This window comes from Aeropyrum camini SY1 = JCM 12091, assembly GCF_000591035.1.
GTDB classification, from domain to species: domain Archaea; phylum Thermoproteota; class Thermoprotei_A; order Sulfolobales; family Acidilobaceae; genus Aeropyrum; species Aeropyrum camini.
The window spans coordinates 173015-285724 of record NC_022521.1 but is presented as its reverse complement, the minus strand read 5'-3'; the positions used below and the strand labels follow the sequence as shown (position 1 = coordinate 285724).

Here is a 112710-nt window from a genome sequence, read left to right as displayed (position 1 = left end):
TTGACAGGAGGTTTGTTGACGAGTATACGTGGAGGGTGCAGAACGAGGTTTTCGACGCGTTCGTTCGCCTAGCCGAGGAGATGGGTGTTATGCTTAACATACACGCCCCCGACGCGTGGAAGCAAGTTGCCCACAGGATAGGCTGGACCAGCACGGCTAGGTTCATGTACCACTGGTACACCGGGCCAGCAACCCTGCCCCGAGCCCTCCCGGAGGGTAGGGTTTGGTTCTCTATAAACTCGGCCATAAGGGTGCAGGAGAAGAGTCTGAGGCTGGCTAGGGAGGTACCCCTCGAGTCTCTGGTTGTGGAGAGCGACGGCCCCTACAACTATAGGGGGCTCAGGCTCAACCCTCTCATGGTAAGGGAGACTGTCAAGATCGTTGCTGAGGCTAGGGGCGAGAACCCCCAGCTGGTGATGGAGACTGTGGCCCTCAACTCGGAGAGGCTCCTAGGGAGGCTCTAGCTCGACCCTAGCCTCCCCGCATAGGCGCATGTCATACACTACCAGCTCGTAAACCTCTCCAGGCAGGCTCGCCACCTTCCCCCTCACACATATACCCCTCCTGTAGTGGGGTGCGGAGAGCACTAGAGTCTCTGCCTCGCCCCCCTCAAAAGCCGGGTTGAAGCCGTACTTCCTAGAGAGGGCTATAACCTCCCTGGCTAGGTCCTCGTCGAAAACCCTCCCCACATGCCTCGGCCCCAGCCCCATGGTAGCAGCCCTTGATATTATGAACTTGAACCCCTCCCTGACAAGGTTTAGGAGGTGATTCTCCGGGTCTACGCCCCAGAGGGGGGCGTAGACCCTGGCCCCCACGTGGCCGGCCAGGGCCTTGGCCCTCTCCAGCTGGTACCTGCTGGCTATCCCCCCGAGGACGATGGTGTCGAACTCCGCCTCACCTTTCAGCCTGGCCAGAACAGGCTTCAGCTCCTCCACCTCCCTCTCCCTAACACCACTAACTTCCGCCTCCCTGTAGACGTGGGAGAGGCCCATAGCCTCTGCCTGGAGCCTCGGTGCCTCCAGGGCTGCAGTGTGGAACATCCAGCTATCCCTTCTCCTGGGCTTCACGGCGAGGATGCAGACTACCTCGTCACCTCTCATCATCGAGAGGTAGAGGGCGTAGTTGCTGTCCTTACCACCGCTCAGGAGCGCGCAGACCCTAGCCATCTCTTGAAACCCTCTTCACACAGCTCAGCAGCTGCCCTCGCGTCACCAGAGGCGGGGTCTCGGTCCACGCTCGTGGAGAGCCTGAGGCTTATAACCTCCAGGCTGGCCGGGGTTATGAGGAAGAGGGCCTCACACCCCTCATCCAGTGGCAGCCTCCAAACCTCCTTACCGCCAACGCCCGCCACCCTCTCCAAACCCCGCGGCGCCTCATCCCGCCACTCCATGTAGAAGTCTATGCTGTAGAACCTCCTACCACCCTCCTCGACAATAACAACCCTCCTATAAGGCTCTATCCACTCCTCCCTAATAATCAACCTATAAAACACCCTGGATCGGAGGGTGGGGCCTTGGCGGGTGAGTTTAGACCTGTGTCGTGGTTACAGGGGATATAACAACCAGCTCGGAGCCGCAGAAGGGGCAGCGATACTTCAGGCTTCTGGCATCAGCCCTGCAGAAATAGGCTCCATAGTCTTTGGCGCACCTTGGGCAGGCGTACACTAGCGTTATGCTCCTCCCCCCCGGCGGCTGCCCGGTTATGTCTAGGTATGTGCCGCACACCCTACACCTAACTCGGGTCCACCCCTCATGCCCCATAGCGTTGGTGCCTCTGTCAAGGCCTAGGGTCACTTTCTAACACCCACACTACCGAACGGGGCCAGCAGGCTTTAAATCCACCGGGCGTCCCAGGGGTTGGATGGGTGTCCGAGTGTTATGAAGCTGGTGGCTTTCAAGCCGTTGTTCACGGTTTTCGCAGTCCTCGCCCTCCTCTCCGCGGTGGGCGGAGCTGCCGTCTACTATATGCACTACGGCGTGTTGAAGAGCCTTGCAGCCTCCACGCCGAGCCTCGGCGATATACTTGACCGGGTTGACAAGCTCGAGTATGAGGTCAGGGTTGGGAGTGAAGTCTACAGGGTGGTTGTAGATAACAGCCCGGGCTCCAGGAGCGGGGTGGCGGAGCTTTATAAGGAGGGGGAGCTCCAGTACAAGATTAGCTATGAGTACGGCGAGAACGCCCTCACCTCGATGACGATGGTAGACCCCGACTCAGGCCAGGAGACGCCCCTGGATGTCCTCAGGTGGGAGGAGGCCTTCCTGACAGGCTTCTCCTTCACCCAGGGGAGCCAGGGCGAGATCATAGGCGTCGACGTCTTCCCCGGGATAGCCCCCCTCTATCTACACTACTATATAAGCGGGGCCCTAGGGGTAGACTGGGGCCAGTTCATAGCTCAGGGCCAGGCCTCGTCTCTCGTTAGAGTAAACGTTAGCTTCCAGAAGGTGGACACCCCTGAGGGTGCGAAAAGGGGGCTTCAGGTGGTATTACTACCCCAGGCCGCAGGACTGAGCCAAAACCCCTGGGCCCAGGCACCCCTCAGCATGGAGCTGGCCAGAATAGACGGCCTCATAGCCGCATCGAAAATAAGGTATGACCTAGCAATACCTGGTCAGGAGGAAGGGGGTATAGAGGTAACCCTGACACTCCTACAGACAACAGGCTAAACCCCCCGGGAAGCCTGTAAAAATACTTGCGGTCATCCACGAGATATGAACGCAGACCCCCCTCCCTATAGACCCATGTTTCACAACAGCATATCACAAAACAGACTACAGAGAAACGCAAACACGGGGAGACTCGATGGCAGCCATGGAGATAATAGTCACCTACGCCCCCAGGAGGAGAGAGAGGAGAATCAAGGTAGTAACATTCAAGATAGAAGCAGACCTCCTCGAGGAGATAGACCGCCACGCAGAGAGGAAGGGGCTAACGAGGAGCGAGTTCATACGGGAAGCCATATTAAAACAGCTAGACCAGACTTAACACACATAACCACTCACCACAGAAACACCCATATACAGGGCGCCGCCGTAGCTCAGCCTGGCAGAGCGCCGGACTCATACGGCCCGGCTACAATCACTCTCCAGGCCGAAGTCGCCTGGGGGCCTGGGAGATCCGGAGGTCCCGGGTTCGAATCCCGGCGGCGGCACCAACCCCAAGCACTCCCAGGCCCCCAACAAGCCCCAAACCCTTTAAACCCCAAGAATAAAGCAAACAAAACCAGGGGAGAGCCGCCGTAGCTCAGCAGGCAGACCCCTGCGCGGGGCCTAAAGCGCCGGCCTTGTAAGCCGGTGGTCGCGGGTTCGAATCCCGCCGGCGGCTCCATAAACAAACTTTTGTTTGATTGTATTCGGTCTAGGCTGGAAGTTGAAGAAATATTAATGCTGTGTGCCGCAAGCCCCTTTTCATCCAGATAATTTTTCCGTTAATTGTTAATTTTTAGTCTATTTAATTTAATATGAAGTATGTCAGCCGCTATTTTCTTAGATATTTTCATATTTTTTCGGCTTGAGGGCAATATCTTAGGTAAAGTGTACCGTCTCTTTCTACGAGTTGTGTTACGTTCTTCTCTAGCCCGGCGTGCGCGTAGAAGTTTCTCTTGTTTATACCTGTCTCGCGGCATTCCTTATCGGGCCATTTTCTATAGACTTGTAGTTGACATACTACATTAGGCTTTTTCTTGAGACACCCGTCCCTTATGTTTGATAGCTCTTCGTCGGCCAGCATTTTGTTAGGGCTGGATAGCCTGGTGTTTATCTCCTCTAGTTTTTGTAACGCAAGTCCTTCCTGATTATCGATTTCTTGTTTTACCGCGTTTACAACGTGTTGGGCTATGGCTGCTGAGGCGATCAGCGCCTTGGCCGGCTGTAGCTTCAATGTACTTCTCCACTCTACAAGGAGTTCTCTCCCTCTACCCTCCACGTTTACCATGTTGTCTATAGCATCCTCTATGATATTAAGATATTAAGTAATCCTAGTGATGATAAGTAGGGCTCTTCTCCAGCTTTAGCGAAGCTACGGCTGTAGTAGTATGCCGCCAGAGGGGCTGATGAGAGGTATATACCCACACTCTCAAGAGTTCTAGAGTAGAGCTTCCTGGCGGATGCGAGGGTTTCTTCCAAACTGCTAGGAAGTCTATTGCCAGCTGAGGGTTTTATAAGCTCCAGTTTTCGGCTACCAAGGTCCACTATAGCACTAAGTAGAGTTGTCCACGCCGTTCTTAGGCTCATAGACTGCTCGCCAACCTTGTATATGGCGAGCCTGGGGATGTTGTTAGGTCTGGGCGAAGGATAGGGCTCGCTATTGTAAACATGAAGCGTCATATCAACTCCTTTTGCCATGGCGTGGCATGTGGCAGTGAATGGGCCTATGTCTCTCAAGAGTGTTGTCAAATAGTTGAGACCGTGGGTAAGGTCTAAATGAACATCTATACTTTCGTCTTCTATGCTGTCTAAGTGTTTGAGAATATAATAAAGTATGAAGAAGCCTGCCTGGTCGAAAGGCGTGCCAGTGGCGGGAATGTTAAGACGTAGCCAATAGTCAACGCCGTACCAGCCTATGTTGGGTACCACCTCAACGTCAGCATGTTCCAAGTTCTCGCACTCCCTAAGCCACGACTCTACTACTTTACTTGACAGTTGTTTAAACTCGCTGTATTTTTTTGGAAACTTTAGCCCGCTGTACATAGTTGCTAATAACACCTTGCGGAGTGCAACCCTTTCCTGAGGCGGCTATTATTGAGTCAGGAGCAATTATAACGACCTTATCCGGGTTGATGCAGTCCCATATAGCTCTAGTGGAGGATCTGCTCTTTATCTCATGTACTTTATTGTCAATAGCCTGAGAACTGCATGAAACTCTGTATACGGCCTGGCCCCATTGAAACATGTTACCCCAAACTGCTATCAATATGGAGGCCATAAATTAAGCTCCCACACTTAATAGTAGCCTTTCCCATTTATTATAATAAAATCAGGGTTAGGATGGGAAACACGACTTGTTAGTCGGGCTAGCTTTTATCCAAGGCTAGATACTTTACGTAGGTTTTCGGTCTTGTGCTCGGCATCATTACTATTCTCACCCCGTTGTACCGGGGGCACCTGTAGACTCGTACTCCCAAGGCTTCAAGTCTTTCGAGGACCTCCCCCATCCTGGGGTGTGTTGCGCAGGCAACTGGCAGGTCGGGAGTTACTGGTGTCTTGTAGCCGAGTCTTTCGAGGGCTTCCAGTGTCTTCCTGAGCCTCCTCATTAGGATGCTGGCGAGCCTGGGGAAGCCGGGGTTTCTCTCGAGGTTTTCAACCCTCCTCCACGCCGCCACTATGGGGCCTCCCGGCCTGGTGCCTAGGACTCCGAACTGCCTGCCGCTGGGTATGTAGGGTGACTCAAACCAGAGGTTGTCTAGTATCCGCTGGTTGGAGGCTAATATAACACCAGCAGGAGGGGGTGCCTCGGGTATCTTGTGGGCGTCGACCACTAGGGTATGAATAGGTGGGTCGAGGGAGAACCTGGCCTTGCCTGTTAGGAACCTAGCTATGTAGCCGCCGTAGGCGGCGTCCACGTGTACAGCGGCGCCCGCGCTTCTAGCGATGCGAGCTATCTCCCCCACAGGGTCCACCAGCCCTTCCTGGGTGGTGCCGACGGTGGCCACGATTACCGTCTCTGGAGTCGCCTTCTTCTCGAGGAGTTCGAGACTGGGCCTACCGCTCTCTGTCGGGAGAAGTTCTAGATCCATCGAAAGCATCCTGGCAGACTTGTGTATGCTGTAGTGTGATGTGTCGAACGTTAAAACCCTCCTATACCCCTCCTCCCGCAGGCTGTAGAGGGCTAGCAGGTTGCCCTCACTAGCCCCAGAGGTTATCCAGCCGGGCTTCTCAACCCCAAGGACAGCCCTTGAAGTCGCCTTCACAAGACCGTCTATAGCCCTCTCCACAACAGGGTCCGCCCCAGGGTCGCCCGCGTTCCTGTGTGCATGTATAGCCGCCAGCAGCCTGTATCTCCAGGGAGGCCTAGGCACCATACCCCCCAGAACAGTGGCCACCCCCGCTCACCCTCCGGCCAGGGAGGGGGTGTGGAGCAGTTATACACTGGGGAATGGCGGGTACACGCCCCCGGGTTATTCCCGGGTGTGGATAAAAGTGTTGGGGGTAAAGAAGTCCCATGGGTTTCAGCGCTGGTGCTGGAGAGGGTTTGGGTGTTGGACGGTGGCTGAGGCGGGTGGTAAGCTTCTCGCTATAGTCGATAGGGAGACTGCCCCGCTGTTTATGGGTGTGGGCGCTAGTGTGGTGGAGGTTGCCGGGGGGGATGAGGTCCTCAGGGCTCTTCGTAAGGGCGTGGCTGAGGGTGGGGCTAGGATCGTCCTGGTCCTTAAGCACCTCGTGGAGGATGAGGAGCTGTTGCGGAGGGAGGCTGACAGGCTCGGCGCAACCCTACTTGTAATACCGTCTATGGGGGAGAAGGCGGAGCCCATAGACGTTAAGAAGCTAATAGCCCGTGCCCTCGGCTTCGGATAGGGGGTGCACGCTGGTTGGCCAGGATTCAGGGTGATCCTAGGAGGTTTGCTGAGACTGTTCTCGAGAAGCCGTTTGAGGATGCCTTGGCTAGGGTAGAGGAGGCTCGTGAGGCGGGTTTGAAGCTTGTTGAGGAGGCTTACAAGTCTGCCCTTTCGGCCGCGAGGAAGAGGCTAGAGGCGAGGGTTGAGGAGGCTCGTGAGAGGCTACACGGGCTCAAGTCTAAGGCCGACCTTGAGGTTAGAACCGAGGCTGAGAGGGTTAAGGACGAGCTGGTGTCGAGGCTCATGCAAGAGGCTTTGGCCGAGTTCAGGAGGAGGAAGGCTGGTATGGAGAGTTACAGGCGGTATGTTGAGAGGGTGTTGGAGAGCGCTGGAAAGGAGTCTGGAGGCTCTATAGCTAAGGTGCTATGTGCTCCGGAGGATAAGGAGCTTGTGGAAGAAATCCTGGGGAGGCTGGGGCTGGGGGGAGCTGTGGTTGAGACGCTCGAGGGTATATACGGAGGCGTCATAGTCGAGCTTGAGGACGGCGCGAGGCTGGACTATACTGTTAATAATATTATCGCTGCAGAGGAGCCTAGGCTAAGGAGGTCAGTGAAGAGGGCTCTATTCGAAACTTAAAGCCGGCCTGACGCTTCTAGCTTGGGGGTGTGTGGGTATTGGCTGTTAAGGGGAGTATAGTCAGGATATCCGGCCCCCTAGTCGTGGCGGAGGGTATGAGCGGCGCTCAGATGTATGAGATGGTCTATGTTGGCGAGGACAGGCTTATAGGTGAGATAACGAGGATTAGGGGGGATAGGGCTTTCATACAGGTCTACGAGTCCACCAGCGGCCTAAGGCCTGGGGAGCCTGTCGTCGGCACCGGCGCCCCCCTGAGCGTGGAACTCGGCCCGGGACTCCTTGGCACTATATACGACGGTGTCCAGAGGCCCCTACCCATAATCGCCGAGAGGGTGGCCGAGGTAGATCCTAGGAGGAGGATGTTCGTCGAGAGGGGAGTACAGGCGCCTCCCCTCCCGAGGGATAAGAAGTTCCACTTCAAGCCGGAGCCGCTGAAGGAGGGTGATAAGGTCGAGGGGGGCGACGCCCTTGGTAGGGTGCCGGAGACTAGCCTGATAGAGCACGTAGTCATGGTGCCCCCAGGCATCAGAGGGAGGCTCAAGTGGCTCGCGGGCGAGGGCGACTATAGTGTTGAGGACACGATAGCGGTGGTCGAGAGGGACGGTAGAGATGTTGAGATTAGGATGCACCAAAGGTGGCCCGTCCGTATACCCAGGCCCTTCAAGGAGAAGCTAGAGCCCCAGCTCCCTCTGATAACGGGTGTTAGGATTATAGACACCTTCTTCCCCATGGCGAAGGGCGGTACTGGCGCTGTTCCCGGAGGGTTCGGCACGGGGAAGACGGTGACCCTCCACTCGCTTGCCCAGTGGAGCGAGGCGAGGGTTGTCATATATATAGGCTGTGGGGAGCGGGGCAACGAGATGACCGAGGTCCTAGAGAGGTTCCCCAAGTATAAGGACCCGTGGACCGGGAAGCCCCTCATGGATAGGACGGTGCTCATAGCAAACACGAGCAACATGCCCGTGGCCGCTAGGGAGGCCAGCATCTACGTGGGCATAACGATAGCAGAGTACTATAGGGACATGGGCTATGACGTCCTGCTTGTAGCAGACTCTACAAGCAGGTGGGCGGAGGCGCTGAGGGAGATAGCAGGCCGTCTCGAGGAGATGCCAGCGGAGGAGGGCTACCCGAGCTATCTCGCCTCGAGGCTGGCGGAGTTCTACGAGAGGGCGGGCAGGGTCAAGGCTCTAGGCTCCCCCGAGAGGAACGGTAGCGTGACGGTGGTTGGCGCTGTTAGTCCGCCGGGCGGGGACTTCAGCGAGCCAGTGACGAGCCACACAACGAGGTTCATAAGGGTGTTCTGGGCTCTTGACACGAAGCTGGCATACAGCAGGCACTACCCGGCAATCAACTGGCTCATGAGCTACAGCGCCTACGTCGACCTCGTCACCCAGTGGTGGCACGAGAATGTTGATAAGAGGTGGAGGGAGTATAGGGACGAGGCTATGGATATACTCCTGAGGGAGAGCGAGCTCCAGGAGATAGTCAGGCTGGTGGGTACAGAGGGGCTGGACGAGAAGGATAAGATGGTTCTTGAGACGGCTAGGCTTATTAAAGACGGTTTCCTAAAGCAGAACGCCTTCGACCCCATAGACGCTTTCTCCACGCCGCAGAAGCAGTTCAGGCTGCTTAAGATGATAATGGATATACACAGGAAGAGCCTGGAGCTGATTGAGAGGGGCGTCACGACGCAGCAGATACTCCAGGCCCTTGGCAGGCTCTACATAGACATTGTTAAGGCGAAGTTCACGATACCGAACGACCAGCTGGAGAAGATAGACGAGATAAGGGATAGGGCGCTGAAGACGCTGGAGCAGCTCGGCTCCACCTAGCCCTTTTCCAGGTGTCTCCCTAGGCCTTCGTGTGGGGTGGGTTCCGGTGGCTCTCGGTGTGAGGGAGTATAGGAATATATCCGAGATTAAGGGTCCCCTCCTGGTTGTTGAGGGCGTGTCTAGGGTAGCCTACGACGAGATAGTAGAGGTTGAGACGGCGTCTGGAGAGAGGAGGAGGGGGAGGGTTCTAGAGGTTGGTATGGGCTACGCCGTGGTCCAGGTTTTCGAGGGGACTACGGGTATAAGCCCGACGGGCACTGTGGTCAGGTTCATGGGTAGGCCCCTCGAGATACCTGTCACGGAGGATATGCTGGGCAGGATTATGAACGGGCTGGGCGAGCCTATAGACGGTGGCCCGAAGATAGATGCCGAGGAGAGGAGAGACGTCAACGGCGCTCCCCTAAACCCTGCTGAGAGGGCTTACCCGGAGGACTTCATCCAGACGGGTGTAAGCGCTATAGACGGTATGAACACGCTGGTTAGGGGGCAGAAGCTGCCGATATTCAGTGGCGCCGGCCTCCCCCACAACAGGCTGGCGGCCCAGATTGCCAGGCAGGCTACTGTGAGGGGTGAGGAGGAGGAGTTCGCCGTAGTTTTCTCGGCCATTGGCATCAAGTACGATGACTTCCTGTTCTTCAAAAAGTTCTTCGAAGAGACGGGTGCGCTGGGCAGGGTGGCGATGTTCGTCAACCTGGCTGACGAGCCCGCTATGATCAGGCTGATAACCCCAAGGGCCGCCCTGACGCTGGCCGAGTACCTCGCCTACGAGAGGGATATGCATGTGCTAGTCATAATAACCGATATGACCAACTACGCGGAGGCTCTGAGAGAGATAAGCGCGGCGAGGGAAGAGGTCCCCGGGAGGCAGGGTTATCCGGGCTACCTCTACAGCGACCTGGCGAGCATATACGAGAGGGCGGGCAGGGTCAAGGGCAAAAAGGGGAGCATAACCCAGATGCCCATACTGACTATGCCCAACGACGACATAACCCACCCCATACCAGACCTCACAGGCTATATAACCGAGGGCCAGATAGTGCTGAGCAGGGAGCTCCACAACAGGGGCATCTACCCGCCTATAAACGTGCTCATGAGTCTCTCCAGGCTCATGAAGGAGGGTATAGGTCCCGGAAAGACCAGGGAAGACCACGCCCAGGTAAGCAACCAGCTCTACGCCTCCTACAGCAGAGGCGTGGAGCTCAGGAGCCTGGCGGCGGTTGTCGGTGAGGAGAGCCTCAGCGAGCGTGACAGGCGCTACCTCAAGTTCGCAGACCTCTTTGAACAGAGGTTCCTGAAACAGGGTGAGAGGGAGAACAGGAGTATAGAAGAGACTCTTGACATAGCCTGGGAGATACTCTCGGTGCTTCCTGAGGAGGAGCTAGTCAACATAAAGGAGGAGACCATAAAGAAGTACCACCCCAAATACAAGGCCGGGTAGGGGAGGCCTGACCCCGCCCTAGGCTAATCTCCAGCCCAGCATGGGGGTGTGTTGTGCGTTGGCCGTGGACCCGAGGAAGGTGCTGCCGACGAAGATAAACCTCATCAGGCTCCGGCGGGAGCTTGCTATGCTGAGGCGTATCAGGAGGGTTATGGAGGAGAAGAGGGAGGTAATCCTCCACTATATAACCAGCATGGCGGCAGAGTATGTGCGGTATCAGAGGGAGGTTTACAGCGAGCTTGAGAAGATATACCAGAATTATTATCTAGGCGTCGCCGCGGAGGGGATAGAGAGGGCTAGGGCATTCACAGCCCCCGCGGAGGGCAGCCTCGAGGTGGCTGTCTCGACTAGGACGCTGTTCGCGGTGAAGACCCCAGTCTTCAGCCTGAAGGAGGAGACGGTGCCCCCCTTACCCCTGCCCGCGGGCTCCGACCCCAAGCTGGTACAGTCTATCCTAGACATGGGCAACATACTCGACAAGCTTCTAAAGCTTGCGGAGTACGAGGAGACGCTCCAGCGTCTAATACGGGAGTTGAAGGATACGCAGCGGCTGATAAACGCTCTAGACTACGTCATACTACCTAGCTACCAGAACGCTATCAAGTTTATAAAGCTAGTTCTAGAGGACCGGATGAGGGAGGATTTCGTCAGGCTCAAGATGATCAAGAGGAAGATGGAGGTAAAAACACAGTAGATAAGCCCGGCCTAAGGCCCGCAGGCTTCCTCAAGGCAGAAGCACTCCCACCACTAGGAGAACTGCCGCCAGTAGGAACGTTATCTTTAGAAGGCCTGCTGTGTCGGTGTTAACCGCGGCGTTCAGAAGCCTGTAGCCCACCAGGCCTAGGGTGAACGCGCCCACGACCGAGAGCAGCGCTATCCCGAAAACGACCAGGTAGTAGCTGACATCGAAACCCCCCTGCCACAGCAGCTCCTTAGCCTGGCTGTACACCGCGACAAGGTCCTCCAGCGCCAACTGGGCCTCACCGATATAACTATTAACACCCAACCGTAATTCCCGGGTGCCAGTCTGTAATACCTGGGTGAGACCTCCCGCCTCGCCGGGTGTGATGAGGGTTAAAAGCACCGACGGCGTGCACGGTGGGGAAGGCCAGGACAGCTGACCTCCCGCGGACCCGGGGGCGTTTACCGTTATTCACCCCGGCACGCCACAGTCTCGCCTTGGGTGCTCTGGGGTGGAGGCTGTCGTCGTCAAGGTTAGCGGGGGCTTGGTGCACCCGCCCAGGCTCGAGTATCTCACCCGCCTCAGAAACGTCCTCTGGGGTCTAGGGGAGGCTGGGTATAGTGTAGCTGTTGTCGTGGGGGGAGGAGGCTTGGCTAGGAGCTATATAGACGTGTTGAGGCGTGCTGGCGTTGGCGAGGCGCTTCTCGACGAGATGGGAATAGAGTCTTCAAGGCTAAACGCCTCCCTTATATCCAAGCTCCTCTACCCCCGCTCCTTCCCATACCCCCTCGCATCCCTAAGGGAGGTGATAGAGGCCCACATGTCGGGTCTCATACCTGTTTCAGGGGGATTCCAGCCGGGCCAGAGCACCAACGCCGTGGCCGCTGTAGTAGCGGAGGCGCTGGGCGCCAGTATGCTGCTGAACTGTCTAAACGGGGTGGAGGGTGTATACAGTGACGAGCCCTCCCGCCCGGGGGCTAGGCTGCTTAGGAGGCTGACTTACAGCCAGCTCGAGTCTATTATAGAGCGCGTCTCATCCCAGGAGGCTGGCTCCTACACTCTATGGGACAAGGTGGCCCTCGGAGTGGCTAGGAGGAGTGGTTTGAGGATAGCGTTTTTCGACTGCAGAGACCCGGCTAACATATGGAGGGCCCTCAAGGGCGAGATAGGGAGTATAGTTGAAGGGGGGTGAAGTGGGTTTTGCATGAGGGGTTCGGCGAGGAGGGTATACCGGGCCATGCGGGAAGGGGGGTGCCGGGGGCTTTCCAGAGGCGGCTGAGCGAGATGGGCTGCCAGTTCGAGGCGGAGGGTGATGTGACTAGGATACACCTCGCCGGGGGCGTTGTCGAGGTGAAGGACGAGCCGGGCGTGGGGCCGATAGTGGAGGCCTCGATACCCCTCCCCGTCGACCCCTCTACAGTGGGGGAGTCTCTCGAGGGTATGAGGGCCCTCCTAGGGCTCATGACTATGCTGGGCCGCCCCCTATCATATCAGCTGGACGACAGTCTCCCCCAGTTCCCCATACTTAGGGTTAAAGCTGTATTTGAGACTCTGGAGGACGCTTACGAGGCTTTAGCTGGCGCGCTGGAGAGGATGGGATGTTGAATACTCGGCCATAGAGTTAATACCACACTATTTTCCCACATTAAAAACCATTAGAGCCCAGGATAGTTTATAGTCTGGTGTAAGAGTCCTTGGCCCTGCCTGAGAAGACCCCCTGGAGGCCTGGATACAGTCTGACCCTCCACAAGATATACCAGTACGCCCTGTACATGTGGAGCGACATGGAGATAGTATACCGTACGGCGAGAGGGGTGGAGAGATATACCTTCGGGAACGCGGCAAAGAGGATTGAGAGCCTCGCCAACGCTCTCAGAGCCCTCGGCGTGTCGGGGCTAGACAGGGTAGCCACTATGGACTGGAACACCCACTGGCACTACGAGACCTATTTCGCAGCCCCTATGATGGGGGCCGTCTTGCACCCGCTAAACGTGAGGCTAGCGCCCAACGAGATAGCCTATATTATAAACCACGCTGAGGACAGGGTTCTCATTGTCCACAGCGACTTCCTCAAGCTAGCTGAGGCCATACTCCCCCACGCGCCGAGCGTCGAGCACGTTATTATAGTCGACGCCGAGTCCCACCCCGACAGTATAGCGGGCAGGAGGCTGCACAACTACGAAGACCTCATAAAGGAGTACAGCGGCAGCTACGACTGGCCTGAGCTCGACGAGAACAGGCCAGCTGCCATGGGCTACACCAGCGGCACGACAGGGCTGCCGAAGGGTGTTTACCACAGCCACAGGATGATAGTGGTCCACGCCCTTAGCGGGGCTCTCGCCCTAGCAACACGGGGTAGGAGGAGAGTTACAGGCGATGATACACTGCTCCACATAGTGCCCATGTTCCACGTGCTCGCCTGGGGCCTACCCTACATGGCGACGCTGAACGGTATGAAGCAGGTGTTCCCAGGCAGGCTCGACCCCAAGGTCCTCCTCGACCTGATAGTGAGCGAGAAGGTGACTATCACGGCTGGCGTGCCCACTATACTCTACATGCTCCTCTCACACCCAGAGAGCGAGAAGTACGATCTCTCAGGCCTCCTCTTCGTCAACGGAGGCCAAGCCCTACCTAGGGGGCTGGCCGACGCTGCCAGGAAGAGGGGTATAGAGGTTATGGTGGGCTACGGGATGACGGAGACGGCGCCCATACTAACGCTGGCGGGCGTGCCTAAGAAGTACATTGATAGGGCCGATGAGCTATCCCTCACCACAGGCTGGCCTGTCCCCCTCGTTGAGCTGATGGTGGCCGACCCTGAAACCCTCGAGCCTGTGCCGAAGGACGGAAAGACCATGGGGGAGATAGTCGTGAGGACCCCCTGGGTCACGCCCGAGTACTACAAGGACCCGGAGAAGACGGAGAAGGCTTGGAGGGGCGGCTGGTTCCACACGGGAGACATAGCCGTCTGGACGCCCGAGGGCTACATCCAGATAGTGGACAGGGATAAGGATATTATAAAGAGCGGGGGCGAGTGGATAAGCAGCGTCAGGCTCGAGAGCCTCATAAGCCAGCACCCCGGGGTGGCGCAGGTGGCGGTGATAGGCGCCAGGCATCCGAAGTGGGGCGAGAGGCCGGTAGCAATAATAGTGCCGAAGCCGGGGTGGCAGGAGAAGCTGACGACAGAGGAGGTTAGAGAGTGGCTCGCCAGGAATTTCGTGGAGAAAGGCGAGATACCCAAGTGGTGGCTTCCAGACAAGGTTGTTCTAGTTGACGACCTGCCGAAGACTAGCGTGGGCAAGATAAACAAGAGGAGTCTGAGGGAGAGGTTCGCAAACATCCTAGAGCAGGAGGCCCAACAGTAATCACCCCTCTTTTATACTCTACAATCTACATTCTCCCATAGGGTATCCCTGGTTATGGCGGGCGACGACGGCTCCGGCAGCATAGATAGCGATAGGATTATAGAGGTATATAGGAGGTACGCTGGCAAGATTGAGGTTATGCCTAAAGTCCCGGTGTCGAGCGTGGGGGACTTCGCCATATGGTATACTCCGGGGGTGGCGGAGGCCAGCATCAGGATAAATAAGGATCCGGACGAGAGCTTCGAGCTGACGAGCAGGTGGAACATGGTTGCTATAGTGACTGACGCCACGAGGGTCCTGGGGCTGGGCAGTCTGAAGCCTGAGGCAGCATACCCAGTGATGGAGGGTAAGGCGCTGATATTCAAGCTGTTCGGCGGTGTTGACGCGGTGCCGATAGTCCATAGGCGCCGGGAGCCTGGTGCTTTCGCGAGTCTTGTAAAGGATCTGGAGCCCAGCTTCGGCGGCGTCAACCTTGAGGACATAGAGAGTCCCAAGTGCTTCTACCTCCTAGACTTCCTTAGGATGGAGCTGGAGATCCCTGTATGGCACGACGACCAGCAGGGTACTGCTGCTGCGAGCCTGGCGGGGCTCATAAACGCGTTTAAGATTGTGGGCAAGAACCTCAGGGAGTCTAGGATAGTGCTGCTGGGGGCGGGGGCCGCCAACATAGCCCTCTACCGTTTCCTCAAAGCCTATGGAGTCAATCCTAGGAACATCGTGGTTGTGGACAGCAGGGGGGTTCTACACCCGGAGAGGGAGGATATGGACAGGCTGCTCTTCTCAAACAGATACAAGTACGAGATAGCCCTCGAGACCGAGGGAGGGGGGCTGAGGCCGGGGAGCGGTGTTGAGGAGGCGCTCAAGGGGGCCGACGCCCTCGTCGCTGCATCCAGACCGGGGCCAGGGGTTGTTAAGAAGGAGTGGATAAGGGGGATGTCGAGAGATCCCATAGTGTTTGCCCTTGCAAACCCAACCCCGGAGATATGGCCGTGGGAAGCCCGGGAGGCTGGCGCGAGGGTTGTAGCGACGGGGAGGAGCGACCTGCCAAACCAGGTCAACAACGCCCTGGTATTCCCAGGAGTTTTCAGGGGCGCTCTTGACGCGCGGTCCCGGGCTATAACGGATGGCATGGCGATAGCCGCTGCGGAGGAGATAGCCAGGTATACGGAGGAGGAGCTGGGCCTAGACGAGGAGAGGATACTACCCCCCATTACAGACTGGCAGGTGCACTATAGGGTGGCGGCCGCCGTCGCATGGGCCGCTAGCAGGGAGAAGGTCGCCAGAAAACCCCGAACCTACCGGCAGGAGCTTGAGAACGCGAGGGCTATAGTGGAGTCTTCCAGGAGGAAGTATGAAGCCCTGCTCTCGGCCGGCCTAATAGAGAGGCTCGTATAACTTGTTGTGGCGGGGGTGTGGAGGTGTGTATGAGAGGGGCGTCCACGTCAGACCGCCTAGACCGGGCGACAAGGGGGTGCTGGCCGAGCTTATATACCGTTTTTACATGTTAAACGAGGAGTTCGACCCTCTCTGGACCCTTAGGGACGACGCCAGGGAGGCTGCGGCGGAGGAGGCGGAGAAGATTGTGTCGGGAGGTAACGGTGATATAGTATTGGTTGCAGAGGCGGGGGAGGAAGTGGTGGGATTCATAAGGGGCTATATAAGGGAGATGCCGCTTCTAGCAAACGGTAGGGTAGCAGTTGTTAAGGAGATCTACGTGAAGCCCCAGGCCAGGAGGATCGGGCTAGGCACGCTCCTTATAGAGAGGTTCTCCGAGGAGGCCAGAAAGCTGGGCGCCCGTGCTGTAGCCGGGGAGTTTCCCGCCCAGAACGCCATAGCCCACAGGTTTTACGAGAGGCTGGGGTTCAGAAGCTTTATGCACACCATGATAAGGGAGGTGTGAAGGGGTTTGGAGGTCGGTAGGGATGTTGTTCTGAGGCACGCGGTGGAGAGTGACGAAGCTGATGTGGTGGACATGATTGTCAGGCAGAAGATATTCAACGAGGAGCTGAGCCCCCTCTTCAAGACTATAGACGATCTGAGGACGGAGGCCGAGAAATACTTCAGGGAGACGCTTGCAGACGATAACAGCTTCATAATAGTAGCTCAACATGGAGAGAATATTGTGGGCTTCATCAGGGTGGAGCTTGTTGACAGGAGATTCTACAAGCCGCGGTTTAAAGCGGTGATCACAGACATCTACGTGAAGCCCCGGTACAGGAGGAGAGCCGTAGGACGGCTCCTCGCGGAGCGGGCGGCGGAGGAGGCTAGAAGGAGGGGGGCGGGGATAATGTCGGCTCTATACCCAATGACAAACTACGTGGCAAAAAGGTTCTACAGCCAGCTGGGCTTCAAAGAGTTCCAGATAGAGGTGTACAGGGAGATACGGTAAGCAGGAGGCCTCCACCAGGGCCTAGGGGACTCGCCTGCTCCTCACCGTTATCTATCTCCCCAGAATACCTTTTTATCTGGTGACGGGTAGTTTGCCTCTCGACTCTGCGTTTGGAGAGGTTTCTATGGCGTACGGTTTGAACCACTACCTTGTTGATAAGCCTTTGAGGGACACACTAAAATACTTCATGTCTAGAGAGCCGGAGCTTGCTGGTCTTGGCGAGTTTGTGGGCAGGGAGCTTTATGAGCTTGCTTACAGGGTAGACAGGATGAGCTGGCCTGTCCATGTCATGTGGTCTGTGAGGGGGGAGAGGAGCGACACCGTGCTCCTCGACCCTTCCCTGCGGCAGGCCGTCGATAGGCTACTATATGAGTTCGGGGTCAACAAGCCCCCCTACATTGGTGGTAGCTGGCACGAGCATTTCGCCAGTATAAACCTTGTGGGGGACCCTGGTGTCGCTTGCATACTCACAATCACAATGCAGACGGCCTATGCCCTCTGGAAGTACGGGGGGGACAGCGTGAGGGGCTACTACAGGAGGCTTGCGGGGCTTGAGAGGCCTCCCATGCTGGGTGCCACATGGTTCACCGAGATACAGGGGGGTAGCGATCTCGGTGCTAACGCCACCATTGCTAGGCGCGGGGGCGACGGCGTCTGGCTGCTCACGGGCTACAAGTACTTCGCCAGCGGCGCTGGGCTCGCCGATATCGCACTCGTGACCGCGAGGACCGAGGGGGCTCCAGCCGGTGCTAAAGGGCTCTCCCTCTTCGCAGTACCACGGCTTAGGAGGGGCGGGGGGCTCAACTTTAGCGTGAGAAGGCTTAAGGATAAGAGCGGCACCATCGCTGTGCCCACAGGGGAAGTTGAGCTTCAGGACTCGGAGGCTTATCTGCTGGGGGAGGCTGAGAAGGGGATATACTACACCCTGGAGGACCTCATGATATCTCGCATAGCAAATTCGGCCGGGGCCGTGGGCGTAGCCAGGAAGGCCTACCTGGAGGCCTACAACTATGCTAACCACAGGAGGGCTTTCGGGAAGAGGATAATAGAGCACCCCCTTGTTAGGAGGGATCTCCTGGAGATGGAGGTCCTAATAGAGGAGTCTCTAGCCCTCACACACAAGACTGTAGACCTGTTTGAGAGGTCTACGGGAGACAGGCCTCCATACAGTGCCACCTACCACTACGCGAGGCTGATGACCCACATCGCGAAGAACATGACAGCGCAGGCCGCAGCCAGGGTTACGATGCTGGCGATGGAGCTGTTCGGCGGCATAGGCTTCCTCAGGGAGTACGCTGTAGAGAGGTGGCACAGAGAGGCCCTAATAACCCCGATATGGGAGGGGACAAGCAACATCCAGGCCCTAGACATGCTGGAGGCCATCTGGAAGAAGGGTGCGTACAAGCCTCTGCTCGAGGACCTCAGAGCGCTGGCCAGCGAGGCCTACGATAAGGAGCTGGCCTCCAGGGCTGTGGCTACGGCTGAAGAGACTATAAAGAGGCTGGCCTCCATGAGCCCCAGCCAGGCAGAGTTCAACGCGAAATACATACTCGAGGACCTGGGGCACGCCTCCTCCACGGTTATACTGGAAAACATGGCCGCGGTCCTAGGTGAAGAGAGGTACCACACGGTGGCTGAGATAGTGTACAAGAGTCTGCTCCAGAGGAAACCCGTTTACAACCCTGGGGAGGAGAGGCTCGGAGAGATAATAGCGTTACAGTAGCCCTCCCCCTACCGCTTCATCTTGTATTATATTAAACGGTAGGGGCTTCCCACTGCTTCCTCTAACCGTGCCACTCCGTATCTTTCTGTCTCATCGTGGTGCGTTTTTCCATCGGTTCCCTCCTCGCCCACACCACCTCTTTTCACTGGGGTGCGGGGTCATGGGGGCTGTGAAGGCTAATGGCGCTGGGCCCCCATCTTGACCAGGCCCCCGGGAGGGCTTGGAGCCTGCTTCAATAGTCCCGAATAGCGCTACAGCCTACCCCATTTAAACGTCTCAACCCTGGGCTACTCCCATCTAACCCTGGCTTGTTTAACCCTAGCCGCGGCTGAGAGGAGTAGGCCGAGGATAAGTATGGCGAGGGCTGGTATGTAGGGGCTGGTTCCTGCGGCGGAGGTCAATGCGAATACAGCCAGGGAGGCTGCGACGCTCCACGCTAACACTGACACCGTGGCTATCCTCACCTTCTTCGGCTCCCTGTCTAGAACGTACATAACAAGGGTGAACACAGCCCAGCCGTAGCCTAGCCCTACTAGGAAGAGGGCTAGCCAAGGAAGGCTGTCGCCCACGTATAACGCTAGGGCCGTCGACACCAAAGCCGCTGCGGACGCAGGGAGCGTTGACGCAGTCGTCGAGGCCATTGTAACACCCAGCGCGTAGCCTATGCTATATACCAGGGGAGTTGCCTCGCCTAGATAGTATGCTGCCTCCTGTATCACAGGTATCTTCAGTGCAGCCAACACTCCGGCGGCGGACGAAAGCCTGAGGACCTCGTCAAGCCTGAGCCTCTCAACCCTCCCGTGGAGAGCCGAGAACACTGCGTTGGAGAAGTTGTCCACGACTTTAAGCGATGCGAAGGAGAGGGGCATGTCTATCACGTTTTGGGCGGAGAGGAATGCGAATACCGCTATAGACACCGCCACTATCAGGGGGATGTCTGACGCGAGAGATAAGAATATTAGCAGCGAGGAGCCGACGCTACTTACTATGTAATACTCGGCGAGAGTTCTCCTCCACTCCACATAGTCCACTTGGCTGTATATTGATGAGGAGAGGGCGAAGCTCGTCATACCCAGGGCTATGGACACGGCCATTACGCTGGCCAGGCTGGAGAGCCACCCGCCCAGAAGCCCCTCCAACCCCAAGAGGGAGGCGGGTGTAGCTATCCCAACAGCGGCGAGAACCAGCCTCCTCCCCCCCGGGCTCCTAAACCTGGTGCTGGCGACTACAAGACCCCAGAAGGAGCCGACCATGGCGACAGCCGAGAGCACAGCCTTAGCTACCACACGGTGCTCTTCGATGGGGAGCAGGTAGCCTAGCGCTCCGACCGCACTGGACTCGGCTACCGCCAGCGCTGCAGTTAGGGACGCCATGAGAAGCCCGAAAGCCAGCCTCATACCCCATACTCCGGCCTCCTAGGAATGGGGCCAGGATTTATAGAGCGTTAACCAGGCTAGAGGCGGCCTAGGAGACCTGAACCCCCTGCACAGGGCTCGGGTGCGGCAGCTACCCCTATGCTAGGGGGTGGGGCGGCCTGAGCTATTTCATCCTCTTGAGCCTCTCCCTCCTGTCTATCTCCTGTTTTAGACTGTATATTACGTTTATGTAGTTGGGCGCCAGTTTTACTATGTCGGTCTTCGTTATTATTCCAACAGGCTTCTCGGTCTCAGGGTCTAGCACTGGGAGGTGGCCTATGTTGTGCTCGCCCATAAGCGATGCAGCCCGCTCTACAGAGTCGTCGGTGTACACGTAGTATGGGTTCCGCGTCATGATGTCGCCGACCCTGACAGCCTCAGGGTCCAGGCCCTTCGCCACGACCTCACGTATTACGTCGGTCTTAGTCAATATACCTAGGAGCGTGTTCCTCTCGTTCACCACTATCAGGCTGCCCACCCCGTTCTCCAGCATGATCCTGGCCGCCTCCTTCACGCTAGCCATAGGCAGCACGGTTATCGGCGGGGAACTCATTATGTCCCTAACAAGCACGTCGTCATAGCCCTCTTCCAAGCCCAAACCCTCCGCACCTCGCATCCAGGTTAAACGCGGTGTCTAAGGGGCTAATATAGCCTGGTATTGGCTATAGGCAGCGTCGTAAGGCTTATCCGTAGGTGGCCCTTCCCTCCACATCCCAAAACGGGCCTTTCTCACGGGTCTCCTCCAGGAAAGCCCTAGCAGCCTTTCTATCCATACATGTGACGCTAGTGCACAAATAGTCTGGGTCCCTGCTGCTTATCTTCTCAAGACTCTCAATCCAATCCCTCTCGCTGCTGGCCCACTCTCTCCTAAGTCGGCCCAGGGCGTCTGACACCGCCAGGACCGTGGCCTCCCGGGTTTCTATCTGTATGCTGACGCTCCCTGGTGTATGTCCGGGGGTAAAGAGGACCTCAACGGCCTCACACCCCCCCGGCAGCCTTCCTTCCCTGGACAGCTCAAGGCCGACGGGCACAGGCTTCGGGGGCACCCCGTATTCGACGGCCGCCGTCTTCACAGGGTCGCCCTCCTCAACCCACCTGGAGTCGGGGCGCCTAGCAGCTATGGTGACCTTGTGGTTGTCGTGGAGCCACCTAGCCCCCCCGCTGCTCGGGACGTGGGCGTGGGAGACTATGGCGGTGACTATGTCCCACGGCTTGACCCCGGCCGAGGCTAGGTTCGAGGCTAGAGCCACAATGCTCCCGGGCTCTCCGGAGCCTGTGTCGTATAGGATGTGGCACCTGCCAATGCTAGCGAGGAGTACCAGGGAGTCGGGCAAGCCCGTCAAGCCTGGCCAGAGGAGTATCCACACCCCCCTTGCAAGCCTCACAGCCGTCGACTTCAGTCACCCTCCTAGCAAGGAGCCTCCCAACCTCATGCCCGGACCAGCCGTGGCTGTGGTTGATATGCGTTAACCGCTGGAGCGTGCTCCCACCTCCACTCTATATCCACTCGAGCCCCGCCTCAAGCCTGCGCATTATAACGTGGAACACGACGTCAAGCCTCTCCAGCTCCTTCTTCAAATCCTCTGGATCTACATCGGCCCTGCTGAAGTCCGCTATAATAGTGCAGCCGCCCTCCTCCCCCCTAACTATGCTGGCGCACTTGCTGGCCACTATGTCTATCCTATGGCGTGCTAGGATCTCTGTCACAGCCGCCAGCGCGCCCGGCCTGTCCTTAAGCGTGGCGTCTATGACGTAGATGGACTCGCTACTGCTTGTTATGGGCGTGGCTATAAGCTCCCTCTTATCCACGTCCCCGATCAGGAGGACTACCATACCCGGCTCGATGCCCAGAGCGCTTCTTATTGATTGAGGTATAGTAACCCTGCCCTTAGAGTCAACCTTCACCAGCGCGGAGAGCCTCTTCACCTACAAGCACACCCCCGTAGGCCTGATCTAAGAGGGTGCCGGTGATTCTATTAAGTTTAAACGGTGGGCCTATAATTTAACGTAGCATACCTACAACCCGCCGGTTTACCTTCTAAGGTTTTAAACGCTCCGCTAGTGAAGGTCTCTGCAGGGGACCACCTGTTGACGGCGGGCATAAGGCTCTACAGAGTCTACTACAGCACCTATAACGACGATGTACACAGTAGAATTGTGGAGGAGCTTAGGAGCAGGTTTGGGGTTGAGGTTAGAGACCACCGCTCCACCGTGGTCAGGGAGTTCAGGTTCGTCGAGGTCCTCCTGGGAGAGCCAGGCCGGGAGGCCGAGATTGAGGAGGCCGTTAAGTCGCATGGAGACAGCGTCTTCGGCGTTAAGGTGGAGTGGATCGACACCACCAGGTAGGAGGGGGCCAAGGAGGTCCTCAGCGCCTCTGCGCCCAGTTTTTATTAAACGGTTAGGGAGAATTGTCTTTGGGGGTGCCCGGCTGTGGGTAGTGTGCCGAGGGTTCTTGAGGGTGAGAGGTACGACCAATTCGCCCTAGAGTCGTTTGTCAAGTCCTACTGGGAGGGGAATAACATATACCGTAAGGTTAAGGAGAAGTCTTCCAGGGCCTCCAAGAAGTTCTACTTCCTCGACGGCCCCCCATACGCGTCGGCGAAATCCATACACATAGGGACGGCGTGGAACAAGGTTGTAAAGGACGTCGTTCTAAGGTTCTACAGGATGACTGGCCATAATGTGTGGGACAAGCCCGGCTACGACACCCACGGCCTGCCGATAGAGGTTAAGATAGAGCAGAGTCTCGGTGTGAGGGTTAAGAGGGAGATAGAGGAAAGGGTTGGCGTCGAGAATTTCATAGCCGCGTGTAAGAGGTTCGTCGACGAGAACATGGAGGCCATGACAAGGCAGTTCAAAGAGATAGGAGTCTTCATGGACTGGGATAACCCGTACGTGACTTACAGGGACGACTACATAGAATCGGGCTGGTGGCTTGTGAAGAAGGCCTGGGAGAAGGGGCTGCTCTACAAGGGCTACAGGGTCCTCCACTGGTGCCCCCGCTGCGAGACCACGCTGGCGGACTACGAGGTCTCCGAGTATAGGGAGCTGGAGGACCCCTCAATATATGTCAAGTTCCCTGTAGAGGGGCGGGAGGGCGAGTACCTCCTGGTGTGGACCACCACACCCTGGACGCTTCCGGCAAACGCCTTCGTAATGGCTCACCCGGAGATGGAGTATGTGAGGGTGAGGGTGGGGGGTGAAACGCTGATACTAGCGAAGCCCAGGCTGGAGCATGTAATGCGGGAGGCGGGGGTCAGCGGGTACGAGGTCCTCCAGGTCCTCAAGGGCAGCCAGCTAGAGGGCCTAAGGTATAGGCACCCCCTGGAGGATGTGGTGGACGCCCAGAGGGAACTATCCAAGTGGCACAAGGTCGTCATGGCCCCGGAGGCTGTTACCCCCCACGAGGGCTCAGGCCTAGTCCACTCGGCACCGGGCCATGGGACTGTAGACTATGAGGTGGCCAAGAGGATAGGGGCCCCTGTGGTGTCCCTCGTGGACGAGAGGGGGTTCATGACAGAGGCTGCGGGCAAGTATAGGGGGCTCTACTTCAGGGGGGAGGCGAATAGGGCTATAGTGGAGGACCTCAGGGAGAGGGGTGCTCTATTCCACGAGGCCACGATAGTGCACAGGTACCCTGTATGCTGGAGGTGCAAAACCCCGCTACTCCTGAGGGCGACCACCCAGTGGTTCGTCGCCGTAACAAGGCTCAAGGACCAGCTTATGAGGGAGGCGGAGAAGGTCGAGTGGCAGCCCGGGTGGGCTAAGACAAGGTTCATGAACATGCTGAAGGAGCTGAGGGACTGGGTTATAAGCAGGCAGAGGTACTGGGGTATACCACTCCCCGTATGGCGCTGCGGCTCCTGCGGCTACGAGCACGTTGTCGGGAGCGTGGAGGAGCTTATGTCGATGGGGGGCGAGAAACCCGAGAACCTCCACAGGCCCTGGGTCGACAGGGTGGAGCTGAAGTGCCCCCGGTGCGGCGGCACCATGAGGAGGGTGCCTGACGTTCTAGACGTTTGGTTCGACAGCGGGATAGCTTTCTACGCCAGCCTAGGCTACCCGAAGTACAGGGAGACGTGGGAGAGGCTGAAGCCCGTCGACTTTATAGTAGAGGGGCACGACCAGATAAGGGGGTGGTTCTTCAGCCTCCTGAGGAGCGGGGTAATAGGGTTCGGGGAGGCGCCCTACAGGAGGGTCCTCGTCCACGGGTTCGCCCTAGACGAGCAGGGCAAGGAGATGCACAAGAGCCTGGGCAACTACGTCGACTTCGAAGAGCTGATATCCAAGGTGCCCCGGGACGTCGTGAGGTTCTGGGTGCTGCAGAACACGGTGTGGGAGGACCTGAGGTTCAGCTGGAAAGGGCTTGACCTGATGAGGAGGGACTTCACAGTCATATGGAACGTCTACGCGTTTGCAAGCACCTACATGGGGCTGGACAGGTTCGACCCGAAGAGCGTTGGCCTGGGCGACATCGAGGACAGCCTGGAGGTGGAGGACAGGTGGATACTCTCGAGGCTAGCCAGCCTCAAGAGGCGGTACATGGAGGCTATGGAGGACCTCAGGATACACGATGCAGCGAGGGCGCTCAGGAGCTTCATAATAGAGGACGTGAGCCACTGGTACCTCCGGATAATAAGGCGGAGGGTCTGGGAGGAGGTTGACACCCCCTCGAAGAGGGCTGCCTACGCGACCCTCTACAAGGTCCTCTGGGAGTGGCTCCTCATGGCCGCCCCCTTCATACCCTACACCGCCGAATACCTTTACATCAAGGTGTTCAGGGAGGCCGAGGAGAGGCCTGAGGAGTCTATACACATGCTGGACATGCCTGAGCCCGAGGATCACCTAGTCGACTCCGCCCTCGAGGAGGATATGGAGAAGGCGAGGATGGTTATAGAGGCCATACTCTCCGCGAGGAACGAGGCAGGGCTGAAGCTGAGGAGGCCCGTCAGGAGGGTTATAATAGCAGCCTCCTCCCAGGAGGCGGAGAGGTCTCTGCGGAGGCTCGAGGGGCTGATAAGGCTCATGGCTAACGCTAAGGAGATAGAGTTCGCCCCGGCCTCCGCCCTGGAGGCCACCAGGATCTACAGGGTAGAGCCAGACTACGGCAGGCTGGGGCCGAGGTTTAAGAGGGAGATGCCTAAGGTCCTCAGGCTCATAGAGGAGAGGGGCGGCGAGATAGGAAGGCTGCTCGCGGAGAAGGGCGTTTACGAGGCTGAGTACGAGGGGCTGAGGATCAGGCTCACGCTGGAGGATGTAAGCCTAAAGGCTGAGTACCCAGAGTGGCTGAAGGTGAGAGACACCCCCCTAGGCCTTGTTGCTGTGGACACACGGCTGACGAGGGAGGAGGTGCTCGAGGGTGTGGCCAGGGATATTGTGAGGAGGATACAGGCAATGAGGAAGGAGGCGGGCTATAACGTGGAGGACTATGTGGAGGTGTGGATAGAGGGGAGTGGGGATGTGGAGGAGGCTGTAAACGCTTTAAAGGATTACATTAAGAGGGAGACGAGGGCTGTGAGGCTGGAGCTGGGGACGCCGCCCAGCGGGGTAGAGGTGCTTAGAGAGTGGGAGCTAGACGGGGACAGGGTGGTGATAGGGCTGAGGAGGGCGGCCGCTTCAGGATAGCCCCCAGCAGGCTAAGAACCTTCATCTACTGCCCCCGCCTCTACTTCTTCGAAACCCACATGCCGGCTGAAAGGGGGCTTTTAGCCAGGCTCAGGATGTTGGCGGGAACCGTTTACCACGCTGTCGCAGCCCTGCTGGACAGTATTAGGGGGGGTAAGGCTGAGGAGCCTGTTGAGGAGGCTGTAGGTGGCTACCTCATAGCCGGGAGGCCCGACTCGTGGAGGATGGAGGATGGAGAGGTTGTTGTTGTGGAGAGGAAGAGCGGCAGGGGTCCCAGGAAGGGGGTTTGGCTCTCGGACCTTCTCCAGGCGGTTGCCTACGCCATAGCGTTGGCGAGGAGGAACGGCGCGAGGGCCGCCCGAGTTAGGATAGTCTATCTCCGGGGCGGCTCGGGGGAGTATAGCGTGGGGGAGGACCTGGTGTACACCGCTATGAGGGCCATGGAGGATATGAGGCTCGCGACGGAGGGCGTGCTACCCTACCCCAACAGGAGCCCCAGGAAGTGTGGTATATGCCCCTACAGGGAGGAGTGTTACCGGCTGGACGAGATGCTGCCGGAGTATGCTAGAGACTCTCTGTTCGAACCGGGCTCCTGGGTAGCAGGGCTTGAGAGCGTCTATAAAGGGGGGAGGGCATAATAGTTCTAAGCCGCCGCCCCACTCTATATACCCTGTGGAGCCCTGGGGGTATCCTCCTGGGAGGGCTGGCCACCCTAGGAAGGTTTGAGAGTCATGTCGGGGTCTATGGCGGCTCAAGACGCTATAGAGGCTAGGGTTTGGGATGCCTACGGCTCCCTTGTTGAGAGCAGTGTAGGCAGGGTTAGGAGTCCTGAGGCTGCTGTAAAGCTGTTGGAGGGCAGGTATAGGCTGGTGGTTGACAAGAGGGTTGTCACCCTGGTTTACGCCGCCTTCCTAAACGGGAGGCCAGTACTCTTCGAGGGGCCCCCCGGCACCGGTAAGACGGAGATAGGTGAGGCGCTGCTGGAGCTGTGGGCTGGGAGGAAGCCTTTCATACTCCCCTGCAGCGAAGGCTATGACGAGTACAAGGTTATAGGGGACTTCCACCCGCAGATGGCTATGAAGCATGGGTTCAACGAGGAGAGCTTCGTCCCCCGCCCCCTTTTAGCGGCCCTCATACTAGACACCGGCGTCCTAGTTGACGAGGTGAGGAGGAGCAGCGAGGAGTTCCAGAACATGCTCCTCGACATTATTGATAAGAGGAGGATAGTCGTCCCCGAGATTAGGAGGGTGTTCAGGGCTAGGGGCACCGGCTTCCAGCTCATAATGACGAGCAACCCGGAGGACATAGCGCAGAACGAGCTCAGCGACGCTTTCCTACGCAGGGTTGTAAGGGTTAAGTTCGACTACCCGCCCAGGCATGTTGAAGAGAGGATAGTTAGGCTGAGGACGGAGGAGAGGCCCCTCCTGGGGGCGGAGGTCATGGAGGTTATAATGAGGGTTGTGGAGAGGCTCAGGACATCCAACATAAGCCATAAGCCAGGCACCTCCGAGTCGGTAGCCTGGGCCAGGATGGCCCAGAGCATAGCGTCTCTAAAGGGTAGGGAGAGGGTGAGCCTCGAGGACCTTGCAGAGGCGGCCGAGGCTGTTCTCGTCAAGCGCGTCGACGACGAGGAAGTGGTGAGGGAGGTCCTGGGTGAGGCCCTGAATGTCTAGGGGCCTCAGGCTAGAGGATATAGCTTCTGGACTCCCGGCTGCCGCCGAGGTCCTCAGGCGCCAGGGCCACAGCATCGGCACCTCGGAGCTAGTCGACATTATAACACTTGCGAGGAGCTACGCCGACCTCGAGGGCAGGGATTTCCTGGGCGAGGACGAGCTGGCCATGGTAGTGGAGGCTGTGGTAAAGTCCAAAAGGCTATCGGAAGCCGTTGTGGAGGAGCTGAGGAGGGCTTCATCCAGCAGCAGGTTCAGGGAGAGGGTGGAGAGGCTGGAGAGCGAGATAATGGCTAGCCTCCAGGCTATGGGGGCTAAGCCCGGGTGGAGGGTATCCAAGAAGGGGGTTTCGAGGAGGGGGAGGGAGGCTGTAGCTGCCTATATGATGCTGAAAAACGTGGGGGCCATACACGGGAGGCCAGGGAGGGAGAGGGTTGCGGACGCCCAGAGCCTGAGGAGCCTGGCCTACACTCTAGCAAGGCAGGGGATGGAGAGCCTCAGGGAGGCCTATCTCACGAAGCCCTCGAGGGGCGGGAAGGAGAGGCGGCTGATGGAGGCCGAGGCGGGGCTCTCGCCAAGGCTCACCGAGCTAGACGAGAAGGGGCTCGTCGAGCTGGGTTGGGCATCTATGAGGAAGGGTAACGCTAGGCTCTTGAAGGATGTGGGGCTAGAGCTTGCTAGGAGGGCTAGGACCGGCTCTCTGACTAGGGTGCGGGACGCCTACAGGATCATGAGGAGGGCGGGGACGCTCGACAGGGAGACCCTCTCCCTCATGATAGCCACAGACCCCTCCCTCTCCTCCGCTCCAGAGGCTGACGCCAACACGGTAGCCAGGGCTGTGGGCATAGCTGGTAGCGAGCGTGGAGGGGAGATACTGGCGAAGAGGCTTAGGGACGCGCGCCCAGGGGAGGCTGAGGACCTCGTCTCGAAGGTACCGCCCGAGGCTTTGTGGGCTGTGAAAAGCCATAGCCTAGACGGGTGGAAGGGCGAGCTGCTGGACGCTGCCTCCAGAGCCGCAGCCAGCCTTAGGAGCGCGCTTAGATATATGGAGGGAGGGGGTGAGGGGTGGAGGGAGCTAGGCTACAGTATGGCTCTGGAGGCGATAAGCAGGGCCTCTAGACTAGGGGAGTCCGCCTCTATAGGGGGGCTGAGCAGGGCCACGGTTTTCGGCATGGCCGAGACGGCTATAGCAATCCTGGAGCTGGAGTCGTCCAGGCCGGGCGACCCGGAGAGGGTGTACTCGATACTCTCCAGGCTCGCCCTTCCCGCCGCGGTTAAGGTCCTCAGGAGCCTGTACTCGAGGGCCAGCGCGGATGAGAGGGAGGTGCTTGTGCGGAGCATGGAGAAGCTTCTCTACAAGTATTCGGTTAGACACGGTCTAAGGCTTCTCCCGAAGACTGTCCTGTCCCCGAGGAGGAGCCCGAGGGTTGATGTGAGGAGGAGCATATACCAGAGTATCAGGGGCGGAAGGCCCACGATAGTTTATAGGGAGAGGCTGAGGGCGGGTAGGCTGAGCCTCGCCCTCGACGTGAGCTCCTCCATGATAGACTACTCCTCCTGGGCTATAGCAGTCGCCAGCCTCTTTCTCTCAAACATTTCAAGGCTAGTCTTCTTCAGCCACACCTCCACAGTCCTCGAGGGCCCCCTAAGCAGGAGGGAGGTTGCCAGGTCCCTCCTCTCCGTAGAGTTCAGGGGCTACACAGACATATCCACGGCCCTGGAAAAGGCTGCACAGCCGGGTGTAAAGAAGGTTGTGGCAGTCAGCGACCTGCAGCAGACAGTCGATAGCCAGCCAATACCGCATGTCGTCAAGAACCTACACAGGTCTGGCTACAGGGTCGCCTTCATAACCCCGCCCAGCGCGAGGCCTGAGGATGTGGAGGCGGTGAGGGAGGCGGGGGCGAGGGTGGTGACCGCATGGACGCCGCGCCAGGCCGCACTCGGGGTCCTCAGACACATCCTAAGACGCCCCTGAAGGCCGCCCGCGCCCCCTAGCCTAGGTATTTTAGGATTATAGGGCGCGGTGGTAGAGTGGGGTTTAATAGGGTGGAGTCTAGTTAGCCCTTCGGGGGGTAGTGTATTGGCGTTTGAGATGCGGCCAGAGTGGAGGAAGTTCAGGTACAGGGGGAGGACGCTTGAGGAGCTGTTGAAGATGGATATTGAGGAGCTGGCTCGCCTCTTCCCGGCTAGGCAGAGGCGCAGCCTGCTGAGGGGCTTAACACCAGCACAGCAGAAGCTGCTGCTGAAGGTTAGGAAGATTAGGAGGAGGATTGAGGAGGGCCGTCTTAAGAGGCCCCCGGTTATAAGGACCCATGTAAGAGACATGATCATACTGCCGGAGATGGTGGGCCTAACCATAGCGGTGTACAACGGCAAGGAGTTCATACCAGTTAAGATAGTGCCGGAGATGATAGGCCACTACCTGGGAGAGTTCAGCCCGACAACGAGGATAGTCCAGCACGGAGAGCCGGGTCTGAAGGCCACGAGGAGCAGCCTACACGTGGCCAGCAAGTAGCGGTGAAGCGGGGGTGCTATGAGCCGTGCCTAGGTGGGGCTACAGCGTTAAGCTGAGGGACGAGTCTGAAGTTGCGAAGGCTGTTTTGAGGAACGTGCCGGTTCACCCTAAGGTTATGGCAGAGGTCGCGGGGGCGATAAGAGGCATGACGCTGGGTGAGGCGAGGCGCTACCTAAAGGCTGTTGTCGAGAAGAGGGAGGCTGTGCCCTTCAGGAGGGCCCACGGCAAGCAGGCTCACAGGAGGGGGATGGCGGACAAGTGGGGCTGGCCCGTGGGCCGGTACCCCGTGAAGGCCGCCAGGTACATGCTGAAGCTGCTGGACAACGTCGAGGCTAACGCCGCCAACAAGAACCTCGATATCGAGAGGCTCAAGATCATACATGTAGCGGCTCACAAGGGGATAACCCTCAAGAGATGGATGCCCCGCGCCTGGGGGAGGGCGACTCCCCGGAACAGGGTTCACAGCCATATAGAGATCGTGGTTAGGGAGGTGTAAAGCGGTGCCGACAAAGGTTGTTAGGCACTTCCTAAACCAGGGCCTCCTCAGGACTAAGATAGACGAGTGGCTGGCGCAGAACTTCTACGAGGCGGGCTACAGCAGAGTAAAGGTTGTCCAGACGAGCCTGGGGACGAACATCACGATATGGGCGGAGAGGCCAGCCCTGATAATAGGGAGGCGGGGGGCGACCATCAGGAGGCTCCAGGAGGTGTTCCAGACGGTCTTCGGCCTGCCCAACCCGAGGATCAGGGTCGAGCAGCCCGAAAACCCCATGCTGGACGCCAGGGTCCAGGCTTTCAGGATAGCTAGATCCATAGAGAGGGGTATACACTTCAGGAGGGTCGCCTTCGCAGCCCTCAACAGGATAATGTCGAACGGCGCCCTCGGCGTCGAGATAACCATAAGCGGTAAGCTAACCAGCGAGAGGGCGAGGTTCGAGAAGTTTAAGGCGGGCAAGGTCTACAAGAGCGGTCACAAGGTTGACGAACTCGTCGACAGAGCCTCCGCCTACGCACGCCTGCCGAAGGGCGTTATAGGCGTTGACGTGATAATAGTGAAGCCTGGCAAGCCAGGGGACTACGTGAGGATAAAGAGTGAGGAGGAGGTTAAGGAGGTTATAGAGAGTATACGCTCCGAGATTGAGGCCCTCGGCCTGCAGGAGGAGACGGCTAGAGGGCTTTCAGAGCATATGGAGCCAGCCAGGCCCGGCGAGGAGCAGGAGGAGGCATAGAGCCTGGAAGGGGGTGATTCGGAGTGGGCAAGTTTAGGATAAAGACTAAGGAGCTTAGGGGCATGAGCATTGAGGAGCTCGAGAAGACTCTCAGGGAGCTGAGGATAAAGCTCATGGGGCTGAGGTATAAGGCCAAGGTGGGTCTACTGGAGAACCCTGGCGAGCTGAGGGAGACAAGGAGGAATGTGGCCCGTATACTAACTGTTTTGAGGGAGAAGCGTGCAGGGGAAGAGAAGGCCTAGGCGCCCCAAAACACCACCCCTCCTCACCGGCCTGCGCGTCAGGATACTCTCCCACAGCGACCCCTCCCTCGAGGGTCTCGAGGGGAGGGTCGTAGTTGAGGGGAGCAGGTCCCTCAGGATACTAACCCCTCGGGGGATAGTCACTGTTCTCAAGGATCTGGCGGTGCTCGAGGTGGAGTCCCCGGGCGGTGAGTATATTAGGATATCTGGCACAGTGTTAATCGGGAATCCCCTGGAGAGGGTTAAGGAGTACAGGTGGAGGGTGTCCCGGCGGTGCCGAAGTTCAAGCAGGTTAAAAACCTGAAGATACCTGGCGTTAGCCCCCCTGAGAGGGTGTGTAGCGACCCAAATTGCCCTTGGCATGGCGCTCTTAGGGTCAGGGGAGTGCTCCTGGAGGGGGTTGTGGCTAAGGCTAGGGCTAGGAGGATGGTAGTAGTGCAGCACGAATACCTCTACTACGACAAGAAGTATAAGAGGTACGAGCGGAGGAGCAAGAAGATACACGCCCATCTGCCTGACTGTATAAGCGTTAGGGAGGGAGACTTAGTTGTTATTGGGGAGACTAGGCCGATATCCAAGACGGTCAAGTTCACCGTCCTCGGAGTCAAGAGGAGGTAGGGGGTGCGTAGGGAGTGGCTAAGAAGAAGAAGTATGGGGTAGTAGTCTCACGCTACGGGGTAAACCCCGGGCTCCAGGTAGGGAGCTACGTGCCGGTTGCCGACAACAGCGGGGCCAAGGAGGTTATGATAATAAGCGTGCCCCAGGTGAAAACGAGGCTTAGGAGGCTGCCTTCCGCCGGAGTAGGCGACCTGGTTGTTGTGAGCGTGAAGAAGGGGACTCCCCAGATGAGACGGCAGGTTGTATACGCAGTGGTCGTAAGGCAGAGGAGGCCCTTCAGGAGGCCCGACGGCACCTGGGTTTCATTCGAAGACAACGCGGTTGTGATAGTCAACCCGGACGGGACTCCGAGGGGTAGCGAGGTTAGAGGTCCCATAGCAAGGGAGGCCGCTGAGAGGTGGCCTAGGGTGGCTAAGATAGCTACAATGATAATATAGCCGGGGGTGCTGGCCGTGCCCGTGCTCACCAAGAGCAGGCAACCTAGGAAGCAGAGGAGGGCGCTCTACAGGGCGCCCCTCCACGCCAGGCAGAAGCTAGTCTCCGCAACGCTGAGCCCGGAGCTGAGGGAGAAGTACGGTGTTAGGAGTCTCCCGGTCAGAAAGGGGGATAAGGTTAGGATATTGAGGGGCGATTTCAAGGGCCACGAGGGTAAGGTTGTTAAGGTCGATCTGAGGAGGCTGAGGATCTACATAGACGGCGTGACGGTGACTAAGGCTGACGGCACTCCAGTCTTCAGGCCCATCCACCCGTCGAACGTTATGATAATTGAGCTTGACCTTAGCGACGAGTATAGGAAGAGGATAATCGAGAGGAGAGCGAAGGGTAGAGGGGGAGGAGAGGCCTCAGAATAATAGCCTGGATTCTGAGCAGTAGAGTGCTGGGGTGTTGTGGAGAATGGCTAGGATGGGTGGGCAGAGGAGGCTCAAAGCCCTAGCGGCGCCCAGGTTCTGGCCTATACTTCGTAAGGAGTATAAGTGGGTTGTAAAACCGAGGCCGGGCCCACACCCCGCCGAGAAGAGCCTGCCCCTGCTCCTGATTGTTAGGAACGTCCTGGGCTACGCCCAGACTGCGAGGGAGGCGAGAAAGCTTATCTCAGAGGGCCACTTCAGGGTTGACGGTGTAGTTAGGAAGGACTACAAGTTTCCCGTCGGGTTCATGGACGTTGTAGAGGTTGTTGACACTGGAGAGGCTTTCAGGATGCTCCCATACCCCGTCAAGTTCTTCAAGCTACACCCCATCCCTAGGGAGGAGGCTGGCCTGAAGCCCGTTAGGATCGAGAATAAGACGACAGTCAGGGGAGGCCATATACAGCTCAACCTTCACGATGGCCGGAATATACTGTTGAGGGTTAAGGATCCGAGGAACCCGGAGGAGGATGTCTACAGTACTATGGACACCCTCCTTATAACCGTGCCCGGCCAGGATATAAAGAGCCACGTCAAATTCAGTGAGGGAGCTATAGCAATAATAGTCGGAGGCCGCAACGTCGGCCGCGTAGGCGTGGTTAAGAGTGTGCAGAAGGGGTGGGGAAGAAAGAGGACTCTGGTCACTCTAGAGGATGCTAGCGGCAACCTCTTCCAGACCTCCCTGGACTACGTCTTCGTTATAGGCCTCGACAAGCCCGTAATATCGCTACCGGAGGGTGCGTGGAAGTGAGTGCCAGGGCACAGGCTCTGCCAATCCCTCCCGAGAGGGTTAGCGAGATTCTCGAGGAGTGGAAGAGCAGACCTATGAGGAGACCCAGGATTGTGAAGGTTACTGTTAACATAAGCATTGGCCAAAGCGGGGAGAGGCTTCAGAGGGCGGCCGAGGTCCTTGAGGAGCTGACGGGCCAGAAGCCGGTCTTCCGCAAGGCGAAAAGGACTATTAGGGCGTTCGGCGTCAGGAAGGGCGAGAACATTGCGGTCATGGTCACTCTACGAGGGGAGAAGGCGTTAAACTTCCTCAAGAGAGCGTTGGAGGCTGTAGGCCATAGGATAAAGGCTAGTAGTATAGACGAGCACGGGAACGTCTCCTTCGGGATTGAGGAGCACATTCTAATACCGGGTGTCAAGTACGACCCTAGAGTGGGTATACTAGGCATGGACGTAGCGATAACAGTGCAGAGGCCAGGCCATAGGATAGTGGAGAGGAGGCGTCAGAGGAGAGGCCATATACCGAGGAGGCACAGGGTGACGAGGGAGGAGACTATGGTGCTGCTCAACCAGCTATTCGGCGTCACCTTCATCTAAGCTTTGGGGGTGGAGTGCTGTGGCTAAGATAAGGCCTCCAAAGCCCAAGAGGATGGGGCGCGGGGCCCAGAGGTGCCAGAGGTGTGGGACCAGGGATGCGGTTATACAGAAATACGGCCTCTACCTATGCCGCCAGTGCTTCAGAGAGATAGCTCCAACGCTGGGGTTCAGAAAGAACAGGTAGTGGAGGTGGAATGCCATGGTTATGCTTGACACCCTTGCCAACGCTATGGCCGCTATAAAGAACGCTGAGATGAGGGGTAAAGGCGAGGCTATAATTATGCCTTCGAGTAAGCTAATAGCCAACGTGCTCAGGATACTGGAGAAGGAGGGCTATATAGCAGGGTTCGAATACATAGACGACGGCAGATGGGGCAAGTTCAGGGTCAAGCTGCTGGGGAGGATTAACGATATAGGGGTTGTGAAGCCTAGGACGCCAGTTAGCTACAGGGAGCTAGCAAAGATGCCTGAGCACCTTAGGAAATACCTCGCCAGCAGGGACGTGGGCCTCCTCATACTATCGACGCCCCAGGGCATCATGACGCATAGAGAGGCTCTGAAGAGGAAGATAGGAGGAATAGTGATAGCCTACGTCTACTGAACCCTCTCTCCTCTTCTTGTGTTACTCACGCGCCGCCTCCTTCCGCACACTATATTAGCTCGTGGCTACTCAACCCACAGAGGGGTTGGGGGTATAGGAGTATGGCTAAGGACGTGCATGTTATGGAGAGAGTTGACGTGCCTGAGGGCGTAACAGTATCTGTAGAGGGTATGAGGGTCAGGGTATCAGGCCCGAAGGGTGAGGTCGAGCGTGACTTCAGCCATGCCAGGGGAGTGCTCATAAGGCTGGAGGGTAATGCTGTCGTTGTCGAGAGCTTCTTCGCCAGGGCTAGGCAGAGGGCTCTCGTAGGCGCTATAGCGGGGCACATAAGGAATATGATAAAGGGTGTGCAGGGCGGCTTCCGCTACAAGCTTAAGATAATGTACAGCCACTTCCCGATAAATGTTAAGGTGGATGGCGACAAGTTCATAATTTCAAACTTCCTGGGAGAGAAGGGGCTGAGGATAGCCAAGATAATGCCTGGAGTGAAGGTGGAGGTTAAGGGTAGCGACGTTATAGTTGAGGGGATTGACGTGGAGAAGGTGGCCCAGACGGCGGCTAATATAGAGCTGGCGACGAAGGTTAAGGATAAGGATAGGAGGAAGTTTATGGACGGCATCTACATTTACGAGAAGGAGGTGCTTGCCTGATGAGCGGTGGAGAGCCGCAGAGCCTTGATGGTGCGTTGGCCGCGAGGAGGAGTGTGTTGTCCGCGAAGAGGGCGAGGGAGAGACTTAAGAGGATTATAGCATCGAAGAGCAGACGCAGGTTCCTGCGTTACCTTAGCTGGAGGTTCTGGAAGTTTGAGAGGAGGGATTACTGGAGGAAGCCTAAGGGTAACGATAACAAGATGAGGCTCCAGCTCAAGGGCTACCCGCCTATAGTGAAGGTGGGCTATAGGACCCCGAGGAGCATAAGGGGGCTACACCCGAGCGGGCTCGAGCCTGTTGTTGTCTCTTCCGTCAAAGAGCTGGAGGGCCTCAGCCCGGAGAGGCATATAGTGTATATTGCCTCCGGCGTGGGCCTACGTAAAAAGCAGGAGATCAAGAGGGCAGCCCTCGAGAAGGGGCTCCGTGTCGCCAACTAGGTTTGGGAGGGTGAACTGTCATGGATTATAGGTTCCAAAGGAGGCTCGCAGCCGAGATTCTGGGAGTAGGGGAGTCGAGAATCTGGATAAACCCCGATCCGGAGCTCAGGGAGGAGATTGAGGGGGCGGTGACCAAGGCGGATGTTCGGGCTCTGATAAAGAGGGGCGTCATAAGGGTCATCCCTGAGAAGGGCAATGCAGGCCACGCTAGCAGGGTCAGGCATATGCAGAGGAGGAAGGGAAGGAGAAGGGGCATGGGAAGGAGAAAGGGCGTAGCCACCGCCAGGCTGGATCCGAAGGAGAGGTGGATGCACAGGATCAGGAAGATAAGGAGGTACCTCAGGTACCTTAGGGACAAGCAGGTAATAGACAGGAAGACTTACAGGAGGCTCTACATGCTGGCCAAGGGAGGCACTTTCAGAGACCTCGCCAGCCTGAAGAGGTACATGGCCGACAGGGGCATAGTTCCGGAGGAGAAGATAAGGTAGCACAGGGAGGTGGCTGTGGATGGGCAGAGGGCCTAGGTATAGGGTGCCGCTTAGGAGAAGAAGGGAGGGTAAGACTAACTACTACAGGAGGTTCAGGCTTGTCAAGTCCGGAAAACCCAGGATGGCTGTGAGAATATCCAACGAGTATGTTTGGGTCCAATTCCTAGAGGCGAGGATAGAGGGTGACCGGGTGATAGCTGCTGCCCACAGCAGGGAGCTTGCCAAGAAGTTTGGCTGGAAGGGAGACGGGAACAACACATGCGCGGCATACCTCACAGGATACCTGGCTGGTCTAAGGGCGCTTGAAAAAGGTGTCAGGGAGGCGGTGCTGGATGTCGGTCTTCACAAGCCTGTGAAGGGGTCGCGAGTGTTCGCAGCCCTCAAGGGGGCGCTGGACGCTGGCGTCGAGATACCCCATTCCGAGGAGATACTCCCCGGGGAGGATAGGGTTAGGTGTGAGCATATAGCCCAGTGGGCTGCCGCTCTGAAGGATGAGAACGCCGAGCTCTACCAGCGACAGTTCTCGAGATACCTCAGCCGCGGCTTCAACCCAGAGGATCTGCCAAGCCATGTCGAGGAGGTGAGGAAAGCCATAGGAGAGACCTATAAGCATGTTCTAGAGAAGACGGCCGCCGAGGCTGGGGAGGTAGAGGTTAAAGCCTGAGCTTATAACCTAGAGTGGGGGGTTCGAGGTGTCGCAGAGGCAGGCCGACCAGGCGGAACTGGAGGCTTGGCAGCCTAGGACCAGGGTCGGCAGGCTAGTTAAGGAGGGTAGGATAAAGAGTATAGATGAGATCTTCCGCAGGAACCTGCCGATATTGGAGACGGAGGTAGTGGACTACCTCCTACAAGGCCTCGACCACGAGGTTATAGACGTGAGTATAGTTCAGAAGATGACGGACGCTGGCAGGATAACCAGGTTCAGGGCTGTCGTTGTAGTTGGCAACAAGGACGGCTATGTCGGTCTAGGCAAGGGTAAGGCGAGGCAGTTTAGGTTCGCCATTGAAAAGGCCATCAGGAACGCTAAGCTCAACATAATACCTGTTCGAAGGGGCTGCGGGAGCTGGGAGTGCACATGCGGAGAGGCCCATAGCGTCCCCTTCACGGTTAGGGGGAAGAGCGGCAGCGTCGAAGTAATCCTAAAGCCCGCCCCCAAAGGCACCGGCCTTGTGGCAGGCGACGTCGCGAAGGTAGTCCTCAGGCTGGCGGGCATAAGCGACGTCTGGACGTTCACCAAGGGGGAGACAAGGACTAGCTACAACTTCGCGAGGGCCACCTACCTGGCTCTCAGGAACACTTACCGCTTCGTAACCCCTGCTGACTGGGCCGAGGCTAGGCTGAGGCTGTGAAGAGCGGGTTCATGTTCGTTCTGGCGCGGGGTGGTGGAGATGCCTCTTTATGCGGTTATAAGGATAAGAGGGATGGTCGACGTCCCGCCTGACATAAACAAGGCACTGTATCTCCTAAGGCTGAGGAGGAGGTATACCGCATCGATATACCACGACAGCCTCCCAGGCTTTAGGGAGATGCTCAGGACTGTGGAGAGCTGGACCACCTACGGTGAGATAGAGAAGAGTGTGCTCGAGGAGCTTCTCAGGAGGAGGGGCAGGATAACTGGCGATAGGCCCCTCACAGACGAATGGGTTAAGGAGAACCTCGGGCTGAGCGGGCTGGGCGAGCTGGCTGAGAAGCTCGTGGCGGGCGAGCTGCACTACCACAGGCTCGAGGAGAAGGGGGTTAAACCGTTCTTCAGGCTACACCCTCCCCGCGGCGGCTTCAAGAAGTCTATAAAACGGATGTTCAGGGATGGAGGCGAGCTGGGATACAGGGGGTCAGCGATAAACCAGCTTATACTCAAGATGCTCTAGGGGTGAGCGTGAATGGTTGTTAGGAGAAGGAAGAAGTCGAGGAAGCTCAGGGGCAGGACAAGGACGATGAGTTGGGGCAGGATAGGGCAGCATAGGAAGAGCGGGTCGAAGGGCGGCTATGGTGCGGCGGGTCTGGGCAAGCACGAGTGGACATGGACTATAAAGTATGCTCCAAGGTGGTACGGCAAGAAGGGATTCAACCCCCCCAGGATAAGGGCCGGGATGGTGGTGAGGACTATCAACGTCGGGCAGCTTGACGAGATAGCCTCCCTGCTCGAGGCACAGGGCAAGGCCGAGAAGGAGGATGGCAAGATAGTGGTCAACCTCGAGAAGCTTGGGATACACAAGCTCCTTGGAGAGGGGAGGGTAGCTAGGCCTCTAAAGGTGATAACCCCCCTAGCCTCCGAGCCCGCGATAAGGAAGATAGAGGAGGCTGGCGGCGAGGTGGTGGTAACAAGGGCTCCCCCCGAGGAGGCCGAGGAGGGTTAGCCCCCCGCCAAGCCTAGAAAACTACAATTCCCCACCTTATAAATCGCCCTTTAGGCCTATACCCCCGGTTTTACCCCATCCCTGCTCCCTAAGTTCCATAGGGTGCTGTTCTTTTGGCCAGCGGCTGCTCGAGGATATTTTCAGTCAGCGACACTGTAGTGAGTACCCTCCACATAATAATGCAGAGCCATGCTAACCCCCTTGGTATACTTCACGGGGGAAACATGATTAGATGGCTGGTGGATGCCGGGACTCTGGCGGCCTCTAAGGTGGTTATTGGATATCCCCTCCTCGCCGGAATAGACTTCATCTACCTCGGCAAGCCCGTGGGTGTGGGGGAGACGCTAGCCATATTCGCCTGGGCACCATATGCTGGGAGGAGCAGTGTGGAGGTTGGCCTTGCAGCATACTCCCTGGGGAGGCCGGGGGGGCGTGGGCTAGAGCGTGTTAGCACAGCCCACATGACATTCGTCAACGTGAAGCCTCTAGACGGGTCCCTCAAGCCATACCCTCACGGCTCGTGTATAGAGGCCGTTGACAGGGAAGAGGAGGGCCTTGTGGAGGCTGGCCTTAGGATGCGTAGATCCCGTTCTGAAAGGCTCTCAGCCAGGGAGCGCCTGAGGAAGACCCTCTACAGGCTCCGGGAGCCAGGGCCGGAGCCTTTCGAGGTCGAGTCCTATAGGATAGTTAACCCTGTAGACTCTGTAGCCTACGATGTCATGCACGCCGGGGCCATGCTGTATATTGTGGACGAGCTGGGGGCTGTTGCAGCCATGCGTAACGCCGAGGGCATAGTAGTCACCGGGTTCGTCGGCCCCGCCGACTTCATAGCCCCGATGAGGGTCGGGGAGGTCCTCCGTATGTGGGCTCGAACCGCCTACGTAGGGAGGAGTAGCGTTGAGGTCCTCATACGATCCGCCTCAGGGTTCATGGGCGGCGTCGAGGCCAGGCTAACCAGCGAAGCATACCTAACCTACATAAGCTTAGACACCTCCGGACGCCCCGTCGAGGTCAAACCGCCCAGGGGGTGGGCCCCGGGAGAGGATGCTTTGAGAAGGGCTGAGTGGAGGAGGCAGCTTATAAGGTCGATCGACACGGGCGAGGTCGCACTAGAGCCGCCCAAACGCTTCCTGGATATGCTCATGAGGGGGAGGAGGAGGTAGGCGTTTCCGGGGCGCCACGCTGGAGCAACAGCCGGGCAGGGTGATATGTCTGTAATACCCCGGTATAACCCGGTTAATAAGGGGTTAAAGGTGGAGTGGTGGGTGGAACACGCAATATCTCAAAAGAATAAAAGTTGCGTGATAGAAAATATGGGTGCAGCCGCCTGAAGGGTGTGCAAAATCTATGTCTACTCCATGGTGGAACCGCGGCCTCCTGAGGGTTATCCAGTTTAACATTGAAGACCCATACGGCTTCTACGCCGACGCCATCTCCCCGGAGGACCTCGTGAACCTTGCCAAGAAGGCCCACGCCAACACGCTTGTTGTTTTCGCGAGAGACGCCTGGGGGCGTGTATTCTACCGTGGAAGCCGGCTATACCCTCGCCACCGAAGGGCAAGGCTAGACGTGGCCGGTCTCGTTAAAGCCGCGAGAAGGGAGGGTCTCCGCGTTGTCATAATGACGGACCACACCGCTAACAGGTATATCTACAGGCGCCACCCGGGGTGGGCCCAGAGGACTCGAAACGGCGAGGTCATAGTCCTAGAGCACTACCCCGTGAAGGAGAGGGTGAGGGATCCGCAGTGGCCCCAGATATGTATCAACAGCCCCGCCTTCGAAACCTACTTCATACCCGAGGCTGAAGAGGCTCTGAAGGCGACGGACGCTGACGGCGTCCTCTTGGATAGCTTCCGATACCTCCCAGACCCTCCTAGGGCGTGCTACTGCAGGTACTGCCGGCTGAGGTTCAGGCTGGAGAGGGGCCTAGACCTTCCCACCGTTGACGACATGGAGGACGAGGCTTTCAGAGAAGCCTGGGAGTGGAGGTACCACGTCATAGTCGACAGTATAAGGAGGCTTAGAGATACTGTGAAGGGTGCCAAGGAGGGCGCTATGTTCTTCTACAACAGCCACCCCGTCGGCTGGGCGGGGAGGGGGACTATAGTCACGGAGAGGGCGAGGGAGTATCTAGACGCGGTCTTCGCAGAGGCGAGCGAGACAGACGTCCTCACTGTGATGATGCTTCCTATGGTGACTAAGCTCAGCCAGGCGGCGGTGGGCGAGGGCAAGCCTGTGCTTGTCAGCAGAAACCTCTTCTACAACCTAAGGACCGTCCAGAGCGCGACACCACTGGCTGTAAAGCAGGGTGTGAGGAGCATAGTGGCCTCGGGAGGCCACCCCATGGCCACCATATTCAGCAGCCAGTTCTTCGAGGATAGACGTGCCATAGACGCTCTGGCTGAGGTCTACGAGGAGATGGAGAGGATCGAAGACAAGATAGTGGGGTCGGAGCCGATAAGGTACATGGGAATACTCTACAGCAGCGACACTCACGAGAAGGTCTACTGGAACGCACCCCACTACTATACCTCGGAAATAGAGGGTATAGCCATGATGGCGTTCCACAGGCACATACCCTACGAGTTCCTAAGCATGAGGGACATACACAAGGCGGGGAGGTATAAGGTGCTTGTCGCGGCGGAGACCGATGTTCTAAGCGACGAGGAAGAGTCTGCACTGGAGGATTATGTTGAGGAGGGCGGCTTCCTAGTGGTGACCCACAGTATCGGGAGGATGTACCCGGACTTCACTTACCGCCACTCGCTGGCTATGGAGGAGACGCTCAAGGTCAGGTACGAGGGCGTATTCTATTTTGGCTATGTCTTTGTCGACCTTGGGGATGCCTACCGGGAATACTGGGAGGGGCTCCCGGAGGCGGTTGTCTTCGGGGACTTCTCCACTGCCTTCACCCGAGAGAGGACCGAGCCTAGGCTGGGCGAGCTGGTTAGGGCGAGGCCGCTGGATGGCGCCAAGGTCCTTGGGTGGGGTCGTCTGGGGAGGAGTGCCTACGGATACGAGTACACGCTGGGCCGGAGCACGCCCGCCCCCGACTCTAAGCTTAACATGGCGGCGATAACCCTCGGGGGAAGGGGTTTGGGGAAGACCCTCTACTACTCAGTCAGGCTGGGGGCCCACTACTCGAGGCTAGGCCATCCCGACTACGCGGAACTCCTTCTCAGGCCCCTCAAGAAGGAGGCCCCGCCTCCGGAGGCGTGGAGCGACGCTCCTGACACCGTTCAGACGGAGTTCTTCAGGAAGGGCGACACCGTGGGCGCCCATCTAGTTAACCTGACGTTCAACGAGAGGATACTATCGACTATAACCGGTCCGAGCAAGCAGTCCCTCCCCGCGTATCATCCCAGCTATAACGTGCACCCACCCAGGGTGCTGGTGCCCGTTGGCCCCTTCAAGGTTCGCCTGCCCAACACCAGCGGCGAGCGGCTGAACGTTTACGACGCAGTGACGGGGAAGAGCCTGGACTATGTTTCGGATGGGGATGGGGTTCTGGTGAATATTAGGACTCTGGGGGAGTATATGGTCATCCTAGCGGAGCCCAGGAGCTAGGGTGCTGGATAATGGTTAACATGCGTAGGAGCCTGGCAGAGCGGTTTAAAGAAGCGGTCGGCAGCGCGGAGGCCGAGAGGCTTAGGCGTCGCTCTACAGTGGACATCGCCAGGAGGCTCGGCTACATTAGGCCCGAGAACGTGGAGCTCGAGAGAGGCTCTACCAGGAGGGTCGTGTCCTTCTTCAACTCCACTTTCAGGCTTAGCGGGGATGTGATCGAGCTGTTTGGGAGGGTTGTAGTGGGTTACTACAAGTATGTAAGCCTTATAGCAAGCCTTAGCCTCGATTTGGCAAGCATGGTTTCGGGCGGCTGTAGCGTGTGCGAGGAGAGACATACTGCGAGACCGGAGCTACTGCCGGGAGACTGGATAGACTTCTGGGGGGCTGAGGACCCTCGGTACACCAGCGTTCAGAAGCTTGATCTACTGACCTATACTGGGAGAACCCTTGCATACTACTCCTCCAGCGTCGGCCAAACTTTCCCTGTGGTTGCTGTCAGGAGCAAACCCGGCGGAGAGTGGGTTAAGGAGGCCTACATAACCCTCGAGCCCGAGGAGGCTCCTCTAGCGATAAGCATTAAGAACGCCTTCGTCGTGAGCTACCGCGGCAGCCTGCTAGTTTTCTACAGGGTGCACGACGTCTCCGGCAGGTTCCACCTTCTCGCTGGCCTATCGGAAGGCTTGCCTGAGGGTCCTATATCGCCCCTGGCTCCAAGGTCTGTGTGGAGAATCATGGATCCCTCCCCCTTCGAGGAGAAGATAGGCTGGGCGACGCCTGTGAACGGCTACAAGGGTAAGAGCCTCATCGTGCTGCTCCACGGGGTGGATACCGAGCAGCAGGTCTACAGGGCGCTCGCTATGGAGCTGGCCCTGGAGGGGGGTGAGATGGTTTTGAAGGCGGTGACGCCAGAGTATATTATGGAGCCGTCTACAGTGGAGGAGAGGTTCGGCGACAGGCCCTACACTATCTTCCCCTGCGGGGCCTGGCTCGTCGACGGCGAGGTCCTGGTCAGCTATGGAGCAGCAGACACTGCAACAGGCCTCGCCTCAATACCGCTAGACGTGTTGGAGGAGCGCCTAGACAGGGGTAGGACAGGCTACTAGCCTCCATAACTCCTGACCGGCCCTCTCTTGACTATCCTGTATCTCTCGAGAAGCGCCTCAACCCTATCCCCCCTCCATGTGAACTCTACATCGAGAGCACCCCCCATGTATGGCGAGGTGAATACAACGCTACCCTCACCCGACTCCAGCTCACCAGGCCCAGGTATATCGCGGGGCGCCAGGGCCATTGTAGGTCCCACACCACCCACCGGCTCTACTAGAAGCCCCGTTCCAACCCTCCTTATATTGAATGCGACGCTCGAGTCGAACCCCTCGTAGTAACCCTCAAGCCTCTCCACAATCTCGAGCGCCCTCACAGGCCGGGGGTCTAAGTGTGAGCCTCTGGCTAGGGAGGAGAGGACCGCCATTCCCATAGCTGCAAGGGGGTAGCCGGTGGTGTTGGAGAGTAGAATCACCCCCGAGTCAAGCCTGGTTGAGTAGCCCATCCACGCCGTGTAGGCCAGGAGGCTCCCCCCATGGCCGGCCAGGCTACCGCCCGAGAAGTCTGGGTAGATTATCAGGCCGTAGCCGTAGGCCTCGCCGCCTAGCGCCTGCCACGGCACCCTCACCCTAGGCTTCTCCATCCTCTCTGCGAAACCTCTAAACTCACCCCTGGCCAGGCTCTCCACGTAGCGCAGCATATCCCTTGCAGTCGACATTATACCCCCGTCAGCGGTTATCCCGGAGGGGAGCGGCACGGGCTCGAGCTTGTCGCCGGGCTTGTATGGTGTTGCAGCGTGGTCAAGCTTGTCGCCTATGAAGCCCGAGCCCCCCATGCCCAGCCTCTCGAATACAAGCTGCCTAATGTAATCCTCGTAGCTCATGCCCGAGGACCTCTCAACAACGATGCCCAGGGCAACGTACCCCTCGTTCAGGTAGAAGAACCTCCTCCCAGGCCTAGAAACGGCCCACCCCTCCTCTATAGCCCTCTTGAGATAGAGCACCGCATCCCACGGCCTGGAGTAGGGCTTCCAATAGCCTCTTACCCCGAGGAAGCCTCTCAGGAGTGCTTCAGCATAGGCTGTGGCCGGGACGCCCGACGTGTGTGTTAGCAGGTGCTCCAGCGTTATCGGCTCCCCCTCAACCTCGAGCCTGACCCCCAGGTGATCGCCCACGGGGTCGTCTAGGGAGAGCTCCCCTTCTTCCTCGAGGCTGAGTATGGCCAGCGCCGTGAACGACTTCGTTATACTGCCTATACCGTACGCTGTGTCAACGCTAGCGGGAGAGCCCTTCTCTATGCTGGAGTAGCCGTAGGAGGCGTAGAATTTGTCTCCCCCTCTGAACGCGGCCAACACGAGGCTAGGCATCCTGTAGCGGGAAATCTTATCCAGGAGAAAAGACTCGAGCTCCGCGGGGAGAGGAGGCACTCGGAGACACCCTAGGCCAGAGAGTTGCTCTAGGGTAGGACATATTTGTATAACAGAGGTCGATATATGCTTATACAGTCTGGATGGGAGGTGCTTTGATTGACAAGCCCCCCCATTGTCGACCTCCACGAGGATATAGCATTCTACTACACCTCCATGGGAGCAGGACAGCCTCTCGGAGGATATGGCGAGGACCTGGAGGGGAGGCAGGCAGACATCCCCAAATACTCTAGGGCTAACGTGAGGATAGTGTTCGCCGCAGTATTCCCCGAGGCCAACGTATACCAGGGAGGAGAGGGTTACCCCACCCCCTCCTCCTCGAGGCTGCTTATGCTGGACCAGGTGAAGACATACTATTCGATAGCCCGCATCCATAGTGTAGAGATAGTCGAGGGTTGGAGCCAAGCCCGCAAGATCCTCGAGGCCCCCCAGTGGAGGCTGGGGCTCCTCCTACACCTGGAGGGGGCGGACCCCCTAGTGGACGCTCTAGACCTTGAAGTCCTCTACAGGCTCGGTTTCAGGAGCCTTGGACTCACATGGAACCACGACAACAGGTGGGCCGCCAGCTGTAAGACCAGGAGGGACTACGGCCTGACAGTCGAGGGGGAGGAGCTTGTTAAGAAGGCTGGGGAGCTGGGCGTGATAGTGGATCTGGCTCACGCCAGCGACAAGACTGTCGCAGACGCTGCTTCAGCTTCCCCCAAGCCTGTAATTGTGTCGCACGCCAACTTCAGGTGGAAGGTGGATTCCCCTAGGAATGTTGGTGAAGAGGCTGTTGAGTCCGTCGTGTCTAAAGATGGGGTGATAGGCTACTCCCTCATCTCAACCCTCATAACGAGGGACAGGCACCCTACACTCCATGATGTCGCCCGCCAGATAGTCGAGTTCGTGGAGGTCTACGGCCATAGACACCTAGCCATAGGCACTGACTACCATGGACTGCTCGACATAAAGCCGCCGGCAGGGCTAGAGTCGATAGACAAGCTCCCACTCCTCCTGAAAGCCTTGGGGGAGGCTGGCCTCTCTGATAGGCAGGTGGAGGCTGTAGCCTACGGCAACATAGCCAGGGTCTTGATGGAGGTCCTCCCGGAGGCCTGACAATACAGGAGGACTATAAACATTTAACATTCCCTCAGCCTTCACGAATGATAGTGAGGACGAGTCTAGACGGGTCTCTTGCGCTGAGGTGCTCTAAAGCCTTGGCTTCCCGGCTTGGAAGTGTTACCCTCTTATTCTCAGCCCTCCTCACCATCGCCCTCCTGATCCTCCCCCTTGCCAACCCTCTTCTCGCATCACTCCTCGACCCCAAAAACGGGTTTGTAGGGGGCTTGGGGCTCGAGCCGCCTGTAGGCGAGTTCACGCTCCCCCCGGGGGTTGAGGGGGAGGCGAGGGTTTACTTCGACGAGGCTGGTATACCATATGTACACGCGTCTAGCGACGAGGCCGCCTTCTACGCGGTTGGCTGGGTGCACGCTAGCCTAAGACTATTTCAGATGGACGTCTTTCGGAGGGTAGGCCTAGGAGAGCTCTCTGGCCTGGTGGGAGACGCGGGCCTGGAGGCGGACAGGACTGCCGCCACCCTGGGTCTCAGGGGCTTTGTTGACGCGGAGTGGAGGCACATACAGGAGAACCCAGAGTTCGAGGAGGTCGAGAAGATTGTTCTCGCATACTCCGCCGGGGTGAACGACTACATAGAATACGCCCTCAGCACGGGCAGGCTGCCTGTGGAATACAGGATTCTTGGTGTGAAGCCCAGCCCATGGCTACCCCAGGACACCCTGGCCATGGCCAAGGTCCTAGCCCTCATGCTATCCTACGGCGAGGAGGACCTCGTTCTCGACAGGCTAGTCAAAAGGTGGGGTCCCGACGTTATAGTGGACTTCGACGTTGTGGAGAGGAGTCTCAACATGCCCCACGCAGCATGCAGCACTGCAACAACCTGGGGTGCTGTCACCGGGCTGGAGGGGCCTTACAGCCCCACTCTCGAAGTGGAGGAGCGCCGGGAGCCGCTGCACAAGCCTCAGCCTCTCAATCTGGGATATACTCCAGACGCCGAGAGCCTGGCCAGGCTGGCTGAGCACGTCATGTACATGCTCTCCTGGGCTACAGCTTCCAACAACTGGGTAGTCTCGGGTAGTCTAACATCCTCCGGGAAACCACTACTAGCCAACGACCCCCACCTAAGCCTCACAGCACCCGGCATATGGCTGCCCATAGTGATATCCAGCCCAGGCTACAGGCTGGCCGGGGTGACGGTACCCGGTGTACCCCTGGTAGTCATAGGTAGGAACTCCAGCGTTGCATGGGGCTTCACAAACGTGGGAAGCGACTTCACCGACTTCTACAGGTACCAGTGGGTCGACGAGGACAGCTACATCTACAGGGGGGAGGTTCTAGATCAGGAGGAATCCTCCGTCGAGACCTACGTCTGGGACCCCCTCTCTCGGAGCTACAGGGTGGAGGAGATACGCGTGGCGAGGACTATCCACGGCCCAGTCACAGAGCGGTGGGGAGAAAAGTTCGCGGTGGCCTACACATCCGCCAGGCCGACTTTCGAAATGGTCTTCCTCTGGCTCCTGAACAAGGCGGGAAGCGTTGTGGAGGCTCTATCGGCTCAGAGGTACTTCTACGGTCCGCCGCAGAACATGGTAGTGGCCGACGCCGAGGGGAATATAGCGTACAGCCCCATAGGGGCCTACCCTGAGAGGGCTGGGCTACCCACACTGGAGACGAGCCAGGGACCTATAGTGAACACTGGCTTCCTCCCGTTCAACGGGAGCATGGGGGAGGGCGAGTGGAAGGGATTTAAACCCTACTCAGGCCTCCCCATCCTACTAAATCCTCCCGAGGGCTTCGTGGCTACAGCAAACAGCAAGCCCTTCAGCGGCAGCTGCTGGGAGGGCCTGGGCTGGGACTATGCGGACAGGTTTAGAACAGAGAGGATCTACAAGCTTCTCCGGGAGAAAGCTCGGGAGGGTCCTCTGGAGCCGGGCGACATGAGGAGTATCCAGCTAGACGTCCAGGACCTAGGGCTGCAGACCCTGGTAAGCCTGGTTACCTCTGTAGCCGAGAGTGACGCTAGGCCCGGTTACGAGAATTATCTAGAAACTCTGGCCAGCTGGGCCGGGAGTCCTGCTATGGATGCGGACGACTACAGGCCAACCCTGGCCCTCCTGGTGTCGTGGTACTTTGCCAGGGGCTTCTGGGAGGGGCTCTACGGCTCCGAGGACCACTGGAGGTTCCTGAAGGTGGAGTACATCGAGAAGGCTCTCACAGCATATTTACGGGGCGAGGACTGGGTGCTGAAGTATTTCCCTGATGGTGTGTTGGAGGAGATCGCTTACAGGTCTATAGACGAGGCTGTGGAGACTGCTGAAGCATATTTTGCGTCTCCCAAGCCGGAGGAGTGGGTATACGGCGAGATCCACTACTATAACCCCGAGCACATCCTCTCCGAGGTGCTAGGCTTTGGTGAATGCCCAGCGCCTGGGGGACCGTTTACGGTGAACGTGGCGCCCCCCGGCAGTGTCTCACCCAGCCGGGGGGTGCCTGTTGAGGCCGGCCCCAGCGTCAGGCTCGTGGCCGACCTCTCCACATCACTCCTCTACATGAGCCTCCCCGGAGGCTCCAGCGGCGTGCCCTTCTCAAGCTTCTACGACAACCTTTACTGGGAGTACTGCGAGGGCGGCTACCACGTGCTAACCCTCGGCGGGAAGCCTACTACCAGCGCCCGTATAGTGTTCGGGGGGTGATGGTCATGGACTCTAGGAGCCCTCTTGCGGCGCTCGTTATAGGGGCAGCGGTATTCGCTATACTAGCTCTCCTCCTGCCCCCGCCCCTCTCAATAGCGGCGCCTCCTATAGCGTCGGCAGCGGCATCACTATTATCCCGGGGGCTCCGCCCCGCGGTGGCGGCAGTCTCGGCACTCACCGGCTACGTTTTGGCGGTGGCGGCTGAGGCACCTCTCCTATCAGCTCTACAGCTCCAGGCCGACGTAGCCGGGCCAGCGGGCTTTCTCCCCCTACTATACTACCCGCTGCTGGCTTCTGCGTCCGCAGCGGCCGCCTCAGGAGCTACCCGGTATTTTCGGCGAAGAGCTTAGGCAGCCTCACCCCCCTCTGCCCCTGGTAGCGCCCTTTATAGGGGTTCTCCGCTGGGCTCTGGAGCTTGACGAGGACGAGGTGTAGGAACCTGTCCCCGGGGTAGAGCTTCACAGGGAACCCTGAGCCTATAACCTCTATAGTTAGCTGGCCCTCGAAACCCGCGTCAACAACGGTCGCCGGTATATATATCCCCGTTCTAGCCCATGTGCTCCTAAGGTTTACAAGGCCGGCAACATAGCTGGGTAGCCTGATATACTCTAGTGTGTGGAGGAGCATATGCTCCCCCGGCCCAACAATTATCTCGTCTGCCTCGCTGCACTCATAGAAGTCGCTGGCCTCTCCCGGGGCCCTAGGGTCGAGAACACGCCCAGTTGACCTGAACCTACAGTACCCTCGGCCCAGCCTAAGGTCCAGCCCGTTCTCCCTAACAGTATCTCCCGAAAGAGGATTCACTACGAGGTCTCCGATGGCAAGCAGACCCCTGATATCCCTGTCGCTCAGTATCAATTTTCAAACCCCGCTACTGGTTTAGGCCTGATGTAGTCTAGCGTGGGTAGCGCCAGTATTACACGGGTAGTCATGCAAACTCGCTATGAGAGACTCTATTGTGCAGGCGTGACCGTTATTTTCCGCGGTGAACCCTCCCTCTTACTGGGGGTTTGGAGTATTGTCTAGTGTGAAAAAACCTTTTTCTATGGTAAACGTCTGGATACCGATACAGAGCCTCGGCTCTGTTAACGTCGCCGTGTTCAGGAAGGACTCTGGAGAGGTTGATATTGTCGATGCGGGGATGTATTCTGCCAGGAGCATACACGACCTGATAGCCAAGGTCAAGAACAAGATTAGGGGTAGGATAGAGGGCGTGGGCAAAATAGTTATCACTCATTTTCACGTAGACCATATGAGCGGCGCGGCGATCCTTAAGGAGGTTTTCGAGCCCACGGTATTCATCGGCGTGGGAGAGCTCGACACCCCCCTGCGCAGCGGATCGCCCGACATGTTCGTGGAGAACATTCTAAGCCTCTATAGGGAGCATGGCGTGCCAGAAGCTGTTATAGAGTCTATCAGGAGGACCCATCCGGTTTTCAGGACTATTCTAGCTTACAGGGCATTCTCGTCGCTAGACCTCAGGCCTATCTACCCTGGGGACATCTTGAAGCTCGGTGAGGCGGAGTATAGGGCTCTCCCAGCCCCAGGACACACGCCTGGCCACATAGTGCTCGAGTCACTCGACGGGACGCACGCGATAGTCGGTGACACGCTGCTTGAGAGGATAACGCCCTCCGTGATCCTATATGACGAGAGCCACGACCCGCTGGGCCATTACCTGAAGACGCTGGAGATGCTGGCCCAGAAGAACTACCTCGTAGCCTATCCTGGACATGGAAACCCCATTATAAGCCCTGCCGAGCGGGCGAGGGAGCTGGTTGAGCACCATCGCAAGAGGCTGGAGGAGGTGTTGAGTCTCCTCAGGAGGAAAGGCAGTATGACAGGATACGAGGTTGCTTCGAGTATGAAGTGGAGGACTAGTTACAGCAACTGGGCTGAGTATCCTCCGGTCGAGAAGTTCTTCGCCATAGGGGAGGCACTAGCACACCTCAAGAGGCTGCAAGTAGAGATGAAGGTTGAGGTTATAGAGAGGGATGGGGTGAAGAAGTTCCGAATACTGTAGACTAGGCGGGCTTCATGGGTAATACAAACCCTAAGGTATATTCATTACATAAAGCCTAAGCTCCGCTATGGGAAGCGGTTTTGTCGAGCGAGAGGCAGCTAATGAGGAGGGAGGAGGTTTTAGAGTGGATCAGGGCTAGGATTAGGGACCTGGAGGAGGAGATATCGTACTACAAGACCATACTAGCGATAGTCGAGAAGGGATCGGTATCGGCAAGCCTCCCCGGGGAGAAGGTTGAGGAGGTCAAGGTGGGGAGGAGGAGGGTCGCGAGGCTTTACAAGGGAGAGACCCACGTCAGGATCGTTATGGAGTGGCCCATGGCCCTGCCAGAGGAGATAGAAGCCTATTTACGCAGCGTAGAGGAGGAGCTCAGGGCTGTGCAGGCGAGAACGGGTGATATCGCAGGGGAGGACCTAGCCACCCTTACCATAAGAAGGCTACCCGACGGAACGGTAGAAGAGATAGTGTTCAAGGGCCTTTACACCACGGTCGAGCACCTCAAAGCCAGGTCAGCGCTAAAATACGCCGCTGAGTCCATGTACCATATTAACAGGGCTATGGAGAGGGAGGAGGCCTAGCTCCCTCCATCCTGTGCACCCGCATCAGCATCTCACCGAAAAGGGGGGAGCCAAGTTCCTCCTACACCTCGCCTGGGTCCTCGGCCAGTGGCCAAGAAAAGGGTATAGACGTCCCGGCCGGCCCCCCAGGTCCTCAGCACAGGCTGGGAGGGCCATATGCAGCCTGGGCCACCTACTTCCCCGTCAATGCTAATAGCTTCCAAATGTAACGATATTTCCTGCGGCCCCCAGAAACCCCTGGTGTAGGGGGTGGTGCCGATGAGTGGCGAGATCAAGGCGGAGGTGGTGAGGGGTTTTGGGCCTAGCAGGCACAGCCATATAACAGGCCTTGGCCTGGATTCCGATGGTAAGGCTAGGAAGATAGGAGGAGGCCTTGTAGGGCAGGAGGAGGCTCGTGAGGCTGCTGGCGTTATAGTGGAGATGGTTAGAGAGGGCAGGCTGGGGGGCCGGGGGATTCTTATAGTTGGCCCTCCGGGCACGGGCAAGACTGCTCTGGCTATAGCAATAGCGAGGGAGCTGGGCGAGGACACACCGTTTGTAGCCCTAAACGCTGGCGAGCTTTTCAGGGGTGACTCTGGCAAGCTGGAAATGCTTCTTCAGGCGTTCAGGAAGGCTATTGGAGTGAGGGTTAGGGAGCGGAGGGAGGTTGTTGAAGGCGTTGTCACCAGCATTTCGGTCCAGAAGCGGAGGACGCCCTTCAGCCCCTACCCTGTGATAGCGGGGGCTAGGATAACTCTCGAGACGAGGGACGAGTCTAGAACGTTTACTGTGGGCCCGGAGGTTGCGGAGCAGCTCGTAGGCCTCGGCGTCAGGAGGGGGGATGTGATTGTTATAGATCTTGAGACAGGTGTGGTGAGGGTTGTAGGCAGAGGTAAGGGCAGGGGACAGGGCTTCGATATAGATGTGGTTAGGGAGGTCGAGCTCCCGGAGGGTCCTGTCAGGAAGGTTAAGGAGTTTGTCAGGACCCTGACGCTCCATGATATAGACGCGAGTATAGCCGCCCAGAGGGTGGCGTTTACCGGCCTCCTCAGCCTTTTCGAGGCGGAGAGGGGGGTGACCTCCGAGGACCGGAAGAAGACGGACGAGCTTGTTAAGAAGTGGGTGGGCGAGGGTAAGGCTGAGATAGTCGCGGGGGTGATATTCATCGACGACGCCCACCTGCTCGACATGGAGTCATTCTCGTTCCTCTCAAAAGCCATGGAGAGCGAGCTCGCCCCCATAATAGTTCTGGCGACGAACAGGGGGGTAGCTAAGATAAGGGGGACCGACATTGAGAGCCCCCACGGCATACCCCGCGACCTCCTCGACAGGCTGCTAATAATAACTACGAGGCCCTACACGAGGGAGGAGATAAAAGAAATAATCAGGATAAGGGCTGACGAGGAGGAGGTGCTGCTTAGCGAGGCTGCTCTCGAGAGGCTGGCTGATATAGGGGCCGAGAAGAGTCTAAGATACGCGATTCAACTGCTGGAGCCCGCCATGGTAGTGGCTAAGAGGAGGGGCTCCAGGAGGGTTGAAACAGAGCATGTTGAGGAAGCCGAACGCCTATTCGCCGACATAAAACGTAGCATACAGCTTGTTGAGAAATACAAGGATTTGATGATGTAAGCCGGGGCCGACGTGGGAAATCAGCCCCCAGCTTTAGGGGAAAACTCTTTAAGCCTCACAAGAAGATATTCTAACCCCGGCGCGAGCGGGCCCGTAGCTCAGCCTGGTAGAGCGGCGGGCTCTTAACCCGTAGAGGGGTTTTGAGGGGCTGCGTCCTGGCCCCGCGGAAGTCCCGGGTTCGAATCCCGGCGGGCCCGCCACAAAACAGCCCCCCGCTGGCGGGGGGCTGCGCCGGGGCTCCTATCTCATCGAATGGGAGTAGACTGCAGGCTCGCCATACTTTTCTAGCCTGGTCTTGAATCTTCCACGCTAGTCAAGGGCTTGCCTCAGGGCTCCCCCGATAAGCCCTCCTATAAGGCCTGTTATGCCTAGGAGCAGCAGGAGTACTACTAGGACAAGGACGCCGGCGAGGCTCGCCATGAAGGCTAGCGGCGGTATCCAGAATAGGGCGAACGCTCCTATGAATACGAGGGCTGACGCCACCAGAGATGCCAGCACGCCAGAGGCTAGCCCGGCAACGGCCCCCTGGCCTAGCCCGCCTGCTATGAAGCCGGCTACAGCACCCGCGAGTACGTTCCCTATCACTGGCAGGAGGAAGAGGAGTATGAGGTGTAGGACGGCGCCCACAACGACTGCTAGCAGCAACATATAACCACCCCTGCTGTGGGGGGTACCCGCTACTATAAGTTTGTTGCCACAAGTGTTTTATTGTGGACGGCTGGAGCCGCCCTTCCCTGGGTGGCGGTATGATGAACACCTCGATCTCCGACGAGAGGAATGGGGACGCGGTGGCTGTCTGACGCTTCTGGGGGTGCCTGGCTCTATTGTCCGACAGTGGAGAGACGGCCTTTCCATATGGAAGCTGGAGGAAGGGGCAGAGGGAGCTTGCGGAGGAAGTTAGGAGGTCGGTTTCAGAGGGGGAGATTCTTGTAGCAAGCGCGCCCACCGGTTTTGGGAAGACGGCTGCTGTGATCTACGGACTCCTCTCAGCTGGTGTCGAGAGGGTTCTCTACCTTGTGCGTACTGTGAACGAGATTGACCCTGTTGTGAGGGAGCTTAAGAGGTTTGGGGCTAGGTTCACATTCCTGTTCAGCGCTAGGCGCATGTGCCCCCTCATGTCGGTGGAGGGTATCCTACCCTCTGAAGAGGATTTCTGGGGCAACTGCAGGATAGCCAGGGCAAAGGGGGCTTGCAGGTATTACGAGAAGCTCGCCGAAACGGATGAGGCCGAAGTTGCCGAGTACGTCAGGGGGCACCCCGCGATAAGCGCATACAGGCTTGCGTGGGATATAGCAAAGTTCAAGGGTGTATGTCCCTTCTTCGCGCTGAAGGGGCTGGTTGAGGAGAGCCAGTTTGTAGTGGCCACCTACCCCTACCTCTTCAAGGAGGACATATTCAGGTCTTTCCTGGAGCCCCACGACTATGACGACTTCGTTGCCGTGGTGGACGAGGCCCATAGCCTCCTCAACATTCACAGCCTCCTCGAATACAGGGTGTCCCTAAAAGACCTGGAGCTGGCCCTCAGGGAGGTTAGGGAGTATGCCCCCTCAGCCAAGGATTTCATATCGTGGCTCGAGAGGACGTCTAAAACGGCCTCCGGGCTTAGAGTTTCGAGAATAACTCTGCTCGATAAGCAGCCGTTCCTTGAAGGGCTTGACGATCTAGCTGTTGTCGAGGACATTGTCGAGACCATAAGGGCTAGAAAGGCTGAGGAGGCTCTCTCGCTCTCCGGGCCATCAGGCATAGGGAGGGTGAAGACCTCCACATCAAAAATACATTCATGGCTCTCAGTCCTGTCGAGGGAGGATTCTTACCTCTTCGCCGAGAAGGATGAAAACAGGCTCGTCTGGCTTATAGCCACACCCCTAGACCCCTCCAGGGTTGTTAAGGAGCCGCTGGAGAGGGTGAAGGCGGCGGTGCTCCTGAGCGGCACCATGCCCTCTCCCAAGCTCTACCTAAAGGTCCTAGGGGTCTCCAGGAGCTTCAGAATTGTGGACGCAGGCCTGATGTACGGTGTAAGGGGGTTCGGCAGGTTTTTCACCATAGTTGCGGCCGACGTCACAACGGCCTACAGGTCTCGGGGAGACTCCATGTACAGGCTTATAGCGTCTAGGATAGCTTTAGCTGACAGGCTGCTACCCGGGCTAAAGCTAGCGGTGTACCCGAGTTATGAGGTGATGTACAGAGTTGTGGAGAGGCTGCCTGCTGACGTAGAGACTATAGTGGAGACGAGGGGGATAAGCCTGGACGAGGTTGAGGCGAGAATACTCACCAGAGATCCGGGAGAGAGGATTGTTATAAATGCGGTGGCTGGCGGCAAGCTGGTGGAGGGGGTGGAGTTCGTTGACTACGAGGGAAAGAACCTGCTGTCAACTGTCATCATTGTTGGAGTCCCTTTCCCCCAGCCAGACGACTATACGAGGAAGCATCTGGAGGTCATGGCGTCTAGGATCGGCCTATCCGACGCTAAGAAGCTTGTCTACCTTGTCAACCCCATTATAAAGGTTAGGCAGGCCCTTGGGAGAAGTATTAGGGGTCCTGACGATAGGGCTCTCTACATACTCATGGACTACAGGTATTTGAGGAGGGATTTGAAGGAGGTCCTCGGCATACCCTATCACCGTGTTGTCAAGGGTGCTGAGGATTTTGAGGAGGCGTTGAGGACGGCCAAGTCTAGGGTGCTAGGAGTCTAAGACATGGCTTCTATATAGTCCTCCAGAGCATCCCTGAAGTCCAGCAGGGACCTTCTATACCTGGCTTCAACTTGGAAACCATACTTCCTTGCAAGGCCGGAGACTAGGTCTCCCAGAGACTCCACCTCGTCCAACAGCTCCTCCACCCTGTTTCTAAGCTCCTCCTGGTCGCCCTCATAATCCTCGAAAATCTCCTCCACATCGCCGAGAGAAACTGCATCAACAACAATAGATCCTCCAGCCGTAGCCACCTCCAGGGCGAGGGGCGTATCCTCATACCTCAACACAACACCCCGCTGGCTCCTCTTCTCAACCGAGAAACCCCTCCTGGAAGCCTCCTTAACTATCTCCTCCAGAAACTCTCCGAGGCCTGACACCCTGTTCACACCAAACCTATTTACACCCTACGGGGCTATAATACCGGGCGACCCCCCGGCCCGTCTTTAATGCACGGCCCATAAAGGATGCAGGCCTAGTGTTAACGCCGCTATACTATACTAACTCTTATTAATCCCTACAAGTCGCTAGTCTACATGTGGTGGAGTGCTATGAGCAGCTTAGCAAACTTTGTTAGGGTGGCTATCGACCAGGACACCTGTATAAGCTGTGGAGCATGTATAGAGGTGTGCCCCTACGACGCCCTTGAGTTCGACGAGAACATGAAGGCCAGGCTCATATGGGAGAAGTGCCAGGACGACTTCAGCTGTATAGAGAGCTGCCCGGTGAACTGTATCTACAAGGTGGAGGAGGCGCCTGAAGAGCTGAAGACAGAGAAGGCTGGCTGGTACAGGCTGGGCAGGGAGCTAAGCGAGGAGGAGAAGAAGGCTTTCGAGGAGTGGAGGCAGAAGTACGGGGTGAAGGTGGATCCGGTAGAGGCGTAAGCCCTCTCCCCAACCCTCACGCCCGAGTCACACTGTAGGGCAACTTCCTTTCTTCGACAGGCTATACACGCTGGAAGCCGGGGATCTATGTTCTTCAGCCTACATTACCTTATACACGGCTAGTTTTAACCTCTTCTGGGGACACTAGTATTATAGTGGTGGGAGAGATGCCAAGGGCGCTCATAATATCTGCTGACGGGTTTGAGGACGTCGAGCTCCTATACCCGTATTATAGGCTAGTGGAGGCGGGCTTCGAGACCCTGGTTGCAGCCCCGGAGAGAGGAGAGATTAGGGGTAAGATGGGTTACAAGGTTGAGGCGAGGCTGGCGTTCGACGAGGTGAAGCCTGAGGAGTTTGATGTCCTGGTCATACCAGGCGGGAGGGCCCCCGAGAGGGTTAGGCTTCATGAGGCGGCTCTGAATATAGTGCGCCACTTCTTCGAGAACAACAAGCCCGTGGCTACCATCTGCCACGGCCCGCAGGTCCTGATAAGCGCGGGCGTTGTAAAGGGTAGAAGGCTTACGAGCTTCTGGGGGGTTAAGGACGATGTTATAGCCGCAGGAGGAAACTGGGTTGACGAGCCTGTTGTAGTGGACGGTAATCTTGTCAGCTCGAGGTACCCGCCGGACATACCCTTCTGGATGAGAGAATTCATACGCCTATTGGAGTCTAGGGGGCTCCTGGCCCCTACGCCGGTGCCTAAGGCGTAAACCGTCGTAAACAACATAATAATTCTTATTTAGTGTCGTACCAAATAGTGATGAACCTAGCGGGCCCTACCGCCCTCCAACCAAGGGCGGGATGAGGAGGGTCTTGAGTGCTGAAAGCCGCTTCTAAACGTATGTGACCCGCGGGAGGCCTACTCCATATTATTAATCCGTCTGCCGGACCCTGTTTCCCAGTGGTGTAGAGGGGTTTGTCTAAGAGGCTTTTCGGGACGGATGGTGTTAGGGGTGTTATAGGGTCCGAGTTGACCCCGGAGTTTGTTCTGAGGCTAGCCAGGGCTATTGGTGCTTATTTCGGCAGAGGGAGTAGGATTCTGGTCGGCAGGGATACCAGGTCTGGGGGGGAGCTTTTCGAGGGTATTGTGGCCGCTGGCCTTGCTTTCGAGGGTGTTGACGTGTATTTGGCCGGTGTTCTTCCCACGCCTGCTCTACAGCTTTACGTTAGGGATCATGGTTTCGACGGCGGGGTTATGATAACTGCGAGCCATAACCCCCCCGAATATAATGGGGTGAAGGTTGTTGGCGGTGATGGAGTAGAGGTTCCTAGGGATGTGGAGGAGGGTATAGAAGCCCTGTTCTGGGAGGGGAAGTTCCACACCGTGGAGTGGCGGGGCCTGGCTCGCCAGCCTAGGAGGGTTTACGACGCTATAGACTACTACATCAGCAAGGTTGTCGACGCCGTCTCAGCCTACTCAGGCCGAGGCGGGGGGGAGAGGATTGTCGTTGACTGTGGGGGAGGGGCTACCAGCTTCACTACTATCGAGATATTGAAGAGGCTTGGAGCCAGTCCCATACCACTCAGCTGCAATCCCGACCCCCTATTCACCGCCAGAGAGCCTGAGCCCACGCCTGATACACTCGCACCCGCGGCCAGTCTGGCGAGGTCCTCCGGCGCCGCCTTCGGCGTAGGCCATGATGCCGACGGTGACAGGGCTATTGTTATAGACGATAAGGGCAGGGTGGTTTGGGGCGACAGGAGCGGCGCCCTCCTCGCGGGGTTTGTGGCCGAGGCGGGGCTAGTGAAGGGCCCGCTCAAGGTCTACACTGGCGTGTCTAGCAGCATAGTTGTGGAGGACTATCTCAGGCCTAGGGGTATAGAGGTGGTGTGGACCCCCGTGGGGGCCCCGATAATAGCCAGGGCTATACTTGGCATGGGAGGCATAGCCGCGTTCGAGGAGAACGGAGGGTACATGCACCCCCCGCACCAATACGTCAGGGATGGGGGGATGAAGGCCGCTCTACTCCTAGCTATGCTGAGGGCGACGGGTGAGAAGCTCTCATCCATGCTCGACAAGCTTCCCAGCTACCACCCGATTAAAACTAAGATACCTGCCTCCAGGGAGGAGGCTCTCTGCGCTGTGGAGGCTGTGAAACGGGAGTTCCGCGGTGAGAGGATGGTTACGATAGACGGGGTGAAGGTTATAGCTGATGGATACTGGGTGCTCGTAAGGCCCAGCGGCACCGAGCCTGTGGTCAGGGTAATGCTTGAGGCCAGGTCTGAAGAGGAGGCTAAAGCCCTCCTCGAGAGGGTGCTAAGAGTGATCAAAGATAAATGTGGGATACAGCCGGGCGGGAAAGCCTAGGCCAGCGGGGGTGGACAGCCTGCTCTTCGGCATACCAAGCTCAGGAAAGCCGAATCTAGCCTTGCTGGGCGTAGCCTGGGATGGGTCCTCTAGCTACAGGAGGGGAGCTGCTGAGGCGCCACCCGCGATACGGGAGGCCACCTCCTCCAGACTCTATAACAGCTACTCTGAGGACCTCGTCAACCTGGCTAGCAGGTGGCGGTATATAGACCTGGGCGACGTATCTGCACCCAGCTTCGAGGGGGTTGCCAGAGCTGTAGAGGAGGCTGTTGCATCCCATTGGGGAGGAAAGCTCTTCCTCTTCCTAGGAGGCGACCACTCGATAACCATCGCGGCGCTAAGGGGAGTCAGGAGGGTTTACAGAGGCAGGCTGGGGCTGGTCTATCTCGACGCCCATCCAGACCTCTACAGCGAGTACGAGGGCGACAGGTATAGCCACGCCTGCACCCTTAGGAGGATTGTGGAGGAGGGCCTTGTCAAACCCTCCGACATAGTCCTCGCCGGCGTTAGGGCTCCTACACCCGGCCAGCACGAGTTCGCAGAGGAAAGCGGCATCACGGTTATAGGTGTTGATGATTTCCAGGACCTCGCCAGCCACCTCAATAGAGGTATACCCTACTACGTGTCCTACGATCTAGACGTGCTCGACCCCGCCTATGCGCCCGGCGTCGGCAACCCCGAGCCCGGCGGCCTTTCCGTCAGGGAGGTAGTGAGGATTATAAAGAGCCTCCCAGAGGATATAATAGCGTTCGACGTGGTCGAAGCTTCACCGCCCCACGACCCCGCGGGGGTGACTCTATTCACAGCCGCGAAAATAATAAGGGAGACCCTCGCGAGGGCGAGGCCCCCAGGCTAGGGCAGGGGCTCTAGCGCTCCAGCGAGTATGACGCCATTACAACACCCTCTAGTAGCTTGTAGTTCTCTAGGAAGCTACCGCAGGAGAGCCTCACAGTGACGCCGTCAATCCTCTCAACACAGGGGAATAGCTCGGCGACATCCGCGTGCCACGGCCTCTTAAGCTCGACCTCTATCCACGGCTCCCTGGGCCTCACAGGCCTGGCACTCTCCAGAGATTCTCCGGCTACCGCCTCCCTAACAGCCCTCCTGAGGCTCTCCTCAAACATACGCCAGGGGGGAGTCACGTCCGCTAGGGAGGAGGCTGGCCTCTTGAGCGCGACGAACCTAGCCCAAGGCGTGTGCCGCCTCACTTCCTCCTCCAGCACCGAGTCCCCAGCCACAGCAACAACTGGCACTCCCATCTCGCCGAGTGCGTAGGTGTTTAGCAGGTATTCAGTTGCAGCCTCGCTCCCCTGGACCTTGACCCTCTGCAATATTCTCCCCGCGTACGTGTGGCCCAGGACGCCTCCTGACTGGGGGCTTCCGTGATAGCCTATGAAGAGGGCCGCCCTACAGCCCCTCGCCCCGTTGATCATTGCGAGGGGCCGTGGAAACCCCCTTACGAGCTCCGCCCTACCGTCTATCTCGAAGGGGTCAAGGTTGACCATGGCGCCGTGGCTGTCTGCAACAACAACGCCCTCGGCCCCCGAGGCGAAGAGCTCCTCCACGACGATGTTGGTAACCCTGGTCATAATCCTCCTAAGCTCCCCGTAGAGAGGGTCGCCGGGCATCATCATAACCCTACTGGGGCTGTAGGGCATGCCTTCCGCATCAACGGACACGAAGAACCTGGCCAAGCCTAGTCACCACCACAAAGTGTAGGGGCTAGGGAGGGAAAAGACGTTCTACGGCCTTGGGGCTACAGCTCCCTAACCCGCGGGTCTCTCCTGGCCGCCTCCTCCATCAGCCGCTTATACCAGAGGGGGAGGCTTAGGTCCTCAACCCGCCTGGAGGGTGTGTAGGGCTTTATGTCGAGGACCGGGGTTCCGTCGTAGAGGTCAAGGCCTGAAACCCTAAGCCTGCCCCCCTCTATGCCGTGGAGCCTGGCGATTGTGAGTGCAAGGGGGTTGGGCCTTGATGGCGAGTCGGTGGCGAAAACGCCGACCTCCGGGAGGTCCTCGAGCCTGAAGCCAAGCCGGAGGAGCCCCCGAGGCTTCACCTTGAGAGATCGGCCTCTAGCCTTGTGGAGGTACGCTATAACGACTATGTGGGAGAAGCCCTCTAGACCATCCAGCCCGGGAGTGTACTCGGGGAGGACCTCGATAAAACCCTGGACCCCCTCTAGGCTGCTCTTGACGCTATCGTCGGGCAGCCCGTGCCTCACGAATCCTATAGGCCTCAAGACCACCTCCATTCTCTCCACCCCTGCCAGAATTAAAAGTGGAGGGTTGAACACTGCTTCAGAGCCGCCACGGCTAGACGCCATCCCCTTCTCAAGCCTGTCCCTCCCCCCGGTTCTCCCGCCGCATCGACTCCTCGACCTTGCCTATCCTAGAAGCCCTTCGCAGCACGTTCAGAGCTAGCCTATAGTGAACCGCGTCCACAAGCTCCCCCTCGAGGGCAACAGCCCCCAAGCCCCTCCTCACCGCGTCCTCGTAGGCCTCAACCACCAACCTAGCCCTCTCAACCTCCTCCTTCGTGGGTGTGAAAGCCTCGTTGGCGATGGGGACGTGGCTAGGGTGTATAACGGTCTTCCCGCTGTACCCCAGGGCCTTTGCCTCGAGACACTCCCTCCCCAGACCCTCGAGATCCCCCACCTTAAAGTAGACCTTGTCAAGGGGCTCCAGACCGTATGCCCTCGCGGCCGCTGCTATGGTGAGCCGTAGTATGGGCGTGTAGATCCCCGAGTCCAGGGGGTCCACACTAGCTCCCAGGCTCGCTGCCAGGTCTGCGGGGCCCCAGTTTAGGGCCACGAGGCCCTCGCTAGAGGCCACCTCCTCAACCCTAAGCAGGCCGCGGGCCGTCTCCACTATAGCAACTAAACTCTTGCCAGTAGCCCCGTACACCTGGTCTAGCCTGGCCTCGGCTTTAGGCACGAGGAGGCACGAGACAGTCTCCCAGCGTGTGACAGCCGCTAAATCCCTGAGCCCCTCTCTGCTGGCCGGATTATTGATCCTCACGCAGACGTCGCTCCCCCACTCGAGCTCTCCTAGGAGCGTCTCCACGAGCCTCCTAGCCTCCTCCTTCCTGCCCTGTGGCACGGAGTCTTCGAGATCTATGATAACCGCGTCGGCCTCAATCGTAGTCGACTTACGGAGCTTCCTCTCGTCTACTCCCGGGACGTATAGCATGCTCCTCCACATAACCCCCTCAACCCCCCTTCCCGTATTCTCTCATGAACTCTAGGACTGCCTCTAGGCTGTAGGGCTGGTGGCCCCCTTCCCTGCCAGCCTTCTCCAGGTACCTCCGAAGCCCATCGGCGTAGCTAGGGTGGGCGCAGCAGTCTATTATCGACTCTGCCCTCTCCCTGGGCGACAGGCCCCGTAGGTCCGCCCACCCCTGCTCTGTAACTATGACGTCAACGTCGTGCTCCGTCGAGTCGACGTGGGCTGTGAGGGGGACTATTCTGGGTATGCCCTTGCTGGTTATGGAGGGTAGGGCTAGTATGGTTAGATAACTGCTCCATGCGTGGTCCACGGAGCCCCCGACCCCGGCGTAGAGTCTTGAGTCTATGTGTGAGACGTTGGCGTGGCCGTAGATGTCAACCTCTATAGCCTGCTGTACGACCATGTGGTAGAACCTGGTGAGGACCTCGGGGCTGTTAGTCACCTCATAGGGCCTCAGAACGAGCCTTCCAGACAGCTCCCCGTAATCGCTGAAAAACCAGCTCCAGAGCCCCTCGTCCCCCGAGACGGAGTAGACTACCGAGGCGGAGACGGCTTCAACATTCTCCCCAAGCCTGGCGACCCACTGGATAGGCGCTACCTCGCCCCATATCCTCACCCGGAAGCCTAGGTCGCCTGAGTAGTCCGCCAGCACCGTGGCTACCAGCCCCGCTCCAGGCTGTAGAGTTGAGAGCCTGCCCCGGATCCGAGGGTCTCTCTGGGCCTCCCCCCTTAGGAACTCCGCTATGTTCTCCGCGACCCTCGCGTCCATAGAGTCTGGGGGCCGGTAATGCCTGCTGCCCACCTCGCCCTCCCTCGAGAGTACTATGGCCGCTAGCTTTGACCAAGGTATTTTGAGTAGCCTGCTGCCGAGCCTGCCTGCCACGCTCTCCAGAGGCGGCACACCTCTCCCCGGTTCCGGGTAGAAAATGTCGTGCAGCCCGTGTAGTACAGGCTTGGCAGTGTGAACCTCGACCACCACCTTCTCCGCCGCCTCCACCATGGCTGGGGCGGCATCTACACTGTTCGACAACACTAAGCCATCATCAAAAACAGCCGTGGCCTCCACAACCGCTACGTCAACCACGCCTATGACACCTAGCCTCAGCAGCCTCGAGTATTTATAGAGGCTCATGTCACAAGCTTCAAACCCGCCCTCGTTTACAAGCCTCTTAGTCGCCGGGCTGGAAGCCCCGTACGGTATCCTCCTCCTGATACCCGCTGCAGCGAGACTCTCCTCATGCTCCGGGCCTGTCGTGCCCGCAGAGTACACTGCTAGGTCTAGAGGCCCCTCCCTCTCGGCCCTATCCTTCAGGGCCTTCACAAATGCCTTGGAGTATGCTGTTCCCCCCATGCCGGCGAAAGCCACCGCCCCGCCCCTGGGTACGAGGCGGGCGGCGTCCTCGGGGTCCACTATCTTGTTTCTAAGGCTTGCCGCCACCCTCTCCAACGGGCCACCACCTCGGGGCTCTCCCCCTCCTGTAGACCAGGTTAGCCCTCTTCACCTCGGCTACAAGCTCGCCACTCTGGCTATACGCCCTATGCACCCAGACTACAATGCCTGTGTCAGGCCGGGACCTAGACTCCCTCTTGTACGCTACCTCCGTCTCCACGCAGAGCGTGTCGCCCGGGTAGACAGGCTTGTGTATCCTCATGTACTCCGCCCCGAGGAACGCCATGCTGTTAATGCTGGTGTACCTAACCGCTAGGGAGGCTGTTAGGGCGAGGACGAGAACCGGGTGTATAGGGGTATCCCTGTGTCCAGCCCTCCCTGCGTACTCCTTGTCTACGTATAGAGGTGTCGAATCGCCTGTAACCGCCGTCCAGAGCGTGTTGTCGGACTCTCTAAGTGTTTTGCATGGCCAGCTCCAGAACCTGTCTCCGACTCTGAAGTCCTCGAAGTACGGCCCCTCCTCGCCCCAGGCCGCCCAGCTAGGTCCAGCCACGGCTGCCACCCGGAGCCTACTCGCCGTAGGACCTGGGCATCCCCAGCACTTTGGTTGCAACAAAGTTAAGGATCATGTGTGGAGACACCTGGCCAACCCCGGCGAACAGTTCCGCCCCCCTCCAGTGCCTCTCAACATCCATCTCCACGCTATACCCATAGCCCCCCATGGTCCACATAGCCATCCTAGCGGCCTGGTAGCAGGCCTCGCACGCTATATACTTGGCCGCGTTGGCGTAGTAGCCTGCCACACGCCTCTCTGCACCCGACTCCAGCGCGTGGAGCGCCTTCTCCTTAAGCGCGTCTCCAGCCTCAAGCCTCAGCCACGCGTCCGCAAGGGGGTACTGGATACCCTGGTATTTTGCTATGGGATCCGGGGGGAACACTATCCTCTCCCGGGCATACTCCACCGCCTTCTCGATGACCCACCTGCCTGAGCCGACGCACTGGGCCGCTATGAAGGCTCTCTCAGCGTTTGCCTCCTCCATCAGTATGTAGAACCCCTTCATAGGGTCTCCGAGAACGTTCTCCGCCGGTACTGGGAGGTCCTCGATGTATACTATGCTGGTGTCTACAAACCTCCTGAGGTTGTTGGGCACATCCTCGAATCTGAGGTGCCTCCCCTTGGCCTCCCTAAGGTCGACGAGGAAGAGGGCTATACCCAGCGTCTTCCTCGGCGCCTCCTCGTATGGCACCACCCGGGCGGCCACTATGCCGAGGTCCGAGTGTCTAAGCCTCGAAATGAATATCTTCTGCCCCCGGAGTATATAGTAGTCCCCCTCCCTCCTGGCGAAGGTTGATATCCTGGGCGTGTTGAAGCCTGAGTGCGGCTCGGTCACTGCGAAAACCTGGAACCTGAGTCTACCCCGGGCTATCTCCGAGAGATACCTAGCCTTAACACTCTCGCCCCCATACTTAGCCAGTATATGGGCGTTGAAGTAGGCAGCGTGTACCGAGCTGGAGGCAGCGGTCCCCCCAGCTGTGGCGGCCAGCTCCTCCAGTATAGCAGCAACCTCGAAAAGCCCGTAGCCAGCTCCTCCATACTCCTCAGGAACGTTGGCAGCCATGAAGCCACCCTTCTCGAGGGCCTCGACAAACTCCAGGGGGTACTCCCTCCTCTCATCCCTCTCCATCCAGTATTTAGAGCCGAACTTTTCGGCAAGCCTCCTGACGGAAACCTGGATAAGCCTTATAGACTCCGCCCTATCGGGCGGGAGGAGGTTGAAGCCGTTCTCCAAAACCCGCACCGAGGTATATGTGGGGTTAAACCAGTATTTGAGCGGTCTCTAGAAGCCGAACCTGGGCGGGGGCGGTTGGAAGCATCCTTTTGAGGGTTCACCGCCTCCCCCCCAGCAGCTCGTCAACCACGCGGGCTACCCTCACGGCCAGGGCGGGGGCTGCGGTCAGCCCGGGGGATTCGATGCCCACCAGGTGCACAGCCCTCCCCCTCCCCCTCACCACCAAAAAGTCTCTACCGGGGGCTACAGGCCTCAGACCCACAACCACTCTATCCGGCTCCTCCACAGCCTCGGCGAGGAGGGGTTGGAACCTTAGCCGGAGCCACTCCAGGTCCTCGCGGGTGTAGGACTCGTCGCCGATTACAGTGGGGCCAGCGTTGTTTGGGCCTAATAGGAGGCTGCCGTCAGCCTGAGGTATCGCGCCCCCACCCTTAGTCTCGCCCCTCCTCAGCTCCAGCGGGGCCACTATACTCCTCAGCCTGGGCCTCCGGTGGAGGCTCATCACGCCCCTCACCGGCGTCTGCTCTGGAACCCTATCGCCGAGAAGCCTGGCGACAAGGTGGCTCTTAAGGCCGGCCGCGTTTACGACGGCCCTAGAAGCTAATGTAGACTCGCCCGCCTCTAGCACCATCCACCCGCTCCTCTCCTCCGCCGAGGTGAGTGGCGAGGAGACAAGTATCTCCCCCAGCCTCCGCACCCTCTTCTCAAGGCTCGAGGAGAGGCCACTGTAATCTACGACTCCATATCCATGGACTACTACACCCCCCAGGACATCGTCGGAGAGCCCGGGCTCGAGGTCCCTAAGCATGGGGCCTTTCACATGTGCAACCCTAATCTCGGGGCCCGACGGCTCGTGCAACGGCTTGGGTATAAGCCTGGGGAGCAGCCTGGCAACAGCGGCTGCAGCAGGCGCCTTATACCTCTCCCTATAGGCGAGTATCAGGGGAGCCTCGACCACCCTGTAGCCTAGCTCGGGTGAGAGACGGTAGTGAAGCCTGTTCCCCTCGACGCATAGCCTAGATTTTAGGCTGGAGAAGGGGGTTTGGAGGACGTGTATGACGTTGGCGCTCCTGGCGCTGACACCCCCCATGACCCTCTCCATCTCCTCAACAACCACAACGCTATAGCCACTCCAGGCTAGGTTTAGGGCGGTGAACAGGCCCACAACCCCGCCTCCCACCACCGCCACGTCAAACCTGTCCAAGCCTCCCGCACCTCGACGGCAGGCCGTGGGGGTTGAGGACCTCGCTGCTGTCAAGAGTCTCCTTGACCCGGCAGAACAGCCTGTAGTTGTCGCCGAGAAGGCCTAGATAGGGCTTCCTAACCAGTCCCCAGCCGTGCTGGTGGCTGAGGGAGCCGCCCAGGCGCTCCACAGTCCTTGCCGCCGCGGCCCAGACCCTCCAGTAGGTGTCTAGCCTCCTCTCCATAACCACTGTGTGGTAGAGGGCGGCGCCTCCAGTGTAGAAGTGGCCTGCGTGGCTTGTCACGGCCACGACGCCGGGAACGCGGGAGAGCCCCTCTATGAGGCTCCTATTAAGCTCCTCGGCCCTGCTCCAGGGTGCCGCGGTGTCTATAGTGTCGACCCACAGCCCGGCGCTCCAGAGCTGTCTGAAGTGCTCGTCGTACATGTACCTCGCCCTAGCCCACCTCTCGTAGACACCCTCGACCCTCGAACCGCCGCTTTCCGACGCGACCTTCTCAACATAGCCCTCCATAGCCTCCAGCAGCCCCTTGTCGGGAGCCTCAAACTCTACCATGAGAACCGCGCCGTCGACGCCGTAGAGCAGGCCAGCCTCACTGGGGTCTAGGAGCCTCAGGAGCCTGACGCCACCCCATAGTGTGAGCCTTCTAGCAGCCTTGAGACCCTCGCGGAAGCCTGGGAGCCTGTAGGCTACGGCGGCTGTGAACTCTGGCAGCGGCCTGACCTTGAGCCCCGCGGATACTATGACTCCCAGGGAGCCCTCAGACCCTATGAGAAGGTGTTTAACACCCGGCCCCTCCCAGCCCCGGGGGCTATTGCGGGAGCCTAGCGTGACGGTCCCCAGACCCGGTATTACCGCGTCCAGCCATAGAACAATGTCTTCTATGTTACCCAGCCCCGGGGCCAGGGCGCCGGAGCCGAGCATGGCTATTGAGCCTCCTATTGTAGCCAGCCTCTCCGACTGGGGGTGGTAGCCTAGGGTGTACCCCCTGGTGTTGAGCCACTCCTCCACCTGGGAGACACGGGCCCCAGCCTCCACATGGATCGCCAGGTCCTCGCCGCTGAACCAGATTACCCTGTCCAGCCCCGTCAGGTCTAGTACTAGGCAGCAGCCGATGGGGGGTGAGGCGCCCACGACGTTTGAACCGCCACCCCGGGGAACCAGGCAGCCGCCGGATGCTGCGGCTGCCTCCACAATCCTTTCGACAGCCATCCTACTCCTCGGCCTGGCTACGACGGCCCGGGGCCTGTAGCCCCTCTCGAGGAGGAGCAGCCACAGGGGCCACATGTCCAGCGGCCTGGGCCACCTGCTGAACTCGGGTACAACCTCCTCGGGAGTGGCTATCTCTCCCAGCTCGACCTCCGGATCTCTTCCAACCTCTTCCAGAAGTCTTTCGAGGCCAGGGCATCCACCAAGCCGAGCCAAGCGTCAACACCACTCAGCCTAAGCCCCTCCAGGGGCTCCACCTCAACTAGGCTGACGGGAGGGTTTAGAAGGTCCTGCCTAGATACCACGCCGGATGCATAGCCAGCCACTAGGGCGGCGCCGCGGGCCGAGTCGTTATAGTCGACGCTCCTATACACCCTGACTCCTACGGCGGAGGCTATGGAGGAAGCTAGGAGTCCGAGCCTGGAGAGGCCTCCCCCAATCCTGAGCTCCCGAAACCCCCCCACTCTCCCGGCTAGCTCCCTGTATATTGTGAGGAGGGTAAGCAGCGTGCCGAGTATAAGACCCTTCGCAAGGGAGGCGGCGGTAAAGCCGGGCGAAACCCCGAGGACAGCGCCACGTAGGAGGGGCCTATATGGGGTCCTCAACCCGGCGAGCACGGGCACTACCGGCGCGGGGTCCCCCGGCTCTAGAGCCTTCTCCTCCAGCACCCCGAACCCGCCTAGTACTCTGGCGAAGGCGTCGAAAACCATTCCAACCCCGGCGGCGAAACCCTCGAGACCGTAGCACACCCTCCCGGGGAGGGCGAGGTTAACCACGGGTATGAGATCCCCGGTGAAGAGCGGCAGACCACCCTCAAGGGGGGCGTCTATGAAGAGCCCGGTGCCGAGAGTGGCCTTGGCGCACCCCGCCCTCAGGCACCCCAGCCCTATTGAAGCCGCCTGCTGGTCGGCAACCATAGGCCCCACAGCCACACCGTCAACACGGGATAGAGGGGTATCGTGGAAGTGGAGCCTCGGCAGCTCCAGCCCCCCCAAGCCTAGGAGCCGGATGACGGAGGCTAGGGGTTTGAGGCTGTAGGGGCTTATCAGGCCTGTTAGGGCGGCCTGGCCTGGGTCGCTTGTAAACTCCCCGGTTAACAAGTCTGAAAGGAAACCGTCAACACTCCAAACCCTGGCGCCGGGGTGGCTAAGCCATAGCCGCCTAATCACGAGCGCCGGGGACCCAGGCTGTAAGGCCTTCCCCAACACAGGTGTCTTCGAGGCCAGCCTGGCAAGGGGAGGGAGTCTCGAGTACTCCTCCAGCCCCCGGGAATCCATCCAGGTAACCACACCGCCCAGCGGCTCACCACGCCTCCAGGCAACCACAGAACCCCTGTATACAGACAAGCCTACCACGCTGCACCCCGACCTACCCGCCTTCTCCAGCATCTCCCTAACTCTACCAATGAGAACCGTAGCATCCTGCTCAACCCTCCCCCCTCCAAGGATGAGGGGGAGCTCTCTGGAATACCTGGCCACCAGCCCCAGGTCCTCGCCGTACACACTCAGCCTAACCCCAGACGTGCCTACATCGACGCTACACAGTAAACGACTGACCAATGCAAACGCACCTGGCGACCAATTAACACTCTGTATTAGAAACCACCATAATTGCGCCATCCATGTGGTGAAACATTTATCGGAAGCACCCGGCCCCAGGGAAACAGCCTATCCGGTCTTACCCTGGCCTCGACGTCTCTCGCCCAGAAGAGGGGGTTAGCATGTTTGAGGGCTGAAATGGTTCACTTGATATGTCTAAAGTAGATATAGAGAGAACCAACTATAGACTACGTTTGGAACGCTGGGGTGGATCGGATGGATGAGGAGAAGAGGATGGAGGCGAGGGAGGCTGTTAAAGATACTTTCCCAGACCCCGGGGAGGGGGAGGTTGAGGTCGAGGTTTCCCACGGGCAGGAGGACTCTCGCAGCGATGTTGAGGAGCTTAGGGAGGTGTTAGCTGCAGTCTCGGAGTTTATAAAGAATCTGGAGGAGCCGCTGGGGAACATTTTGAAGACTGCCCTCTCGGTCATGGATGGGGCTAAGCTCGGTGAGGAGGTGGCATCGTTCTATAAGAAGCTGAGGGATAGTGGCATGCCCGAGGAGATGGTGGAGGAGTTTACTCGGGAGTACTTTAGGATGAGGATGGAGTCTCTAAACATAGCTAAGATACTCAGGGAGCTGGCTAAAGGGGAGCTGCAGGAAGCCGGAGAGGGCTAGGTTATCCAGCCTTCAGGGAAACTAGGGGCTTACAAGGCTGGAGGGCAGCGGCGGTGTGAGCTTTGAAGAAAGGTTGGAGCGGATTGAGAGGCTCCTCGCCGAGGTCCTGGAGCGCCTGCGGAGGATTGAGGAGATGGCTGGTGCTGGAGGGCGTGAGGCGAGGATAGCGGCCGAGATTGCAACGGCCTTCACACTACCCATACACGAGGCGATCTCCACGGCGAGGAGGGTGGCTCAGGCTGTGTCCCGTGTAGACCAGCGTATGGCTGACGATGGTATAGCTAGGGCTATAGTTGAGGTCCTAGCAGTCAACGGGCCTACAACGCTGAGGGGTTTGGAGAGGGAGGTTAGGAGGCTTAGGGGGACAGCCTCGAGGAGAGTTATAAGAGAGCGTTTGCGGGTTCTCGAAAGACTGGGCATTGTAAGGGTTGAGAGGCGGGGCAGGAGGATGGTGATAAGTCTTGCAACGGACTAGGAGGCTGGTGTCGGCTGTGCTACTCACCATAAGAGCTTTAGGGCTGATTGTCAGGCTAGGCGTTGTCTACATCAGGCTCAGGATAAGGCTTGGCTTGTGGAGGACCGTGTCTAAAATACAGTTCAAGAGGAAAACCAGAATGCTTCCAAAGAGTCTTGCTAGAGAGCTCTCAGAGGAGTATGAGAGATTTGTAAACAGCATGAGACTACCCGGCTTAGCTGGCTTAACCAGGGTTCGCCCCCCAGTGTTGGCCAGGCCTGAGAGAAGGAGGAGTAAGCATGGGAGGTGAGGGTGGTCTGGATATGGTGGGCGGCGGAGAGCGTGTTGATAAGATGGGTAGGGCCTCTACAACGCCTCTTAGGGGCTTAAGAAGTGTCGTAAGGAGCATGCTAAGGGGTATTATCGGGAGAGGGGTAGCCCCATGGAGCGGCCGCAGAATCGGTTTTGGCTTGGAGAAGACCCTCGACAGGGATATACTCCTAATTGTTGAGGCGGACTCATCGGAGGTCCGGATAACCGGGATCCAGGGGAGGAGCCTATCAATCAGGGGCTTTAGAAGCCCCGGGGGAAACGTGGAGCTAGGGTTCGGTGAGAAGAGGGGCAGGCTTATCGCAAGGCTGCGGGTAGACTCCGCCTCGGTAACTGTTGAGGCACCCCTGGAGGCCCTCGCCGTTATAGCCGACTCCAGTGGTGTCGTCATTGAAGCCGTGGATACCCCGTTAGACTATGTTAGCGTGAAGGCTGACTCCAGCGGTGTGAAGGGTAGATCGAAGATAAAACCGGGTGGCGGAGTATATGTTGAGGCTGACTCCAGCGGTGTGAAGCTGGCTATCACACCGACCATCAGGGGGGAGTACTGGATAGATGTGGATTCGAGGTCAAGCGGGGTGACAATTGAGTTCGAGGGGGACAAGACCTACTACATTGAGGAGCAGGTAGCGAGGCTTTCCAGGCTTGAAGTTAAAAAAGATGCTGGAGCACCTGGCGGCAGCAGGGTGAGAGTGAACGTTAAAGCGGTGTCGAGCTCCGTCAAGATTGTGTGATCCCAAAAATCCACGGTTAAACTCTTGGGCGTCTGAGACTATTAGAAAGTTGCGCTTTCGCATAGAGCCGATTGATTGGGCGGTCAGCCACTGACAGTTATTAACGCCTCCATACCGAGATCTCTATGCCCGTCGATCGGGCAGTATACTTCATACTCGCCAGGCTGGGGGAACACGACCTCAAGCTTGGCAGACTCGCCGGGCGCTAGATTCTCCGTCTCAACCTCGAATCCTATATCATCGTTTTCAATCTCGAATGCATGTGTGTAGCTCCCCTTGTTAACAACCTCGAATACTACTTTCTCCCCGGCTTCAAACGTAGTTTTTTCAATCTTGATACCCCACTCGTACAACTCCACCTTAACGACAGTACCCCCGCCAGCCCCCGTGGCCTCCTCTCCAGGGCTCGTAGTTTCCTGCCCCCCATAGCCGCCTCCACCAAGGTATAAGTAAGCTATAGCCACTATGGCAATGACCGCTACTAACAGGCCCACCAAAGCGTACCTCGTACTAACAGATGCCACGCCCACGGCACCCACGTTTAACACCTATTAAACCAAGCCTTGGTATAGCAATTTCCCAACTTTGTATACAAATTGTATACAAATTCCTACGCCAAAAACATCTGGTAAACTAAACTAGCCACTGGCGGAAAAGCTGGCAAAATCACTACTGGATTAGCGATTCTAGACGGGGCTCAAGGGCCTATTAATTAATGTCTAGGCCTTATTCTTTAACATGGGTTGTCAGGCCTCTAGCAGAGACGCCCAGGGGGCGGGTGCCTCTGTGTCTAGTAGTGTGGACGGCGTTGGCCTCCTTGTGAGATGGCTTATAGAGGGTAGTAGAGGCGGGGTTACTAGAGCCAAGATTCTGCGGTTGCTAAGGGAGCGCCCGAGGAATGCTCACCAGTTATCACAGGAGTTGGGCCTGAATTATAGGACGGTTTTACACCACCTGGAGGTCCTTGCTAGGCACGGGCTTATAGCTAGGCTCTACGAGGGATATGGAGCTCCGTATGCACTCACAAGCCTGGCTGAGAGACATTGGAGCGTTATTGAAGATTCCATAAGGAAGGTGGGTGTCAGGCTATGAACCCTCTGTGGGCTATAGCACTGGTAGCGGCTATTGCACAGCTCGTCCTAGCCATCCTTCTGGCAGCCAATTATGGGAGGATAAGCCACACGCCAGTGGGAAAGGCGATGATAGTCCTCGCCGCCCTCTTCCTAGTACAGGGGGTTATAGCCACAGCAACCTACTACAGGCTAGCTAGCGAGGGCTATGGGGTAGAGCTTGCCGCGCCTTTAGCCGCAATCACGGTGGCCAGCCTTGCTGGCGTCTCTATACTCTACGTCATATCAAGAACATGACACTGTATAAATGCTGGCTGGACTGTAACCCCATCATGCATATATCGCCGCAGCATCTAAAGGGTCTAGGCAAAACTGGCGTAGGACTCAAGCGGTATACACTATATACCGATGCATAATAAATTAAACCCTGCCTCTCAACTACTAGTAGAGCATCTAATGCTCAACGTTGGCGACCCCGCACCCGATATTGAGATACAGCTCATCGACGGATCTGCCCTTAGACTTTCCCAGCTGAGAGGAAAAATTGTTGTCCTCTACTTCTACCCGAAGGCTTTTACACCGGGCTGCACGCGGGAGGCTATAGGGTTTAACGGGATTTATCAGGAGTTCAAGAAGCTGGGAGCTGAAGTCATAGGAGTGTCTACAGACCCTCCAGATAGGAACAGGAGGTTCGCGGAGAAGTACGGTGTCAGGTTCAGGCTGGCAAGCGATGTTGAAGGCGAAGCGTGTAAATCTTTTGGAGTGCTCAAAGTCCTAGGACCAATTAGGTTCGCGGATAGGGTAACTTTTGTGATAGACAAAGAGGGGAGGATAGCCAAAATAATTAGAGGGTTAATGAACGCTGAGAAGCACGCAGTAGAGGCTCTCGAAGAAGTGAAGAAACTAGCCCAGGATAGCAGTGGCTCCGAAACAGCATCCTACCGATAGCATGGCTAATTATGCCTACTCACCTTAAGGTATCCATGCTTAAGACATTGAGAATTATTGTGTAACAAGTCTTGCGATTAGAGCTTTAGGAAGATAAAGTAGGGATAATATAGATGATAATGAATTTTAATGCTTTTATCTACATTAGAGAAATCTGAATTTTGGGGATGGTTTTGTATAATTCCGCTAGACATGTGTTTTCCACTTCAAACACACTAATACTCACGCTCCTAATAATCCTGTTATTAAACACCGGTATCTTTTATGTCGCAACCAGCTATACCTCTGAACCGGACGTAACACTGCTAATTAGCTATGACGGTAAAAAACCTTACATAACGGTCTATGAGGGCCAAACGGTTAAATGTAAAGCGGAGTTCAACAGCTGGGCATATAGCACATTGACGGAAGAATTTGCCTTCGTAAACCTGTATTCATTTATAAATCCTGATACAGGTGAACCCTGTGTGCTGAACGCGATAAGAGGAGTAGTTTGGGAAAAGGGAACAGTGCTCTTCAAGCTTGACGATACGACTTCTCAAACATACAGGCTCGCACTAGGCCTTGAAAGGTTCAGCATAAACCGCGATGATAATAGCGTTCTAGTCAGTTTTAGAGACGTCAAACCTGTATATATGCTTAGTAGCTTTGACGCTTTAAGTTGGAAAGAGCCTATAATACTCTACTCCCCCGACGTGTTTAAAAGGGAAAGTTTTGAAGGTATAGATATAATCTACGATACTCGTGTAGATCCCGATGTATTAGAGGTAGTTTCAGAGGGGTTGAGCCTGGTTAATACATTGAGGGATGCATATGGAGAAACAATATTTGATCCAACGATATTCGTGTTAACATCCAACGATGTTCCAGACCCCTATGGACATTATAACGGTGCCCACAACTTCGGAAGCGTATCCTATATGAAAGAGGGAAATAGATATCTATATGAGGATGCTGTAATCACTATACACGAGCTAGCTCACTCCTGGTTTTCAGCTCCATACACTTCTCCTAATCCCTATACTCTGTTGGAGGGTGGGGCTGAGTTCACCTCGTGGGACTTTGGTATGAAGTATTTCCCGGAGGAAACGAGATCTTATGTAGAAAGGGATTGGATATGTAACATGGCAAAAGGTGAAGACCCATATATGTTTGGTGCCACTGCATTATTAGTAATAAACTACTACATAATGCAGCTATCTTCTTTAAAAAACGAGAACTTGACTGTAGTAGACGCGGTTAGATATGTAATAGAAAATATAAACGGGTTGCCCGAAGGCTATACTAGATCTCCATGGAGCGAGGTAGAGAAGCAATTTTACACTACATTTTTGGAGTTCGTATTTGATAAGCTTCCCGTTTTTCTAAATGACGAACTTAACATTCCCGAGGAGACACTGGAAGAAGCCTCACGCGAACTGTATAGAATACTCAAGATAGAAATGCCGGCCCACATAGTATGTCAGTGGCCGCTGTACGACGATTATATTCGAGGAGAGGTTGATAAACTGGTGGATGCGATAGCAGATCCGTCTCCTAACGTCTACGTCTATGTAAACTACTTGGATGACGGATCCTTGAATATTGATGTATACAATTTGAATCCTCTGAGCCTCAATCTATTGATAGGCTTATTCTATAGTTCCTCCGGCTTACAGACTTTTGATATCAAAGTGCCCCCAAAGACACGCCTTGTTATAAATGTGCAAGAACCTGTTGACTCTATAGTGGTCTGGTATAAGTCGTTTCTTGACGGAACATACTACGAACTGGAAAACGTGTATCTACCTTCTGATGCAGTAACCGTGACAGCCACGACCACTATTACAGAAACCGAAACAACCACTAATACTGTTACCAGTACTGTTACGGAGACTATCACAAATACTAATACTGTTACGGATACCGAGACGGTCACAGAGACAGTGACAGCCACTGTCACCAACAATGTTACAGAGACAAAGACTGAGACTAAGTCTATAACTATAACGCAGACTGTAACAGAAACTGATGTTCTGAAGACTACTGAGACTATAACTACTACTAACTACGAAACCCAGACTTTCACAGAAACCATTACCCATGTAGAGACCGAGGTCAGGACGCATAGAGATACACTTACACTAATAGAAACAGAATATCTGCCTACAACCCATACAGAACTGGAGGTGGAGACAGTTACTACAACAAGCATAAAAATCGTTACAGAAACAAGCCCAATCAGCAGAGTCAGCTGGTTTGGCTTAGCACTATTAATAGTGCTGCTGGCAATATTCGTCTACAGGTATTTGTCTTAAAGTTTTCAAACTAATTACCCGGACTAGTGGACTGTGGGATATGCGATCCGGTTCTTTTTATAAATCTTTGTAATCAATAGTAAATACGGGGGGGTTTGACGCGCTGTCATCTAGTTTATTGTTGTGCCTGAGTATGATGGTGTGAAAGCGTCCTAGGAAGCATTATTATCTGGGGGGTGGTGTGTTTGGATGAGAAGGGTTTAAGGCTAGGCGGCGGGGTGAGGAGGCTAATCCCGGTTAGGCTTGAGGAGGCTAAAGCGCTTAGTGATGAGCTTAGGATTATGATATTGGAGATGCTTCACGAGCGGCCTATGAGTGTTGAGGAGATTGCTAGAAGCCTTAGGGAGAGGGGTATTGTTAAGACCGCCAACACTATAAGATACCACCTCTCTATACTTAAGGATAGCGGCCTCGTAGAGCTAACGAAGGTTGGACGAACGTACAAGTACGTTGCTAACACCAGGTACTACGCCTACACTGGAGACCCGGAGGCCGATAGGCTAATCGAAGAGATGGCTGAGGAGGTGAAGGAAGATGTCAGGAGGCTGGTTGAAAAACTCATGGCTACAAGGGGGGAGGATCTGGTTAAAATAGCCGAGAGGCTCAAGCCCTGCGAGTTCTGCATAACAAAGCATTTCGTAGAGCAAGTTATATTCGAAATCATCAAAAAATCCCTTGGGAGCGTGCTAGCGGAAACCAGTATTGTTAAACACGCTGATCCAGATCTAGAAAATAACCAAAACCACTAGTTTAATAAAACAAGCTGGTTAGGGCTCGGAAGGGACAGTGGAATAGTACATTGTGACACCCCGCTCTATTGGCGGTAAGATCCTGGTGCCTTAGCGTGTTACTTTCTTACTACTACAGCTAAAAGAAACACTATCAGCACAGCTATTACAACTAGTAGAAGGCTGCTCCTGGCCTCTAAAAGCTCCATGGCCAAGCCTCCATTGCTTGATGTTATACTAGCTTCTGGTGCCGTTTCACCAGTTGTTACCTCTGGCGGCTGGCTGTTAGTTTCCCCTCCTGTTTTCGTCGTTCCCTGGGGTAGGCCTATTGTAATACCCGTTTCCGTGCTAGTGGGTAGTGCTACATCTGTGGGGTTCTCTACAAGTTCTTCGATTTTTAAGCTTAACATGACTAGCGAGTGGCTCTCCAAGCTTACTGGGTTCGTCTCTACATCACCTGTTTTGTCATCCAAGTCCAAACCTCCCGTTAGTTCTTCACCCGTTTTTATCGGCTGTGTTAGGCTAGAATGGGTTATGCTGGTAACCGCTATACCACCCTCCTCAATAGCCTCGGCGCTAGCTGAAGATTCTTGGAGCCAGGGTTGTCCAGAGCCTGGTAGCCACTTACCGGCTACCACCATGCTATCCTCCCCGCCAGCTATGTCCTGGAGCATCACTCCCACTCCGGATCCTACTGTGTATGCTGCAGCAAGGGTTCCACTGTGTAGCTCATGGACAGTTATGAAGCCTGTGGAAGAGACGGGGTCATAATACATCCCCTGGAATAAAGAGCCTACTGTTAGCAACGCCTCCCCAGATGGCTTGACTCCCGTGACCACTGCCTGACTGGTTTCAAGACCGGTTGGTATGGTTAGTGAGGACCAGAGGGGCTGCATAGTGGACGAGTCTAGAGCCAACGTTATCAGCCCTTTATTGCCGCTGTCGCCAGTTCTGTTGTAGAGTGTCGAGACAGCGTCTATCCCCGTGGTATAGGGTTCTCTGGCTTCGGAGAGCCTGAGGGTTATCGAGTCTACTATATCCAGTGTGTCAGCCGATAGCTTCATTACCAGCAGTTCCCGGGTGTTGTAGCCGACGATGATCTCGGAAATAACTAGTAATGCTGGCGTCCTGGGTGTGGCTGCCTTCACTAGTGGTGGCGAATTGAAGTGTGATAACAGCTTGACTATGGAGAAGTTGAAGACGGGCTATAGCCCAGGTTTCTCCTTCTCTGGGGCTGCTCTCACCCATGATGGCGATAAGGCTTTTGTGGTGTCCGTTGTTGAGAACGTAGATCCTAATGACGGCAATTATTTTTCTCAACCCTGTCATTATAGCCGAGTTCGATGGGAAATGCAGCCTCATAGGATACAGAAGCTTTAGTATAGCGTCGTCCTCCTATGGCAGGGTCGCTGTAGTTGATGACGCTGTTTATAGCGAAGGTTACATTTATGTCTCGGGAATCTACACGGATAAAAACTTTGAACAAAAGAAGTGATTAGGTTGTAGGTTGAAGATCACCCACGTCTTTAACTTAAAATTTACATTAGGTTCTTCGAGAAATTGTCGTGCTAAATACTACAGAGAAAATCTGATTACTATGAACAAATATTGATGTGAGTCAGAAAGCAACAGAGAACCTATATAGAGATACTTATCTAGAAGGCCCGCCGCGAGTTTGAACCCGGGAGAAATACCCATGTTGCACGGGTGCATGAAGACATACAACATGCACTCACAATAGATATTCTTATGTGATTTTTAACTGCGATAGTAATGCAATTATCTAGAGGTAAAGGCTTAGGGGTCTAAACCCTTTTATTAGTTGGGGGCTGTGCCATGTCAAAGGTTATCCGTGTAAAGTATGAGAAGGGAGTGCTAAAGCCTCTCGAGCCTTTGGATCTTGAGGAGGGCGAGGAAGTAGTAGTAACAGTTAAACGCGACATTAAGAAAGTCCTTAAGAAGTATCGAGGAGCCCTCGGGAAATCCTCAATCAAGGAACTATTAGAGCTTGAGGAAGAGGCCCACACACAATGAAAACCGCCTACATCGACACGAGCATAATCCTCAGCATACTCCTCGAAACCGAGAAAAGCGACCTGGCAGAACAAACCATAGAGAGATATAGCGACTGGAAATTCGTTATTTCAGGCGTAGCAGTAAACGAAGCAATATACGTTGCAACCTACGAATACTACAAACAGAAAGGGGAAATCAAGGGGAAATACAGTTTAAGAAAACTAATCAAACAACAGGGATATCCGAACAAAGTGATAACCCTCATAGATTCAATACTAAAGGATCTAGATGTCGAGATAATAGGCGATTATTTCAACAATCAAGATTATATCAAAACTCTTCTAGATTATAAGCTTTTGCCCAATGACGCTCAAATAACTCTAACCTGCAAGCATTACGGTATAGACACTATTCTAACTTTTGACGAGGACTTCAGGAGAGTGCCGTGGCTAAAGGTTATACCCTAAGCTTCTAGACCTATGTATAGAATCGTTCCTGATAATCTGCTGGCTAAAGGATCGGCGCCTTTCTGAGGTCTCTGTTATCGATATATTCTCTATCGTGATTTGTGATTGTTTTGTGGGTGCTGCGGCTGGCCCGCGGGGATTCGCGGACCCGGGACCTCCGGCTCCGAGGCCGGTACTTATAAAGAAATGTCCCAGGACTTGATGGTAGTTCGAGACATTCCATAACTCATTTATACCTTGTAGGGTGATGCGTGGGACACTTCTAAAATGTTCTAAAGTTATGCAAGTATTAGCAGAATTGTTAATCTAAATTTACTAAGGGCATGAGGGAAGGGTACTAGAAACTCTTGAGCTGGTGGGACCGGGAAACTCAACATATTTGGACGTGGGCGTGAGGCTTAAGGGATGTTTAGATTGACACATTGGGGCTAGTTGGTAAAGCTTGCCTGATGAACTTAAGGAATACGGGGTGATATGCATAGTAAATATGTGTATTACATAGGCATCAGTATGTACATGCACTAGGTATAGGAGCCTAGATAAGAAGAAGAATTATTGAGGATAAGCATGCTGGGATATCGGATATTTTAGTTACTTTGACCTCCTTGTATCTGGGGTGTTAGTGTTTTGAGCGCTGCTCTAAAGAGGGCTGTCCAGCCTATTAGGCCCGGCGAGCTAGACAAGGTTCAGCCAGGCTACTGGGCAGCTATAGTTGATGGGCGGGTTGTTGCCTGGGCTAGGAGTCTAAAAGAGCTACGCGAAATAATGGCACAGAAAGGCTTCAAGAGAGACGAGTACGGAGTGATTAAGGTTCCAAGCCACGACTTACTCGTCGTCTAAGCATCCCACAACATCTACTGGCCGTGCCCCTGGAGGTTCTAGTTATGAGAAAGGGTAAGGCTAATCCGAAAGAGAAAGTCTTTCCATATACCATGTATCGGGAGAGGTACTACCCTATTATACCAGTAGTAATCGAGGGCAGGGAGAGGACTGTTATCTACGCCTTGGTAGATAGTGGTGCCACCGTAAGCCTCTTCCACACGGGTGTAGCCGAAGACGCTGGGATAGACTTAGACGATGCCGAGCAAGTGTACCTAGCAGGAGTAGGGGGTTACGTTAGAGCCTACATTAAAAAGCGGGTAAGGATAATGGTAGAAGGACTGGGAAGCATTACTATCCCGGTAGCCTTCACAGAATACATAGCCTCAGATATAGCCCTACTAGGCCGTCAAGGCTTCTTCGAGGCATACGAGATAACATTTAGGGAATGGGAGAGAAAGCTGGTAATAAGACCCAGAAACACCTAGCAGCCACATGATACCACCATGTCTACCTAAAGCTAGATGCCCCGCAGGATCCCCCCCTTCCATCAGTTTCTACCCACTATAATACAAGACGGGAAACCCACAAAAACTCCGCATTTTATAGGCGTAATCCTCACCATGTTTGTACAATAACCTGAGAAGTTTCTTAATTTTTCCCAATAGTTAGATCAAACAATGCAGAATAATTAATTCTAGGAAATACTGAGCATCCAAGAATAGAGTTGAAAATTATGAAGTTTGTGGCGGGCCCGCCGGGATTTGAACCCGGGACCTCCGGCTCCGGAGACTCGGGACTTATAAACACATGTTGCATGAGTGCATGACAGGATGCAACATATACTCTCGAATGATAAGACGCGTTGCTTCTCCTGGTTGATAATTTTGCAACATGCTGGGGTAAAGGCTTAGAGGCTTTGACCTTACTTATTAGATTAGGGGCGGCTACCTTGTCTAAGGCTATCAGAGTAAAATATGAGAAGGGTGTACTGAAGCCTCTCGAACCCGTTGATCTTAGGGAGGGAGAGGAGTTAGTCGTTGTTGTAAGGGATAAGAGCTTCTATAAACTAGTATTATCCGAGAGTTTTGAGGCCGAGCGGAGTGTAGACGAGGTTTTAGAGGAGGTTCGCAAGCGTGGCAAGAAGCTATACGGATAGTGTTGTACTCGACACAAGCGTAGTAGCCAAGAGCATCCTAGTCCCACCAAGATATCTGCGAAGGGACATATACGAGAGGGAGATTAGAACGCGTGATGAGATACGCGTGATACTACGCTTACTAGAAGAGAGAAACTATAAGGTGTTCTTCCCGAAGGCTGGCACAATAGAGGTCGCGTCAGTATTGAAGCGGAGCGGGTTGTCGAGAGAACAAGTGCTGGAAGTCCTAGAAAGCCTAAACAAAACCTTCATAATTATTGATGAGAATATAATATATGATAAAGCTCTTGAAGTAGCACTAACAACCGCTCCATCCGGCTTCGACACCTACTTCCTAACTTGCACTCCTCACAGACTCCCTACTCATAACCGACGACAAAGGCATGGCAGACCAAGCCAAAAGACTAAAAATAAACTCGATCTTTGTAAGAGAGGCAACCATAGAGGAAATTCAATCAAAATTACACAGTAAGCTTCTAGAGCAATAATAGAATCACTCCTGATAATCTATCCTGAGATAGACTCGGCGCCTCTCTGAGGCCTCGGTTATCGATATATTCTCTGTGGCATGTCTGTGTTGGTTTTGCGGTGTTTGCTGGCGGGCCCGCCTGGGTTTCATGCCCGGGACCTCCGGCTCCGCAGAACAGCGATATAAATGCCCATGTTACATCATTCCATGATAGAATGCAACATGTACTTCCATGTGATTATCCGCAATGGTATGTGCAGCTGATAATAATGCAACATCTTAAGCCTGCGAGTGACATATAAACCCAAAAATAGTACTAACTCAGATCATAATTCTTCCTATGTGGTAGCTCGGATTTAAATGTTGAAATAAGTCATTTATATCCTCTTTTGAAGGTAAATATGCTAAGTCACATAGGAGGAGTTTAAAGGAGTAACAATCACCAAGAGAGCTACTAAGCTCACTACCATTTACGAAACTGTATCAAAGCTTGCCAAAGCACACCAAAAAGGGAAAAAGCTCTTGAGTGAATTTAAGAGAACTTTTAGGAGAGTCATAATACTTAGAGTAAATCTCGCGGTATCTATAGGAGAAAATCGATAGAGCTGATCCTGCAGCGAATTCAATTTTTGCTAGGTTTCCAGGTTTTAATTACTTTAAAATCCCCCTTATGGCTACCGAATATGTACTGTCAAACGCCTACTAACATGCATGCTTTACTAACTTGTTACGATTCTCAGTATGCCTCTTTAGGATTCTTAAGTAAGTAGTTATGGTATTGTTTTTAACCATGGTATTCGTTTAAAGTCTTCATCTAATGTTGCTATGGTTGTTATATCGTGATGTTTGCATGTTATTGCTATCTGTGCATCGGTCGGCAAAAGCCTATAATTCATGATAGCTTCTCTAAGATCATCTACTGATTGATAATCCTTCAATATCTTTACATCCAGCTCCTCAAGAAGCTGGTGAATATTCTCCATTGGTTCTTTAAACGCATCTATTCCTCTCTCTGCAAAAAAACTTTCTAAACTTTTGATAGCTGACTATTCCGTACTTGCGTCTTGCATAAGCCCTGAATGTAACATGAACTAGCTCGTTGTAAACAATCACAGATATTACCGGCTCCACTAGCATATCGATAGCTTTCCTGGCTTTAGGAGTAAGCTCTGTCTCATAGAGAATGTTGTAGAAGATGTTTGTATCAATGAAGATCAAGGAGCGTATACCTCCTCCTCATACGCTCTTAACTCTCCGGCCGAGGCCTTGCCAAGCACCCCCACAAACCTATCTATATTGGGCTTCTTCTTTACGATCACAATAACCTCTTCTCCCTCTTCTAAATTTAAATCCTGCAACGGCTTAAGCACGCCCTTCTCATATCTAGCCCTAACAGTTATAGGCACTTTACACACCCAAGAATATAGAATATCTAATCCTAACACCTATTATTCATTCACCCAGCCAACCCGTTGCTCAATAAGCAAGTACACTGATATTAGTTCTATGTGGCGGGCCCGCCGGGATTTGAACCCGGGACCTCCGGCTCCGGAGGCCGGCGCTCTATCCTGGCTGAGCTACGGGCCCCCCTCACTAACACCTGGCCTATGGGAATTTTTATTGTCTCTCCTCTGGTTATTTCCATGATGGTGTCTTTTGTTGAAAAGCATCAAACTACCGTCTAAAAGGCCGTATTGTGAGTGTGGCAGGACTAAGAGTCCACCCTATTGTGATGGTAGCTGTAACGAGCTGGTGGAGAGCTAGGGTCTTCAGGTGACTTGGTGAATGCCGGTTTCAAGGTTGCTTTTTGCCTTGTTGCTGTTGCTCTCTATTTCGTTGGTTACTGCAGTCGCATTTACCGTGTTCTATAGCGATGGTAGTGTTCAAGCTGTGGTGTTTGCTGACAGGACTCTTCAGAAGCCTCTAGAGGAGATTCTATCTTCCTTCTCTCAGGAGCGGGGGGTTGAGGTGTCGTATGTTTATGGTAGTAGCGGTTTCGTCCTGGCCCAGCTGGAGCTGAGGGGAAGTGGAGATCTTTATGTAAGCGATGGCTGGGAGTTCGCCGTTAAAGGTTTGGAGGAGGGGTTGCTCGACGAGGATTACTTTGAGGTGGTTGGCTGTATAAGGCTTGCGCTGATCGTGGCTGAGGGAAACCCCCTGGGGGTGTCTAGCCTTAGGGACGCGCTTCTGAGGGATGATGTAGTTGTGGCTTTAGGCAACCCGGAGCATGTTACGGCTGGAGTTTTAGCGTGGGAGCTCTTGGAGGAGTTGGGGCTGGAGGAGACCGTTTTGAAGAAGGTTGGTGATGGAGGGGTTGTGCTTGTTGACAGTGCCTCCCAGGCCGCCTACTATGTTGTAATGGGCCTAGCGGACGCGGCTGTAACCTTTAACGTGTACACGAATTTGATGGGAGAAGGGGTTGACGAGGTTTATGACCCTGCGGTTGCATCTGTTAAAGCCCCTGTAGTAGTAGCCCTCCCTGTGAACAGGGGTCCCCTAGCTGAGGACCTCTTCAACTTTGTCCTGGGACATTCGTACGTGTTTGCCGACTACGGAGTAGAAGTGGGTGGCAGCTGTTGAGGGGGTACGGCATCCCCACCACCATAGCTGTTGCGATAGGTATCGCATCTTTAGCGATAGTCGCTTCACCCGTCCTCATGGCAACGCCGGAGGACCTAGCCCGCCTCTTCCTGGAAGAAAGGTTCAGAAGGTCCCTCGCGCTAAGCCTAGTCTCAAGCACTATAAGCTCTGTAATAGCAGTAGCCTTAGCCACAGCCCCCGCCTATGCTATGGCGAGGAGCGGTGGACGCCTTACGCGCCTCATATCCCAGTTGCACCTACTCCTCCTGAGCATACCGCCCGTGGGGCTCGGCACCGCAGCTCTGGTTCTGTTCACCCGCTATCCAATACTAGACAGCCTCTCCCAGTCCCTGGGCCTCTTTTTCAGCCCTGAGGCAGTTATACTTGCTCAGCTACTGGTCGTCACCCCTATAGCAGTCTCGATGTTGACGGGCGTGTTCTCAATGGTGCCAAGGGAGCTAGAGGAGGCCGCTGAGGCATACGGAGCCGGAAGGCTCGAGGTGCTAGCCCGTATAGTGCTCCCGCTTAGCCTCCCCGGCATACTGTCGGCATGGGCAGTTACTTTCTTCAGAGCCCTGGGAGAGTTCGGCGCCACACTGGTGCTTGCGGGGAACATACCGGGAAGAACGGAAACCCTCCCCCTAGCGCTCTACAACGCTATTAGCCTTGCAGACGTGGAAACAGCCTCGGCCATATACACTATAATCCTCGTGGTGGGCCTCCTAGCGCTCGCGGCACACACTCTACTCTACACCAGGCTGGCGCAGAGGACGCTATAGAATCTCCGGAGGTCCCAAGGGAATAGTTAACCCCTCTGAAGGGAGCTTTAGGGGATTTGGGTGACTCTACTATGGCCGGAATAGACCTCGAAGGCTTTCTAAAGGAGAAGAGCGAGATACTGAAGTCGTCGAGCGCCCACCTTCTGGGCGAGGCGAAATCCAACGTGATACAGGCTTACAAAAGAGCTGTGGAGAGGCTAGAAAGCATAAAGCGGGAGGGAGTGGAGAAGGCTGTAGAAACCCTCTCGAAATAAACACCCCCTCCCTACTATATACCTCTCCTTGCGAGGAGGGCAAGAGCGATAGCGAGAATCATGAAGAGAAGCCCTATAGCAGCGGAGATAAGGAACATCTTCTCGCTACTTCCAAACACGATAGGAATGGGGCCTATAACCACAACCCCCCCACCCTCCACCCTACCACCTCCCTGCACCGCAGAGGCGAAAACACCGAGGAAAACAAGCACCACCCCTAGAAATATAAGCAGAAACCCAGCGACGACAAGCCACCCCCAGTCAGCCACAGCACCCACCCCCACCAAAATAAACCCCTAGGTCAGATTATATTCTACATGGCCCGCCCCCGAGGAAGGGCTGGAGGGCGCCGCCGACCCTCCGCCCCCCCGGACACGGGGGCCCCGAAGGCGCCATGCGGGGGCCAGAAGAACCCGCCCCCAGGCCTCTGGCCGGGCCGGCGAGGGCCTGCAGGGTACAATGAACCCCGTCCCGCGGGGCTGGCGGAGGCGGGCGGCCAGCCGGAGGGCTGGCCGAAGCCGCCGTAACCGGGGCCACCCGGCGAGGCCCGGAAGGGAGCAGCCGACCCCGGCCGACCAGCGTTCGCGGGGGCTGCGGGGGGAGGAGCCCTGCAGGGAAACCCTCCGGCCGGCCCAGAGGCGTGGAGGGCGGGGGCTCGGGGGCGGGCCTGAATCGTAGCAGCCCCTGACGACGAACTTTACATAATCATAGAAAAGATTAATGATAGTGTCGGAAGGAAGCTGGAGTAGAGTATAGAGTGCAGCTGGTAAACTTTTAATTCCCCGGCAGGAGAATAAGTGAATAAATCTGGGTGCCGCGGTCGCCTAGCCTGGCCAGGGCGCCGGCCTGCTAAGCCGGTGGGGGAGACCCCGCGCGGGTTCAAATCCCGCCCGCGGCGCCACACGAGCTCCCGCCCCCCCTCACCCCGCTACTATCCCCGCTCTCGACGCAGGGCCTGTAGTACGGCCTCACGCCCCGTAGCTTATACTCGCGCATGACCTCAGCTATAGTGTCTAGACTTTGCTCTTCAATGTGTTTGATTATATCCGTTATTTTTCTTTACCTATCCTAATATCGTCTTTCACGGGGTTCGAGCCTCCATGTGTTTAAGTATGTTTCTGTTTTTATTTAGGAAGTCTAGAACGGTAGGATATTTAGCCGTTACTGTAATATTTCGGTTTCATCGTTTCTTGTCATCATGGGTCTGTATTTTTATTGTATCGCGGTTAATAGGGTGTGTGGCCGCTGTAGTAATTGGTGTAATTCAGGTGGGAACTAAGATAGCGGCTATCGCTATCGCGCTGATCTTCATTCTGCCTCTATTCCCTGTTTATACGGGGTCGGCAGCTGGGGCTAGTACGGTTGTGATAGCTAAGATTAACCCTGAAGAGTTTAACCCCCAGGCGGTGGAGGCTCTTCAGGGCAAGGTGATATATGTTGCTGATCTGGCCCCTGTCGCCATTATTAGCATACCAGGAAAGGCTGTAGGCCTACTCTCTAAACTACCGGGTGTTGTAAACGTTTCCGAAGACGGCGTGGTCTATGCCATGGCTAAGCCGCCGTGGGCAGGTGGCGGCAATAAGTCCCAGCCCGCCGAGGTGTTGCCCTGGGGTATAGACTATATTGACGCTGAGATGGTGTGGCCTGGAGGCGTTACTGGATGGGTTGATGTCAATGGTGATGGCGATGGTGAAATAGAGGTAGCCGTTATAGACACTGGCGTTGACAAGGACCATCCAGACCTCGCAGGAAACATTGTCTGGGGGATAGCTGTTTGGAACGGTAAAATATCCTCCAACTACCAGGACAGGAATGGCCATGGAACCCATGTTACAGGCACAGTGGCAGCAATAGACAACGACATAGGCGTCATAGGTGTAGCGCACAGCGTAGAGATCTACGCGGTAAAGGCCCTTGGAAACGGTGGGTACGGCAGCTGGAGCGATCTTGTTATAGCCATAGACCTGGCCGTTAAGGGTCCTGACGGCGTCATAGATGCCGATGGCGACGGCGTTGTAGCGGGGGATCCTGAGGACGACGCCCCCGAGGTCATATCAATGAGCTTGGGGGGAAGCAGCGCGCCCCAGGCGGTCCACGACATAATAAAGGCTGCATACGACCTGGGCATAACTATAGTGGCTGCCGCAGGTAACGATGGAGCCGCCAGCCCCTCATACCCAGCAGCCTACCCTGAGGTCATAGCGGTAGGAGCTATAGATGAGAATGGCAATGTACCGAGCTGGAGCAACATGAATCCGGAGGTCGCAGCGCCGGGCGTAAACATACTCAGCACCTACCCGGACGACACCTATGAAGAGCTAAGCGGGACAAGCATGGCGACGCCACACGTCTCAGGCACCGTCGCTCTGATACAGGCTGCCAGGCTAGCCAGCGGCCTCCCTCTACTCCCACCCGGGTCCGAGGGAGACACAACGGCTGACACAGTAAGGGGTGTACTACATATAACAGCTGCAGACGCAGGGGATCCCGGATACGATAGCCTCTACGGATACGGGATCGTGGACGCCTACGACGCGGTGCAGACGGCTGTATCAGGCTGAAGCCCGAGGAGGCAGATTAGAACAGGGTAGACAGGTCTTTTTATGTAGCCTACCCAAACCTACTCTTTTCCCCTTAAGTCTTTGAGGATTATATCCGGCCTGTCGGAGACAACCCCGTTTACCCCGAGTCCTCTAACCTTTTCCAACTGGTCTACAGTATTTACAGTCCACACTATAACCCCCAGGCCAGCCTCTCGAAGCGCTCTAACAACACCCTTCTCGGCGGCGAGGTCGAATCTAATGGCTACACCGTCGGCCCCCGCCTCTACTGCTGGACCAGTAACGTTGACTGGGAGTATGCTGTAGGTTGTGTATATCTCCGCGCCAGTCTGGTTCTTGAGCATCTTCAGATACCTGTGGTTCTCGCTGGTGTACACAGCCTTACCCGGCCAGCCTCTTACAACCTCTTCCACGAGCCTCTCGGGCTCTAGGCCGGCCGACTTGACATCTATAACCACCTTCTCAAAACCCATCTCCCACAGCTTCTCGAGCCACCTCTCCAGGGGCGTAGGCTTGTAAAGCGGGTCCCGGTAGAACAGCTTGTAGTCTATCCACCCCCAGAGGCGGCCCAGGGGGGTGGCCCTCCTTATCGAGGGTCTCCCGTGGAGGGCCATCGGCCTTCCCCGGCTGAGGCTCACATCAACCTCAACAGCCTTGACCCCAACAATGGAGTAGAACAGAGCTATCCTCCGGCTGTTAGCCCTATGGCCTATAACCTCCAAGCCACACCAGCCCTAGTCGGCACAGCCCAAACACTCACGTTTTCTCCCCCAGGGGTTAAAGACTACACTAGGGTGCATGGTTCTGTGTCCAGCCAGCTAGTGTGTGTGGACCTACTCTACACGGGGGAAGCTGTTCTGGAGGATGCATGTATCAGAGTCTCTGGGGGTAGGGTTGAGAGGGTATTCACTAGGGGCCTACGAGGCATATCCGGCCTCGACCTCAGGGGGAGGAGGAGCCTAGCAATACCCGGTGTTATAGATCTCCACGTCCACCTCAGGGGCCTCAGGCTATCGTACAAGGAGGATGAGGAGAGCGGCACAGCAGCTGCAGCCAGCGGATGCGTTACGCTGGTGGCCGACATGCCGAACACACAGCCGCCGCTGAGGACTACCGAGGCGTTGAGGGAAAAGCTATCCTCACTGAAGGCTAAGGCGCGGGTTGACTATACCGTGTACGCGGGGGTCCCGAGGAGCTATGGCGACGCCGTCGAGATGGCGTCAATGGGTATAGCGGGGTTCAAGATATACCCCGAGGACCTGGTGCATGCTGGGAGAGTCCAGGACGTGTTGGAAGCAGCAGAGGAGGCTGGCCTCCTGGTGGTGCTCCACCCCGAGGTGCCGGAGCTGTTTGCAGGCCCCGACTATGGCTGGCTGAGGCGGGTGTCGAGGCCGTGTCACGCCGAGTCGGCGGCCGTCGATCTCCTACAGCAGATAGCGAGGGCCTGCGGCTGCAGGCCTAGGATCCATATAACGCACGCCTCCTGTCCCGAGACGGTCGTTCTCTCGAAGAGGAGGGGGTTTACTGTTGACGCCACGCCCCACCACCTCTTCCTCTCGGAGGAGGAGGCGGGCGGCGGCCCCTCGGCTGGCTGGGCGAAGGTCAACCCGCCTCTTAGGGGCTTGAGGGAGAAGAGTCTTCTCGCCCAGCTTGTGGTCGAGGGTTTAGTTGATGCGGTGGCAAGCGACCACGCCCCCCACAGTCCCTGGGAGAAGTGGATCCACCCCGCCGCCGCCCCTCCAGGCTTCCCCTGGCTCGAGTGGTGGCCTGGATTTGTGGCTGCCAGGCTGCTAGGTTCCATGGGGATTGGCGGGTTAGCAAGGCTTGTATCCCAAGCTCCAGCGGGTATACTTGGTCTCGAGGGTAGGTGCCTCTGGGAGGGTTGTCCAGCCACGGCGTCTATACTCCAGCTTGAGAGGACTAGGGTTTACCATAAAGGCTATTCCAAGGCTCTCTATACGCCCGCCCTGGGTATGGAGAGCTTCGACTGTGCTGCAACCATGATAAGGGGTAGGATAGTCTATACAGCGTGGGATGGGATGCTGGGGGGAGTTTATGGTGTACTCGCTACCGGAGATATCCATTAGCGTCGCAGGGATAAGGCTAGAATGGCCGGTCGGAAACGCCAGCGGCGTCCTAGGATGGGAGCCAGCTGAGGCGAGGCTTGTTGAGGAGAGTGGAGGCGGGTTTTTCGTCGCCAAGAGCGTGACCTACAGGCCTCGGAAAGGGTATCCACAGCCCCGCCTTTACCCGGCGTCGGGGGGGATTGTCAACGCAGTAGGCCTGGCGAACCCTGGTTTTAGAGAGGCTGCACAGCTGCTGGCGGAGGCGGTGAAGAGGGTGTCGATACCGGTGATAGCAAGTATAGCTGCGGGAGGCCCGGAGGAGTGGGTTGAGATAGCATCCACCCTCGAGGACTCCGGCGTCGCCGCCGTCGAGCTCAACCTCAGCTGCCCCCACTTTGAGGGGGGCGGCCTCGAGCTAGGCCAGGACCCTGCTGCTGTGGCTCGGGTTGTATCCTCAGTCGCCTCAACCCTTAGAATACCGGTTATAGCTAAGCTTGGCTTCAGCGACAAGCTGGTTGAGGCTGCCTCTAAGGCTCTCGGATCGGGAGCCAGGGGCCTCACGCTTATAAATAGTGTGAGGGCCATGAAGATAGACATCTACTCGAAGAAGCCCGTCCTAGGTAATAGGGTAGGAGGCCTTTCGGGCAGGCCGATACACCCCATAGCTGTGAGGGCGGTGTATGAGGTCTATAGGGAGACTGGTGCAGATATATTCGCAGCTGGCGGTGTCGAGGGCTGGGAGGAGGCCGTGGAGTTCCACCTTGCAGGGGCTAAGGCTGTTCAGGTCGGCTCCGCCATTGTGGCGAGGGGGCCTCAGGTCCTCCGCCGCATTGTGGATGGTGTGAGGAGGTATCTCTGGATAGAGGGTTTTAGAAGTCTGGAGGAGATAGTTGGGTACGCCCATAGGTATTGAAGGGTCTATGCCAAGGGTAAAGTATATGCAGGTAACATAGCTTGTATACTGGGTGTTATCCGTGGGTAGCCCCCTTGACGATGTTATAGATGAGGTTTCGAGGGCTCTGGAGGACAGGGATTTCCAGGAGGGCTTGATGAGGAGCGGCCTGAACAACCAGAAGAAGGTGGCTGAGATACTCTCGAGAAATCCGGAGATACTTGAGGCTGCTAAAAGGGTTGCGGAGGTTAAGAGGGAGAGCGTTGGGCGCCTGGGAGAGCTTGTTGAGGAGGCTGTCGAGTCTCTGCGCAGGGTGGGGGCAAACCCCTACTACGCGGAGACTGCTGAGGATGCGAGGGAGATCGTGGGTAAGATTGTGGGTAGAGGCTCCATCGTGGTCATGTCTAAGAGCATGGCGGCTGAGGAGATTGGCCTGAGGGAGTACCTCGAGTCCCTGGGAAGCGAGGTTTGGGAAACGGATCTCGGCCAGCTCCTGGTTATGCTTGAAGGTGTCAAGCCCATGCACAATGTAGCCCCCGCTGTGCACATGACGAGGGAGAGGGCCGCTAGGATAATAAGGGATAAGCTGGGCATAGAAGTTGACCCAAGCGACGTAGAGGGCATGGTGGCCGCGGTCAGACAGTTTTTAAGGGAGAAATTCTTCAAAGCCAGAGTAGGGATAACCGGGGCCAACTCGCTGTCTGCAGAGACAGGCACAATAGTGCTGGTCGAGAACGAGGGCAACATCCGCTTGGTATCCTCCCTCCCCCCCGTCCACGTGGCCCTGGTGCCTATAGACAAGATAGTGCCCACGGTCTGGGACGCCGTTAACGTGGCCCTGGTGCAGGCTGCGTTCGCTGGCTTCTGGATGCCGGTCTATATATCTCTCATAACAGGTCCATCCGCCACCGGGGATATAGAGCAGATAAAGGTGCTGGGGGCCCACGGCCCCAGGGAGGTCCACGTGGTCCTCCTCGACAATGGCAGGATGAAGGCTGCTAGCCACCCTTTCTAGTAGAGCAGCTGAGGTGTATAAGATGTGGTAGATGCAGCTTCGAGTGCCCCGTCTTCCTCCACACGGCAAACCTGTGGGGCGGCCCGGCGTACGGCGGGCCGATGGGGATGGGCTGGACAGCTATAACGCTTGGCGAGGACCTTGCGGGAGAGATAAGCTACCTATGCCTTGGCTGCGGTAGGTGTGACGAGGTTTGCCCCGTCGAGATACCCCTATCGAGCATTATAGCCGGTCTGAAGGCTCGCGCTGCATCCAGAGTTGAGAAGGGTTAAAAGCCTATTTAGCCTCGTCGCCAACACTCTCTTAACCAGCCCGGGCTTTGGGGGAGGGTGTCTACAGTATGTACTATGAATACGTAGTTGAAGAGTGGATAGGCATGGAGCCGGCTAGCATCTACTCATCAGAGGACCTTGACAAGGCGGCGCTGGAGCACCTGAGGAGGCTGGAGGGTAGGATTGACGAGGAGATGGGCGTTATAGTAGCTGTTCTCGACGCCAAGATTGTGGGGGACGGTGTGATACCCCCCGTGGGCGGGGACCCCTCGATCTACTATCCCGTCAGGTATAGGGTACTGGCGTTCAAACCCGTCCAGCTAGAGGTAGTTAGGGGGGTGGTAACAAGGGCGGACGACTTCGGCCTGGTGGTGAACCTAGGCCCCCTCGACGGCAAGGTTCACAGAAGCCAGATTATGGATGAGGGTGTGGAGCTCCTGCCGGACAGGTCAGGCTTCGTGGGGCTCGCCAGCAAGAGGGAGATTAGAGTTGGTGATGTGGTTAGGGCTAGGGTTGTACACGTGTCTAAGCCCAGCAGGACCGCCCAGATAATAGGTATAGGCCTTACAATGAGGCAGCCCTACCTCGGCAAGGAGGAGTGGCTGGCGGCTGAAGCGAAGAGGGGGTGAAGACGATTGGCCAGGAGGACCTCGCTCATAGCGTGTAAGAACTGCGGCGCGCTGGTTCCGAGGGGCACGAAAGTCTGTCCAGAATGCGGGTCCACCCAGTTCACCGAGAACTGGAGCGGAATGCTGGTTGTGGTAGACCCGGAGAATTCTGTCATAGCCAGGGAGCTGGGGATAGACAAGCCCGTCAGGAAGGCTATACTTATAGGGAAGAAGGTAATGATATAGAGATGACTACCAAACACCTCCTACCCGTCCTAAGCCTCCCCGAGGACCTCAGAGAGTCTCTGGCTTCAGCAGCCGGACCTGTATATAGTGGAGAGAGGTTTGTGGACGAGATCGCGGCAACACCCTGCGGAGGGGTGGCCTGTATAGGCGATTTCGTGTCGCAAATCTGCCTCTCAGCACTATCTAGGAGGCCGGACACACCTCTCCTCCTCGTTCTAGACGGCAAGACGAGGAGGGAGAGCGGGGTGGCCACAGGCGTTCCAGAAGGATTCAAGCTCTATCAGGCTAGAAGCCCTCCAGGGCATCTCTCGCTTGAGGTGTACTCGCTGGTATGTAGCGCTATAGAGGGGGGTGGGAGGAGCGCCGTGGTTGTTGAGGGCGAGGAGGACCTAGCCGCCCTCGCCGCTCTAGACTGTGGTAGTGGTTGGACGATAGTCTACGGTCTACCGGGCGTCGGAGGTGTCGTTGTCCATAACTGCCTGAGGAAACCTGGAGTGGGGAGCTCCGGTATTATAGCCTTTAAACCCGGGGTAGTAAGGCTCAAAGCATGAGGAGTTCAGGGTTAAGGCTTATTCGTTACTTTCCCAGACTTCACACTATAAATACTACAATGATGCCTTGTGGGATTATGGTGCATAGACCCTTGTCAACCCCCAGGATAGCCCTTATACTTGCAGGCGGTAAGGGGAGGAGATTCAGGCCATATACAGACCTCATACCCAAACCCATGATACCTCTAGGCCGGTCAGAGAAGCCTCTACTCGAGTATGTGGTTAAAATGCTCTCCCTCCAGGGCGTCGAGAACATAGTCCTACTCGTCGGCTACAAGTGGCGCTACATCTACAACTACTTCGGTAGGGGCGAGAAGCTGGGTGTTAAGATAGACTATAGTATAGACGATGAAAAGTACAGTGGGACCGGAGGGAGCGTTCTCAAAGCCCTAGAGAACGGTAAGGTCGCGGAGGACGACTTTCTTGTATGGTATGGAGACATTATAGCAGAGGTCAGCCTAGACTCTATGTACAAGCTACATAAGAGCCTAAGCGCCTCGGCCACCCTAGCCGTTGCAGAGAAGTACCAGGTCCCCGTGGGTGTCGTTAGGACAGGGGGAGCCGGTGTTATAGAGAGTGTGGAGGAAAAACCGTGGATAGACGTCAACGTCTTCATAGGGATAGCAGTTTTCAGCAAGTCCTCCTTCATGGAGACGGCAAAACACCTGGGAACTAGCTTCGATATAATGGGAGACATGATGCCCATACTCGTTAGAAGGGCCAGAGCAGTAGCCTACATCCACAACGGCCCCTGGTTTGACGTAGGCAGTCTGGAGAGGTATGAGAAGCTGAGGGAGGACGTCATATCGAGGCTCGAGCAGAAGCTATTCCCCGAGAACACATAAAACCAGGCTGGAACGCACAAACCCCCCAGCCATGGCCTCAAGTCTCTCCTACGGCTGGTGGTTGACGTCCTCAAGGGGTGTTACCGTTCGGCTCTGCGTCAACTATGAAAGAGGGGTAGAACCTTCTCTAGGGCCTCGGGGTCGTAGTGTAGGTTTACCAATGTGAAGTAGAGTAGAGCGTCGCGCAGGCTTATACCCGTCCTTCTACACACCTCCTCTATATGCCTCCTTCTAACAGGCGGCTCACCCCTGGGCAGGCCTTCTGGGCAGTTCCCTGTGGATGCTGCCACTGCATACACGGGGCTCACCCCAAGGACCCTCTTCACAAGGCTCCCCAGATCCTCTACCGGCTTCAGCCTAGCTCTGGCCCTGAGCGCATTATCGCCCAGGATGAGGGCGCAGTCGCTGTGTGAGAGTAGGCATTCGAGGGTGACGCAGCTTCTCTCAGCATGGACTATGTCCCAGCCAGCCTCCATTCTCTCCCTAACCTTTAATAGATAGGTGAGAGAGGTCCTTGACTCGCCTGAAACCGCTATACCCCTACATTCACCGAGGCTTCTAGCTGTCCTGGAGTAGATTGCGACGCTCATTGTGGCCGAGAGGCTCCACACCATGGGTCCGGGGCATATTTTGACGTCCTGGGCTAGTGCAAGTGGTATGAGGGCGGACCTTACCCTACCTTCAATGAGGGCTTTGTAAGCCTCGGGGGGCTGTAGCTCAATAACCCTGAGACCTCTGGAGAGGACCTCGTCCAGGAGGGGGAGGGCGTAGGAGTGGCTTGGAAGCGCAATGTCATAGACCATAAAACCAGCCTTCCCTCCCCAGTGTACACTACCCTGTAGCCGTGGGGTGCTCTAGCCCTGCATCCACGGGAGCCTTGGCGGCTCGGCCCTCGGGGGATAGTAGTTGTAGAAGGTGTCCCTCTCCATAGGCGTCCACCCCGCCGTGGCAATGTTGAATGCTAGCCTCTCGGGGCTCATGCCCTTCCTCTTCTTCAGGCTGCTTGCCGCGCTTATCACGCTCTCGTTATAGAAGGTGCCTCCGATGTCGTTGGCTCCATGGGATAGGGCTGCCTGGGCGAGCTTCTCCCCCATGCTCACCCAGTAAGCCATTATATTGTCTATAGCGCCGAGGAGGGCGAGCCTGCTGGCGGCCACGATCCTGAGATCGTACAAACCGCCCCTATCACCCCTCCTGACGTACTCTGGGTGCCTCGAGAGAGGCGTCTTGCCGGGGTTGAACCTTATTGGTATGAAGCTTATGAAGCCCCCAGTCTCCTCCTGGAGGCTGCGGATCCTGTCGAGATGCTCGGCTATGTGCCGAGGCTCCTCTATATGGGCGTAGAGCAGCGTTATATTGCTCCTTATACCCATACTGTGGGCTAGCCTATGTATCTCCAGGTACTCATCGCTAGATATCTTCAGGGGCGCTATCCTCCTCCTAACCTCCTCGCTGAGGACCTCAGCCCCTCCACCCGGGAGCGCGTCGAGACCCGCCTCCCGGAACCTGGAGAGGACTTCCCTAGGCGAGTTGCCCGTGGCCTTGGCTATGAAGCCAATCTCCTCCGCCGTGAACGCCTTTAGGATCACCCCAGGCGCCTCCCTCTTTATCGCCCTTATAGCCTCCTCATAATAATCCAGCGGGAGCTCGGGATCGTTGCCGCCAACCATGTGCACCTCCCTAACCCCCAGCCTCTTCCGGGCCAGCCCAGCCACGCGGCCCAGATGCTCGGGCTGGTGGGTGTAGCCGCTGCTCCTCCTCTCCGGTGGCACGTAGAAATCGCAGAAAGTGCACCTCGTCACACACACGTTGGTGTAGGCTAGGTATATGTTTACTATATAGCTGCCCACACCCTTCTTGACAATCCTCGCATAGTAGTCTGCCGCAGCAGCCAGGGGGTGGAGGGGTGTCTCAGATATAAGCCTCTCTATATCATGCCTGGATAGCCGGTCTCCATAAACAGCCCTCTCGAGACTCCTGTCCCCATAGACACCGACCATCCTCTCCAGCCACCTAGGAGGCCTGAGCTCCACGATGCCACACACCCCACACGCCTTCACACGTTTTTAGGCACGGGTTTGTACCAGTTGTCCCTCTCCACAGGCTCATATCCAGCCTCAGCGATAAGCCTCTCAATGCTCCTCCTAACGAGCTTCGGCAACGGCACTCCTGCCTCCGGGAGGACCTTCTCCCCGTACAGCGTACCCCCCCAGTCGTTCGCACCGTACTCCAGCGTGGCCTGGCCGAGCTTCACACCGGCCGTCAGCCACCCGGCCTGGATCCACTTTATCTCCCCCCTGAAGACTATCCTGGCTATCGCCACGGTCTTCAGGAGCTCGGTTCCGCCGGCGGGATGGGGTATCTTCTTCCCGAGCACGTTGTTCTCGGGCTCGAAGTTCCAGGCTATGAAGGCCATTATCCTCCCCCTCCTCCTCTGCAGCTCCAGGAGCTTTAGCAGGTGCTCAGCCCTCTCCTCGAGGGTCTCCACGTGTCCGTACACCATTGTCGCGCTTATGGGCAGCCCCTTCTCCATTATAGTCTCCATAGTACTGATCCACGTGTCGGCGCTGCTCTTAAGAGGGCTTATGACCCGCCTTACCCTATCACTCAGTATCTCCGCACCCGCTCCGGGGACGCTATCCATCCCCGCATTCTTAAGCCTCTCAACAACCTCTCCGACACTCATCCTGCTGATCCTGGAGAGCCACTCTATCTCCACAACGCTGAGCCCGTGGATAGCCACCTCCCCCCTAGTAGCTGTTTTGATCGTTTTGAAGGCCTCCTCATAGTATTCTAGTGGTATGGCCGGGTCGACACCGCCCTGGAAGAGGACCTGCCTGATCTTATACCTCCTCCACGCGTCTATCACCTGGGATGCAGCTTCCCTCGCCTCCAGCTTGTAGGCCTCCGGATGACCGGACTTCCTGTAGAAGCTACAGAAGGTACAGCCCACGACACATATATTAGTATAGTTCATGATCATGTTGACAATGTAGCCAACCCTCCTGCCCGTCAGAAGGTCTGTCACTCTCCGGGCTACGGCGCCCAGGAGAGGGGTGGGGGCCTTGTAAAGCTCGACTATATCCCTGGCAGAGGCTCTCCCTTCGAGAGCGTTGAAGAGAGCATCGCCTAGGCCAAGCTCATCCGCACTCTTCAGAATATTCTCTAACACTTTGTCCTCAGCAATGCCAGCGAGCATCGACAACCTAAGAGACGCACCCGCGTGAGAAATGTTCCCCCCGAGGAATATTAGCTTAAAATTAGATTTCGGAAACCCCTATGCCGCCCCGGGGAGGTGTACTGTAGCTGTAGTTATACACCCTACCCGCCACCGGGTGGTGGTGGGGTGTAGGAAGGTTTGTATGGGGGAATGCTGACTGTTGCTCACACTCCTGACTCCGACGACGCTTTTATGTTCTACGGGATAGCGGTGGGGGCTATAGAGATCGAGGGGTTCCGTGGTGTGAAGCATATTATTGAGGATATAGAGACGCTTAACAGGTGGCTTGTAGAGGAGGGTAGGAATGTTGACGCCAGTGCTGTCAGCGCCCACGCCTACGCGTACCTAATTAACAGGTACTTCCTTCTGAGGACCGGAGCGAGCATGGGAGAGGGTTACGGCCCGGTGGTTGTCGCCCGGAAGGACGGGTTGAGGCTTGAGGGATCGCGCATAGCTCTACCCGGCAGGTACACCACCGCGGGCCTCCTGCTGACTATAGCGTTGAAAGGCAAGTTCACCCCAGTATATGCAAGGTTCGATGAGATTCCCGGGCTTGTTGAGGAGGGAAAAGTCGATGCAGGCCTCCTCATTCACGAGGAGCAGATAGCGTACTCCAGGAGAGGGTTAACTGTCGTCCTCGACCTTTGGGACTGGTGGGCCCGCGCAACCGGCGGGCTGCCTATGCCTCTAGGGGTAGACGTGTTCAGCAAAAGGCTTGGCCGTAGCGCTGCCGCCAAGTTTAGGGACGCACTGAGGAGGAGCATTGAATACGCCTACCAGCATTTCGATGAGGCTCTGGAATACTCGATGCGCTATAGCAGGGTCAAAGATCGGGAGCTGGTAGCCCGGTTCATCAGGATGTACGTTAACGAGAGAACCCTGGATATGGGGGAGGATGGTGTTGAAGCCCACCGGACACTGTACAAACTAGCCAGGGAGGCGGGGGTTCTAAAGGTGTCTGTCCAGTTGGGGGACGAGGACATAGTATGAGGCCTCTTGAGACGCCAGCTCCCTCAAGGCCTCAGCTATAAACCCACCACGCACCCTAATAATATAGTTGGAGACTTGAGGGGGCGGTGTAGAGGCTTGATCCCGAAGTACGGTCCCTTAAGCGAATCAGTCAGGCTTTACGAGGTCGGGTTCAACGAGATTGTCGACTTCTTCTACAGGCTCGCAGAGGCTGGAGACAGGCTTAGAGAGGAGGGTGTGTGGCTTGCGTACGGGCCGGAGAGGCTTCCCGAGGTCCTAGAGAGGCCTGTCAACGGTACTCTAGCGGTGAAACTAGGCTTCCCCGTCTACCAGAAGGGCGGTGTTGTGATGGATGTGACGAACGTTGAGCAGGCAGGTATAGCTGAGGATGCTGGCGCGGTGGCTGTTATGGTTCTTGACAAGCTACCCTACGACGTCAGGAAGGCTGGCGGCGTCGCTAGAATGGCTGATGTTAAGGTTATAGAGCAGGTGATGGCGAGCATAACAATCCCGGTCATGGCGAAGGTCAGGATAGGCCATTACTATGAGGCCATGATACTCGAGTCTATAGGGGTTGACATGATAGACGAGAGCGAGGTCCTCACGCCTGTGGATGAGAAGCACCATATAAACAAGTGGCTCTTCAAAGTCCCATTCGTCAATGGAGCTAGAAGCCTTGCAGAGGCTCTGAGGAGGATAGCCGAGGGCGCTTCCATGATAAGAACTAAGGGCGAGGCTGGCACCGGCAACGTAGCAGAGGCCGTGAGGCACATGAAACTTATAATGGGCGAGATATGGAGGCTCCGGGGGTTGCCGGCTGAAGAGAGGCTGAGGGTGGCGAGGGAGTACGGTGTACCGCACCAGCTCGTTGACCTGACTGCAAGGCTGGGCAGACTGCCTGTAGTAAACTTCGCGGCCGGAGGCATAGCCACGCCCGCTGACGCCGCCCTCATGATGTGGCTCGGCGCAGACGGGGTATTCGTGGGGAGCGGCATATTCAAGAGCTCAGACCCTAGTGAGAGGGCCGCTGCTATAGTGCTAGCCACCAGCATGTGGGACGATCCAGAGGCCGTCGCCGAGGCTCAGAGGATGGTTAGCGAGGCTAAGAGCATGATGGGCATTGACATACGCAAGCTAAGCCCGGAAGAGCTCCTCCAGGTCAGGGGTGCTGAGGCTTGAAGGTAGGGGTGCTAGGCTACCAGGGCGGTGTTTACGAGCACGTCTACATGCTCCGGAGGTCCTTCGACCGTCTAGGCGTCCACGGCGAGGCCGTGGTGGTCAAGAAGCCGGAGGACCTCAAAGGGCTGGACGGCATAATCATACCGGGTGGAGAAAGCACAACCATAGGTATATTGGCGAAGAGGCTAGGAGTCCTAGAGCCTCTCAGGGAGCTCATCCTAAACGGCCTCCCCGCAATGGGCACCTGCGCTGGCGCCATAATACTAGCGGGGAAGGTTAGGGACAGGGTTGTCGGAGAGAAGAGCCAGCCTCTACTCGGCGTCATGAGGATAGAGGTTGTCAGAAACTTCTTCGGAAGGCAGCGGGAGAGTTTCGAAGCAGACTTAGAGATAGACGGCTTACAAGGCCGCTTCCGCGGGGTTTTCATAAGGAGCCCCGCCATAATGGGGGCGGAGAGCCCAGCCAGGATAATAAGCTGGCTAACCTACAACGGCCAAAATGTAGGGGTTGCCGCTGTCCAGGGCCCCCTGCTCGCAACAAGCTTCCACCCAGAGCTTACTGGAGATACGAGGCTACACGAATTATGGCTAAGACTCATAAAGAGGTAAAGACCCTCTAAGCTAAGCCGCTACAACCCCTCTCAATCCCTAGATAAGGCACCGCACGCACCTTCTAGAACAATTGTTGAGTCAGCTAGAATAGCCGCCTATTCCTCCCTACAACACCATGGCTTGCGGTAGCATAAACTCTTAGCGCCAATCCATAAATCCAGTGATTCGAACTTTAGGGCCCCCGTCTCTCTAACCCGGTGTTCATCACAGCCAGCACTCACTGTGGGCGGGCTCGGCAGCGCCGAACAGCCTCACCCGGGGGCCCATTTTCAATAGGTAGAGGCTTGTGCTCTTATTCAAGGGCTCTTTTTGAGTGAAAGTCAGCTGCGTTAGGGGGTGTCCGAATGGGATTTTCCACTGCCTAGCGAATATATCTCCTATAAGGCTTGAAGAGGGCTTAGTGTGGTGTGGGTGGTTCTATGGAGGCTAAGGTGCCTGGCCCCGGTTCCCAGCACGGCATTTATATCTACAGTCCCGGGGAAGGAGGGTGGAAGATTCATAGGGTCGACGGAGGTGCTTTAGATCCTAAGGAGCTAGGCGACGGCGTTGTTGTGGTTTACTTCGACAACGCCCTCTGCCCCGCCTGTAGGCTGCAGGACCGCTACTGGCTTGAGGTGGTGAACAAGTATTCAGGCGACGGTAGGGTCAGATTCGTTGTCGTCCTCTGCGACTGGTTCTCTCAGAACTGTAGCTCGAAGGCGGCTGCTGAGAGCTTCAACCATCATAGGATAGGTGCTAGCCCCACTATAGCCGTGTTCGCTGTCAAAAACGGGGAAGTCGTGTACAAGGAGTATCTTGAGGGTGTTAGGCCGGCGAACATTATAGCCCTCTATATAGACAGGGCCCTCAAAGCCTATACAGGCTAGGGGGAGCTGGGGCGCGCTGTATCACGCTGCAAACACCCTCTTCACAAGCCTCTTAAGAGGCTCTAAAGCCTCAGGCCTGTTTTCTGAAACCCCACGGGCCAGACAGTCTCTGCAGAAACGCCTCACCGGATCATACTGCACTAGACAGTCAACACAGCCAAGCCTTCCGCAGCCAGAGCAGTAGGACACGGCCAACCCTCTTCCGCATATAGCGCAGATTGACCTTCGGCACGCAACGCATAACCCATCCTCGCCTAAATGATTTTCACAGGCTGGCCTCCCGCATAGACGACAGAAGGAGGCCGATCTAGACTGGCAAAAATAACATGTTACAAAACCCATAAAAGCCTCACCTCAGCCGCTTACAGTTTTCCACCGATCGAGACTCGAAGGCTCGGGACCTTTCATCATATCTCTCCTCTGCGAAGTAGCGTCTCGTAGATCCTCCATATCCTTTCATCAGTCACCAAGCCTGTGTAGAAGCCCTCCTCTTCAAGCTTCTCTCTAACCTTCTCGGGGAAGCTTTCGGGGTCTAGTTTTGCAAAGCTAGCTAACTCCTTTATAGCCTCCGCTATGTCGCTGTTGCTGGGATACCTCCTCTTCCTCCTACCCCCCCTAACTTTCTCTAATTCTCTCTCGACCTCGCTCTTAGCGAGCTCCAGATCTTCTAAGACATCCTCCGGTACCTCATCCTCCGCCAATGAACCGTCAACCCCGTGAAGCCGGTCTCCCACTCTCTAAAGTCATAATTAGACGTGGTATTAACTATGAAACTTCCCACCGTGGCTAGCCACGGCTTGGTAACACACTGTGATACCTCTGGATCTCTAAAGCCCGTCGAGATACGGTTGTACCGTAGAAATAGTTATCAATCCGCTAGGATTAAGGGAATAATGGGGATGGAGAGGCGATAGCGGTATGCTGCTGAAGAACGAGCAGAGGGTTAAGGTGGATGTGGATAACTCGAAGGTTCTAGTGTCTGGTAGGAGGTACGAGGCCAGCCACACCCTACTGGTGGGTACCAGCGGGCTCAGCGCTGAGATCGAGCCCGGCAGCGTGAGGGTCAGTGCCTACTTCTCTCAACACCCCGAGGTAGAGTATGTAAACGAGGACCTGGTGAAAGTGTACAGCGCTGGATCACGGTATGAGGTTGACACACTGGGGGAGAAGGTTGCTAGATTGGAGAGCAGCAGCAACAGGGTAGAGCTGCAGGGAGATCTAATATCGATAAAGTTCGAGGTAGACTCGGAGATAGTGACTTTGAAGCTGCCGAAGGGTGGTAGGCTAAAGTCGGCTAAGCTAAGGATACGGGCAGAAGGGGATGTAAGCCTCAATGTCATAACATTCCCGTTTACCATGGGAATACTGACAGCGAAGAAGAGTAAGGCGACAATAGCCGTGAAGGGAGATGTGATAGAGCTCGTTGTAGAGCCCCTGGAGCAAAAGCAGCCCAAGTAACCCCTGCGGCGCCTACCCCCAGGCCTATTCTCCTCCTACTATGCCGTAGGCTTATATCCCAGGATCCCCCCTAGAGGCTGTTATGCACCAGACGCGGTAACTTCTATCTCGACCTCGTGTCGGAATACAGGGTAAATACGTGGCTGTCTTCCCTAGGAGTCTTCTAGGCCGAATATAATCGATGGTGGAGTCTCTGTGGGGAAGAGCGTTCCTTGGAGGATGGCCAGCCCGATCCTCTATAGGGAGCTGGTAGTATTGTCGAGGAGGGCGCTGGAGATCGACGGTGAGATAGCACGGCTGGGCGATGGCGAGGAGGATGTGATAGACTATATTGTGCTCAGCGCGGCGAGGAGGATAATTGCTAGTGATATTGCGGAGGTGTTGGAATACTTGTCTAGTGTTGAAGAGGTCGAGGAGCTTAGGGCTGAAGCTGCAGCTGCCAGCGAGCCCGCCAGCGTCGCCTAAAACGCCCTTTTATAAGCTTTATCATGTAACGCTTGATACACCGTTGTCCCACAAGGCTTATTAACTTTAAATTAATATAGAGGTTGCACCCTATATATTATTCGGTGGCCTGGCATGAGCCAGCTGGTAAAGAAGTATGAGGCGGAGGAGGAGGTAATTCAGAGGGTTAGAAGGAAAATTTTAGAGGAGTTCGAGAAAATGAAAGTGGTTATTGAGGATGCGGAGATCAGCGTCTATACCGCTCTTGTTGATGACGATGTAGTCAGGCTTGTTCTCATAGCTCTCGACGAGGCTAAGCAGCCACTCTCCTGGCGTGACCTGAAGAAGATATTCTCCGGCATAGTCGGGGAGGACAGGCTTAGGAAGATACTTAGCAGCCTCAAGGCGAAAAATATTATTGCAGAGCTGACGCATACGAGATATTCTCTCCCCCAGTATGTTCCTGTAGAGGAGATACCCAAGATCAAGAACCCGGGGATCATACCGGTTATCGAGAGAATACACGGCAAGAGGCTTGAGAGCTACGAGGAGATACAGTAACATCCTAACTGACCAAACCCTCTTTTCCCTCCGACACCTATTCTAACCTTTTATAATGGCGGCGATGAGATCCGCTGGGTAGACAGAGCCTCCCGCAACGAGGGGGCTGTGACTTTTTCACGGACCAACTGAGCCGCCGCCCCTGTGGAGGTAAATACTGGGGTATACCGGTTTGTAGTCTAAGTTAAGCTCTCTAGCTCCATATTCCCAGGCTTGGGTGGCGGCCGGTTGGATCTCTACATTGTGGTAGCGAGCTACAGTATGGAGGGGGGAGGCTCTTGCCCACAGGGTGCGAGAGCTGCTGAGGCCTGGAGAAGTGTTGTCTCGGGCGCTGCTGAGAGTGTTGGTGCAGAGCTCTCCAAGGCCTATCTCAACGTTTGCGGCCCAGGGCATCTCTCACTATTGGCCGCCTTTGCTGAGGCTGAGGGTATAGGCCGTTTTAGGCTTGAGCTGGCTAGGTGGAGGTGTGTGAGAGAGGCTGTCTGGTGGCCGGCATACTATAAGGAGTCGCCTTATGCTAAGAGTAAGACTACCGAGGAGGTTGTTCAGGCCCTTAGGGATAGTTCCTTCCGTTTTCTGGTAGCCTACCCGATGAAGAAGAACCCTTCATGGTACTTGGAGCCCGAGCAGGTGAGGCGTAGGGCTATGGGGGAACACATTAGAATAGCTCTTGAGAAGACGCGTGAGAACCCTGTTCTCTCGGTCACCACTTATGCCTTCGGTATTGCAGACTACGAGTTCCTGGTCATCTACGAGGTTGACAGTATACCTGCGTGGATAGAGACCGTCGAAGCCCTGAGGGGAGCAGAGGCTAGGAGGTGGGTTGTTAGGGAGGAGCCAGTGATACTCGGGCGCAGGCTGTAAGCGTGTAGTGCCGAGGACCTAGGGTTGGGACGCTTGGGGTGAGGACCTTGGCTAGGTGCCAGGGTAGGGTTGTTATCATTGGAGGAGGTCCTGGGGACCCAGAGCTAATCACCGTGAAGGGTCTGAGGGCTCTCGAAACAGCAGACGCTATACTCTACGATAGGCTTGCTCCCAAAGGCCTCCTGGAAAACTTGGAGACCCGAGCGCTCAAGATCTATGTGGGCAAAAGGCCTGGCGAGGGGCTGCCTCAGGAGGAGATAAACAGGATTATGGAGAACCTCGCATGCAGGGGCATGACTGTTGCTAGGCTGAAGGGAGGAGACCCTTACACCTATGGGAGGGGCGAGGAGGAGTGTATGTACCTTATCGAGAGGGGTGTGGAGTGCATAGTTATACCCGGCGTGCCGAGCTATGTAGCGGCTTCCGCTCTCCACGGAGTACCTCTAACCAGCAGGGGCGTCTCCTCCTCCTTCGCCGTAGTGCCGGGCAAGGAGGCCCCAGGAAAGCCTGACGGCAGGAGGGTTAAGCTAGAGGAGATAGCGAAGTCTGTGGATACTTTGGTTATCCTTATGGGGGCGTCGGCGTCGGCCGAAATAGCGGAACGGTTACTAAAGGTTCTTCCGCCAGAGACGCCAGTGGCTATAGCATCAAATGTATCAACGCCTGAGGCCGAGACAGTGGTAACGAGCCTGGAAGGCCTGAGAGAACTCGGTATAAATGGTATGGTGAAGAGCCCTGCGGTTATAATAGTTGGAGAGGTGGTTAGACTGAGGGACAAGCTTTACCGGGAGGCGTAGAACACTCTATGACGGGGCGGGGATGGAGAGGGGTGCGAGCGCGGAGCCAGACGCTATGAAGATAGCATAAACTTCTGACCCCCACATAACACTGTCAAGCTAAACTCACTATATCCACACCATTGACTGGGGTGTCTATTGATGGAAGGCTTTGCCGAGTGGATTAGAAAGCTTAGAAAGCTGTCCCGCGAGTCGGGCTCGGAGGCATGTTGGGGCTACGACGCTTGCCCCGCGGGTGAGGGGATTATCGCCTCTATAGACGGGTACTCTATGGATTCCAGCAGGCTTCCCTGGATGAGTCTTAGCGACTGGGGCTGGAAGTCAGTGGTGGCCGCCGCTTCAGACATAGCAGCCTCTGGAGGCACGACCTTTCACGTAATGTATAGTATTGGTATTGATAGTGTCGATAAAGCCCTGGAGATTGCTCGGGGTGTCAGGGAGGCTGCTGAATGGATTGGAGCCGGTGTCGGGAAGTCAGACTTCAACACCTCGAGTTACGCCTGGATAGACGTTGCTGTGCTGGGACGGTCTAACAGACCATTGGGTAGGTTCGGGGCTGGGCCTGGCATGGCTGTAGTGCAGGTTGGGGCGTCTGGCTACGGCCTGCTCTCCGACGCTGTTCTAAACGGCCGCCTACAGCCTGGGGATCTTCCGGAGCCTGTAGGAGAATATACCAGGAGGCCGAAGCCCCCCATAGCCATGGGTGCCAAGCTGTCTTCTTGCGGTGTCGAAGCGGCCGTGGACAATAGTGACGGGCTGGGTGCTTCCCTCCATATTCTAGGTGTTGAGAGTGGCGTGTCGATTATTTTAGATGATGTCCTTGTCGACAGGCGCGTCATGGAGATGTTGGGTGAGTTGGGCCTGGATAAATGGGCTGTTCTGGAGAGCTGGGAAGACTATAATATAGTGGCTGTCGGGGGTGAGGAGGCCGCGGAATGTGTGCTTCGTTGGTGTAGGATCCTCGGCATCCCATGCGCAAGGGTTGGCCGCACATCACGGGGTAGGGCTGGCAGGGTTTTGATAGATGGTGGTAGGAGAGAGTTCAGGGTTTCAGGCTGGACATGGCTCTAACATTAATACACCATTGATGAGTCAAGCTAATAATCGAGACAATATTCTAAATATTAGAATAGGGTGGAGGGGCTGGCACAGCATTCCAAGTTTTTACGGAGAAGGCTGCTCGAGATTGACCTCCTTAAACCTGTGTCGGTGGAAAAGAGCGCCTCTATAGGGGAGTTAAGGAGGGTATTACGGGAGACTGGGTCGAGGATACTTGTGGTGGCGAATGATGAGGGAAGGCTAGAGGGCGTGATCTATAGGTCCTCGGTCATCCTCGTGACCAGCAGGAAGAGCGAGGCGAAGGCTCAGGATATTATGGATGAGCCTCCGGTTGTCCTAAAACCCCACGATCTCCTGGAGGAGGCGGTATTCTCTATGTTAAAGTATGATGAGTGGTATTCTCCGGTAGTCAACGATGCCTACAGGATTCTTGGCCTCTTGGGTCTTGAAATCCCCATTAGGCTCTTACTGGATGCCGGCTTTTACCAAGGCTATACTGTGAGAGACGTTATGACCAGGGACGTGGATTATGTGCTTGATGGAGACAGCCTGACGCGCGTTTGGGAGATAATGGTGGAGAAGAGATATGCTGGTGTCCCAGTGGTAGATAAGCAGATGGTCCTCAAGGGTATAGTGACGCAGTACGACTTGATTAAGAAGGGTTACACAAGGCTGGGGCTTGAAAGCGAGACGCCGCCTCATAGGGTGAGGGTGGAGAGTGTTATGACACGCTCCGTCATTTACGCTGCCGAGACTGATCCCTTGGAGGATGTGGCCAGGATAATGCTGGAACAGGGGATTGGAAGGGTTCCCGTCGTCAAGTCCCGGGACTCCAGGATTCTTACGGGGATTGTAGATAGGGAGGATTTAGTGAGGCTTTACTTTAAGAGCCGGGGAAGAGCGTGATAATAATGGGATGCACGTTTCCTCTTTGGAGGTGGCAGACGAATGAGTAAGAGGGGAGGTGGAGGTCCCAGGAGGCCCGCGAGGCCCCCAATAAAGTATATCGCCTCGACGCCCAAGCAGACCCGCATTGTCACCAGGTCCCGGCCAGAGGGGGTTAGATGGCTGAGGGCAGACGGTACTCCAAACTGGAGCCAGCGGGTTAGGCGGCTGCCAGGCGACGCTAAGGAGCTTGCCTCCAGGCCCGCGGTGGGTATACACAAGTCCGCTCCCATACTTTCGGCGGCTGAGAAGATAGCCTCCCACAGGGTTAGGGGTCTCGTGGTGATTAAAGGGGGTGAGGATGGTGTTCTAGAGGGCATATTGCTTGCCACAGACCTTGTAAACTATCTTGGGGGCGGCGACTACTATCAGATTGTTGAAAACAGGCATAGGGACAGTATCTACAGCGCCCTTAGGAAGGAGGTTGTAGCAACTATTATGAACAGACACCCTATAACGGTTTATGTTACTGACGATCTTGACACTATACTTAGGATAATGGTTGGGGAGGGAGTGGGCTTTCTCCCTGTTCTATACGATGATGGTACTCTCCACGGCGTCATAACGGAGAGAAACATTTTGGGGAGGATAGCCGACATGCCCTACGACAAGAAGGTTGGAGACTACATGACCTCCACTATAGTAGGTGTAGATCCCGAGGCGCCTCTAAAGGAGGCGATGAAGTCTATGGTGGCACACGGCTTCAGGAGGCTCCCTGTCATCTCGTCCTCCACGGGAGAGATTAAGGGGGTCATTACAGCGAAAGACATTGTTGCCTATTTCGGCCGTCACGAGGCGTTTAAAAACGCTCAGAGCGGAAGGCTGAGCGAAGCCATATCGATCCCGGTATACATGGTAATGTCGCCGGAGGTTTACACTATAGATGAGAAGGCCAGCGTGGCTGACGCGGCCAGGAGAATGCTAGAGCTGGGTGTTGACAGCCTCATAGTTGTTGATGGCGGGGAGGCTAGGGGGATAATAACGGAGCGGGACGTTCTTGTAGCATCTATCGTTGAGGGTGAGGGCTAGTGGCCTCGAGGGTCGTCTCCTATATGACCAGGGAGGTGTACACTGTAACGCCAGATAACACAGTCGCCCACGCTAGAAAGCTCATGCTCACACACGATATTAGCAGGCTCCCTGTTGTCGAGGGCACTATGCTCAAGGGTATTATAACTATAACTGACATAGCAGACGCTCTCGTCAGGAAGTATCCAAACAGGCCTGCCAACTCTATCCTAGTGAGCGAGATTATGACTAGGGATGTGGTGACTATAGAGGGTACTAAGAGTGTTAAGACAGCCGCTTCCCTCATGCTGAAGCACAATATAGGCGGTCTTCCCGTTGTGGCGCCTGATGGAACGTTGGAAGGTATTATAACCAGGACTGACCTGACGAGATACTTTTCAGAGAAGATGAAGGGTGTAAGCCTGGTTAAAGAGTATATGCGTGAGGTCTACGCAAAGGCCCGGAAGGAGCACAGTATCTTCTACGTTTTAAGGCTTATGGAGATAGACGCAACTGGAAAGGTTCTAATACTAGACGGTGACAGGCTTGTGGGAGTTATAACTAAGAGGGATATAGCATTCCTAGCAACGCCGATATCAATGCATGGGACGCCGAAATATGTTAAGATAAAGAAGCCCCTAGTCTACAAGGACAGGATAGGCTCTACAAGAATCTATCTAGTCCCCCTAGCGAAGGATGTTATGACTCCAAATCCGATAACAGTGGAGCCCGAGGAGGACCTGGCTAGGGCTGCAGAGGTGATGGTTAGGGAGGGGATAGGTGTTCTCCCAGTGGTGAACGGCGAGAAGGTTCTAGGCGTGGTGACGAAGATCGAGGTCCTCCAGGCTATAGTTTCCTCACGGCGGGTGAGGAGGAGGCTATAAAAGCCTTCTCCGTAAGGGCCGCAACTCCATCTTGTAACCCGGCTTCCCGAGTTCTACTCTATGTTATATCCCTAGCTAAATAGCCCTAGAAAGCCATTCTCATAGTGGGGAGGGGTAAGCTATTGTCTACTCAAGGGGGCGGCAAACCTTCTAAGGGATTCCGTGTTAGCCGGAGCGAGTACAAGGCTATCGCTGAGAGGATGAAGACCATACAGGAGCAGCAGATGAAGATCGTTAGAAATATGCGTAGGATCAGGTACAAAATAGCTGTTATAAGCACTAAGGGCGGAGTCGGGAAGAGCTTCGTAACAGCAAGCCTAGCCGCGGCCCTGGCCGCCGAGGGCCGCAGGGTTGGGGTTTTCGACGCTGATATCAGCGGCCCTAGCGTCCACAAGATGCTCGGTCTAAATACTGGTATGGGCATGCCCTCTCAGCTTGACGGTACTGTCAAGCCTGTAGAGGTCCCCCCGGGTATAAAGGTAGCGAGCATAGGGCTACTCCTGCCTATGGACGAGGTGCCTCTAATATGGAGGGGAGCAATAAAGACTAGCGCCATCAGAGAGCTTCTCGCATACGTCGATTGGGGCGAGCTCGACTATCTACTCATAGACCTTCCTCCGGGGACGGGCGATGAGGTCCTCACTATAACCCAGATAATACCAAACATAACTGGCTTCCTGGTAGTGACGATACCTAGTGAGATAGCGAAATCAGTCGTCAAGAAGGCTGTTAGCTTCGCCAAGAGAATAGAGGCCCCGGTCATAGGGATAGTGGAGAACATGAGCTACTTTAGATGCAGCGACGGCTCTATACACTACATCTTCGGCCGCGGGGCGGCCGAGGAGATAGCATCACAGTACGGCATAGAGTTGCTCGGAAAAATACCAATTGATCCAGCAATAAGAGAGGCCAACGACAGGGGCAAGATCTTCTTCCTAGAGAACCCGAAGAGCGAGGCGTCAAAGGAGTTCCTCAAGATCGCACGGAGGATAATAGAGATCGTTGAAAAACTAGGTCCCAAGCCGCCTGCGTGGGGCCCGCAGATGGAATAGAAGGTGGTGCATCCACACGCGGGGTACGATGCCAAAGCATGAATAATTAATGATAAATAATTAATGATAATGTAGAGGTAGAGTGCTCCTACAATCCTCCTAAACAGCATTGTTTAAAAGCGATATGCTGAAGGAAAGAACCAGCACTGAGAAACCTCTGAGACTGCTGAAAGTGTGTATAAGGTGTTATGCGACTAGTGGATGCTTCATAGCTTAGACTGCTCCAAGCTTCGTTGCGACGTCCAAGGCCTTATACTCAGGCGCCAGCTTGACATACGCCTTCTTCTCCCCACGCGGTGTTATGAGAGTTCTGACTTTCACAACTTTCACCCCGAAGAGCTGCTCCACGGCCCTTTTTATATCGCTTTTCGTCGCTTCTCTCCTCACTATAAATGTCAACGTATTCTCCTCCTCGAGCATCCTCGTAGTCTTCTCCGTCACATATACTCTCACTATAACCTCCTCGGGCTTCACGGCATAGTCACCTCGAACCTCTCCGACAAGAGCTTAAGCGCCCCCGTCGTGTATACAGTGAGCCTCCCAGGGTGGCCTCCAGGGGCTAGCTGGAGTACGCTCAGTAGTGAGGGTGTCGTTACATCCACGCCTGGAAGCCCTTTTACGGCGAGAGCTAGGGGTGCTCTAGAATCCTCTACTACGAATAGAATGCTCTTCGGGACCTTATACCTTCTCCCCCTCATCTTACCCTTCCCAGCATTGTATCTTCTCCCCTCCTTGGCGCGGATTATGTCCTCATAGACGCCGACGGACTCTAGCAGGGCTCTCGCCTCTCGGGCTGTTGATACTGAGGAGAGAACGCTCGAGTCCAGCACTATAGGCAGTGTTTCGGCGCTGAACCTGTGGCCGCGATCCCTAACTAGGTCCTCCTTGGATGTTGCCGATATAGCGCTTATAGTAGCGAGCCTCTTCTCCTTCCTGTTTATTTCCTCCTTGAGAACTTTCTCCACCCGGGGCGGGTGAGCCGCTCTGCCGCCTCTGGCCATATTTACTAGAGCGGCTCTTAGACTACCCTTTATTCTGGGTACACGGGCAACGCCTCTGCCTACTCCCAGGCTCACAGCGCTGGTCCTCTTACCAGCCATAGGATCCCTGCCCTTAGGCTGGAGCCTCGCTGTGAACTCGCTTAGGAAGGCCCTGCGTATGAGGTCCTTGCGGACGGGGAAGTAGAATATCTTGGGTAGGACTACGGAGTCCTTCTCACCTCCCCTCTCGTCGTAGACAGGAACTATCTTCTCCTGCCCCGTGTAGAGCGCCATATAGGTGTACATAACCCTTCACCCCCACGGTCTAGCCCTAGGCCTAGACGCCTTGCTTGCTAAGCAGGCTTATGTAGGTTATCTCCGGCTTCCTCACGCCAAGCTTCAGGTACCACTCTGGAGGCCTTATAGGCCATCTCATCACGATAGGCCTCTTGGGCGTACCGGGTATGCTTCCAGCGAGCATTGCAAAAGTGCTTCTAACGACCCCATACCTGAGGAACCCTCCGGCCGGAGTTACCTTGTAACCATCATCGTCAATCATAAGTATACGCTTGTTATACTCCGTTCTCCTGTGGAAGCCTGTTTGCCCCGCCTGGGGTGTCTCCCAGAACGTGCTCCTGCCGTGGCTCCTAGCCCCTATTCTCCTGCTACCTTTCCTGTGCTTGTGCCACCTCGGAAGCTCTTTCACACCCCACCTCTTGATAACCCCTTGGAACCCTTTGCCTTTGGTAACGGCTATAACGTCAACAAGCTGTCCCTCTTGGAAGACGTCCCGCAGTTTTACTAGGTTGCCGAGGATGTCTCTGGCATAATCAAACAGCTGGTTAACGTCCCTCACCCCGCCGAGCTTCACTTCCAACAGATCCGGCTTCTTCTTGCTCAACCCTCCAGCAAGCTTCGGCTGGCTGGCCGCTATTATTCTAACGTCCACGGCCTTTTCCAGCTTCTCCTCCAGGCTCTTCAGCATCTTATCAGTGTCGAAGGAGCCCAGGGTTGAGATCCTCCTGTGGAGCTCTAGCTCGGGCGGAGGCTGAGCCCACGCCTCCCCCAGGCTGTAGCGGCCCCTGTTAGGATCGTACCCGTAGAGCCTCACCGCGACAACATACATGGGAGGAGTCTCCACGATAGTCACTGGGACGAATATCTCTTTTCCGCTGGTCGGCCTCCCCGGCCTGTCATCCACCATAAACACATGGGTCATGCCAGCCCTGTACCCAAGGAATGCGAGAGGCACAGGCTTCCCTATGTCAACATCAGGCCAGCTCCTAACCCTGGGTACTAGCCTTGACGCCCTCTTTCTGGGCGAGAAGCCCAGGCTACCTCTTCTTGGCGCCCTCTTCTTCCTAGCTCCCACTTTAGAGCACCCTGGCTAGCCTCCCGCTAGAAAGGGAGTCTCACGTCCAAGCCTATTATAGTAAATATCGCATCCCCAAACCAGACCTCCGGGGCATATTATCACAGGAGGTAGTGACGCGAGAAAACCTGGTCCACTCGCCAGTCACGTCCACATTTTTGTAGCCCAAGCGGGGGAGAGTGTGGCTTCAGTGGAGAGTCGGAGTGCTTTCACATGGATTCAAGGACGTTTACAGCTTCCAGCGTGGCGTGGAGAGCTTCCTCGGTCCTAACGGTTTCTGTGCCTTGGTGGGGTATGACGTTGACAACGCCGTCGTACAGGCTGGGGCTCGTATACTCGAGGACCCCCCTGTATGGGCCTCCAAAAACTATCAGGGCTTTCGAGGAGACAGCTTTTCCCAGCACCTTCCAAGACATGGGCGGGCACACACCGTTCTTATCGGTGGCTATAACTCTGTAACCCCGCATCCTGAAGCTGGTTACCACCTCATCAAGCCTCTTGAACCGAGTTACGGAGAACCCCGAGTATATCTCCCCCCAAGAGGCTCTCTCCAGCACCGCTTCCCCTCTTTTTACACCGGCGATCCTGACCGTCACTATATTTCCAGGCCTCGCTCTTCCTCTGAGAACGCCGTAGCCTATGCTGCCTAGAAACACTCTACACGTGTCTCCGCTGCACGACTCTACGTATCCATCAATTATAGAGCCCTCCACGGGCTCTGCAGGTACAGTGTGACTTGG

The 112710-nt window shown here is 56.1% G+C and carries 135 protein-coding genes and 5 tRNA genes (2 of these 140 only partly in view); 98 read left to right on the top strand and 42 right to left on the bottom strand.

All coding sequences use genetic code 11. The features are described from left to right. Positions 1-464, top strand: the 3' portion of a protein-coding gene (locus ACAM_RS01550; RefSeq protein WP_022541052.1) for a TatD family hydrolase. Its footprint begins 277 nt before the window's first position; 464 of the gene's 741 nt are visible here — the last part of the coding sequence; the start codon falls outside the window, past its left edge; the stop codon is at positions 462-464. Here the strand turns inward: ACAM_RS01550 and ACAM_RS01545 are convergent. From ACAM_RS01545 to ACAM_RS01535, 3 genes are read right to left on the bottom strand one after another with little or no spacing between them, the layout of a single operon-like run. Next, a complete protein-coding gene (locus tag ACAM_RS01545) occupies positions 450-1166 on the bottom strand; it encodes a diphthine--ammonia ligase (RefSeq protein ID WP_022541051.1) in 717 nt (238 codons plus the stop codon). The two genes, ACAM_RS01550 and ACAM_RS01545, sit on opposite strands and share 15 nt — an antisense overlap. After that, complete coding sequence (locus tag ACAM_RS01540; protein WP_022541050.1) at positions 1142-1480, bottom strand: hypothetical protein; 339 nt, start codon at positions 1478-1480, stop codon at positions 1142-1144. Before ACAM_RS01540 ends, ACAM_RS01545 begins: the two co-directional genes overlap by 25 nt. A gap of 46 nt (positions 1481-1526) precedes the next feature. Further along, positions 1527-1760, bottom strand: a complete 234-nt coding sequence (locus ACAM_RS01535) for a hypothetical protein (protein ID WP_173391734.1) — start codon at positions 1758-1760, stop codon at positions 1527-1529. Positions 1761-1877: 117 nt separating this feature from the next. Here ACAM_RS01535 and ACAM_RS01530 point away from each other — a divergent pair, with 117 nt between their 5' ends. From ACAM_RS01530 to ACAM_RS01515, 4 genes are all read left to right on the top strand, one after another. Continuing rightward, positions 1878-2663, top strand: coding sequence for a hypothetical protein (locus ACAM_RS01530; RefSeq protein WP_062661614.1), 786 nt, complete (start codon positions 1878-1880; stop codon positions 2661-2663). A 136-nt stretch (positions 2664-2799) separates the two neighbouring features. Then, positions 2800-2982, top strand: a complete 183-nt coding sequence (locus tag ACAM_RS01525; RefSeq protein ID WP_022541048.1) for an aCcr1 family cell cycle regulator — start codon at positions 2800-2802, stop codon at positions 2980-2982. A gap of 41 nt (positions 2983-3023) precedes the next feature. Then, positions 3024-3151 (top strand) — tRNA-Met (locus ACAM_RS01520). Between the two features lie 78 nt (positions 3152-3229). After that, positions 3230-3324 (top strand) — tRNA-Thr (locus ACAM_RS01515). A 168-nt stretch (positions 3325-3492) separates the two neighbouring features. Here ACAM_RS01515 and ACAM_RS01510 read toward each other — a convergent pair. From ACAM_RS01510 to ACAM_RS01495, 4 genes are all read right to left on the bottom strand, one after another. Beyond that, on the bottom strand, positions 3493-3930 hold the full coding sequence (locus ACAM_RS01510) for a TM1812 family CRISPR-associated protein (protein WP_022541047.1): 438 nt from the start codon (positions 3928-3930) through the stop codon (positions 3493-3495). Between the two features lie 17 nt (positions 3931-3947). Continuing rightward, on the bottom strand, positions 3948-4685 hold the full coding sequence (locus ACAM_RS01505; RefSeq protein WP_022541046.1) for a CRISPR-associated DxTHG motif protein: 738 nt from the start codon (positions 4683-4685) through the stop codon (positions 3948-3950). Then, a complete protein-coding gene (locus ACAM_RS08540; protein WP_148706325.1) occupies positions 4642-4920 on the bottom strand; it encodes a TM1812 family CRISPR-associated protein in 279 nt (92 codons plus the stop codon). Before ACAM_RS08540 ends, ACAM_RS01505 begins: the two co-directional genes overlap by 44 nt. 88 nt (positions 4921-5008) lie before the next feature. After that, positions 5009-6037, bottom strand: a complete 1029-nt coding sequence (locus tag ACAM_RS01495; RefSeq protein WP_022541045.1) for an aminotransferase class V-fold PLP-dependent enzyme — start codon at positions 6035-6037, stop codon at positions 5009-5011. Between the two features lie 163 nt (positions 6038-6200). Between ACAM_RS01495 and ACAM_RS01490 the strand changes: the two genes are divergently transcribed. The 5 genes from ACAM_RS01490 (at position 6201) to ACAM_RS01470 (ending at position 11090) form a co-directional block, all read left to right on the top strand. Next, positions 6201-6509 carry a V-type ATP synthase subunit F gene (locus ACAM_RS01490; protein ID WP_022541044.1) on the top strand — a complete coding sequence of 103 codons (309 nt, stop codon included), beginning with the start codon at positions 6201-6203 and terminating at the stop codon, positions 6507-6509. Between the two features lie 14 nt (positions 6510-6523). Beyond that, entirely contained in the window at positions 6524-7126 is a 603-nt protein-coding gene (locus ACAM_RS01485) for a V-type ATP synthase subunit E (RefSeq protein WP_022541043.1), read from the top strand. A 95-nt stretch (positions 7127-7221) separates the two neighbouring features. Next, positions 7222-8958 (top strand): ATP synthase subunit A, encoded by a 1737-nt coding sequence (locus ACAM_RS01480; protein ID WP_062661668.1) that lies wholly within the window; start codon positions 7222-7224, stop codon positions 8956-8958. 46 nt (positions 8959-9004) lie between these two features. Continuing rightward, positions 9005-10396 carry an ATP synthase subunit B gene (locus ACAM_RS01475; protein ID WP_022541041.1) on the top strand — a complete coding sequence of 464 codons (1392 nt, stop codon included), beginning with the start codon at positions 9005-9007 and terminating at the stop codon, positions 10394-10396. Positions 10397-10460: 64 nt separating this feature from the next. Then, entirely contained in the window at positions 10461-11090 is a 630-nt protein-coding gene (locus tag ACAM_RS01470) for a V-type ATP synthase subunit D (protein ID WP_232502316.1), read from the top strand. 30 nt (positions 11091-11120) lie between these two features. Here the strand turns inward: ACAM_RS01470 and ACAM_RS01465 are convergent, their stop codons facing one another. Then, a complete protein-coding gene (locus ACAM_RS01465; RefSeq protein ID WP_062661606.1) occupies positions 11121-11369 on the bottom strand; it encodes a hypothetical protein in 249 nt (82 codons plus the stop codon). A gap of 220 nt (positions 11370-11589) precedes the next feature. Between ACAM_RS01465 and pyrH the strand changes: the two genes are divergently transcribed. The 7 genes from pyrH to ACAM_RS01430 all read left to right on the top strand — a co-directional run bounded on the left by pyrH (position 11590) and on the right by ACAM_RS01430 (position 18552). After that, positions 11590-12270, top strand: a complete 681-nt coding sequence (gene pyrH / locus ACAM_RS01460) for a UMP kinase (protein ID WP_022541038.1) — start codon at positions 11590-11592, stop codon at positions 12268-12270. An 8-nt stretch (positions 12271-12278) separates the two neighbouring features. Further along, a complete protein-coding gene (locus tag ACAM_RS01455) occupies positions 12279-12683 on the top strand; it encodes a hypothetical protein (protein WP_022541037.1) in 405 nt (134 codons plus the stop codon). Positions 12684-12772: 89 nt separating this feature from the next. Then, entirely contained in the window at positions 12773-14440 is a 1668-nt protein-coding gene (locus tag ACAM_RS01450; RefSeq protein ID WP_022541036.1) for a long-chain fatty acid--CoA ligase, read from the top strand. A gap of 54 nt (positions 14441-14494) precedes the next feature. Beyond that, positions 14495-15835: an NAD(P)-dependent malic enzyme gene (locus ACAM_RS01445; RefSeq protein ID WP_022541035.1), complete on the top strand. Its 1341-nt coding sequence runs from the start codon at positions 14495-14497 to the stop codon at positions 15833-15835. A gap of 25 nt (positions 15836-15860) precedes the next feature. Further along, the gene (locus tag ACAM_RS01440; RefSeq protein WP_022541034.1) at positions 15861-16340 is read left to right on the top strand and encodes a GNAT family N-acetyltransferase; all 480 of its coding nucleotides are present in this window, start codon (positions 15861-15863) and stop codon (positions 16338-16340) included. A 6-nt stretch (positions 16341-16346) separates the two neighbouring features. After that, complete coding sequence (locus tag ACAM_RS01435; protein ID WP_022541033.1) at positions 16347-16829, top strand: GNAT family N-acetyltransferase; 483 nt, start codon at positions 16347-16349, stop codon at positions 16827-16829. A gap of 124 nt (positions 16830-16953) precedes the next feature. Next, positions 16954-18552 (top strand): DNA alkylation response protein, encoded by a 1599-nt coding sequence (locus ACAM_RS01430; protein ID WP_022541032.1) that lies wholly within the window; start codon positions 16954-16956, stop codon positions 18550-18552. Positions 18553-18839: 287 nt separating this feature from the next. Here the strand turns inward: ACAM_RS01430 and ACAM_RS01425 are convergent, their stop codons facing one another. The 4 genes from ACAM_RS01425 to ACAM_RS01410 all read right to left on the bottom strand — a co-directional run bounded on the left by ACAM_RS01425 (position 18840) and on the right by ACAM_RS01410 (position 21893). Then, positions 18840-19949: a hypothetical protein gene (locus ACAM_RS01425; protein ID WP_022541031.1), complete on the bottom strand. Its 1110-nt coding sequence runs from the start codon at positions 19947-19949 to the stop codon at positions 18840-18842. A gap of 142 nt (positions 19950-20091) precedes the next feature. Beyond that, positions 20092-20565, bottom strand: coding sequence for a CBS domain-containing protein (locus ACAM_RS01420; RefSeq protein ID WP_022541030.1), 474 nt, complete (start codon positions 20563-20565; stop codon positions 20092-20094). Positions 20566-20650: 85 nt separating this feature from the next. Further along, entirely contained in the window at positions 20651-21352 is a 702-nt protein-coding gene (locus ACAM_RS01415; protein WP_158318575.1) for an MBL fold metallo-hydrolase, read from the bottom strand. A gap of 112 nt (positions 21353-21464) precedes the next feature. After that, complete coding sequence (locus ACAM_RS01410) at positions 21465-21893, bottom strand: ACT domain-containing protein (protein ID WP_022541027.1); 429 nt, start codon at positions 21891-21893, stop codon at positions 21465-21467. A 162-nt stretch (positions 21894-22055) separates the two neighbouring features. Here ACAM_RS01410 and ACAM_RS01405 point away from each other — a divergent pair, with 162 nt between their 5' ends. The 27 genes from ACAM_RS01405 (at position 22056) to ACAM_RS01275 (ending at position 43300) form a co-directional block, all read left to right on the top strand. Beyond that, positions 22056-22313 (top strand): hypothetical protein, encoded by a 258-nt coding sequence (locus ACAM_RS01405; protein ID WP_022541026.1) that lies wholly within the window; start codon positions 22056-22058, stop codon positions 22311-22313. An 84-nt stretch (positions 22314-22397) separates the two neighbouring features. After that, positions 22398-25592 (top strand): isoleucine--tRNA ligase, encoded by a 3195-nt coding sequence (gene ileS / locus ACAM_RS01400; protein WP_022541025.1) that lies wholly within the window; start codon positions 22398-22400, stop codon positions 25590-25592. Beyond that, positions 25532-26230: a CRISPR-associated protein Cas4 gene (gene cas4, locus ACAM_RS01395; RefSeq protein ID WP_022541024.1), complete on the top strand. Its 699-nt coding sequence runs from the start codon at positions 25532-25534 to the stop codon at positions 26228-26230. The genes ileS and cas4 overlap by 61 nt, the downstream gene beginning before the upstream one ends. 93 nt (positions 26231-26323) lie before the next feature. Next, entirely contained in the window at positions 26324-27265 is a 942-nt protein-coding gene (locus ACAM_RS01390; protein WP_022541023.1) for an AAA family ATPase, read from the top strand. Continuing rightward, positions 27258-29237 carry a VWA domain-containing protein gene (locus ACAM_RS01385; RefSeq protein WP_022541022.1) on the top strand — a complete coding sequence of 660 codons (1980 nt, stop codon included), beginning with the start codon at positions 27258-27260 and terminating at the stop codon, positions 29235-29237. The genes ACAM_RS01390 and ACAM_RS01385 overlap by 8 nt, the downstream gene beginning before the upstream one ends. A 117-nt stretch (positions 29238-29354) precedes the next feature. Further along, on the top strand, positions 29355-29777 hold the full coding sequence (locus ACAM_RS01380; protein WP_062661666.1) for a 30S ribosomal protein S19: 423 nt from the start codon (positions 29355-29357) through the stop codon (positions 29775-29777). 25 nt (positions 29778-29802) lie between these two features. Continuing rightward, positions 29803-30273 (top strand): 50S ribosomal protein L22, encoded by a 471-nt coding sequence (rplV, locus tag ACAM_RS01375; protein WP_022541020.1) that lies wholly within the window; start codon positions 29803-29805, stop codon positions 30271-30273. A 4-nt stretch (positions 30274-30277) separates the two neighbouring features. Further along, the gene (gene rpsC / locus ACAM_RS01370; protein ID WP_022541019.1) at positions 30278-31006 is read left to right on the top strand and encodes a 30S ribosomal protein S3; all 729 of its coding nucleotides are present in this window, start codon (positions 30278-30280) and stop codon (positions 31004-31006) included. A 23-nt stretch (positions 31007-31029) separates the two neighbouring features. Beyond that, on the top strand, positions 31030-31248 hold the full coding sequence (gene rpmC, locus ACAM_RS01365) for a 50S ribosomal protein L29 (RefSeq protein ID WP_022541018.1): 219 nt from the start codon (positions 31030-31032) through the stop codon (positions 31246-31248). After that, positions 31226-31552, top strand: coding sequence for a ribonuclease P protein component 1 (locus tag ACAM_RS01360; RefSeq protein ID WP_022541017.1), 327 nt, complete (start codon positions 31226-31228; stop codon positions 31550-31552). Before rpmC ends, ACAM_RS01360 begins: the two co-directional genes overlap by 23 nt. Further along, complete coding sequence (locus ACAM_RS01355; protein ID WP_022541016.1) at positions 31522-31866, top strand: 30S ribosomal protein S17; 345 nt, start codon at positions 31522-31524, stop codon at positions 31864-31866. The genes ACAM_RS01360 and ACAM_RS01355 overlap by 31 nt, the downstream gene beginning before the upstream one ends. A 14-nt stretch (positions 31867-31880) precedes the next feature. After that, the gene (locus tag ACAM_RS01350; RefSeq protein WP_022541015.1) at positions 31881-32303 is read left to right on the top strand and encodes a 50S ribosomal protein L14; all 423 of its coding nucleotides are present in this window, start codon (positions 31881-31883) and stop codon (positions 32301-32303) included. A gap of 15 nt (positions 32304-32318) precedes the next feature. Further along, positions 32319-32717, top strand: a complete 399-nt coding sequence (gene rplX, locus ACAM_RS01345; protein WP_022541014.1) for a 50S ribosomal protein L24 — start codon at positions 32319-32321, stop codon at positions 32715-32717. Positions 32718-32760: 43 nt separating this feature from the next. Then, positions 32761-33522: a 30S ribosomal protein S4e gene (locus ACAM_RS01340; protein WP_022541013.1), complete on the top strand. Its 762-nt coding sequence runs from the start codon at positions 32761-32763 to the stop codon at positions 33520-33522. Next, positions 33519-34097, top strand: a complete 579-nt coding sequence (locus tag ACAM_RS01335) for a 50S ribosomal protein L5 (protein ID WP_022541012.1) — start codon at positions 33519-33521, stop codon at positions 34095-34097. Before ACAM_RS01340 ends, ACAM_RS01335 begins: the two co-directional genes overlap by 4 nt. 19 nt (positions 34098-34116) lie before the next feature. Further along, the gene (locus ACAM_RS01330) at positions 34117-34281 is read left to right on the top strand and encodes a 30S ribosomal protein S14 (protein ID WP_010865686.1); all 165 of its coding nucleotides are present in this window, start codon (positions 34117-34119) and stop codon (positions 34279-34281) included. Between the two features lie 15 nt (positions 34282-34296). Further along, positions 34297-34698: a 30S ribosomal protein S8 gene (locus ACAM_RS01325; protein WP_022541011.1), complete on the top strand. Its 402-nt coding sequence runs from the start codon at positions 34297-34299 to the stop codon at positions 34696-34698. Positions 34699-34799: 101 nt separating this feature from the next. Continuing rightward, positions 34800-35348, top strand: coding sequence for a 50S ribosomal protein L6 (locus tag ACAM_RS01320; RefSeq protein ID WP_022541010.1), 549 nt, complete (start codon positions 34800-34802; stop codon positions 35346-35348). Beyond that, the gene (locus tag ACAM_RS01315) at positions 35348-35785 is read left to right on the top strand and encodes a 50S ribosomal protein L32e (protein ID WP_022541009.1); all 438 of its coding nucleotides are present in this window, start codon (positions 35348-35350) and stop codon (positions 35783-35785) included. The genes ACAM_RS01320 and ACAM_RS01315 overlap by 1 nt, the downstream gene beginning before the upstream one ends. 20 nt (positions 35786-35805) lie before the next feature. Beyond that, a complete protein-coding gene (locus ACAM_RS01310) occupies positions 35806-36273 on the top strand; it encodes a 50S ribosomal protein L19e (RefSeq protein ID WP_022541008.1) in 468 nt (155 codons plus the stop codon). A gap of 19 nt (positions 36274-36292) precedes the next feature. Further along, a complete protein-coding gene (locus tag ACAM_RS01305) occupies positions 36293-36937 on the top strand; it encodes a 50S ribosomal protein L18 (RefSeq protein WP_022541007.1) in 645 nt (214 codons plus the stop codon). A 28-nt stretch (positions 36938-36965) separates the two neighbouring features. Then, positions 36966-37622, top strand: coding sequence for a 30S ribosomal protein S5 (rpsE, locus tag ACAM_RS01300; protein ID WP_022541006.1), 657 nt, complete (start codon positions 36966-36968; stop codon positions 37620-37622). A gap of 39 nt (positions 37623-37661) precedes the next feature. Next, the gene (gene rpmD, locus ACAM_RS01295; protein WP_022541005.1) at positions 37662-38141 is read left to right on the top strand and encodes a 50S ribosomal protein L30; all 480 of its coding nucleotides are present in this window, start codon (positions 37662-37664) and stop codon (positions 38139-38141) included. A gap of 12 nt (positions 38142-38153) precedes the next feature. Continuing rightward, positions 38154-38630 (top strand): uL15m family ribosomal protein, encoded by a 477-nt coding sequence (locus ACAM_RS01290; RefSeq protein WP_022541004.1) that lies wholly within the window; start codon positions 38154-38156, stop codon positions 38628-38630. A 113-nt stretch (positions 38631-38743) separates the two neighbouring features. Next, on the top strand, positions 38744-39793 hold the full coding sequence (locus ACAM_RS01285; protein WP_022541003.1) for an acyl-CoA thioesterase: 1050 nt from the start codon (positions 38744-38746) through the stop codon (positions 39791-39793). Between the two features lie 184 nt (positions 39794-39977). Beyond that, complete coding sequence (locus tag ACAM_RS01280; protein WP_022541002.1) at positions 39978-42197, top strand: beta-galactosidase; 2220 nt, start codon at positions 39978-39980, stop codon at positions 42195-42197. 11 nt (positions 42198-42208) lie between these two features. Then, the gene (locus ACAM_RS01275; RefSeq protein ID WP_022541001.1) at positions 42209-43300 is read left to right on the top strand and encodes a glycoside hydrolase family 130 protein; all 1092 of its coding nucleotides are present in this window, start codon (positions 42209-42211) and stop codon (positions 43298-43300) included. On the opposite strand, the gene ACAM_RS01270 is transcribed toward ACAM_RS01275, so the two are convergent. After that, positions 43297-44667, bottom strand: a complete 1371-nt coding sequence (locus ACAM_RS01270; protein ID WP_022541000.1) for a serine hydrolase domain-containing protein — start codon at positions 44665-44667, stop codon at positions 43297-43299. The two genes, ACAM_RS01275 and ACAM_RS01270, sit on opposite strands and share 4 nt — an antisense overlap. A gap of 99 nt (positions 44668-44766) precedes the next feature. Between ACAM_RS01270 and ACAM_RS01265 the strand changes: the two genes are divergently transcribed. The 3 genes from ACAM_RS01265 (at position 44767) to ACAM_RS01255 (ending at position 48769) form a co-directional block, all read left to right on the top strand. Beyond that, positions 44767-45765: a dipeptidase gene (locus ACAM_RS01265; RefSeq protein ID WP_022540999.1), complete on the top strand. Its 999-nt coding sequence runs from the start codon at positions 44767-44769 to the stop codon at positions 45763-45765. A gap of 101 nt (positions 45766-45866) precedes the next feature. After that, a complete protein-coding gene (locus ACAM_RS01260) occupies positions 45867-48419 on the top strand; it encodes a penicillin acylase family protein (RefSeq protein ID WP_022540998.1) in 2553 nt (850 codons plus the stop codon). Positions 48420-48424: 5 nt separating this feature from the next. After that, positions 48425-48769 carry a hypothetical protein gene (locus ACAM_RS01255; protein ID WP_022540997.1) on the top strand — a complete coding sequence of 115 codons (345 nt, stop codon included), beginning with the start codon at positions 48425-48427 and terminating at the stop codon, positions 48767-48769. Here the strand turns inward: ACAM_RS01255 and dcd are convergent. Further along, a complete protein-coding gene (gene dcd, locus ACAM_RS01250) occupies positions 48741-49277 on the bottom strand; it encodes a dCTP deaminase (protein WP_022540996.1) in 537 nt (178 codons plus the stop codon). The genes ACAM_RS01255 and dcd overlap by 29 nt on opposite strands. Before the next feature lie 169 nt (positions 49278-49446). Between dcd and ACAM_RS01245 the strand changes: the two genes are divergently transcribed. From ACAM_RS01245 to ACAM_RS01230, 4 genes are all read left to right on the top strand, one after another. After that, a complete protein-coding gene (locus ACAM_RS01245; protein ID WP_232502315.1) occupies positions 49447-50442 on the top strand; it encodes an MBL fold metallo-hydrolase in 996 nt (331 codons plus the stop codon). Between the two features lie 80 nt (positions 50443-50522). Then, positions 50523-51020, top strand: a complete 498-nt coding sequence (locus ACAM_RS01240) for a hypothetical protein (RefSeq protein WP_022540994.1) — start codon at positions 50523-50525, stop codon at positions 51018-51020. Between the two features lie 258 nt (positions 51021-51278). After that, positions 51279-52628, top strand: a complete 1350-nt coding sequence (locus ACAM_RS01235) for a RuvB-like helicase (protein WP_022540993.1) — start codon at positions 51279-51281, stop codon at positions 52626-52628. An 87-nt stretch (positions 52629-52715) separates the two neighbouring features. Then, positions 52716-52828 (top strand) — tRNA-Lys (locus ACAM_RS01230). A gap of 109 nt (positions 52829-52937) precedes the next feature. Here the strand turns inward: ACAM_RS01230 and ACAM_RS01225 are convergent. Next, complete coding sequence (locus tag ACAM_RS01225) at positions 52938-53273, bottom strand: DUF5518 domain-containing protein (RefSeq protein ID WP_022540992.1); 336 nt, start codon at positions 53271-53273, stop codon at positions 52938-52940. Between the two features lie 179 nt (positions 53274-53452). Between ACAM_RS01225 and ACAM_RS01220 the strand changes: the two genes are divergently transcribed. Then, positions 53453-55321: an ATP-dependent DNA helicase gene (locus ACAM_RS01220; protein WP_022540991.1), complete on the top strand. Its 1869-nt coding sequence runs from the start codon at positions 53453-53455 to the stop codon at positions 55319-55321. Here ACAM_RS01220 and ACAM_RS01215 read toward each other — a convergent pair. Beyond that, positions 55318-55698, bottom strand: coding sequence for a hypothetical protein (locus tag ACAM_RS01215; protein ID WP_022540990.1), 381 nt, complete (start codon positions 55696-55698; stop codon positions 55318-55320). The genes ACAM_RS01220 and ACAM_RS01215 overlap by 4 nt on opposite strands. A gap of 171 nt (positions 55699-55869) precedes the next feature. On the opposite strand from ACAM_RS01215, the gene ACAM_RS01210 reads away from it, so the two are divergent. The 4 genes from ACAM_RS01210 to speB all read left to right on the top strand — a co-directional run bounded on the left by ACAM_RS01210 (position 55870) and on the right by speB (position 59366). Continuing rightward, positions 55870-56202, top strand: a complete 333-nt coding sequence (locus ACAM_RS01210) for an indolepyruvate ferredoxin oxidoreductase subunit alpha (protein ID WP_022540989.1) — start codon at positions 55870-55872, stop codon at positions 56200-56202. Between the two features lie 167 nt (positions 56203-56369). Further along, positions 56370-56912: a type 1 glutamine amidotransferase domain-containing protein gene (locus tag ACAM_RS01205; protein ID WP_022540988.1), complete on the top strand. Its 543-nt coding sequence runs from the start codon at positions 56370-56372 to the stop codon at positions 56910-56912. Positions 56913-57118: 206 nt separating this feature from the next. Next, complete coding sequence (gene glmM / locus ACAM_RS01200; RefSeq protein ID WP_022540987.1) at positions 57119-58510, top strand: phosphoglucosamine mutase; 1392 nt, start codon at positions 57119-57121, stop codon at positions 58508-58510. 10 nt (positions 58511-58520) lie between these two features. Beyond that, the gene (speB, locus tag ACAM_RS01195) at positions 58521-59366 is read left to right on the top strand and encodes an agmatinase (RefSeq protein WP_022540986.1); all 846 of its coding nucleotides are present in this window, start codon (positions 58521-58523) and stop codon (positions 59364-59366) included. 10 nt (positions 59367-59376) lie between these two features. Here the strand turns inward: speB and ACAM_RS01190 are convergent, their stop codons facing one another. From ACAM_RS01190 to ACAM_RS01150, 9 genes are all read right to left on the bottom strand, one after another. Beyond that, positions 59377-60204, bottom strand: coding sequence for a M55 family metallopeptidase (locus tag ACAM_RS01190; RefSeq protein ID WP_022540985.1), 828 nt, complete (start codon positions 60202-60204; stop codon positions 59377-59379). 62 nt (positions 60205-60266) lie between these two features. Beyond that, a complete protein-coding gene (gene tsaA / locus ACAM_RS01185; protein WP_062661558.1) occupies positions 60267-60761 on the bottom strand; it encodes a tRNA (N6-threonylcarbamoyladenosine(37)-N6)-methyltransferase TrmO in 495 nt (164 codons plus the stop codon). Positions 60762-60840: 79 nt separating this feature from the next. Continuing rightward, positions 60841-61710: an HpcH/HpaI aldolase/citrate lyase family protein gene (locus ACAM_RS01180; RefSeq protein ID WP_022540983.1), complete on the bottom strand. Its 870-nt coding sequence runs from the start codon at positions 61708-61710 to the stop codon at positions 60841-60843. Between the two features lie 7 nt (positions 61711-61717). Then, positions 61718-63172: an acetyl-CoA hydrolase/transferase C-terminal domain-containing protein gene (locus tag ACAM_RS01175; protein ID WP_232502314.1), complete on the bottom strand. Its 1455-nt coding sequence runs from the start codon at positions 63170-63172 to the stop codon at positions 61718-61720. Next, on the bottom strand, positions 63156-63677 hold the full coding sequence (locus ACAM_RS01170) for a MaoC family dehydratase (RefSeq protein ID WP_198407779.1): 522 nt from the start codon (positions 63675-63677) through the stop codon (positions 63156-63158). Before ACAM_RS01170 ends, ACAM_RS01175 begins: the two co-directional genes overlap by 17 nt. Positions 63678-63693: 16 nt before the next feature. Further along, the gene (locus tag ACAM_RS01165; RefSeq protein ID WP_022540980.1) at positions 63694-64914 is read right to left on the bottom strand and encodes an acyl-CoA dehydrogenase family protein; all 1221 of its coding nucleotides are present in this window, start codon (positions 64912-64914) and stop codon (positions 63694-63696) included. Between the two features lie 97 nt (positions 64915-65011). Next, positions 65012-66118 carry an FAD-dependent oxidoreductase gene (locus ACAM_RS01160; protein WP_022540979.1) on the bottom strand — a complete coding sequence of 369 codons (1107 nt, stop codon included), beginning with the start codon at positions 66116-66118 and terminating at the stop codon, positions 65012-65014. Then, positions 66105-67541, bottom strand: a complete 1437-nt coding sequence (locus ACAM_RS01155) for an FAD-binding oxidoreductase (RefSeq protein ID WP_022540978.1) — start codon at positions 67539-67541, stop codon at positions 66105-66107. Before ACAM_RS01155 ends, ACAM_RS01160 begins: the two co-directional genes overlap by 14 nt. Further along, positions 67457-68884 (bottom strand): FGGY-family carbohydrate kinase, encoded by a 1428-nt coding sequence (locus ACAM_RS01150; protein WP_158318574.1) that lies wholly within the window; start codon positions 68882-68884, stop codon positions 67457-67459. Before ACAM_RS01150 ends, ACAM_RS01155 begins: the two co-directional genes overlap by 85 nt. Before the next feature lie 255 nt (positions 68885-69139). Here ACAM_RS01150 and ACAM_RS01145 point away from each other — a divergent pair, with 255 nt between their 5' ends. The 4 genes from ACAM_RS01145 to ACAM_RS01130 all read left to right on the top strand — a co-directional run bounded on the left by ACAM_RS01145 (position 69140) and on the right by ACAM_RS01130 (position 71059). Beyond that, complete coding sequence (locus tag ACAM_RS01145) at positions 69140-69541, top strand: hypothetical protein (RefSeq protein WP_022540976.1); 402 nt, start codon at positions 69140-69142, stop codon at positions 69539-69541. Positions 69542-69614: 73 nt separating this feature from the next. After that, entirely contained in the window at positions 69615-70016 is a 402-nt protein-coding gene (locus tag ACAM_RS01140; RefSeq protein ID WP_148706321.1) for a hypothetical protein, read from the top strand. Further along, positions 70003-70305 carry a hypothetical protein gene (locus tag ACAM_RS01135; protein ID WP_022540974.1) on the top strand — a complete coding sequence of 101 codons (303 nt, stop codon included), beginning with the start codon at positions 70003-70005 and terminating at the stop codon, positions 70303-70305. The genes ACAM_RS01140 and ACAM_RS01135 overlap by 14 nt, the downstream gene beginning before the upstream one ends. 13 nt (positions 70306-70318) lie before the next feature. Then, entirely contained in the window at positions 70319-71059 is a 741-nt protein-coding gene (locus ACAM_RS01130; RefSeq protein ID WP_022540973.1) for a hypothetical protein, read from the top strand. A gap of 83 nt (positions 71060-71142) precedes the next feature. Here the strand turns inward: ACAM_RS01130 and ACAM_RS01125 are convergent, their stop codons facing one another. Further along, positions 71143-71583, bottom strand: coding sequence for a cupredoxin domain-containing protein (locus tag ACAM_RS01125; RefSeq protein WP_158318573.1), 441 nt, complete (start codon positions 71581-71583; stop codon positions 71143-71145). A gap of 262 nt (positions 71584-71845) precedes the next feature. Between ACAM_RS01125 and ACAM_RS01120 the strand changes: the two genes are divergently transcribed. The 5 genes from ACAM_RS01120 (at position 71846) to ACAM_RS01100 (ending at position 76123) form a co-directional block, all read left to right on the top strand. Beyond that, the gene (locus ACAM_RS01120; RefSeq protein ID WP_022540971.1) at positions 71846-72151 is read left to right on the top strand and encodes an ArsR/SmtB family transcription factor; all 306 of its coding nucleotides are present in this window, start codon (positions 71846-71848) and stop codon (positions 72149-72151) included. Then, complete coding sequence (locus ACAM_RS01115) at positions 72148-72426, top strand: hypothetical protein (protein WP_022540970.1); 279 nt, start codon at positions 72148-72150, stop codon at positions 72424-72426. Before ACAM_RS01120 ends, ACAM_RS01115 begins: the two co-directional genes overlap by 4 nt. A gap of 159 nt (positions 72427-72585) precedes the next feature. Continuing rightward, complete coding sequence (locus ACAM_RS01110) at positions 72586-73077, top strand: peroxiredoxin (protein ID WP_022540969.1); 492 nt, start codon at positions 72586-72588, stop codon at positions 73075-73077. A gap of 467 nt (positions 73078-73544) precedes the next feature. Beyond that, positions 73545-75374, top strand: a complete 1830-nt coding sequence (locus ACAM_RS01105; protein ID WP_148706319.1) for a hypothetical protein — start codon at positions 73545-73547, stop codon at positions 75372-75374. Positions 75375-75559: 185 nt separating this feature from the next. After that, positions 75560-76123: a winged helix-turn-helix domain-containing protein gene (locus tag ACAM_RS01100; RefSeq protein ID WP_022540967.1), complete on the top strand. Its 564-nt coding sequence runs from the start codon at positions 75560-75562 to the stop codon at positions 76121-76123. 98 nt (positions 76124-76221) lie between these two features. Here the strand turns inward: ACAM_RS01100 and ACAM_RS01095 are convergent, their stop codons facing one another. Next, positions 76222-77166, bottom strand: a complete 945-nt coding sequence (locus ACAM_RS01095; RefSeq protein ID WP_148706318.1) for a hypothetical protein — start codon at positions 77164-77166, stop codon at positions 76222-76224. Positions 77167-77938: 772 nt separating this feature from the next. Here ACAM_RS01095 and ACAM_RS01090 point away from each other — a divergent pair. The 6 genes from ACAM_RS01090 to ACAM_RS01065 all read left to right on the top strand — a co-directional run bounded on the left by ACAM_RS01090 (position 77939) and on the right by ACAM_RS01065 (position 81035). Next, complete coding sequence (locus ACAM_RS01090) at positions 77939-78136, top strand: antitoxin family protein (RefSeq protein ID WP_022540963.1); 198 nt, start codon at positions 77939-77941, stop codon at positions 78134-78136. Beyond that, positions 78133-78585 (top strand): PIN domain-containing protein, encoded by a 453-nt coding sequence (locus ACAM_RS01085; RefSeq protein WP_022540962.1) that lies wholly within the window; start codon positions 78133-78135, stop codon positions 78583-78585. The genes ACAM_RS01090 and ACAM_RS01085 overlap by 4 nt, the downstream gene beginning before the upstream one ends. 627 nt (positions 78586-79212) lie before the next feature. Then, complete coding sequence (locus ACAM_RS01080; RefSeq protein ID WP_022540961.1) at positions 79213-79425, top strand: DUF5678 domain-containing protein; 213 nt, start codon at positions 79213-79215, stop codon at positions 79423-79425. 44 nt (positions 79426-79469) lie between these two features. Then, positions 79470-79892 carry an aspartyl protease family protein gene (locus tag ACAM_RS01075; RefSeq protein WP_022540960.1) on the top strand — a complete coding sequence of 141 codons (423 nt, stop codon included), beginning with the start codon at positions 79470-79472 and terminating at the stop codon, positions 79890-79892. Positions 79893-80356: 464 nt separating this feature from the next. Next, positions 80357-80563 (top strand): antitoxin family protein, encoded by a 207-nt coding sequence (locus ACAM_RS01070; protein ID WP_022540959.1) that lies wholly within the window; start codon positions 80357-80359, stop codon positions 80561-80563. Then, on the top strand, positions 80541-81035 hold the full coding sequence (locus ACAM_RS01065) for a PIN domain-containing protein (protein ID WP_062661539.1): 495 nt from the start codon (positions 80541-80543) through the stop codon (positions 81033-81035). Before ACAM_RS01070 ends, ACAM_RS01065 begins: the two co-directional genes overlap by 23 nt. Before the next feature lie 767 nt (positions 81036-81802). On the opposite strand, the gene ACAM_RS08480 is transcribed toward ACAM_RS01065, so the two are convergent. The 4 genes from ACAM_RS08480 to ACAM_RS01045 all read right to left on the bottom strand — a co-directional run bounded on the left by ACAM_RS08480 (position 81803) and on the right by ACAM_RS01045 (position 82619). Next, a complete protein-coding gene (locus tag ACAM_RS08480) occupies positions 81803-82015 on the bottom strand; it encodes a PIN domain-containing protein (protein ID WP_022540958.1) in 213 nt (70 codons plus the stop codon). A 7-nt stretch (positions 82016-82022) separates the two neighbouring features. Next, positions 82023-82250 carry a PIN domain-containing protein gene (locus ACAM_RS08535; RefSeq protein ID WP_022540957.1) on the bottom strand — a complete coding sequence of 76 codons (228 nt, stop codon included), beginning with the start codon at positions 82248-82250 and terminating at the stop codon, positions 82023-82025. After that, the gene (locus ACAM_RS01050) at positions 82247-82438 is read right to left on the bottom strand and encodes an antitoxin family protein (protein ID WP_022540956.1); all 192 of its coding nucleotides are present in this window, start codon (positions 82436-82438) and stop codon (positions 82247-82249) included. Before ACAM_RS01050 ends, ACAM_RS08535 begins: the two co-directional genes overlap by 4 nt. A 103-nt stretch (positions 82439-82541) precedes the next feature. Further along, positions 82542-82619: transfer RNA gene (locus ACAM_RS01045), tRNA-Arg, on the bottom strand. Between the two features lie 225 nt (positions 82620-82844). Between ACAM_RS01045 and modA the strand changes: the two genes are divergently transcribed. The 3 genes from modA (at position 82845) to ACAM_RS01030 (ending at position 84645) form a co-directional block, all read left to right on the top strand. Continuing rightward, positions 82845-83612 (top strand): molybdate ABC transporter substrate-binding protein, encoded by a 768-nt coding sequence (modA, locus tag ACAM_RS01040; RefSeq protein ID WP_158318572.1) that lies wholly within the window; start codon positions 82845-82847, stop codon positions 83610-83612. Continuing rightward, on the top strand, positions 83609-84391 hold the full coding sequence (locus ACAM_RS01035; protein WP_022540954.1) for a molybdate ABC transporter permease subunit: 783 nt from the start codon (positions 83609-83611) through the stop codon (positions 84389-84391). Before modA ends, ACAM_RS01035 begins: the two co-directional genes overlap by 4 nt. A gap of 71 nt (positions 84392-84462) precedes the next feature. After that, positions 84463-84645 (top strand): hypothetical protein, encoded by a 183-nt coding sequence (locus ACAM_RS01030; protein WP_062661532.1) that lies wholly within the window; start codon positions 84463-84465, stop codon positions 84643-84645. Positions 84646-84659: 14 nt separating this feature from the next. Here ACAM_RS01030 and ACAM_RS01025 read toward each other — a convergent pair whose 3' ends face one another. Next, entirely contained in the window at positions 84660-84914 is a 255-nt protein-coding gene (locus ACAM_RS01025; RefSeq protein WP_022540952.1) for a TIGR00304 family membrane protein, read from the bottom strand. Positions 84915-85458: 544 nt separating this feature from the next. Between ACAM_RS01025 and ACAM_RS01015 the strand changes: the two genes are divergently transcribed. Both ACAM_RS01015 and ACAM_RS01010 read left to right on the top strand, forming a co-directional pair. Beyond that, positions 85459-85546, top strand: a tRNA-Ser gene (locus tag ACAM_RS01015). Between the two features lie 367 nt (positions 85547-85913). Then, a complete protein-coding gene (locus ACAM_RS01010; RefSeq protein ID WP_062662000.1) occupies positions 85914-87206 on the top strand; it encodes a S8 family peptidase in 1293 nt (430 codons plus the stop codon). Positions 87207-87265: 59 nt separating this feature from the next. On the opposite strand, the gene ACAM_RS01005 is transcribed toward ACAM_RS01010, so the two are convergent. Further along, positions 87266-87928: a glycerophosphodiester phosphodiesterase gene (locus ACAM_RS01005; protein ID WP_022540950.1), complete on the bottom strand. Its 663-nt coding sequence runs from the start codon at positions 87926-87928 to the stop codon at positions 87266-87268. 84 nt (positions 87929-88012) lie between these two features. Between ACAM_RS01005 and pyrC the strand changes: the two genes are divergently transcribed. The 8 genes from pyrC (at position 88013) to ACAM_RS00970 (ending at position 93701) form a co-directional block, all read left to right on the top strand. Next, positions 88013-89293 carry a dihydroorotase gene (gene pyrC / locus ACAM_RS01000; RefSeq protein WP_022540949.1) on the top strand — a complete coding sequence of 427 codons (1281 nt, stop codon included), beginning with the start codon at positions 88013-88015 and terminating at the stop codon, positions 89291-89293. After that, complete coding sequence (locus tag ACAM_RS00995; protein WP_148706317.1) at positions 89265-90185, top strand: dihydroorotate dehydrogenase; 921 nt, start codon at positions 89265-89267, stop codon at positions 90183-90185. The genes pyrC and ACAM_RS00995 overlap by 29 nt, the downstream gene beginning before the upstream one ends. A gap of 61 nt (positions 90186-90246) precedes the next feature. Beyond that, complete coding sequence (locus ACAM_RS00990) at positions 90247-91179, top strand: LUD domain-containing protein (RefSeq protein WP_022540947.1); 933 nt, start codon at positions 90247-90249, stop codon at positions 91177-91179. A gap of 8 nt (positions 91180-91187) precedes the next feature. Continuing rightward, on the top strand, positions 91188-91451 hold the full coding sequence (locus tag ACAM_RS08410; protein ID WP_198407785.1) for a 4Fe-4S dicluster domain-containing protein: 264 nt from the start codon (positions 91188-91190) through the stop codon (positions 91449-91451). A gap of 68 nt (positions 91452-91519) precedes the next feature. After that, entirely contained in the window at positions 91520-92080 is a 561-nt protein-coding gene (locus ACAM_RS00985) for a DNA-directed RNA polymerase (protein ID WP_022540945.1), read from the top strand. A gap of 6 nt (positions 92081-92086) precedes the next feature. Then, positions 92087-92305 (top strand): transcription elongation factor subunit Spt4, encoded by a 219-nt coding sequence (gene spt4, locus ACAM_RS00980; RefSeq protein ID WP_022540944.1) that lies wholly within the window; start codon positions 92087-92089, stop codon positions 92303-92305. A 2-nt stretch (positions 92306-92307) separates the two neighbouring features. Further along, complete coding sequence (locus ACAM_RS00975; protein ID WP_022540943.1) at positions 92308-92856, top strand: DUF359 domain-containing protein; 549 nt, start codon at positions 92308-92310, stop codon at positions 92854-92856. 92 nt (positions 92857-92948) lie between these two features. Then, positions 92949-93701, top strand: coding sequence for a nucleotidyltransferase family protein (locus ACAM_RS00970; protein ID WP_022540942.1), 753 nt, complete (start codon positions 92949-92951; stop codon positions 93699-93701). Positions 93702-93799: 98 nt separating this feature from the next. Here ACAM_RS00970 and ACAM_RS00965 read toward each other — a convergent pair whose 3' ends face one another. Genes ACAM_RS00965 through ACAM_RS00955 form a run of 3 tightly spaced genes read right to left on the bottom strand, consistent with a single transcriptional unit; the run spans position 93800 to position 96900 of the window. Next, positions 93800-94504, bottom strand: coding sequence for an MqnA/MqnD/SBP family protein (locus ACAM_RS00965; RefSeq protein WP_022540941.1), 705 nt, complete (start codon positions 94502-94504; stop codon positions 93800-93802). Positions 94505-94555: 51 nt separating this feature from the next. Next, a complete protein-coding gene (locus tag ACAM_RS00960; protein ID WP_022540940.1) occupies positions 94556-95734 on the bottom strand; it encodes a radical SAM protein in 1179 nt (392 codons plus the stop codon). Positions 95735-95757: 23 nt separating this feature from the next. Next, complete coding sequence (locus tag ACAM_RS00955) at positions 95758-96900, bottom strand: CofH family radical SAM protein (protein ID WP_232502357.1); 1143 nt, start codon at positions 96898-96900, stop codon at positions 95758-95760. A 159-nt stretch (positions 96901-97059) separates the two neighbouring features. Between ACAM_RS00955 and ACAM_RS00950 the strand changes: the two genes are divergently transcribed. From ACAM_RS00950 to ACAM_RS00935, 4 genes are all read left to right on the top strand, one after another. Continuing rightward, the gene (locus ACAM_RS00950; RefSeq protein ID WP_022540938.1) at positions 97060-97911 is read left to right on the top strand and encodes an MqnA/MqnD/SBP family protein; all 852 of its coding nucleotides are present in this window, start codon (positions 97060-97062) and stop codon (positions 97909-97911) included. A 96-nt stretch (positions 97912-98007) separates the two neighbouring features. Further along, positions 98008-99069, top strand: coding sequence for a pyridoxal 5'-phosphate synthase lyase subunit PdxS (gene pdxS / locus ACAM_RS00945; protein WP_022540937.1), 1062 nt, complete (start codon positions 98008-98010; stop codon positions 99067-99069). Beyond that, the gene (gene pdxT / locus ACAM_RS00940) at positions 99066-99677 is read left to right on the top strand and encodes a pyridoxal 5'-phosphate synthase glutaminase subunit PdxT (RefSeq protein ID WP_022540936.1); all 612 of its coding nucleotides are present in this window, start codon (positions 99066-99068) and stop codon (positions 99675-99677) included. The genes pdxS and pdxT overlap by 4 nt, the downstream gene beginning before the upstream one ends. A gap of 422 nt (positions 99678-100099) precedes the next feature. After that, on the top strand, positions 100100-100546 hold the full coding sequence (locus ACAM_RS00935; protein WP_022540935.1) for a TlpA family protein disulfide reductase: 447 nt from the start codon (positions 100100-100102) through the stop codon (positions 100544-100546). 21 nt (positions 100547-100567) lie between these two features. Here the strand turns inward: ACAM_RS00935 and ACAM_RS08430 are convergent, their stop codons facing one another. Together ACAM_RS08430 and ACAM_RS00925 are read right to left on the bottom strand one after the other, a co-directional pair. After that, positions 100568-100741, bottom strand: coding sequence for a hypothetical protein (locus ACAM_RS08430; RefSeq protein ID WP_232502300.1), 174 nt, complete (start codon positions 100739-100741; stop codon positions 100568-100570). A gap of 212 nt (positions 100742-100953) precedes the next feature. Next, positions 100954-101247: a hypothetical protein gene (locus ACAM_RS00925; RefSeq protein ID WP_022540934.1), complete on the bottom strand. Its 294-nt coding sequence runs from the start codon at positions 101245-101247 to the stop codon at positions 100954-100956. Positions 101248-101464: 217 nt separating this feature from the next. Between ACAM_RS00925 and ACAM_RS00920 the strand changes: the two genes are divergently transcribed. From ACAM_RS00920 to ACAM_RS00875, 10 genes are all read left to right on the top strand, one after another. Then, complete coding sequence (locus ACAM_RS00920; protein WP_022540933.1) at positions 101465-102004, top strand: hypothetical protein; 540 nt, start codon at positions 101465-101467, stop codon at positions 102002-102004. Positions 102005-102199: 195 nt separating this feature from the next. Then, positions 102200-102469, top strand: coding sequence for a hypothetical protein (locus ACAM_RS00915; RefSeq protein WP_022540932.1), 270 nt, complete (start codon positions 102200-102202; stop codon positions 102467-102469). Between the two features lie 114 nt (positions 102470-102583). After that, complete coding sequence (locus ACAM_RS00910; RefSeq protein ID WP_022540931.1) at positions 102584-103009, top strand: hypothetical protein; 426 nt, start codon at positions 102584-102586, stop codon at positions 103007-103009. Between the two features lie 228 nt (positions 103010-103237). Beyond that, the gene (locus ACAM_RS00905; RefSeq protein WP_022540930.1) at positions 103238-103873 is read left to right on the top strand and encodes a chlorite dismutase family protein; all 636 of its coding nucleotides are present in this window, start codon (positions 103238-103240) and stop codon (positions 103871-103873) included. A gap of 47 nt (positions 103874-103920) precedes the next feature. Further along, positions 103921-104670, top strand: a complete 750-nt coding sequence (cobA, locus tag ACAM_RS00900; protein ID WP_022540929.1) for a uroporphyrinogen-III C-methyltransferase — start codon at positions 103921-103923, stop codon at positions 104668-104670. 141 nt (positions 104671-104811) lie between these two features. Beyond that, positions 104812-105741 (top strand): thiamine-phosphate kinase, encoded by a 930-nt coding sequence (locus ACAM_RS00895; protein WP_062662004.1) that lies wholly within the window; start codon positions 104812-104814, stop codon positions 105739-105741. A gap of 63 nt (positions 105742-105804) precedes the next feature. Continuing rightward, positions 105805-106635 (top strand): CBS domain-containing protein, encoded by an 831-nt coding sequence (locus ACAM_RS00890; protein ID WP_022540927.1) that lies wholly within the window; start codon positions 105805-105807, stop codon positions 106633-106635. Positions 106636-106677: 42 nt separating this feature from the next. After that, positions 106678-107703 carry a CBS domain-containing protein gene (locus ACAM_RS00885; protein ID WP_022540926.1) on the top strand — a complete coding sequence of 342 codons (1026 nt, stop codon included), beginning with the start codon at positions 106678-106680 and terminating at the stop codon, positions 107701-107703. Then, the gene (locus tag ACAM_RS00880; protein WP_022540925.1) at positions 107703-108566 is read left to right on the top strand and encodes a CBS domain-containing protein; all 864 of its coding nucleotides are present in this window, start codon (positions 107703-107705) and stop codon (positions 108564-108566) included. Before ACAM_RS00885 ends, ACAM_RS00880 begins: the two co-directional genes overlap by 1 nt. Positions 108567-108688: 122 nt before the next feature. After that, the gene (locus ACAM_RS00875) at positions 108689-109618 is read left to right on the top strand and encodes an Mrp/NBP35 family ATP-binding protein (RefSeq protein ID WP_148706315.1); all 930 of its coding nucleotides are present in this window, start codon (positions 108689-108691) and stop codon (positions 109616-109618) included. A gap of 213 nt (positions 109619-109831) precedes the next feature. On the opposite strand, the gene ACAM_RS00870 is transcribed toward ACAM_RS00875, so the two are convergent. From ACAM_RS00870 to ACAM_RS00855, 4 genes are all read right to left on the bottom strand, one after another. After that, the gene (locus tag ACAM_RS00870) at positions 109832-110092 is read right to left on the bottom strand and encodes a 50S ribosomal protein L23 (protein WP_022540923.1); all 261 of its coding nucleotides are present in this window, start codon (positions 110090-110092) and stop codon (positions 109832-109834) included. Beyond that, a complete protein-coding gene (rpl4p, locus tag ACAM_RS00865; RefSeq protein ID WP_022540922.1) occupies positions 110089-110904 on the bottom strand; it encodes a 50S ribosomal protein L4 in 816 nt (271 codons plus the stop codon). Before rpl4p ends, ACAM_RS00870 begins: the two co-directional genes overlap by 4 nt. A gap of 31 nt (positions 110905-110935) precedes the next feature. After that, complete coding sequence (gene rpl3p, locus ACAM_RS00860; protein ID WP_022540921.1) at positions 110936-111970, bottom strand: 50S ribosomal protein L3; 1035 nt, start codon at positions 111968-111970, stop codon at positions 110936-110938. A 209-nt stretch (positions 111971-112179) separates the two neighbouring features. Next, positions 112180-112710, bottom strand: partial view of a putative RNA uridine N3 methyltransferase gene (locus ACAM_RS00855; protein ID WP_022540920.1) — the 3' portion only. 321 nt of this gene lie beyond the right edge of the window; the window shows 531 of its 852 coding nt (coding positions 322-852); its start codon lies beyond the right edge, outside the window — the gene reads right to left on this strand; the stop codon is at positions 112180-112182.

Bases quoted from the DNA above. Each gene is read 5' to 3' on its own strand.
- ACAM_RS01545 (WP_022541051.1), bottom strand. From the start codon at position 1,166: ATGGCTAGGGTCTGCGCGCTCCTGAGCGGTGGTAAGGACAGCAACTAC.
- ACAM_RS01535 (WP_173391734.1), bottom strand. From the start codon at position 1,760: ATGGGGCATGAGGGGTGGACCCGAGTTAGGTGTAGGGTGTGCGGCACA.
- ACAM_RS01530 (WP_062661614.1), top strand. From the start codon at position 1,878: ATGAAGCTGGTGGCTTTCAAGCCGTTGTTCACGGTTTTCGCAGTCCTC.
- ACAM_RS01525 (WP_022541048.1), top strand. From the start codon at position 2,800: ATGGCAGCCATGGAGATAATAGTCACCTACGCCCCCAGGAGGAGAGAG.
- ACAM_RS01510 (WP_022541047.1), bottom strand. From the start codon at position 3,930: ATGGTAAACGTGGAGGGTAGAGGGAGAGAACTCCTTGTAGAGTGGAGA.
- ACAM_RS01505 (WP_022541046.1), bottom strand. From the start codon at position 4,685: ATGTACAGCGGGCTAAAGTTTCCAAAAAAATACAGCGAGTTTAAACAA.
- ACAM_RS08540 (WP_148706325.1), bottom strand. From the start codon at position 4,920: ATGGCCTCCATATTGATAGCAGTTTGGGGTAACATGTTTCAATGGGGC.
- ACAM_RS01480 (WP_062661668.1), top strand. From the start codon at position 7,222: ATGAGCGGCGCTCAGATGTATGAGATGGTCTATGTTGGCGAGGACAGG.
- ACAM_RS01445 (WP_022541035.1), top strand. From the start codon at position 14,495: ATGGCGGGCGACGACGGCTCCGGCAGCATAGATAGCGATAGGATTATA.
- ACAM_RS01430 (WP_022541032.1), top strand. From the start codon at position 16,954: ATGGCGTACGGTTTGAACCACTACCTTGTTGATAAGCCTTTGAGGGAC.
- ACAM_RS01425 (WP_022541031.1), bottom strand. From the start codon at position 19,949: ATGAGGCTGGCTTTCGGGCTTCTCATGGCGTCCCTAACTGCAGCGCTG.
- ACAM_RS01390 (WP_022541023.1), top strand. From the start codon at position 26,324: ATGTCGGGGTCTATGGCGGCTCAAGACGCTATAGAGGCTAGGGTTTGG.
- ACAM_RS01385 (WP_022541022.1), top strand. From the start codon at position 27,258: ATGTCTAGGGGCCTCAGGCTAGAGGATATAGCTTCTGGACTCCCGGCT.
- ACAM_RS01380 (WP_062661666.1), top strand. From the start codon at position 29,355: ATGCGGCCAGAGTGGAGGAAGTTCAGGTACAGGGGGAGGACGCTTGAG.
- ACAM_RS01340 (WP_022541013.1), top strand. From the start codon at position 32,761: ATGGCTAGGATGGGTGGGCAGAGGAGGCTCAAAGCCCTAGCGGCGCCC.
- ACAM_RS01325 (WP_022541011.1), top strand. From the start codon at position 34,297: ATGGTTATGCTTGACACCCTTGCCAACGCTATGGCCGCTATAAAGAAC.
- ACAM_RS01320 (WP_022541010.1), top strand. From the start codon at position 34,800: ATGGCTAAGGACGTGCATGTTATGGAGAGAGTTGACGTGCCTGAGGGC.
- ACAM_RS01315 (WP_022541009.1), top strand. From the start codon at position 35,348: ATGAGCGGTGGAGAGCCGCAGAGCCTTGATGGTGCGTTGGCCGCGAGG.
- ACAM_RS01310 (WP_022541008.1), top strand. From the start codon at position 35,806: ATGGATTATAGGTTCCAAAGGAGGCTCGCAGCCGAGATTCTGGGAGTA.
- ACAM_RS01305 (WP_022541007.1), top strand. From the start codon at position 36,293: ATGGGCAGAGGGCCTAGGTATAGGGTGCCGCTTAGGAGAAGAAGGGAG.
- rpmD (WP_022541005.1), top strand. From the start codon at position 37,662: ATGCCTCTTTATGCGGTTATAAGGATAAGAGGGATGGTCGACGTCCCG.
- ACAM_RS01290 (WP_022541004.1), top strand. From the start codon at position 38,154: ATGGTTGTTAGGAGAAGGAAGAAGTCGAGGAAGCTCAGGGGCAGGACA.
- ACAM_RS01280 (WP_022541002.1), top strand. From the start codon at position 39,978: ATGTCTACTCCATGGTGGAACCGCGGCCTCCTGAGGGTTATCCAGTTT.
- ACAM_RS01275 (WP_022541001.1), top strand. From the start codon at position 42,209: ATGGTTAACATGCGTAGGAGCCTGGCAGAGCGGTTTAAAGAAGCGGTC.
- ACAM_RS01255 (WP_022540997.1), top strand. From the start codon at position 48,425: ATGGACTCTAGGAGCCCTCTTGCGGCGCTCGTTATAGGGGCAGCGGTA.
- ACAM_RS01235 (WP_022540993.1), top strand. From the start codon at position 51,279: ATGAGTGGCGAGATCAAGGCGGAGGTGGTGAGGGGTTTTGGGCCTAGC.
- ACAM_RS01210 (WP_022540989.1), top strand. From the start codon at position 55,870: ATGAGCAGCTTAGCAAACTTTGTTAGGGTGGCTATCGACCAGGACACC.
- ACAM_RS01205 (WP_022540988.1), top strand. From the start codon at position 56,370: ATGCCAAGGGCGCTCATAATATCTGCTGACGGGTTTGAGGACGTCGAG.
- tsaA (WP_062661558.1), bottom strand. From the start codon at position 60,761: ATGGAGGTGGTCTTGAGGCCTATAGGATTCGTGAGGCACGGGCTGCCC.
- ACAM_RS01180 (WP_022540983.1), bottom strand. From the start codon at position 61,710: ATGTGGAGGAGCATGCTATACGTCCCGGGAGTAGACGAGAGGAAGCTC.
- ACAM_RS01145 (WP_022540976.1), top strand. From the start codon at position 69,140: ATGGATGAGGAGAAGAGGATGGAGGCGAGGGAGGCTGTTAAAGATACT.
- ACAM_RS01130 (WP_022540973.1), top strand. From the start codon at position 70,319: ATGGTGGGCGGCGGAGAGCGTGTTGATAAGATGGGTAGGGCCTCTACA.
- ACAM_RS01115 (WP_022540970.1), top strand. From the start codon at position 72,148: ATGAACCCTCTGTGGGCTATAGCACTGGTAGCGGCTATTGCACAGCTC.
- ACAM_RS01110 (WP_022540969.1), top strand. From the start codon at position 72,586: ATGCTCAACGTTGGCGACCCCGCACCCGATATTGAGATACAGCTCATC.
- ACAM_RS01095 (WP_148706318.1), bottom strand. From the start codon at position 77,166: ATGAAGCTATCGGCTGACACACTGGATATAGTAGACTCGATAACCCTC.
- ACAM_RS01090 (WP_022540963.1), top strand. From the start codon at position 77,939: ATGTCAAAGGTTATCCGTGTAAAGTATGAGAAGGGAGTGCTAAAGCCT.
- ACAM_RS01085 (WP_022540962.1), top strand. From the start codon at position 78,133: ATGAAAACCGCCTACATCGACACGAGCATAATCCTCAGCATACTCCTC.
- ACAM_RS01075 (WP_022540960.1), top strand. From the start codon at position 79,470: ATGAGAAAGGGTAAGGCTAATCCGAAAGAGAAAGTCTTTCCATATACC.
- ACAM_RS08480 (WP_022540958.1), bottom strand. From the start codon at position 82,015: ATGGAGAATATTCACCAGCTTCTTGAGGAGCTGGATGTAAAGATATTG.
- ACAM_RS01030 (WP_062661532.1), top strand. From the start codon at position 84,463: ATGGCCGGAATAGACCTCGAAGGCTTTCTAAAGGAGAAGAGCGAGATA.
- ACAM_RS00985 (WP_022540945.1), top strand. From the start codon at position 91,520: ATGTACTATGAATACGTAGTTGAAGAGTGGATAGGCATGGAGCCGGCT.
- ACAM_RS00975 (WP_022540943.1), top strand. From the start codon at position 92,308: ATGACTACCAAACACCTCCTACCCGTCCTAAGCCTCCCCGAGGACCTC.
- ACAM_RS00965 (WP_022540941.1), bottom strand. From the start codon at position 94,504: ATGGTCTATGACATTGCGCTTCCAAGCCACTCCTACGCCCTCCCCCTC.
- ACAM_RS00955 (WP_232502357.1), bottom strand. From the start codon at position 96,900: ATGCTCGCTGGCATTGCTGAGGACAAAGTGTTAGAGAATATTCTGAAG.
- ACAM_RS00935 (WP_022540935.1), top strand. From the start codon at position 100,100: ATGGAGGCTAAGGTGCCTGGCCCCGGTTCCCAGCACGGCATTTATATC.
- ACAM_RS00920 (WP_022540933.1), top strand. From the start codon at position 101,465: ATGCTGCTGAAGAACGAGCAGAGGGTTAAGGTGGATGTGGATAACTCG.
- ACAM_RS00910 (WP_022540931.1), top strand. From the start codon at position 102,584: ATGAGCCAGCTGGTAAAGAAGTATGAGGCGGAGGAGGAGGTAATTCAG.
- ACAM_RS00895 (WP_062662004.1), top strand. From the start codon at position 104,812: ATGGAAGGCTTTGCCGAGTGGATTAGAAAGCTTAGAAAGCTGTCCCGC.
- ACAM_RS00885 (WP_022540926.1), top strand. From the start codon at position 106,678: ATGAGTAAGAGGGGAGGTGGAGGTCCCAGGAGGCCCGCGAGGCCCCCA.
- rpl4p (WP_022540922.1), bottom strand. From the start codon at position 110,904: ATGTACACCTATATGGCGCTCTACACGGGGCAGGAGAAGATAGTTCCT.